Raw genomic sequence first — 114061 nt, forward strand, 5'->3', positions numbered from 1 at the left:
GCTATGGCGACCGGTGAACACATCTTCGTATCGCTCCGGCCGGGCGCCTCCTGCCCGATCCTTCCGTCCTGAGCCAACCAACAACAGTGGAGTACCCATGAACAACCATCTGCAATTCTTCATCGACGGTTCCTGGGTCGATCCCGTGACCCCAAGGACGATCGACGTCATCGACCCGTCGACCGAGGAAGCCTATACGGCAATTTCCGCAGGCGCCGCTGCAGATGTGGACAAGGCGGTCCGCGCCGCAAAGAGCGCTTTCGCAAGCTTTTCGCTGACTTCCAAGGAAGAACGTCTCGCGCTCCTGAAGCGGATCCTTGAATGCTACAACGACCGTTTCGAGGATATTGCGCAGGCGGTTAGCCAGGAAATGGGCGCACCCTTGCCCTTCGCCCGGGATTCCCAGGCATGGGCAGGACGAGGGCATATGGAAGCAACCATCGCCGCTCTCGAAGGGTACACATTTAGCGAAGAACGCGGCTCGACGACGGTCATCAAGGAACCGATCGGTGTCTGCGCTCTCATCACGCCATGGAACTGGCCGCTGAACCAGATCGTGTGCAAGGTCGCTCCGGCGATAGCGGCGGGTTGCACGGTGGTGTTGAAGCCATCGGAAATCGCGCCGATCAGCGGCATCATATTCGCCGAAGTCATGGCGGCGGCTGGAACGCCGAAGGGTGTGTTCAACCTGGTAAATGGTACCGGTCCCGATGTCGGCCAGGTCATGGCGGGGCATCCCGACGTCGATATGGTCTCGTTCACAGGATCGACGCGCGCCGGCATCATGGTCGCGAAGACCGCGGCCGACACCGTCAAGCGCGTTGCGCAAGAACTTGGCGGCAAGTCCGCGAACATCATCCTGCCCGATGCCGATTTCGAGACAGCAGTGACAAAGGGCGTCCAGGGCTGCTTCAGCAATACCGGCCAATCCTGCGATGCGCCGACGCGTATGCTGGTGCCAGCCGACCGCCATGAAGAGGTTCTGGCGATTGCCAGGAAGGCTGCGGAAGCCTTCAGGACAGGCTCTCCGAAGGCCGATGGCATCGATCTCGGACCAGTTGTCAGCCAAATCCAGTATGACAAGATTCAGCGGCTGATCGAAAGCGGCATCAGCGAAGGTGCAACGCTGGTAACGGGCGGCCCGGGCCGGCCCGAGGGATTGAACCGCGGCTACTACATCCGCCCGACAGTCTTCGGCAATGTGACGCCGGACATGACAATTTCACGCGAGGAAATCTTCGGCCCTGTGCTGTCCATCATCTCCTACAAGGACGAGGAGGATGCCGTTCGCATTGCAAACGACACCGTCTACGGCCTTGCCGCCTATGTTCAATCGACGAACATCGAACGCGCCCGTGCAGTTGCCAAGCGCATGCGCGCCGGCTCCGTCTATCTCAACTATCCGGCCTGGGATACGTTCGCACCGTTCGGCGGCTACAAGCAGTCGGGAAACGGGCGCGAATATGCGGATTGGGCAATCCATGATTTCCTGGAAATCAAGGGTATCGTCGGCTGGGCGTAACCAATTGCCGTCATTTTCCCCCTGGTGGGCGGCTCTCTCACGGTTTGCGAGCGCCATCCACCACATCGGGTTGATGCCAACCGCAAGCTTCGGTTCAGTGATAGGCCCCGCCAAAGAGATGCCGGAAACAGCGGCTGACGGGTTGAGATGGCACCGGGCAAAGGCTATCAGGTGCCAATCGCAAGCGGGTTCTCCGCAAACATAAGGCAATCCCGGCATGACCCCAGATTTTCTCGTCACCCATTCCGGTGGCTTCCATGCCGATGAGCTGCTGTCCAGCGTCGTTCTCACCCGCCTCTTCCCGCAGGCCCGCCTCATTCGCAGCCGGTCACCGGAATGGATCACGCCGGCCGCCGATCGCATCATTTACGATGTGGGCGGCCTTTATGATCCTGCAGCCCAGGTCTTCGATCACCACCAGCGCGGGGCACCTCTTCGCGACGACGGCCAGCCATACAGTTCGTTCGGGCTGGTCTGGAAACATTATGGCCGCCGCTATCTTTCCGCCCTGGGTGTTTTGGAGGCAGATATCGAGGCGATACATACGTCGTTCGATACGAGCTTCGTGCTGCCGATCGATCTGGTCGATAACGGCGCGCTTAGCCCCTCGACCGCTGGATCGCTCGCGACGCTGACGTTGCCCGTTCTGCTGGAAACCTTGAAGCCGGTGTTCGACGAGACCGACCCGGGGGTGGACGATCGTGCATTCCACAGGGCGCTTGCTGTCGCGGGCGTTTTTGTCGAGGCAAAGATAGGGCAAAGCGCGGCGAAGTTCCGCGCTGAAGGGTTGGTGTATCAGGCCATAAGGCAAGCAGGGGAGAGCCGCGTTCTTGAGCTTCCCATGGGAATGCCGTTCCGTTCGGCCGTCGTGAAGTCGGGCGCCGATCACCTGCTGTTCGTCGTTCATCCGCGCGAAAAGGACTGGTGTGTGACCGGCATTCGTCGCGCGGAGGAGGGATTTGACCTGCGCGCGGATCTGCCCGCGGCTTGGGCCGGCTTAACGGGGCGGGACCTTGAGACGGCTTGTGGCGTCGATGGCGCGAGCTTCTGCCACAATGGTCGCTTCATCGCTGCCGCGAGAACCCGCGAGGCTGCGCTGGCAATGGCAGAGTTGGCGGTAGCGGAAGCGTCTCAGTCTCGCTAATCCAAAGTGGTGCTGCACTATTCCAAAACCTTGCTTCAAGTGACCAAATTTGCTTTTCTTTAAATGCCCGATTTCATGCAGAGACCGCGGTTAAATGCGGTCGAATTTGCAAATCTGACGGGATGCATGGCGACAACGACTATGAGTCGTGGATCGGGCCTGCGGCAAAAATGCCCTTGAAAATCTTGAAAGTCTTTTACAAAGACACAGCAAATGGCGCTCTAGCGCCGCCTGCTTGGAAGACGCACAATCCAGATCCTGTGAACGGGAGCAATGCGGTGACGCATCGCCGCCCGTCCAGCGCGACCGCCACGTCGTTTGATGTTGCGGTTGGATAGTCCCGAGGCGGGAGGAGCGCGCTATCGGATCTTATCGTCGTTCGGCGGCGTCGGGGACGTCCGCCATGGGAGGGAATATGTTTGAACGGCTTTTCAAGCTGAGTGAGCACGGAACGTCTGTCCGCACCGAAGTGATTGCGGGCGTCACGACGTTTCTCACGATGTCCTATATCATCTTCGTCAACCCTGACATCCTGTCGACAACGGGCATGGATCGGGATGCGATCTTCGTTGCAACCTGTCTGGCTGCGGCACTCGGCACGCTGATCATGGCGCTCGTCGCCAACTGGCCGATCGGCATGGCCCCGGGCATGGGCCTCAACGCCTTCTTCGCCTTCACCGTCGTCGCGGCGCTGGGCTTTACCTGGCAGCAGGCGCTGGGCGCGGTGTTCATTTCCGGCGTCATCTTCCTGATCCTGACGGTGACCGGCGTGCGAAGCTGGCTGATCGCCGGCATCCCCCATTCATTGAGAAGCGCCATCGCCGCCGGTATCGGGCTTTTCCTCGGCATCATCGCCTTGAAGAATGCCGGCATCGTCGTCGACAATCCGGCAACGCTCGTCGGCTTGGGCGATCTGAAGCAGACCGGGCCGCTGCTGGCGATCTTCGGTTTCTTCGTCATCGCAGTGCTCGATGCGCTCAGGGTCAAGGGCGCAATCCTGATCGGCATTCTCGCCGTTACCGTACTGTCCTGGGTCACCGGCGTCAGCGAATTCCGCGGCGTCGTTTCCATGCCCCCGTCGATCCTGCCGACTTTCATGCAGCTCGACATCATGGGCGCGCTGCATGGCGGCCTCGTCCACGTCATCCTCGTCTTCGTCCTCGTCGAAGTGTTCGATGCGACCGGCACGCTGATCGGTGTCGCCAAGCGGGCGAACCTGATCGAAGATGGCAAGCCGAGCCGCCTCGGCCGCGCACTGCTCGCAGACAGCACCGCCATCGTTGCGGGTTCCCTGATGGGCACCAGCAGCACGACGGCCTACGTCGAAAGCGCGTCGGGCGTACAGGCCGGCGGCCGCACGGGCCTGACTGCTCTGATCATCGCGATCTTCTTCCTGGCCGCCCTGTTCATCTCGCCGCTTGCCACTTCGGTTCCGACCTATGCGACGGCGCCGGCGCTGCTCTACGTGGCTGGCCTGATGATGCGCGAACTGACGGAAATCGACTGGGACGACCTGACGGAGGCGGCACCGGCGGCGCTGACCGCGCTTGCCATGCCGTTCACCTACTCGATCGCCAACGGTCTTGCCTTCGGCTTCGTCAGCTATGTCGTCCTGAAGGTGTTCACCGGCCGCTGGAGCATCCTGCATCCGGCCACCCAGATCGTAGCGGCGCTGTTCGTCATCCGCTTCGCCTTCTTCGCGGGATAAGAAAACCGCTCAAGCAAAAGGGCCGCGTCATCGACACGGCCCTTTTGCTTTGGGTTGATTTCGAGAGCATCGGCCCCGGCCCGGACATTCCGGGCCGGGGCCTTTTCCGTTCAGCGGACGAGGAAGGGCTGGTCGTAAAAATGCTCTTCCAGGTTCACGCCCTCACCGCCGCGATCGACGACGGCGAAATCGGAGATGCCATCGAGCGGCGTCAGGATGCCGTGCCAGACGTTGCGGCCAATATTGACGCCCTGGCCGGGGGCGGTGCGAAAGGCGATCGGCTCTGCTGGACCATCCGGCGTTTCCTCGGCGACGACGACGAGGAACGGGTAGTCGGTGAGCGGAATGAAAGCCTGGCTGCCGAGCGGATGACGCTCGACCATGCCGAGCTTCAGCGGCAGCGGATAGGGCTCGCCGCGCAGCAGGCTGATCATCGGTCGCGCTTTCTCGCCCGCAGTCTCGATCTTGGCGAGATCGTGGTAACGCGTACATTTGCCGGCATTGATCGGGAAATTGGGCGCGCCATCGGTCTCGATGACGTCGCCGAAGGGCGCGAATGCCTCGCGGGTCAGCGGTTGGATTTCGATCGTTTTCATCATGCCTCCTCAAGAATGAACGGGGTGAAATCTGCAGTCCCCGCCTGGGCGACGGCTGCTTTGGAAACTGCGACCGGGAGAATGGCCGCGTGGGTCACCCTCCCGGTCCTGTCGGTGTCTCAGGCCGGCAACATGTCGCAGAGGCGCAGAAGCGCGATCCGCTCGACCTGGCGGCAGGCCGTGTTGAACTCGGTCTGCCGGTCGTTGGCGACGCGGGTTTCGAACGCGGCAAGGATCTCGTCCTTGCTGCGCCCCTTGACCGCCATGATGAACGGGAAGCCGTATTTTTCGACATAGCTGCTGTTGAGCGTGGTGAAACGGGTCCGTTCCGCATCCGTCAGTGCATCAAGGCCGGCCGAGGCCTGTTCGCTGGTCGAGCTTTCGGTCAGGCGCTTGGCCAAGGCGAGCTTGCCGGCAAGGTCCGGGTGGGCGTTAAGGACACCCAGTCGTTCCTTTTCCGTCGCGGTGCGAAAGACGGCGGTGAGCGCCGCATGCAGGCCGCCTGCCGTATCATTGGCCGGGCCAAGTTCTCCGGCATGGGCGCGGCGCGCGATCCAGTCAGAATGTTCGAACACGCCGCCGAACTGCGCGATGAATGCGTCTTGCGGCATGCCTGACGGCCGGCTTTCATAGGTCCGGGGCGGATGGGTTTTCGCCCAGTGCTCGGCAATGTCGATGCGGCGGGCGAGCCAGACCTGGTCGTGGCTTTTCACGTAGTCGAGGAACCGGGCAAGCGCCATTGCGCGGCCCGGGCGCCCGACGAGACGGCAGTGCAGGCCGATATTCATCATCTTCGGCTGGCCGGAAGCACCCTCGGAATAGAGCACGTCGAAGGTATCCTTCAGGTAGTCGAAGAACTGCTGGCCGCTGTTGAAGCCCTGCGCCGTTGCAAAGCGCATGTCGTTGGTATCAAGCGTATAGGGGATGACAAGTTGCTGGCCGCCGGCATGGGCGTGCCAGTAGGGCAGGTCGTCGGCATAGCTGTCCGAGACATAGGCGAAGCCGCCTTCCTCGGCGATCAGATCGACGGTGTTTTCAGAGCAGCGGCCGGTATACCAGCCGCGCGGCCGTTCGCCGGTGACGGCGGTATGCAGGCGGATCGCCCCAGCGATCGCAGCACGTTCCGTGTCGCGGTCCATGTCCTTGTGCTCGATCCATTTGAGGCCGTGCGAGGCGATCTCCCAGCCGGCATCCTGCATCGCCGCGACCTGGGCCGGGGAGCGCTGCAGCGCTGTCGCAACACCATAGACGGTGACGGGGATATCGCGCTCGCTCAGCAGCCGGTGCAGACGCCAGAAGCCGGCGCGGGCGCCGTATTCGTAGATCGATTCCATGTTCCAGTGGCGCTGGCCGACCCAGGGCTGGGCGCCGACGATCTCGGACAGGAAACCTTCCGAGGCCGCGTCGCCATGCAGCACACAGTTTTCGCCACCCTCCTCATAATTGACGACGATCTGCACGGCGATCCGCGCGCCGTTTGGCCAGGTGGCGTCGGGCGGGGTCGCGCCGTAGCCGTGCAAATCCCTGATATATCTCATGAATGTTCCTCCAAATTGCTGATGTCGACTGAATGCTAACGCAGAAGCCGATGGCCCCATTCCTCCGAAAATTTTGAAAGTCTCGAAGAACAGGCTCGCTATTCAGGGGAAATGGCTTCGTCGATAGTCGGACAGCAATCGTTCGGGAGGTTTGTCCTATGAAGTCTCACTCTGGAAATGACGGTCGCCTGACGACCCATGTGCTGGACACGGCCTTGGGCCGCCCCGCCGCCGGCCTGCGCATCGATCTCTACCGGATTGAAGGCGCCGACAGCCAGCATGTTCGGACCACCGAGACCAATGACGACGGCCGCTGCGACCAGCCGCTCTTGAGCGGCGCCGACATGAAGGCCGGCGTCTACGAGCTGCGCTTCCACGCCGGCGCCTATCTGGCGAACGCCGGTTCCGGCCCGGCCTTTCTCGACCTCATCCCGATCCGTTTCGGCATTGCCGACGAGACGGCGCATTACCACGTGCCGCTGCTGGTTTCGCCCTACAGCTACTCGACCTACCGGGGGAGCTGAGCATGGCCACGCGCAACACAATCCGCTTTCTTCTGAACCACAAGCCGGTCGAACTTTCCGACGTCTCGCCGGTTCGCACCCTGCTCGATTTCCTGCGGCTGGAGCGCAATCTGCGCGGCACCAAGGAAGGCTGTGCGGAAGGCGACTGCGGTGCCTGCACGGTGCTGGTCGGGCGGCTTCTGAACGGCGTCCTGAAATATGAGAGCGTCAATGCCTGCATCCGATTCGTCGGTTCGCTGGATGGCTGTCATGTTGTGACGGTGGATGCTCTGGCCCTGCCGACCGGCCCGCTGCATCCCGTGCAACAGGCCATGGTCGACACGCACGCTTCGCAATGCGGCTTCTGCACGCCGGGCTTCGTCATGTCGCTCTACGGCCTCTGGATGGAAGATCCGAAACCTTCCATCACCGCGATCGAGAAGGCGCTGCAGGGCAATCTGTGTCGCTGCACCGGCTACGCGGCAATCATCCGCGCGGCCGAAGCGGTGTCCACGATCGGCGATGCCAACCGCGATCCGCTCATTGCGGAGCGCGCGGCGATCACCGAAAAGCTTGAAGCGCTTCGCGACGGCAGCCGCGTCGTCGTGGGCGAGGGCAAGGACCGGATCATCCTGCCTGCCTCCGTCAATGACCTCTCGGAAGTCTTTGCAGCAGAACCCTCGGCGCGGATCGTCGCCGGCTCGACCGATGTCGGCCTGTGGGTGACGAAGTTCATGCGCGATATCGCGCCGGTCGTGCATATCGGCCACCTCGACGAATTGAGGGCGATCACGACCGATGCCGATAGCATCACGCTCGGCGCCGGCGTCAGCTACACCGAGTCCTATACCGTCATCGTCAGGCACTTCCCGCAGCTTGCCGAACTCTGGGACCGTATCGGTGGCCAGCAGGTGCGCAACATGGGCACGGTCGGCGGCAACATCGCCAACGGCTCGCCGATCGGCGACACGCCGCCAGCCTTAATTGCGCTTGGCGCCAGCGTTTCGCTGCGCAAGGGTAGAGAGCGCCGCCGTGTGCCGCTTGAAAGCTTCTTCATCGACTATGGCAAGCAGGATCGCCAGCCCGGCGAGTTCGTCGAAGCGGTGCATATCCCGTTCCTGAACAAGGGCGAACAATTCGCGGTCTACAAGATCACCAAGCGCCTCGACGAGGACATCTCCGCCGTCTGCGGCGCATTCCGTGTGGCATTCGATGAGACCGGCAATGTCGCCAAGGCCGTCATCGCCTTCGGCGGCATGGCCGGAACGCCGAAGCGGGCGGCCAACGCCGAAGCTGCCCTTGTCGGCAAAGGCTGGAACGAAGCGTCCGTCGCGGCCGCGATGGAGGCCCTTGGCGCCGACTATACGCCGCTCACCGATTGGCGCGCCTCGGCCGATTATCGCCTGCTGGTCGCGAAAAATCTGCTGAAGCGCTTTCATCTGGAAATGCAGGGCACCGAGCCCGTGCGGCTTGACCGCAAGATCGCCGTGTGAGGAGAACGCCATGAATGTGATGCAGCCCATCGACCGCATCCGCGGCGCCGTCCACGACAAGGAACGGCATGAATCCGGACACAAGCACGTCACCGGAACCGCGGAATATATCGACGACATGCCGGAACCGGCAGGCACCCTGCATGCCTATCTCGGCCTGTCGCAACGGGCCCATGCCGAAATCCTGTCGATCGATTTCGACGCGGTTGCCGCAAGCACCGGTGTCGTCGGCATCCTGACGGCTGTCGATATTCCCGGTGAAAACGATGTGAGCCAGGCGCACAAGCATGACGATCCGGTGTTTGCGACCGGCCTTGTCGAGTTTCATGGCCAGCCGATCTTCGCCGTCATCGCCGAGAGCCGCGAGGACGCGCGGCGCGCCGCCGCCAGGGTGAAGATTGACTACCGCGACCTGCCGCATGTGACCGATGTCATCGAGGCGACCGAAGCCAACTATCCCCTCGTCATCGATCCCTTGAAGCTCGAACGCGGCGATATCGCCGATGGTTTCGCCAGGGCAAGGCACATCCTAGAAGGCGAGATGCGAATCGGCGGGCAGGACCATTTCTATCTCGAAGGCCAGATTTCGCTCGCCATTCCCGGCGAAGATGAAGAGGTGACGGTCTATGCCTCCACCCAGCATCCCAGCGAAACACAGCACATGGTCGGTCAGGTGCTCGGCGTGCCCTCCCATGCCGTGACCGTCAATGTGCGGCGCATGGGCGGGGCCTTTGGCGGTAAGGAGACGCAGGCGAACATTTTCGCGGCCGTCGCTGCCCTTGCAGCGAAAAAATACGGCCGCGCGGTGAAAATCCGCCCGGACCGCGACGACGATATGACTGCCACCGGCAAGCGCCATGATTTTCATGTCGACTACAAGCTCGGCTTCGACGATGAGGGGCATATCGATGCTGTCGACGCAGTGTTTGCCGCGCGCTGCGGCTTTTCCGCCGACCTGTCCGGCCCGGTCACCGACCGCGCATTGTTCCATGCCGATAACTGCTATTTCTACCCGAATGTTCGCCTGCGCTCGCGGCCGGTGAAGACCAACACCGTCTCCAACACCGCCTTCCGCGGTTTCGGCGGGCCGCAGGGCATGGTCGGCGGTGAGCGCTTCATCGAGGACATCGCCTATACGCTCGGCAAGGACCCCCTGGAGATCCGCAAGCTGAATTTCTATGGCGGTGAGGGCCGGAACCTGACGCCCTATCATCAGACGGTCGAGGACAACATCATCGGCCGCATCATCGAGGAGCTGGAGCAGTCGGCGGACTATGCGGCGCGGCGTGCCGACATCGTCGCCTTCAACCGCAAGAGCAGCGTCATCCGCAAGGGCATCGCGCTGACGCCGGTGAAGTTCGGCATCTCCTTCACCAAGACGGAATACAATCAGGCCGGCGCGTTGGTGCATGTCTATGCCGATGGCTCGATCCAGCTGAACCACGGCGGAACCGAGATGGGGCAGGGGCTCTATACCAAGGTCGCGCAGGTGGTGGCAGACGAGTTCCAGGTCGATCTCGATCGCATCAGGGTCACGGCGACCTCGACCGGCAAGGTGCCGAACACATCTGCGACCGCGGCCTCCTCGGGTTCCGACCTCAACGGCATGGCGGCGGCCGATGCGGCGCAGCAGATCAAGGCGCGGCTGGTCAAGTTCGCGGCCGAACGGTTCGGTGTTGCCGAAAGCGATGTTGCTTTCGAACCCAATGTCGTGCGCGCCGGGATCGAGCGCATTCCCTTCCCGGATTTCATCAAGGCTGCCTATGGCGCCCGCATCCAGCTTTCGGCGGCGGGTTTCTACAAGACTCCGAAGATCCACTGGAACCGTGCCGAAGGCCGTGGCCGACCATTCTTCTACTATGCCTATGGTGCATCGTGCTCCGAGGTCAGCGTCGATACCCTGACCGGCGAATATCAGGTCGATCGCACCGATATCCTTCACGATGTCGGCCGCTCGCTCAATCCGGCTCTTGATATCGGCCAGGTCGAGGGCGCCTTCGTGCAGGGCATGGGTTGGTTGACAATGGAGGAGCTGTGGTGGGATGCGAAGGGGCGGCTGCGCACCCATGCGCCGTCGACATACAAAATCCCGCTTGCGTCGGACCGTCCGCGCATCTTCAATGTCCGCCTTGCCGACTGGTCGGTGAACCGCGAGGAGACGATCCGGCGGTCGAAGGCGGTCGGCGAGCCGCCCTTCATGCTCGGCATCTCCGTGCTTGAGGCGATCTCCATGGCGGCGGCGAGCGTTGCCGATTACCTGATACCGCCGCGCATCGATGCGCCGGCGACGCCGGAACGGGTTCTGATGGCGGTCGAGCGCCTGCGCTGCCAAGGTATAGAGGATAACGATGCTGGCCTTCCGCGAAGACATTCGTGACTTCCTGCGCGCCGAGCCTGACTGCATCCTCGTTACGTTGACGGGGGCGGCAGGCTCCACGCCGCGCGATACCGACGCTTGGATGCTGGTGTCGCGCGCGCGGCTGTTCGGCACGATCGGCGGCGGCCAGCTGGAATATATGGCCATCGACCAGGCCCGCCGCGCGCTTCGAACCGATAGTCTTGCGGCGGGGCTGGCCGTGCCGCTCGGGCCTGCCATCGGCCAATGCTGCGGCGGTCATGTCGGCATCGCCTTTACCCGTATGGACAAGGATGTGGCCCTGCAGCTTGTGGCGCGCAGCGACGCCGAGATCGCCAGCCGGCCGCATGTCTATGTGTTTGGCGCAGGCCATGTCGGCCGCGTGCTGGCGGCAGCCCTTTCGCTTGCGCCGCTGCGGGTTATTCTGGTGGATACGCGCGAGGAAGAACTATCGGCCTGCCCGGTCGCGGGCATCGAGACCTGCCTCACGCCGATGCCGGAAGCGATCGTGCGCGATGCGCCGCCGGCAAGTGCCTTCGTGGTGCTGACCCATGATCATGCGCTCGATTTCCTGATCACCGCCGAAGTCCTGCAGCGCGAGGATGCCGCCTATGTCGGCATGATCGGTTCGAAGACCAAGCGCGCGACATTCCGCAACTGGCTGTCGCGGGAAGTCGCCCGGCCCGATCTCTTCGATCGCCTCATCTGCCCGATCGGCGGGACGACGGTGAAGGACAAACGCCCGGCTGTCATCGCAACGCTTGCCGCCGCGGAAATCCTGACGGCGGCGCTCCTGCATAATTCCTTAAATCGAAATCGATTTAAGGATAAAATTATGCAGAAAATTTAAAGGGTTACAGCAGCCTTGGCGCGTCATATCTGACGCACGGCGCTGTAAGGCGGCCGCTCGCTAGGAAAGCTGAAAAACCGCGTGTCGAAGTGAAAGCCTGAACGGCTGGACCGCGCCCCTCAGCCGGTGGCGACCGCGTCCTCGCGGGGCGGATCCGCAAGCAACCTGCCGATCAGTCGCTGACAGCGCTCGGCCATGAAATCGATCATCAGCCGGACCTTGGGATCCTGGAACCGCTTGTGCGGATAGATCGCCGCAAGCTGCACGCTTGTCGGCGGCGAGTCCTTGAGGATCTCCACCAGCGCGCCGCAATCCAGATGCGCCTTCACCTCGAACAGCGGCTTGTTGATGATGCCGCGTCCTTCCAGCGCCCATTGGGTCAGCACATCGCCGTCGTCGGAATCATAAGGGCCGCCGATCTCGAATTTGCGCGGTCCTTCCGGCGTCTGCAGCGTCCAGTAATATTCCTTCGAGCCCGGATAGCGCAGCAGAAGACAGTCATGCTTGTCATCGATCAGCGCATCGGGGGTCGCGGGCGTACCGCGCTTTTCGAGATAGGCGGGGGCCGCGCAGATTACGCGCTCGCAATTGAGGATGCCGCGCATGCGCAGGTTGGAATCCTCCAGCACGCCGAGCTTGAATGCGACATCGACGCCTTCGCTCAGGATATCGATATTGTGGTCTGACAGGCGAAGCCTGACCTCGATGTCAGGGTATTTGTCGTGGAAGGCGGGGATGCCCGAGGCGATCAGGCGCCGCCCGATGCCCAGCGGGGCAGTGATGCGCAGCGCGCCCTTGGGGTTCTGCGAAAGATCAGCGATCGCGCCCTCGGCCTCGTTGACGGCCTCGATGATCTTGACGGCGCCCTCGTAGAACACCCGGCCATGCTCGGTCGGCGTCAGCTTGCGGGTGGTGCGGTTGAATAGCCGGACGCCGAGATGGCGCTCCAGCTCCTTGATGCGATTGCTGGCGACGGCGGGCGTGACGCGTTGGTCGCGCCCGGCTGCTGACAGGGTTCCGAGTTCGACGACCCGGACAAAGACACGCACGTTATCGAGATAGGACATGGCTCTTCATACCACACCAGATTGCCGATAGCAGCCGAGCCGATCTTATAGATTTTTTTGATAGTGTTCGGGGAATAGGCGGGATTTTCGTGGTAATCGCCAGATGGCACAAGCCTCCCAAAGACAGGGGAGAGCTGTATGTATGAATATGCCATTGCCTGGGACTGGTTGACCTTCGTCGTCCGCTGGCTTCACGTCATCACCGCGATTGCCTGGATCGGCTCGTCCTTCTATTTCGTCGCGCTCGATCTCGGCCTGAAGAAGCACCCGAACCTGCCGGCCGGCGCCTATGGCGAGGAATGGCAGGTCCATGGCGGCGGTTTCTATCACATCCAGAAATATCTCGTGGCGCCGTCCAACATGCCGGAGCACCTGATCTGGTTCAAATGGGAAAGCTACGTCACGTGGCTTTCCGGCTTCGGCATGCTGTGTCTCGTCTATTATGCCGGCGCCGATCTCTATCTGATCGACCCCAATGTGCTTGACGTTTCCAAGCCCGTCGCCATCGCCATATCGCTCGCCTCTATTGCCTTTGGGTGGATCGCCTACGACCTGATCTGCCGCTCGCCCCTAGGCAACGACAACACGCGGCTGATGGTGCTGCTTTATTTCATCCTGGTCGCCATGGCCTGCGGCTATACACAGCTGTTCACCGGCCGTGCCGCCTTCCTGCATCTCGGCGCCTTTACCGCGACGATCATGTCAGCCAACGTGTTCTTCATCATCATCCCCAACCAGAAGATTGTCGTCGCCGACCTTATCGCCGGCCGCACGCCGGATGCGAAATACGGCAGGATTGCCAAGCAGCGCTCCACCCACAACAACTACGTGACGCTGCCCGTCCTCTTCCTGATGCTATCGAACCACTACCCGCTGGCGTTCGGCACGCAGTTCAACTGGATCATCGCCTCGCTCGTCTTCCTGATGGGCGTCACCATCCGCCACTATTTCAACACCCGCCATGCCAATGCCGGCAACCCGACCTGGACGTGGCTCGCGACCGTGCTGCTTTTCATCGTCATCATGTGGCTTTCCACCGTGCCGAAGGTGCTGACGGGCGGGGCGGCAGAGACGAAGATCTCCGCCGCGCAACAGCCTTTCGTGACGGCGGAAGCTTTCCCGAAGGTGCGCGACACCGTGCTCGGCCGCTGCTCCATGTGCCATGCCAAAGAGCCGGGATGGGAAGGTATGGTCGTTCCGCCCAAGGGGGTCATCTTCGAAACGGATGGCGATATCGCAGCTCATGCCCGCGAAATCTACCTGCAGGCGGGGCGTTCGCACGCCATGCCGCCGGCCAATGTGACCGCCATTTCCGACGACGAGCGGCGCCTGCTCGTCGCCTGGTATGAGGCCGCCGTCAAGGGAGGAGAAACCCGATGAACGAACTTTTGATCCGCGGCCGCGTGCTGACCTTTGTCGATGAGCCGAACGGCCTCGAGGATACCGCATCTTATCGTTATTTCGAAGATGGCGCCGTGCTCGTCCGCGCGGGCCGTGTCGTGACGAGCGGACCCTATGACAGGGTGAAGGGCCTCGCCACCGCAGACGCCGAAATCGCCGATCACCGCCCGAACCTCGTGCTTCCCGGCCTGATCGATACCCATCTGCATTTTCCGCAGACCCAGGCGATCGCCTCCTATGGCGCGCAGCTGCTGGAGTGGCTGAACACCTATATCTTCGTGGAAGAGCAGAAGTTCGCGCAGCCCGAGCATGCCGCCTTCATCGCCGGCCGCTTCATGGACGAGCTCATCTCCAACGGTACGACGACGGCGGTCGCCTATTGTTCCGTCCATCCTGAAAGTGTCGATGCCTATTTCACCGCAGCCGAACAGCGCGGCATGCGCATGATCGGCGGCAAGGTTATGATGGACCGAAATGCGCCGGATGCACTCTGCGATAGCCCGGAGCGTGGCTATGACGAGACCCGCCAGTTGATCGAGAAATGGCACAATCGCGGCCGCGCGCACTACGCGATCAGCCCGCGCTTTGCCATCACCTCGACGCCGGAACAGATGGAGGTGAGCCGTACCCTCGTGGCCGAGTTCCCTGACTGCTACGTCCAGACCCATCTTTCCGAAAACCGCGACGAGATCGCCTATGCAACGTCACTCTATCCGGACGCGAAGGACTATACGGACATCTACGCCCGTTACGGCCTTCTCGGCGACAAGACGCTGCTCGGACATTGCATCTATCTCGACGACCGCGAGGTTTCTGTTCTGGCAGAGACCGGCGCCGTCGGCGTGTTCTGCCCGACATCGAACCTCTTCCTCGGCTCGGGGCTTTTCGATCGCGACCGTTTCGATCGTCTCGGCGCACGCTGGTCGGTGGCGACGGATGTCGGGGCGGGAACGAGCTTCTCCATGCTGGAAACGATGGACGAGGCCTACAAGGTGCTGCACCTTCAGGGGCAGCGGCTTTCGCCGCTCAACTCCTTCTACCGCATGACGCTCGGCAATGCCCGCGCGCTCGGGCTCGACGACCGGATCGGCTCGCTCCATGCCGGCGCCGACGCCGATATCGTCGTTCTCGATTCCAGCGCCAAGCCGGCGATGGAACTACGGATGCGCACGGCAAAGTCGCTGGTCGAGGAACTGTTCATCCTGCAGACGATGGGCGACGATCGCTGCGTGGCCGAAGTCTATGTCGCCGGCAAGGCGATGAAGGCGAAGGCCATCACACGGCAGGGAGCATTAGCACGACTTCTGGAAACCGCTTGATCATGAGGCTCTCACAGGATGCGGAAAAAGGCGCTTGCTGCGAGCGGACTGCCGTGATTGCATGCCCGAGTGATTGGCCGGCAGGAGCAGGACATGCGGGGCAGTGATATCCAGACGGCGGGTCTGTTTTCTTATGTGAGCTGCGAAGCACGCGTTCCGACAAGCCATCCGCTGCGGGCAATCCGCGCGATTGTCGACGAGGCACTGGAAGTTCTGTCGCCTGATTTCGAGGCGATGTATTCAGCGATCGGCCGCCCGTCGATCCCGCCGGAGAAGCTTCTGCGCGCCCTGTTGTTGCAGGCTTTCTACACGATCCGCTCGGAGCGCCAGCTCATGGAGCAGATGGACTACAATCTGTTGTTCCGATAGTTCGTCGGCTTGTCGATGGACGCGCCGATCTGGGACGTCACCGTGTTCACCAAGAACCGTGAGCGGCTCCTGGCTGGCGACATCGCCGCCAAGTTCCTGGCCGCATTGCTGAGCCAGCCGCGAGTTAAGGCTCTCTTGTCAGACGAGCACTTCTCGGTGGACGGCACCTTGATCGAAGCCTGGGCCAGCATGAAGAGCTTCAAGCCCAAGGACGAGACTGATGGTGACGGTGATGACAACAACGGCTCCGGCGCTGACGCGAACAAGCCCGCAAAGGCTACGGCACGCAACCCTGAGCGGGATTTCCACGGCGAGAAGCGCAGCAACGCAACTCACGCGTCGACCACCGACCCGGATGCCAGGCTTTACAAGAAGGCCCGTGGGCAGGCGGCCAAGCTTTGCCACATGGGCCACGTCACCCTGGAAAACCGCAACGGGCTGGTTGTCGACGCCACGCTGACCCATGCGACAGGAACCGCAGAGCGCGAGGCTGCACTGGATATGGTGGGCCGCATGGATGGTCGTCATCGCATCACATTGGCTGCAGACAAAGCCTACGATACGGCAGACTTCGTTGCCGCCTTGCGGGATATCAAGGTGACGCCACACGTTGCTCAGAACACGGCGAACCGACGCTCAGCCATCGATGGTCGTACCACCCATCACCCCGGCTACGCTGTCAGTCAGCGCATCCGAAAACGCATCGAAGAGGTATTCGGCTGGGCCAAGACCAGCGGCGGAATGCGCAAGACCCGCCATCGCGGAAAGGATCGCGTCGGTTGGATGTTCACCCTGACAGCGACGGCTTATAATCTGGTGAGGCTGCCAAAGCTGCTGACGACGGCATAATCGCGCCCGCAATCCGCCGAGACAGGGCGGATGACGACAAAAGGACCGAAAAGGCCGCTGAAAAAGCCTCATCCCCGCTCGTCTTCGAACCGTCTAGCGAGGATCGGTAGAAAAATTAGCGCTATTTCCGCAACCTGCTAAGAGTTGGTCGCGCGGCGGGGCTTATCCTGCCGCGCCGACATTTTGTATCCGCCCGCCCATGGCCTTGGTCAAGTCCTCTGCCGCCGCTCTCACCAAGGGACCCACCTCATCGATCTTGCCGTCGGGCATGCGAACCGCCGGGCCGGAAACGGAAATGCCGGCAACCGCCTCGCCATATTCATCGAAGATGGGCGCCGCCACGCAGCGCATGCCGAGCGTGTGTTCCTCGTCGTCTATCGACCAGCCACGGGTGCGGATGCTTGCGATATCCGCCAGCAGCTTCGGCAGGCTGTCGCAGGTCTTGTCGGTAAAATGCTGCAGCGTGCGGCCGGCAAGCAGTCGTTCGATCTCGCCGTCGTCCCAGGTTGCGAGGATCGCCTTGCCGATGCCGGAGGCGTGGATCGGGCCGCGCCGGCCGGGCCGGAAGAAGGCGCGCATCGGCGCATGGCTCTCGACCTGCGAGATGAACACGACGTCGCCCTGTTCCTCGATGCCGATATTGGCGGTCTCGCCGCAGCTTTCCATGAGGTTCTTCAGGAACGGCCGGCTGATCGTGCCGAGCTTGCGGAAGCGCAGGAAGGCATTGCCGATTTCGAAGGCCTTGAGGCCGATCGTCCAGGCGCCGGTCTCCGTGTCGTGATCGACCATGCCGTGATTGGCAAGCGAGGTCAGCAGCCGGTGCACCGTCGAGGAGGCAAGGCCCGTCCGGTCGGACAGGGATGAGAGGGTGGCGCCATCCGCCTCCGCGACGGCTGCAAGCAGCGTGAGGCTCCTGTCCAGCACCTGCACCGATGAAGGAGCGGCGTTCTCGCCGGCTTTTCGTCCCGGCCTGCCGCGTCCTTTTTGTTCCATCTGGTGCTCCTGTTCCTGCTTCGGTGCCGCGATCATCCTCGAATACACCGTCGTCGATTTCCACGAAATTCTTGAAAGTCTCTATTTCCACATCGTGGGAAATAATTCCATATTTTTATTGATGCGATCCGCGGATGGATTATCGTCTCCTGGAAATCGGAGGAACATCCCATGGCAAAAATGCGAGCTGTCGATGCAGCGGTTCTGGTGCTGGAGAAGGAAGGCGTCGATTGCGCCTTCGGGGTGCCGGGCGCCGCCATCAATCCCTTTTACTCGGCCCTGAAGACACGCGGTTCCGTGCGCCACATTCTGGCACGCCATGTCGAGGGTGCGTCCCACATGGCCGAAGGGTATACCAGAGCCGAGGCCGGCAATATCGGCGTCTGCATCGGCACCTCAGGCCCGGCCGGTACCGACATGATCACCGGCCTCTATTCGGCCTCGGCCGATTCGATCCCGATCCTCTGCATCACCGGCCAGGCGCCGCGTGCCCGGCTGGACAAGGAGGATTTCCAGGCCGTCGATATTTCGAAGATCGCGGCTCCCGTCACCAAATGGGCGGTCACCGTCATGGAACCGGCGCTCGTGCCTTTTGTCTTCCAGAAGGCGTTCCACCTGATGCGTTCAGGCCGTCCGGGCCCGGTGCTGGTCGACCTGCCGATCGACGTCCAGCTCGCCGAGATCGAATTCGATATCGAGACCTACGCGCCGCTCGCCCCTTACAAGCCTGAAGCGACCCGCGCACAGGCCGAAAAGGCGATCGCCATGCTGAACGCGGCGGAACGCCCGCTGATCGTTGCCGGCGGCGGCATCATCAATGCCGATGCGTCCGATCTCCTGGTCGAGTTCGCGGAGATCACCGGCATCCCCGTCATCCCCACCCTGATGGGCTGGGGCACGATCCCGGACGATCATCCACTGATGGCCGGCATGTGCGGCCTGCAGACCTCGCATCGTTACGGCAACGCGACGCTGCTTGCTTCCGATTTCGTGCTCGGTGTCGGCAACCGCTGGGCAAACCGCCATACCGGCAATATCCCGACCTATACGGAAGGCCGCACCTTCGTTCACGTCGATATCGAACCGACCCAGATCGGCCGCGTGTTCGCACCCGATTTCGGCATCGTATCCGATGCCGGTGCCGCGCTGAAACTGTTCCTTGATGTGGCGACCGAATGGAAATCGGCGGGCAAGCTGCGCGACTGGTCGGCCTGGGCGCAGGAGTGCCAGGATCGCAAGCGCACCATGCTACGCAAGACCCATTTCGACCAGACGCCACTGAAGCCGCAGCGGGTCTATGAGGAGATGAACCGGGCCTTCGGCCGCGACACCTGCTATGTCTCGACCATCGGTCTCAGCCAGATCGCCGGCGCGCAGTTCCTGCACGTCTACAAGCCGCGCAACTGGATCAACTGCGGCCAGGCCGGCCCGCTCGGCTGGACGCTGCCGGCAGCACTCGGCGTGCGTGCCGCCGATCCAGATCGGCCGATCGTCGCGCTTTCCGGCGATTACGACTTCCAGTTCATGATCGAGGAACTGGCGGTCGGGGCACAGCACAAGCTGCCATACCTGCATGTGGTCGTGAACAACTCCTATCTCGGTCTCATCCGTCAGGCGCAGCGCGGCTTCAACATGGATTTCGAGGTGAGCCTCGCCTTCGACAACATCAATGCGTCTGATGATGCGGAACAGGGTTACGGCGTCGATCATGTCGCGGTTGCCGAAGGTCTCGGCTGCAAGGCGATCCGGGTGCGCAGTCCCAACGAATTCCAGGAGGCTTTCGAGAAGGCGCGCGCGCTGATGGCGGAACATCAGGTTCCCGTCGTCATCGAGTTCATCCTGGAGCGCGTGACCAACATCGCCATGGGCGCCGATATCAACGCCGTGGTCGAGTTCGAGGACCTTGCCGCGCGCGGCGAGGATGCCCCGACGGCAACGCTTGCGCTGCTCGACTAGAGTTTGTCAGGCAAAAGCGGGAACCGGTTTTCCCGAAAAGACAAACGAAAACAAAAGAATCCACAGAATGTCTGGTTCAATCCGAACCAAACATCCCCTGATCGCCACCAAGGAGGATTTCCCATGCCGAAATTTGCGGCGAACCTGACAATGCTTTTCAACGAGGTGCCGTTCCTCGATCGCTTCGCAGCTGCTGCCGAAGCCGGTTTCGAAGGGGTGGAATATCTCTTCCCCTACGATTTCGACGCCGAGGCACTGCGCGCGGCCCTCGACATCAACGGCCTGACGCAGGTGCTGCACAACCTGCCGGCCGGCAACTGGGCGAGCGGCGAGCGCGGCATCGCCATCCTGCCGGATCGCATCGATGAGTTTCGCCGCGGCGTCGCCTCGGCCGTCGATTATGCGACGGCGCTCGGTTGCACACAGGTCAACTGCCTGTCCGGCATCGCGCCGGTCGGTGTCGCCGATGCGGTGCTGCGCAACACCTTCGTTGCCAACCTGAAGCTGGCCGCCGATGAACTCGGCAAGCACGGCATCCGCCTGCTGATAGAGCCGATCAACCGTTTCGACATTCCCGGTTTCTACCTCAACACGGTGGAGCAGGCGGCATCGATCATCAGGGATGTCGGCAGCGACAACCTGTTCATCCAGTACGACCTCTACCACCAGCAACGCACCGAGGGCGAACTGATCGGCACGTTCAAGACGCACCAGGCCAGGATCGCCCATGTGCAGCTGGCCGACAATCCCGGTCGCAACGAGCCGGGCACCGGCGAAATCGCCTATCCCTTGGTCTTCGGAGCGCTGGGTGCGCTGGGCTATGACGGCTGGATCGGCTGCGAATACAAGCCGCGCACGACGACGGCGGAAGGCCTCGGCTGGTTTGCCGAAGCAAGCCGCGCGCCGAAGAGCGCAGACATCATCAAGATCAGGAGCTGAGACTATGGGAACAATCGGTTTTATAGGACTGGGTATCATGGGCACGCCGATGGCGCGCCACCTGCAGGAGGCCGGCCATATTGTCGTCACCTCGAAATTCGCCATCCCGCCGCGCCAGGAACTGGTCGATGGCGGCCTCAAGATCGTCGAGACCCCCAAGGCGCTTGCCGAGGTTGTCGACACGATCATCCTGATGCTGCCGGATACGCCCGAGGTGAAGGACGTCCTGTTCGGCGAAAACGGCGTCGCCCATGGCCTTGGCAAGGGCAAGCTGGTCATCGACATGAGCTCGATCTCGCCGATCGAGACCAAGGAATTCGCAAAGAAGGTGCGCGAAACCGGCGCGGAATATGTCGACGCCCCGGTTTCCGGCGGCGAAGTCGGCGCCCGTAACGCCTCCCTGTCGATCATGTGCGGCGGTTCCCAGGAAAGCTTCGATCGTGCCCTGCCTCTGCTCCAGCTGATGGGCAAGAACATCACGCTGGTCGGCGATTGCGGCGACGGACAGGTCACGAAGGTCGCAAACCAGATCATCGTCGCGTTGACGATCGAGGCGGTATCGGAAGCCCTGGTGTTCGCCTCCAAGGCAGGCGCCGATCCGGCCCGTGTCCGCGAGGCGCTGATGGGTGGCTTCGCCTCGTCGCGCATCCTTGAGGTCCACGGTGATCGCATGATCAAGCGCACCTTCGATCCGGGCTTCCGGATTTCGCTGCACCAGAAGGACCTGAACCTTGCACTGCAGGGAGCAAAGGCGCTGGGCGTCTCGCTGCCCAACACGGCCGCGACCCAGGAACTGTTCAACAGCTGCACTGCCCACGGCGATGCCGGGCTCGACCATTCGGGCCTCGTCACAGCCCTGGAGCGCATGGCCAATCACGCCGTCGCATAAAGGGAGGGCCGGGTGGTCGGAGGAGGAGCCGACCACCCGGCACAGGTTCAGGAGGAGAAGGCAATGCCGCAGATCGTCAACCCCAAGGCTTTTCTTGAAACCCTGTTTTATGCGGCGGTCGCGGCGGCCGATCCGGCAAAGGTGCTTGCCGCCAACCTGCCGGCCCCTCCGAAGGGGCGCACGGTGGTCATCGGCGCCGGCAAGGGTGCCGCCCAGATGGCGCAGGCCTTCGAAAAGCTTTGGGATGGCCCGCTCGAAGGCGTCGTCGTGACCCGCTACGGCTACGGCGCGCCCTGCGAGCGCATCGAGGTGCTGGAGGCCTCGCACCCGCTTCCCGACGAAAACGGACTGAACGCCTCGCGCCGCCTGCTGGATGCCGTCAGTGGTCTTGGCCCGGATGATCTTGTCGTCGCTTTGATCTGCGGTGGCGGCTCGGCGCTTCTGCCTCTGCCGGCGGAGGGCCTGACGCTTGAGGACGAAATCGCGGTTAATCGCGCGCTTCTTGCTTCGGGTGCGCCGATCAGTGCGATGAATGCCATCCGCAAGCAGATTTCGCAGATCAAGGGCGGCCGCCTTGCCGCAGCCGCCCATCCGGCCAAGGTGGTGTCCCTCGTCGTCTCGGATATTCCCGGTGACGATCCCGCTCTGGTGGCCTCCGGGCCGACCATCGCGGATGCAAGCAGCCGCGCCGATGCATTGAAGATTGTCGAGCGCTACCGGCTGGACCTGCCAACCCGTGTGTGTACGCTTCTGTCGGAAGCAACCTCATTGCCACCCACTCCCGAAGACATTCGCTTCGCACGAAACGAAGTCCGCCTCGTTGCGTCTGCCGCGGTATCCCTCGATGCTGCGGCGGAATTGGCGCAGCGGGCGGGTATCGGCGCGGTCGTGCTGTCGGACGCGATCGAAGGGGAGGCGGCGGAGGTTGGCCGTGTTCATGCGGCGATTGCCCGCGAAGTCGTGGCGCGTAACCGGCCTTTCAGGAAACCTGTGGTCATCCTCTCCGGCGGCGAAACCACCGTGACCTTGCGCGGCAAGGGCAGGGGCGGCCGCAACAGCGAATTCCTGCTGTCACTCTCCATGGCTATCGATGGTGCGGGAAACATCACAGCACTTGCCGCCGATACTGATGGCATCGACGGCTCTGAAGACAATGCCGGCGCCTTCGCCGATGGCCGCACCATCGCACGGCTCTCGGCGCTGGGGCACGACGCCGCCTCGCTGCTTAACGCCAATGACAGCTGGTCGGCCTTTTCCGTGCTTGGCGACCTCTTCCGTCCCGGCCCAACGGGCACGAATGTCAACGATTTCCGGGCCATCCTGATCGCCTGATCGGCCGGTTGCGCAACCGGCTCTCCGTCTCGACGAACCGGTTTCCCGGCATCCAGCACGGGAGATGTGTGCCATGGCAATGGCTTATCGGAAGGAAGGTGCTTCAAGCGTAGCGGGCAATAGCCAGATCCGTTGCATCGATGTCCGGTTTGCGGCCGCTCACGAGGTCGTTGATGACCCGTGCCGAGCCCGTGCTCATCGTCCATCCGAGCGTGCCGTGCCCGGTGTTGAGGAACAGGCCACCAATCTTCGTCGGGCCGATGACAGGCGTGCCATCCGGCGTCATCGGTCGCAGGCCCGACCAGAAGGTTGCCTTGGCGATATCGCCACCCGGGAAAAGGTCCGTGACGGAATGTTCGAGCGTGCGCCGACGTGCCTGGCCGAGATCATTGGTGTAGCCGGAAATCTCGGCCATGCCGCCGACGCGGATACGGTCGCCGAGACGCGTGATGGCGATTTTGAAAGTCTCGTCCATGACCGTCGATTCCGGTGCGCGTGATACGTCGGTGATGGGAAGAGTGAGTGAATAACCTTTTACAGGGTAGACCGGCAGCCGGATGCCGAGCGGCTTCAGCAGCAGGGGCGAATAGCTGCCCAGCGCCACCACGATCGCATCCGCCTCGATACGCTCACGATCGGTCACGACAGCTCGGACGCGCCCTCCCATGACATCAAGGCCCTTGATGGATGTACCGTAGACGAATTTGACGCCGAGGGCCGACGCTTTCTCCGCCAGGGCATTGGTGAACTTGAAGCAGTCGCCGGTCTCGTCCTTCGGAGTAAGCAGCCCGCCGACGATCTTCTCGCGCGCATGGGCCAGAGCCGGCTCAACCTTGATGCAGCCATCACGGTCGAGCACCTCGTAAGGGATGCCGTCGGCTGCAAGCGCCTTCACATCCTTGCCCGAGGCATCCAGTTGCTGTTGCGTACGGAAAAGCTGCAGGGTTCCCTGCATGCGCTCGTCATAGGCAATTCTCGTCTCGGATCGCAGTTCAGCCAGAGAAGCGCGGCTATAGTCGGCAAGCTGCAACATTCGGCTCTTGTTGATCGCATAGCGCCTGGAGGTGCAGTTGGAGAGCATCCTCACCATCCAGGACAGCATCGCCGCATCTATCTTCGGACGCAGGATCAGAGGAGCGTGTTCCATGAACAGCCATTTCAATGCCTTCATCGGAATACCGGGTGCAGCCCAGGGTGAGCAGTAGCCGAAGGACACTTCTCCCGCATTGGCGAAGCTGGTTTCCAGCGCCGGCCCCTGCTGCCGGTCCAGCACGATGACCTCGTGGCCGGTCCTGGCAAGCTGATAAGCCGATGTTACGCCGATAATGCCGGCCCCGAGAACGATGACTCTCATAATATCCTCTGGATTCTTTTGTTTTCGTTTGTTTTTCGGGAAAACCGGTTCCCGTTTTCCCCTGGCAAACTCTAGCGATAGCGCCGCGTGTAGCGCTGGCCGAGACTGGTCAGAATTTCATAGGAGATGGTTCCGGCATCTCGGGCCACGTCTTCGAGCGTCTGGTTTCGGCCGATGACCTCGACATGGCTGCCAAGTGCCAGCGTACCCTTCGGCAGGGCCGACATATCGACCGTCATGCTGTCCATGGAGACCCGACCGACGATGGGCAACCGAACGCCCCTGTAGTAGACCGCGCCCCGATTGCTGAGACTGCGGGGAAGGCCATCGGCATATCCGGCGGCCAGGGTGGCAAGGCGCATCTCCTTCTCGGCAATATGCGTGCCGGAGTAGCCGATCCTTGCGCCGGCATGGACTGTGCGTGTTTGAATGACCGCGACGTCGAGGCTGATGACCGGCTCCATCGGTTCCTTCATCTCCGCGGCCGGCTGACCGCCGTAAAGCGCAATCCCCGGGCGCACCAGTACACCATGATAGTCCGCACCGAGGAAGAGGCCTCCGGAGTTTGCAAAGCAGAGATCGATTCCCGGGAATTCGTTGGCGGCACGCGTCATTTCAGCAAGCTGGCTGATGTTCTGGTCGCTGCCGGGATCGTCAGCCGCCGCGAGGTGGCTCATGAGGAACATGATATTGACGTAGCTGGAATTCTTCAGCGCCGCAGCGACCGCAGCTCTTTCTTCCGGCGGCACGCCAAGTCGCGACATGCCGGTGTCGAACTGGAGAGCCGCAGGCAATGTGTGCTTCATCGCGCGGGCGGTGTTCGACCAGCAACGCAACTGATCGATCGAATTCAGAACCGGGATGATGTTGTTGGTCGCGCAGGCGATCTCGGTGCCGGGTAGCAGGCCGCTCAGAACGAAAATCTGTGCGTCGGCTGGCAAGTCCGGACGCAGCAGGAGCGCCTCGGAAAAATGGGCGATGAAGAACTGTCGGCAGCCTTCGGCATAGAGGGCTCTTGATACCGTGGTTGCGCCTAGCCCGTAACCATCGGCCTTGACGACTGCGGAAGCCTTTGCCGGTGATGCCGCCTTAGACAGGCGGCGATAATTGCGTTGCAGGGCGCCCAGATCGATCGTCAGAATTCCGCTGGCGCCTTGCGTGAAATCTGCCTCCCGCGGCATGGCCAGAACGACGTTATTCATGACGGTGCTCCCCAATCGTGTTGCAGGCGACGATATTGAAACAATCGCAGAATTTCCCGTTACAGAGTGATTGATTGTTGCTAATAACCTTCATAATTGGAGTAATCGACGAGAAATTGGAACAATCGATCATGAGCGCACTCGACGCGATAGACCGCAATATCCTGAGGCTTCTCCGGGTCGATGCGCGCATGAGCAATGCGGCAATCGCTGTCGAAGTCGGCCTCTCACCGTCGGCGTGTCTGCGCCGGATAAAACTGATGGAAAATTCAGGCGTCATCCGCGGCTATACCGCGCTTATCGATGCGTCCGGTGCGGATGCTACCATCGCCGTGATCATCAATATCACGCTGGAGCGGCAGACGGAGGAGAACCTGGATCGTTTCGAGGCGGCGGTGCGCAAGCATCCGGAAATCCGGGAATGTTTCCTGATGACGGGAGGATCCGATTACCTGCTGCGCGTGGAAGTCGCCACTGCCGGCGACTTCGAACGTATCCACAAGGAGATACTTTCGACCCTGCCAGGGGTCCTGCGAATTCATTCGAGTTTTTCGATCCGCAATGTCCTTGCGACCCGCGCGAAGGGACGGCGATAAGGAGTAGGCCCGAAGATCATCCGGGCCTACTGCCAAGAGGTCAGGCGGCGCGCTTCAGGGCGTCACCGAGGATCGAGACAATCGTGTCGATCTGCTCACGCTCGATGATGAGCGGCGGCGAAAGGGCGATGATGTCGCCGGTTACCCGGATCAGCAGGCCGTTCTGGAAGCAGTCGACGAACACGTCGTAGGCACGGGTGCCCGGTGCGCCGTCGCGAGGTGCGAGTTCGATTGCGCCGACAAGGCCGAGGTTGCGGATATCGACTACATTCGGCTGGCCCTTCAGCGAATGAAGCGCATCCTGCCAATAGTCGGCGAGCTCGGCAGCACGGGTAAGCAGACCCTCTTCCTGGTAGATTTCCAAGGTTGCGAGACCGGCAGCGCAAGCGACCGGGTGTCCGGAATAGGTATAGCCGTGGAACAGTTCGATGACGTTTTCCGAGCCGACCATCAGGCCGTCATGGACCTTGCGGCTGGCAAAGACGGCGCCCATCGGGATCGCGCCGTTGGTGATGCCCTTGGCAGTGGTGACGAGGTCAGGCACCACGCCGAAATAGTCTACGGCAAAGGGCGTTCCCAGTCGCCCGAAGCCGGTGATGACTTCATCGAAGATCAGCAGGATGCCATGCTTGTCAGCCGTGGCGCGCAGCTTTTCGAGATAGCCCTTGGGCGGAAGAATGACACCGGCGGAACCGGACATCGGCTCGACGATGACGGCGGCAATGGTTTCTGCGCCATGCAGCTGCACCAGACGCTCCAGATCATCCGCGAGTTCCACCCCATGGGCAGGCAGACCCTTGGAGAAGGCGTTCCGCTCGATATCGAGGGTATGGCGCATGTGGTCGGCAGGGATTTGCGGGAAGACGCGGCGATTGTTGACGAGACCGCCGACCGAGATGCCGCCGAAGCCGACCCCATGGTAGCCCTTTTCCCGTCCGATGATCCGTGTGCGCGTACCCTGTCCGATTGCACGCTGATAGGCGATGGCAATTTTCAGCGCCGTGTCGACCGATTCCGATCCCGATCCGGTGAAGAACACCCGGTCCAGCTTGGCCGAAGCACCACCCGGTGCGTTCGCGGCCAGCTTTGCGGCAAAATCGAAGGCGAGCGGATGTCCCATCTGGAAGGTGGGCGCAAAGTCCAAGGTGGCAAGCTGTCGCTCCACGGCCTGGGTGATCCGCTTGCGGCCGTGGCCGGCGTTGCAGCACCAGAGACCCGCGGTACCGTCGAGAACCTTCTTGCCATCAACGTCCGTGTAGAACATCCCCTCGGCGCTGGCCAGCAGACGCGGTGCGCCCTTGAACTGTCGGTTCGCCGTAAACGGCATCCAGAAATTGTCCAGTACCGGAGCGTTTGTCGTCATCTGATCCATATTGCCCTCCTTTGGGTCGAAAGGAGATGGCCGATTTCACTCTGTCAAACAACTCCTTTTCTTTGCACACATAAATGATTGAAATTTAACGTCGTAAGTTGATATGTTTTAGCTATTCTGGACAACATGAACAGGCTTCATCATGTCAGTCGATATCGGCAATCGCCTCCGCTATCTGCGGATTGCGCATAACCTGTCCCAAAGGGAGCTTGCCAAGCGAACCGGCGTGCCCAATTCGACCATATCGCTTATCGAATCGAACGCTTCGAACCCTTCGGTCGGGGCGCTCAAGAGAATTCTGGACGGGATCCCCATCGGGCTGGCCGAGTTCTTCGCCTTCGAGCCTGATCGTCCGCGAAAGGCTTTCTATGCCTCCGAGGAACTGGTGGAAATCGGCAAGGGCGCGATTTCCTACAGGCAGGTGGGGGACAATCTGTTCGGGCGCAGCCTGCAAATTCTCAAGGAGTGTTATCAGCCGGGCGCCGATACGGGAAAGATCCCCCTTGTGCATGACGGAGAAGAAGGCGGGATCGTGCTTTCCGGTCGGCTAGAGGTAACGGTCGAAGACGAACGGCGCATCCTGGGGCCGGGTGATGCCTACTATTTCGAAAGCCGCCGTCCCCATCGTTTCCGTTGTGTCGGCCCGGTGCCGTGCGAAGTGATCAGCGCCTGCACGCCACCGACCTTTTAGGAAGGGGCTTCCCCCCTAGGTTGCCTGCCGATGTCGATCGCAATCATCAGGTGCCCGGTTTGCTCAGACCGGGCATCCTTTTTGTCGCAGCAGGCCATTGAAGCGCTCCCAGTCGGGCTGGCCGGTCCTGTTCTTCTCGTTGATCACGCGCTCGCGCTCGGCATGGGCGCGGCATTTGACCAGCAGCGTCTCTGCATCGGCCGCAGGCACGGAAACCACGCCATCGACATCGCAGAGGATCAGGTCGCCCGGCATCACTGACAGACCGGCGCAGGCGATCGGCACGTTCAGTTCACCCGGACCGTCCTTGCTCGGACCGCGATGGATGTTGCCACGGGCAAAAGCGCCGACGCCGCCTTCCTTCCATTCCGCAACGTCGCGCAGGGCGCCGTCGAGAACGAAGGCGCGGATGCCACGGGCAAGCGCGCTGGTGCGCATCAGGCCGCCGATGACGGCTGTGGACAGATCGCCGCCGCCGTCGATGACGATGATGTCGCCCGGCTCGGCCGTCATGATTGCCAGATGGATCATGAGGTTGTCGCCGGGGCGGATGCGCACGGTCACCGCCGGCCCGCAGATCGTCTCGCTCTGGTCACCGTGATAGGCGATGAGGCCCCGTGCGCCGGTGTGGCGGCCCATGCTGTCGCTGGCGTGTGGAACGGGGACGTTGCGGAAGCCGTCGATCAGGTCCCTGGACAGGGTGGAGACACGCGGGTTGACCGTGAAGCCGGTCGGCCATGCGGCCTTGATGTCATGTGCTGAAACTGGAGTGTTCATCGTCTTACTTTGCTCCGATGGTGCGCCGTTCGAGAACGGCAGGATTGACGAGCAGCCGGCGGTCCACCTTGCCGTCGATCAGCGCATCCAGCACGTTTTGCGCGGCGCTGATGGCGACGTTGTCGAGGGCGGCATCCGTGCTGCCGCCCATATGCGGCGTCATCACGATCGTCGGGATCGACAGGAAGGGGTGGTCCGCGGACAAGGGTTCGTCGGCGAAGGTATCGAGGCCGGCGCCGGCCAGGTGCCCAGCGGAAACCGATTGCGCCAGCGCCATCTCGTCGATCAGCCCGCCCCGGGCGGTGTTGATGAGAATGGCGCTCTTCTTCATCGCCGCGAGCTGGGGTGCGGCAACCATGTTGCGCGTCTCCGGCGTCAGCGGGCAATGCAGCGAGACCAGATCGCTCCGCTCGAGAAGCTCATTCAACGTGTCTACCCAGGTGACGTCGTGAGCGCTGCGGTCGCGGACATGCGGGTCGAAGGCAAGGATGGTCATGCCCATGGCCTTGAGCATCGCCGCAACGCGCTGGCCGATGGCGCCGTAGGCGACGATGCCGACGGTGCGCCCGGAAAGCTGGATGCCAGAGCGGGAGCGATCCCAGTCATTGGCCCGGATCCGGGCATCGAGATGGGAAATCTTGCGAGCGACGGCGAGCGCCAGACCGACGGTGAGTTCGGCCACGGACTGGCCGTTGGCGCCATTGGCGATCAGCACGGGAATGCCGCGCTCGGTAGCACTGTCGAGATCTACATTGTTGTAGCCCACGCCATGGCGGGAAATGACGCGCAGCGCCGGGGCATGCTCGATAAGATCGCGCGACAGGGCAAGCGTGCGGGAAATGACAGCGTCATAGGGTGTGCCGCGCAACGCGTCCGCAAGCTCCGCATCCGTACCCTTGGGCAGGAAGGAGACGGAGCAGCCCGCTCTCTCGAGCAGGGCAACGCCCGGCGCAGCCAGCGTGTTTGCCGTCATCAATACCTTCAGGCCCATCACATCCTCCCATTCACGACTGTGCTTCTATTGACACCGGCCATTACCGCTGGTCAAATTCATAAAATTCCTGAATTGATAGCTGCGAGGAATATATGGAACTGCGGGACCTGCAATATTTCGAGGTCATCGCCACGACGGGCCATATCGGGCGTGCGGCGGAAAAGCTGGGGCGGACGCAGCCGGCCTTGAGCAAATCCGTGCGCCGTATCGAAACCGAGATCGGCACCCGTCTGCTGATGAAGTCGGGCAGGGGCGTGCAGCTGACGACGGCGGGGCGCGTGATGCTGGAGCGGGCGCGCAGCCTGCGTATGTCGGTCGAGCAGAACCTTCGCGAGATGGCGGATATCGCCAAGGGCGCCATCGGCAATATTCGCGTGGGATCCGGCGCAACGACCGCGGAATACCTGCTGCCGCAGGTCTGCAGCCGGTTGCTGACGGAATCGCCCGGTATCCGTTTCGACATCTCCATCGGCATGAATGACGTGCTGCGTGCGATGTTGAACGATGGCAAGGTCGATGTGATCGTCGGGCCACTCGCCAAGGGCGACGAAGAGACCTATACGGTTAATAGCGTAGGCGACGATTTTGTCGTGGTGGCCGCGGCGCGGGGCCATGCCTTGACCCGTGGACCGGTGACCATTGCCGACCTGCAGGATTATGGATGGGTGCTGCCGGCGCGGTCGGTGGTGACGCGGCAATGGATCGATGCGGCCTTTGCGTCACGGGACCTGAGCGAGCCACGTGTCGATATCCAGACCAACAATATCTCGCTGTCGCCGCGCCTGATCGCGCCGACCGATCTTTTGACCTTCATCTCGCGCCGTAATCTCGGCCGCGGCCGCGTCGGTGAACCTCTGGTCGAAATCCGTCTGGCGGAAACGACCATGCAGCGCGAGGTCGCCGTGGTGCATCTGAAGTCGAGCTATGTTTCTCCCGTCGTGGAGCGCTTCATCGCTGTTCTCAAGGACGAGGCCGGCCCTGCGTTTGCGGACGTGCCGGCCAGCGAGTGACTATTCGATCTCGGAGGTTGCTTGGAAGATCCGGTCGACAAGCACCTGGCTTGCCGTCGGGATATAACCGCCCTTGCGGGTGAAGATCCCGAAATGCCGTTCCCACGTGATCTCCGGAAAAGGCAATTCAACGAGGTTCTCTCCGCCATTGGTGCGCGTCAAGTTCTGGCGTGATGTGAAGCTCAGGAGTTCGGTGCGCGCAATCAGCTTCGGCATCAGCGGCAGCGAGCTGATCTCCACCTGTACCTGCGGCGGCGGCAGCGCCAGCCGCTCGAAGGCGCGCTCCAGCCAGACGCGCAGGCCGACGCTCGATTGCGGCAATATCCACTTGAACTGCTTCAACTCATCGAGCGCGACCGCTCGCCCGGCGAGCGGATGGTCGCGGCTCGCGACTATGACCACCTGGTCCTTCATGATCGGCAGGCAATCGAACTCGTCGCTCTCGTAAACGGGACTGATGACGACATCGAGTTCGTCGCGCCGCAGATTGTCCAGCAGGAAATCGGTCATGCCGATCGTCAGCTTCAGCGTCACATCGGGGCGGGTGCGCGTCAGGTTCTGCAGGATATCCGGCATCAGGAACTCGGTGATGGTCGCGACGACGCCTAGCCGCGCATGGCCGCGCGAACCGTTGACGTAGTCATGAATTTCGCGCTGCGTTTCGTCGATCGACTGGATGATGTGCTTGGCGCGGCGGATCAGCACATTGCCGACTGACGTCGGAACGATGAGCCGGCCCTTTCGCTGGAAAAGCTTGGTGCTGGCCTCTTCCTCCATGCGCATGATGCATTTCGTCAACGCCGGCTGAGTGATGTTCATGCGGGCCGAAGCAAGCCTAAGATTGCCGCATTCGCTGATGGCGACAAGGTATCGAAGATCCCGCTCGTTCATTCAATACATTCCCTTTGGTTATCGAATTTGGAATATTATCCATTGGACTTCATCGATAGCTCCGCGATACTCCGACTACAGTGAGATTTCAAGCGAAGAGCCAAGATCGCCGGGGCAGGATGTCCTTGAGGTCGCCTGACGAGGAGTTCGGGCAGGTCTAGCAAGACACTCGCACCTGTTCAGGCAAAGGGTTGGAGGACCACATGAACGCTTTCAAGAAATTTCTCGTTTCCACGGCCGTGGCCGTCTCGGTTTCGGTCGGCCTTGGCGGGTTGGCGCAGGCCGCCGAACTTCGCATCGCCGGCGGTGTCGGCATCCTGTTTGCGCCGATCCATGTGATGAAGCAGGCCCAGCTTCTCGAAAAGCACGCCAAGGAAATGGGGCAGGATCTCACGCTTGAGATGCTGAGCTTCCCGAGCGGCAGCGCCGTCACCGATGCGCTGCTCTCCGGCAATGTCGATGTCGTGGCGGCCGGCCTTTCCAATGCCCTGCTTTTGTGGTCGCGCACCAATGGCGACGTCAAGGCTGTGGCTGCCGTCAGCGGCACCAAGAGCGTGCTCGTCAGCAAGGACCCTGACGTCAAGACGCTGAAGGATTTCAAGGAAACCAGTCGTATTTCAGTGAGCTCACTCAAGGTTTCCAACCAGGCGATCTACCTGCAGATGGCACTCGACAAGGAATTCGGCGACGCGACGAAGTTCGATCCGATGATGGTGCAGCTGGGCTTTGCCGATGGCGTGCAGTCGATGATGAACCCGCAGGGGCCGACCGATGCCATATTTGCCGGCCCGCCCTATTACCAGAAGCTTCTGAAGGAGCCGAACATGCATGCGGTCCTGACGACGCTGGATGTGGCGGGACCCACGACCAACCTGCTCGCCTTTACCACGACCGCCTATCACGACGGCAATCCGGAGGCGATCAAGGTCTTCCTTGCGGCCCTCAAGGAAGCGCAGGAGTTGATCAACCGGGAGCCGAAGAAGGCAGCCGAACTCTATCTCGCTTCGACCAAGGAAAAGTTCACCGTCGACGAACTCGCGGCCATGTTTGCGGAAGAGGGCAATGTCTTCCAGTCCATGCCGCTCGGCGTACACCAGACGGCCGCGTTCATGGCGAAGATCGGTTTGATCAAGGATAGCCCGGCGAGCTGGCGCGACTTCTTCTTCGCGGATCTGCAGTCGACCGAAGGCGCTGCCGCCGCGAACTGAGCGCTGCCCAAGAATGAGGAGGTTACCATGAAGTCATGTTGTCATCGCCAAGGGTTCTGGTGGACGATGTCGCGAAAGCCGAGCCTATTCTCGACATTTCCGATGTCACCCTGCAGTACACCGCCGGCCACCTGTCGATCCTTGCGACCTACAAGGTGAGCGCCCAGGTGTTCGAGGCCGATCGCTTCGTCCTTCTTGGCCCCTCCGGTTGCGGCAAGTCGACACTGCTGAAGGCCATCGGCGGTTTTCACAAACCGAGCGAAGGCGAGATCAGGCTCCGGGGTCGAAAGGTCTCAAACCCCGGACCGGATCGTATGATGGTGTTCCAGGAGTTCGACCAGCTCCTGCCCTGGAAGACCGTCGTCCAGAACGTGATGTTCCCGCTGATCGAATCCGGCAAGGTAAAGAACCGCAAGGAAGCCGAGCAGCGCGCCCGGCACTATCTCGACAAGGTCAATCTCACCAAGTTTGCGGACAACTATCCGCACATGCTGTCGGGTGGCATGAAGCAGCGGGTGGCGATTGCCCGCGGCATGGCTATGGAGCCGGACATTCTCTTGATGGACGAGCCCTTCGCCGCCCTCGACGCGCTCACCCGCGTCAAGATGCAGGACGAATTGCTGGAACTTTGGGATGACACGCATTTCACCGTGCTCTTCGTCACCCATTCCATCGCCGAGGCCGTCAAGATCGGCAACCGCATCCTGCTTCTGTCGCCCCATCCGGGCCAGGTGAAGGCCGAACTCAACGGTCTCTGCCGCGAGGAGGCCGTGGGGCCGAAAGGCCGGGCATTGGAACAGGAAATCCACGACATGCTGTTTGCCGAGAAAGCCGGCGCGGAGGTTCAACATCATGGCTGATATCACCGCATCCCCGCTTCACAACTACCGTCCTGAAATTCGCCGCGAGCCGGCAAGCGCCGATGCTTTCGGTGTCGTAGAACGTCGCCTGACGATCTGGGAGCAGATTTACGCGTCGGGACCAGCGCGCAAGGCCTTGATCCTCGCGCTTCTGGCACTTGTCTGGGAAATCTACGGTCGCAGCGTCGGCAATTCGCTGTTGTTCCCGACCTTTTCGGAGACGGTATCGGCGCTGGTGACAGGGCTTGCCTCGGGCGAACTTTTTCAACGCATCTGGGCATCGCTGCAGGTGCTGCTCACCGGCTATGCGCTTGGCATCCTCGCCGCCGCGGTCTTGACGATGGTCGCCATCAGCACGCGCATCGGCGAAGATCTGATGGTGACGCTGACGGCCATGTTCAGCCCGCTTCCGGCGATTGCGCTGCTGCCGCTGGCCCTCATCTGGTTCGGTCTCGGCTCGGGAAGCCTCGTCTTCGTGCTTGTGCACTCGGTGCTGTGGGCCGTGGCGCTCAACACCTTCTCGGGCTTCCAGTCAACCTCTCGCACCCTTCGCATGGTCGGCCGCAATTATGGGCTTAAAGGCTGGCGCTTCGTCAGCCGTATCCTGATCCCGGCAGCCCTGCCCAGTATCGTCACCGGCCTCAAGATCGGCTGGGCCTTTGCCTGGCGCACGCTGATTGCCGCCGAAATGGTCTTCGGCGTCTCGTCCGGCCAGGGCGGTCTCGGCTGGTTCATCTTTCAAAGCAAGAACATGCTCGACATCCCCGCGGTTTTCGCCGGTCTCTTGAGCGTCATCCTGATCGGTCTCTTCGTCGAAGGTGTCCTCTTCAAGCTGCTTGAAGACCGCACCGTCCGCCGTTGGGCCATGCAGAACTAATGCCTGCCTGTGCAAGCACCCACTATCTGGAGAAAATGAACATGAATACCAATGTCGCACCCAAGGACATCGCCCTCGACAATGGCGACCTCGTCGAGACCATCGCCGCCTATTTCCGTTCCGAGCACTGGAACAAGGTCATCGAGGTGCTGAGCATCACCGAAGAGCCGGTCTACCACGCCCATGCCTATATCGAGACGCAGATCCACCCGATGAGCCTTGAGGAAATCGTTAAGGGCTATTTCGAAAAGACCGGCCGCCCGGTGCATCGCAAGATCGAAATCTTCACCTCCGGCCAGGTGGCCGATTCCGGCTCCATCCACGGCATCGAACCCCACGGCATGCCGCATTTCGACATGCTCTGGAAATATTCGCCGACTGCCATCCTGGCGCCCGCCAAGCGCGAGCACAATGTCGAGTACTGGGGCAAAAGCTACATGGACGACTTCTACAAGAAGTATCCGTTCAAGACCGAGCTTAATGCCGAAGAGCAGGCGGAACTGGAACGGTACTTCGAGACCGCGGCCTTCCGGAAATATTGCGAGCTGAACGAGCATCCCGACGTCGTGCATATCCACGCCAATGTTGAAACCTCGGCGCATCCCGATCTCATCCGCGCTGCGGCGCTGAAAGCCATGGCAAAGCGCGGCTGGGATGTCGTGGAAGCCGTTCCGGTGGCCTTCCAGATGCGCGGGCAGATGCATGGCAAAGTCGTGTTCATCGGCAACACGCCGGAGAAGATCTTCGACATTGCCTGGGCCTTCAACCCGGCCGTCACGCTCATCCCGAGCACCCGCTACTGGCTGACGACGGAAAACCCGACCTATGACGCACGCACCATGCACGAGCTGCCGCTGCTCTTGAAGCGCGACCCCTATCGCCTGCTCTCCCTCAAGGAGATCGAGGCCGTCGTCGCCGCCATCTGACATCTCGTTTCCCAAGGACATGACAATGACCTCGAACTATTTCTCTTCCGCTGCCGGTCAAGGCGGCCGGGTCCTTGCGGCCCGCATCCACCCGGATCGTGACGTTCTCCAGTCGATCGAGGAAGTCTGCCTCGCCCACGGCATCACCTGCGGCCAGATCACCACGACGATCGGCAGCCTGAAGCGGGTGGCGCTGCACTATGTCAGCCGCGTCGAGCCCGATCCGAAGCTCGGCTACACGACACAGCTCCTCATGGAAGGCCCGTTCAGCCTGCTGACGGGGCAGGGGTTAGTCTCGCCCGGTGAAGAGCCCGGGCGCCTCAACATCCACTATCATGCCGTGATCAGCGGTGAGAAGGACGTGATCTATGGCGGCCATATCGAGCCGGGCACGATCACGCTGACGACGCTCGATCTCTTCATCAGCGAAGTTCATGGTGTCGATATCGTGAGGGGTCGCGACCCCGAGACTGGTGTTATCGTCACCACCATTCAGGCCGCAGCTGCGTAAGGACAAGTCCATGAAAGTCTTCATCACCCAGCCTCTGGAGCAGGAGGCCATCACCATGCTCGAGAACGCCGGCATCGAAGTCGTCTGCAGTGGCGTCAGCCGTCCGCTGACCCGCAAGGAATTCCTCGACGGTATTCACGATGCCGATGGCGTGATCTTCGTCTGGCACACCGAAGAGCTTGACAGGGAAGCTTTCGATCACGCCCCGAAGTTGAAGATCGCCGCACGCCGCGGCGTCGGCTACGACAATATCGACATTGAGGAAGCAGAGCGCCGCTGCGTGGAGGTGACGGTAACGCCGGTGCATACCCACACCATCGCCGACCTGACCTTCGGTCTGATGATCAATGCGGCCCGCAAGCTCCACCACGCCGACGCCTTCGTGCGCGGCGGAAACTGGACGGAGGCCGGCACCTGGGTCGCGCAGCGCTTCATGGGCTTCGACGTCTCCTACAAGACCATCGGCATCATCGGCTTCGGCAAGATCGGCAAGCATATGGCCAAGCGCGCCCGCGGCTTCGACATGGAGGTGCTCTACAGCGACGTCATTCGCCAGCCGGAGGCCGAAAAGGAGCTGGGCGCCACCTTCGTATCCCTCGATGAACTCTATGCGCGCGCCGACTTCATCTCGGTCAATTGCGCGCTTACGGAAAAGACCCGGCGAATAATCGACGCACGGGCTATCGCCAAGATGAAGGAGACCGCTGTCATCGTGCTCTCGGCCCGTGGCGGCATTGTCGATGAACAGGCGCTCTACGAGGCGCTATCGACCGGCAAGCTCGGCGCCGCGGGCCTCGATGTCTTCGAGGAAGAGCCCGTCTCGCCGGACAACCCGCTGCTGAAACTGAAAAACACCGCTTTCTCACCCCATCTCGGGACAAGCGTCATGGAGACCCGCATCCGCATGGCGACGACGGCGGCAGAGGACGTGATCCGTGTGCTGAACGCGCAGGCTCCCCTCTACTCGCTCCTGCGCAAGACCGGATAGGATTGAATGACTTTCCAAGGTCGTTCAAGAAGTGTCGCAAGATCGCGACACGTTTTAAATCGTCACCTGTTCGCCGATCTCGACCACGCGATTGGCGGGCAGTTTGAAATAGGTGGAGGGGTCGATACCGAGGCCGGAGAGGGCGATATAGAGGTCGTCCTGCCAGCGGGGCAGGCCGACATTGGGGTCGCCGATCAGCGTGCGTCGGCCGAGATAGAACGACGTCTGCATGATCTCGAACTTGAAACCCGCCTTCTTGCACAGGCCGAGCGCCTTGGAGACATTCGGTTCGTCCATGAAGCCGAAGCAGAGTTCGAGCTTGGAAAACCGGTCCGAAAGCTTTGTCAGCGTGACGCGACCATTCTCGGGCACATAGGGTTTCTCCGAGGTTTGAACGGTCAGAATGACATTCTTCTCATGCAGCACGTGATTGTGCTTGATATTGTGCAGGAGAACCGCGGGAACTTTGTCGCCCACGCTGGTCAGGAACACCGCCGTTCCCGGAACGGTAACTGGCGGATGTTTGGATTTCTCGATCGACCGGATGAAGGTTTCGAGCGGGATGTCGTGGCGGGCGGTCTTTTCTTTCAGGAGGTGTGATCCGCGCGTCCAGGTCCACATGATCAGCATGATCGCCAGCGCCAGCATGACGGGAACCCAGCCGCCATCATGGATCTTCAGCAGATTAGCGCCAAGGAACACAGCCTCGAGGACGAGGAGCGGCAGAAGAACCGCTCCGGCAGCCAGCGCCGACCAGCCCCAGATCGAGCGCAGGAACTGGAAGGACATCAGCGTCGTCACCACCATCGCGCCGGTCACGGAAATGCCGTAGGCGGTAGCGAGGGATTCCGAATCGCCGAAGGAAAAGATCAGCACGATCACGCCGACGAAGAGAAGGACGTTCACGGCCGGAACATAGATCTGCCCGGTGTTGGTTTCCGACGTGAAGGTGATCTGCAGGCGCGGCAGGAAGCCAAGATGCACAGCCTGACGCGCCAGCGAAAACGCGCCGGTGATGACCGCCTGACTGGCGATGATCGTCGCAAGCGTGGCGAGGATGACGACCGGAAGCAGTGCCCAATCGGGATACATCAGATAGAACGGATTATCCGCGCCCTCCGGGTGCGTGAGCACGAAGGCGCCCTGGCCGAGATAGTTGAGCGCCAGCGCCGGAAAAACCAAAACGAACCATGCGGTCTGGATCGGCTTGCGGCCGAAGTGGCCGAGATCGGCATAGAGTGCTTCCGCACCCGTCACCGTCAGGAAAACCGCACCAAGCACGATCAGGCCGACGAAACCCGCATGCGTGATGAACCACAGGGCGTTGATCGGGTTGAGTGCCTGGAGGATGGTGAGGTTATCGCCGATATGGATCAGGCCGCCCCAGGCCATGACAAGGAACCAGACGACGGTAATCGGTCCGAAGAAGTTGGAAACCGCGGCCGTACCCTTCGACTGGACCATGAACAGCGCGATCATCACCGCAGTCGCCATCGGCAGGACATAATCGGAAAGTGCCGGCGTCACGAGCTTCAGGCCTTCCAACGCCGACATGACGGAAAGCGCAGGCGTGATCATCGCGTCGCCGATGAACAGCGCCGCACCAATGATCCCTGCAAAAAACAGAACCGGCATATAGCTGCCGGTCTTCTTCATCAGCAGTGCCAGCAGGGACAGCGTTCCGCCTTCACCGTCATTGTCAGCCCGCAGCAGAAACAGCACATATTTGAACGTGACGATGAGCGTCAGCGTCCAGACCATCAGCGAGACGAGGCCGACAACTTCTTCCTGGCTGACGCCATCATGGGAGAAAGGGCGCAGCGCCTCGCGAAAGGCATAGAGCGGACTGGTGCCGATGTCGCCATAGACGACGCCGATCGAGCCGAGAAGAAGAACGAGAAATTTGCGCGTGCCGTCGGTGCCGGCATGCGCGGGGTGTTCTGCTGTGCTCATCTGGCCTCCGGCCCGCTGGTGCCCTTGCAGGCGGAATAGTCGGATATATGGGTGCAGCGCAATAATTTGGCAATCGCTGTTTTATATCGACGAAGGCCTGGGCGGCTAACAGGTGCCGAATACGAAAGTTCCTGCGGGATTGATTTTGTCGGTTGGCGCATCAGTTCACTTGGGAGAAACATTCCCGTGGAGACCAACATGACCAAACCAACCCTTGCAGCGGCCTGCCTCGTTCTTCTCGTCCTCTCCTCCTGCGCCAATACGGCCTACGGGCTGAAGCGCGACGGACAGGATGCCAGTGCCGCGATGGACGATGCGAGCAATCGCGTTCTGACGGCCGGTGGAAAGAAGTAATCTTTCCGGGGCTATCGCGCCGTATTTCTTGAGCCGCATCCATCACGCCGTGACGTGAATGTCGAATTGTGGCTTGCCTTGCAGTGTATTGCTGACGGTGCAGATAGCCTCGGCTTGCTCGACAATATGCTGACGCAATGCGTCATCCAGATCACCTTGAAGAGTAAAGGTCACGTTGAAGCCTGCGACGCGCGAAGACCCTTCGCTTGCCTTTTCTCCCGAGACCCGAACTTCGATGCGCTCCACTCGATCCTGAAGCCCCATTTGATGCGCGGCAATGCGGGCGCTCATGGCAAGGCAGGCGGAAAGCGACGCATAGAGAAGATCGAGCGGATTGAAACCCGGCTGCGACACGCCGGTGACGGTATTGATCTCGCCTCCAGTCGCTGAGGTAATCCCTGGGAAGCCAGTCCGTCCCAGGCTCGCGGTGGCACCCGTGGGCCTCGTTTTCGTTCGGGGATTGTCCGACATTCTCACGTCCTACCTTACGCACCATTGTTGGATTGTTGCTGTCGAATGACCGGCGGCGACGGGTATCGTGCGAATTTCGGCTCCCGAAGCAAGAGCCGATTTATGAACGAAAGGTTGACGAAGGGGGAGTTTTGAATTACGACTGACGAAATTCGAAAAACGTCACTCGTAAGGTGTCACTCGATGAGCGATATGATGACCGCCGAAATCGATGCCGGCCGGCAGGAGAATATCAACCGGATTCTTGAAGCTGCAGAGCGCCTCTTCCTGCACTATGGCTATGCCAAGACGACGGTCGCCGATATCGCCAAGGATCTCGGCATGTCGACGGCCAATATCTACCGTTTCTTCACCTCCAAGGTCGAAATCCACCAGGCACTGTGCAATCGCATGCTGGCCGTGAGCTATGAGATGGCACGCCGCAATGCTGCCTTGCCGTTGAGCGCCAGCGAACGTCTGCGTCGTTACACCCTCGATCAGTACAAGATGACGACTGAGACGATGATGGATCACGAGAAGGTCCACGAGATGGTGATCGTGGCCATCGAGCGCGACTGGCATGTCATCGAAAAGCATATCGATCGTATGAACGACGTTCTGGCTGACATCATCGCCGACGGTATTCGGGCCGGGGAATTCCCCGAGCAGGATGCGAAGATTGCTTCCATGTGTTTCGGTGCCGCCACCGTCACCCTCTGCCATCCCCAGATGGTCGCCCAATGTGCGGCCAAGCCCAACCGGGCGCAGCCGGAAGACCTGATCGAATTTGCGATCAACGCATTGAAGACGAGCAGCGCCATTTGAGGCGCGACAATTTCATCAAAGATTATTTATCGGGAGCGCGAAAATGATTTCGCCCGCAAGACAGAGTGTGAAGACATCCATTTTTTCCGCAACACTTCTTGTTGCGGCGTTCGGCCTTGCGAGCTGCTCGGAGGAGAAAACCGAGGTGAAGACCGAGACCGTACGCCCGGTGAAGGTGATCGAGATTGCTGCAAGCCAGACCCATCGTGCGCTCGATTATTCCGGCTCGATCCGTGCGCGCAGTGAAATCGCCATGGGCTTTCGGGTCAGCGGCAAGATCACGGAGCGGCTGGTCGATATTGGTGATCGCGTAACATCAGGCGAAATGCTGGCGCGGATTGATGCGACGGATTATGCGCTGTCGGTCAAATCCGCCGAGGCAACCCTTGCGGCTTCCGAGCGGCAGGTTGAAACGGCCGAACTCGCGCTGAAGCGCGCCGAGCAGCTTTTCACAAGCAACGTCACCCCGAAATCCCAGGTAGAGCAGGCGCAACTCAGCTACAATCAGGCCGTCTCCAGCCGCGATGCTGCCCGCTCTACGCTCGATCAGGCCCGAAATCAGGTCACCTATAGCGAACTTCGCGCCGACAGGAATGGCATCGTCACGGCCGTCAATACGGAGGCAGGGCAGGTGGTTTCCACCGGAAGCCCGGTTGTGACAGTGGCTGTCGATGGCGAGAAGGAAGTGCAGGTCGCGGTGCCTGAAACCGAAATCTTCGCCTTCAAACCGGGAAAGACTGTCGATGTTTCGATTTGGTCGAATGAAGATGTGAAGCTTTCCGGCACCGTGCGCGAAATTGCCGGCAGTGCCGACCCTCGGTCACGCACTTTTGCCGTTCGCGTCAGCCTGCCCAATGACGACCGTGTGCTGCTTGGCATGACCGCTTCGGTGGCAGCTTCGGCAGACAATGGTCCGGCGATGGTTTCGGTGCCGCTCAGCGCCCTTTCCAGGCAAGACGGCGCCGATCTGGTCTGGACGGTCGATCGTACCAAGGAAACCGTACATGCCCGCCCGGTCAAGGTCGCGGATTTCAGCAAGGACGACGTGCGCATCGCGGACGGGCTGGAGGCCGGAGATCTCGTCGTCACCGCGGGGACGCAATTCATGCGCGAAGACCTGAAGGTCAAGCTGCCGCAGGACGCGTTGACGCGGGAAGCGCACGCCGAAGACGGCGGTGCCGATATCCTGACACGCTGATCCCACTCGAAAGCGGAACGACGCCATGACCACGTCCAACACAGACAAGCGTTCCTTCAATCTTTCGCGGTGGGCCATCGGCCATCCGAGCATTGCGCGGTTTCTCTTTGGCCTGATCATTGTTGCCGGTGTCTTCGGCCTGATGCGCATGGGCCAGAAGGAAGATCCCGATTTCACCTTCCGCGTCATGGTCATCCAGACGGCACGGCCGGGCGCCTCCATCGAGGAGATGCAGGATCAGGTCGTCAACAAGATCGAGCGCAAGCTGCAGGAAACGCCGAATCTCGATTTCGTGCGCTCTTACACCCGCGCCGGCAGCGCCATCATCACGCTGCAGATCGAGGGTGACACGGACGCCGCCGAGGTGGCTGACGCCTTCTATCAAGTGCGCAAGAAGATCGGCGATATCTCCTCGGATCTGCCGTCCGGGCTTTATGGCCCCTATTTCAACGACGAATTCGGCGATACCTTTATCACACTGCATTCGCTGTCCGGCGATGGCTACAGCTACCCGGAGCTGAAGAAGTTCGCCATCCAGGCGCGCGACATGCTCTTGACGACGCCGGGCGTCGAAAAGGCCGTCATCATCGGTGACCAACCGGAAAAGATCTTCATTGACGTTTCGTCTAAGGCGTTGGCCGAGCGGGGGCTGACGCTCAACGATCTCAGGGACACGCTCGCAGGCCAGAACAATATCGATCCCGCCGGCTCCGTCGATACCGGCGAGCGCTCGGTGCGCATCTCCGTTGAAGGTAACGTCAACAAGGTTGAGGACATCCGCGAGCTGCGCCTGCGCTCCGGCGATCAGGTGACGCGCCTTGGCGATATTGCCACCGTGAGCCAGGGTCTCGAAGATCCCTTTGCCCGCAAGTATCGCTTCAACGGCCACGACAGCGTCCAGCTTGGCGTCGTCATGGCCAAGGGCTTCAACGTCGTCGATGTCGGCAAGGCGGTGGAGGCGACCTATGAGCGTTTCGAATCCTCTTTGCCCTATGGCGTCCAGATCGACCAAATTTCCAACCAACCGGAAGTCGTGACCGAAGCCGTCGGCGAATTCATGAAGGCGCTGGGCGAAGCCCTCGTCATCGTGCTCGTCGTCTCCTTCCTCTCGATCGGCTGGCGCTCTGGTCTCGTTATTGCCATCGCCATTCCGCTCGTTCTCGCGGCAACCTTTGCCATCATGTACGAGCTTGGCATCGACCTGCAGCGCATTTCGCTCGGTGCACTGATCATCGCGCTCGGCCTTCTCGTCGATGACGCCATGATCGTCGTCGAACTGATGGAACGGAAGCTGGAAGAGGGGATGGTCAAAATCGAGGCGGCGAGCTTTGCCTATACCTCGACGGCCTTCCCGATGCTGACGGGCACACTGATCACCACCGCTGGCTTCATCCCCGTTGGCTTTGCCGAATCCACCGCCGGTGAATATGTCCGCTCGCTGTTCTTCGTTGTCGGCATCGCGCTCGTGGTCTCGTGGTTCGTGGCGGTCTATTTCACGCCGTGGCTCGGCTACATGATCCTGAAGCAACGCCACCATGCCGGCGATCATCATGACGTCTTCGACACGCGCTTCTATCGCCAGCTGCGGGCGACGGTCGGCTGGGCCGTGCGCCATCGCATCATCGTCATTGCGTTGACGCTGGTCGCCTTTGCCGCAAGCCTCTGGTCGTTCCAGTTCATCCCGAAGAACTTCTTCCCACAATCCTCGCGCCCGGAAATCCTTGTCGATCTCTGGCTGCCGGAAGGCACCAGCATCAAGGAAGTCGAAGTCCAGGCAAAGGCGCTGGAGCAGCACATGATGGGTGATAAGGACCAGCGTTTCATCGCCACCTATATCGGCGAAGGCGCACCGCGCTTCTTCCTGCCGCTCGACCAGCAGCTGCGCAACCCAAACTTCGCCCAGCTTCTGGTGATGGCGAAGGATGAGGCGGCTCGTGAGCGGTTGATCGTCAAGCTACGCACTGTTCTTGCTGAGGATTTTCCATCCATTCGTGGCAAAGTCGATCGGCTGTTCCTCGGGCCTCCGACAGGCTGGCCGGTGCAGATGCGTGTCATGGGACCGGATCGTGCGGAAGTCCGTCGCATCGCCGATGCGGTGAAGCAGAAATTCAACGAGAACCCGATGCTGGGTGCCGTGCATGACGATTGGCTGGAGCCGGTGCCGGCGATGAAGCTGATCATCGATCAGGATCGTGCCCGCGCGCTTGGCGTCACCTCGCAGCGTATTCGTCAGATGTTGCAGGCAACGATGAGCGGCGCACCGCTCGGCGATTTCCGTGACGGCGAGGAAACGGTCTCGATCGTTGCCCGCGAGCCGGACGAAAATCGCAAGCTGCTCTCGGCGGTGAACTCGGTCTACATCCCGACCGATCTCGGCGGCTTCATTCCGCTGTCGCAGATCGCCAAGGTCGTGCCCGTGATGGAGCAGGGTATCGAGTGGCGACGGGACCGCCTGCCGACGATCACAGTTCGCGGCACATTGCCGGACAACGTCCAGCCGAATGACGTGGCCATGAAGATGTATGGCGAGATGCAGAGCCTGCGCGACGGCCTTGCTCCCGGCTACAAGGTGGAGATCCAGGGCGGCGCCGAAGATAGCGCCGAAAGCCAGGCCTCGATTGCCGCAAAGGCGCCGATCATGCTCCTTGTCATCGTGCTTCTGCTGATGGTTCAGCTCCAGCATTTCGGCAAGGCGATGCTGGTGTTGGCGACCGGCCCGCTCGGCATCATCGGGGCTGCGGCAGCGCTGCTGATCAGCGGCGCCCCCTTCGGCTTCGTCGCCATTCTCGGCGTCATCGCGTTGCTCGGCATCATCATCCGCAACTCGATCATCCTGATCGACCAGATCGACCAGGATATTGCGGCGGGCATGCACAAGAAGGAAGCGATCGTCGGCGCCGCCGTCCGCCGTTTCCGACCGATCATGCTGACGGCGCTGACTGCCGTGCTGGCGCTGATCCCGATCTCGCGCGGCGTCTTCTGGGGACCGCTCGCCTATGCGATGATGGGCGGCATTCTTATTGCGACGGTTCTGACCATTCTTGTGTTGCCGGCGGCTTACGCTCTGTTCTTCGGTCGCGAGCCGAAGTCGCAGGATGAGCCTGCGGAGATGCAGATGACGCTCTTCGAAGAGGACGAGGAGTTCCGCCCGGCAATTGCTGCGGAATGATTCGGATTGGGGAGGCGGCTACCTCCTCTTCCATCTTTTGGAGGTGACGCAAATTTAATCAATCGGGCGCAAAATAAGGCAAGGTCAGCCGAAAACGGATCAAAATTGCCGTTTGCTTCGTTTAGGGGACAAGAAGCCAGTCGGGCCGGTTGTCGGCCTGCGACGTGAGGACATCATCATGGCTGCGTATATGATGAAGATGCTGCTGAATATCATGGCCGCCCTATCGCTGGGTACGGCCATGGTGATCTACATCGCCCTGGTCTGAGCTATCAGGGATAGAGGTAATGCCCGTTCCATTGATCGCGCGGGATCTGCTCGCCGATCTTGTATTTCAGCGAGAGCACTTCGATGTGATCCGGCCCGGTCACGCATTTGAACTTCAGCCGATACCATTCGCCCTTGCTGCGAAAGACTGCGCCCGGCGCCTTGATCTGGTTCTTCTCATAGAGTGGATCAGCGAAACTATAGGCGATCACCTTGTCCGGCCGGTATTCGGTCTCGTCGGCATTGATCCTGTCCATGGCTTCAGTATCGCAGCGCTGTTCCAGCCGGGTTTGTGGATCAAGCTTCTTGAACTGGCGAACGAGGGATTGGTCCATGGCAACGGCCGGGGTTATCAGCGTAGTGCTCAAGATCAGCCCGCAAGCAAGACTTTTCATTCCGTCTCCATCATCATGACAAGAGAGTGATTGCGGCAGAACGCCGAATCTTTCCCCCTTGAAGGCGGCTTTTGTGTTCATTCAAAGGCAAATTGCGCCACATTGTGGCTACGAGCCGCAGACGTCAGCCCATTCTGCACCCGTCAACGTTGCCATCCGTTCCGGCGAAATCCGCACGGCTGCATGCACCGCACCGGCTGCAGGCACGACCTCGTCAAAGGACTTGAGCGACACGTCGCAATAGATGCGATGCGGCTTGTTGAGGCCGAAGGGGCAGACCCCGCCGACGGGATGGCCGGTCTCTGCCTCTACTTCATCCAAGGCGAGCATGCGTGGTTTTGCGGAAAACAGCGCCTTGAATTTCTTGTTGTCGAGACGCGCATCGCCACGAGCGACAATCAGGATCACCTCATCGTTGACGCGTACGGCAAGGGTCTTGGCGATCTGCTGGGGTGCTACGCCATGGCCCGCTGCGGCCTGTGCCACGGTTGCCGTGCTCTGTTCCAGTTCGATGACACTGATATCGGGCGCGTGTTCGGCGAAGAAAGCTCTGACGGAGGATAGGCTCATGGCGGGAACAATAAACCAAAGGGCTGGGCGGACATGCCGGGCGGCAGTGCGCGAGAGGACAGGCTGCCGCAGAAAGCAGCAGCCCGATCCTTTCAGTCGTCGTTCGAGGCGTCAAGGTTTTCCGGGCGTGTTCCCTGTTGATCGCTGGGAAGATAGCCGTGGTTCGTGAACCAGTTTTCGAGGATGGCGGAAACAGCCTCCTCGCGGGAGGTCATGCCGGGATGATCGGTTATGAAAGATTGCAAGGCATGCTCAATGCGGGGCTCAAAACTTGCGGTCATAATGTCTCCGAATGGAAGCGGCGCCGGGCGGCAACGGTCGCCGGCGCCGATGGTGTGGCGTGTTCAGGCGGATTTGACGATGCGGATCAATACGAGAAGGATGACGGCGCCGATCGTGGAATGGATGATCGCGGCGATGATGCCACCGCCGATACTGAAGCCGAGATAGGGAAACAGGACGCCGGCGAGGAAGGCGCCGATGATGCCGACGACGATATTGCCGATCAGCCCAAAGCCGTAACCGGAAACGATGAGCCCGGCAAGCCAGCCTGCAATTGCACCGACGATCAGGAAAACGAGAATGCTTTCGATACCCATGGATGGTTCCTTTCCGTTGTATCTGGAAGACAAGATAGAGCGGGAAAGCAAAAGCGTCAGGGGGAAAATGCGTGTTGCGAAAGAAAACATCGTCATGAAATAACGAAGACCCGCTAGGGATGCTGGGCTTGTCAAGCCGTCATGCGAAAATCCTAACTCCGTCATGGGCCGGGCTCGACCCGACCATCCATCAGCCTCTCCATTCGACGAGAGGCTGATGGATGGTCGGCACGAGGCCGAGGATAACGCGGAGTGTGGGGTGGGATCGCCGAAAACCAAAAAGCCCCGCGATCACTCGCAGGGCCTGCTGTTGTTCTCGTTTGTTCAACCGGCTCAGACGATACCGCCGCCGCCGCTCTTGGATTCCGGGCGCTCGGCCGCGACCTTGGCGCGGTAGCCGCTCTTGCGGTAGGTCGCAACCGGTGCGATCGCGCCGGCATTTTCCAGCCGCGCCATGGCAAGGATCGGTTCGACATCGGTGCGGAAGGCGGCCTTCAGCGTTTCCGTCGCCATCAGCGCATCGTTGCCATCCTGATAGCCTTCGAGCGCCTTGCGATCGACCAGAAGCGCCTGCGCATAGGCGCGGCTGACTTCGGTCGCGCTGTTCATCAGGCTTTCGATCGGGTCGGTGACATTGTGGCTCTGGTCGAGCATGTGCATCGGTGCAAAGCCTTCGGCCTTGCGGGTTTCCGCATCGACCAGCTCGTTGAAGACGAGGAACAGCCGGTAGGGATCGATCGAGCCGGTATCGAGGTCGTCGTCACCATACTTCGAGTCGTTGAAGTGGAAGCCCCCGAGCTTCTTGAACTGGATGAGGCGGGCGACGATCATCTCGATATTGACGTTCGGCGCATGGTGGCCGAGGTCGACGAGGCAATGGGCCTTCGGCCCAAGTTCCTGGGCGATCAGGTAGTTGGTGCCCCAGTCCTGCACCACGGTCGAATAGAAAGCCGGCTCGAACATCTTGTGCTCGGTGAAGACCTTCCAGTCACCCGGAAGCGCCGCATAGACCTTCTTCATGGCGTCGAGGTAGCGCTCGAAGCTCTTGGTGAAGCTGGTCTGGCCGGGGAAGTTTGATCCATCACCGATCCAGACTGTCAGCGCCTTCGAGCCCAGCGCCCTGCCGATCTCGATGCATTCGATATTGTGATCGACAGCCTGCTGGCGCGTTGCCGCATCCGCGTGGGAGAGCGAGCCGTACTTGTAGGAGAGAGCCTGATCCGGTGCGTCGGAGAAGGTGTTGGAGTTCATCGCGTCAAAGCCGAGGCCGAGAGCATTGCCCTTTTCCTTCAGCTCCTTGATGTCGCTGACCTTATCCCATGGAATATGAAGCGAGACAGTCGGTGTCGCGCGGGTCAGCTGCTGGATGACCGAGCAATCCTCGATCTTGTCGAAGATGTTGCGCGGCTCGCCCTTGCCGGGGAAGCGGGCAAAGCGGGTGCCGCCGGTGCCGACGCCCCAGGAGGGAACGGCCACACCGTAAGCGGCGACTTTCGCCTTTACCGTATCGATATCGATGCCGCGGCGGGCGAGGCGCTCGCCGAGGCCCTTGTAATCTTCTTTCAGAGCCGCCGTCCGTGCGGCGTTTTCGGCGTCAATAACGTCCTTGGCAATCATCAATGTCATGGTCGTCTCCCGATCAGCGCGTGAACGACTGGGCATTGCCCGCATCGACGTTGATGATGTTGCCGGTCGACTTGGCCGACATGTCGGAGGCAAGGAAATAGATCGCTTCGGCGATGTCTTCCGGGAAGACGGAGAGCTTCAGCATCGAGCGCTCGCGGTAGAGCTTTTCGAGGCCTTCCGTATCGGTGTTGTAGATCGCCGCACGCTGCTCCTTCCACTCGCCGCTCCAGATCTTCGAGCCGCGCAGAACGGCATCCGGGTTGACGACGTTGACGCGGATCTGTGCCGATGCACCTTCCAGCGCAAGGCAACGGGCGAGATGGATTTCGGCGGCTTTGGCGGTGCAATAGGCCGATGCACCCGGCGAGGCGGCAAGGCCGTTCTTGGAGGCCACGAAGACGACGTTGCCGCCGGCCTTCTGGTTACGGAAGATGCGGAACGCGGCGCGGGACACCAGGAAGTAACCTGTCGCCAGAATGTTCATGTTCTTGTTCCAGAGATCAAGCGTCGTCTCTTCGATCACGGCAGAGGAGGCGAGACCGGCATTGGAAACAAGGATGTCGAGGCCGCCGAACTCCAGCAGGCCATCGGCAAAGCTCTTGTCGACGGCAGCTTCATCCGTGACGTTCATGGTGACGGTGCGCACGAAATCCTTGCCGTAGCGACCGCCGAGTTCGGCGTAAGCGTCGGCCAGCGCCGGCTCGTCGATATCAGCGAGAATGACGCAGGCGCCTTCCGCCATCAGGCGATTGGCGGTTGCCTTGCCAATGCCGCCCGCACCGCCGGTGACGAGAGCGATCTTGCCGGCCAGCATCTTCGGCTTCGGCATGCGCTGAAGCTTTGCTTCTTCCAAGAGCCAGTATTCGATGTCGAAGGCTTCCTGTTCGGGAAGGCCCACATAGGTCGAAACGCCGGAAGCGCCGCGCATGACGTTGATGGCGTTGACGTAGAACTCGCCGGAAATGCGGGCCGTCGCCTTGTCCTTGGCAAAGGTGATCATGCCGACGCCGGGAACGAGATAAACCACGGCATTCGGGTCGCGCATCGCCGGGCTGTTGTCACGCTTGCAGCGCTCGTGATAGGCGGCGTAACCGGCGCGGTATTTCGCGATTGCCGCTTCAAGGCCGGCAAGGGTCTTTTCGATATCGGGATTGGCCGGATCGAAATCGACCACCAGAGGGCAAATCTTGGTGCGCAGGAAATGGTCGGGGCAGGAGGTGCCGAGTGCGGCCAGCGGCTCGAGGTTCTTCGACGTCACGAAATCCAGCACAGCCTGGCTGTCATCGAAATGGCCGAGCTTGCGTTCGTCGGCGCTGATCATGCCGCGAATGACCGGCATCAGCTTCTGCGCGATGGCGCGGCGCTCGGTAGCGGGCAGCACCGGCTTGATGGCACCGCCAAAGGCCGGGGCCGTATTTTCGCTTTCAAACCAGGCGGTCGCCTTGTTGATGATTTCGATGGTGGTCTCGTAGGCTTCCTTGGCGGTATCGCCCCAGGTGAAGAGGCCATGGCTTTCAAGGATCAGGCCGCGTGCATTCGGATTCTCTTCGCAGAACTTGCCGAGCCACAGGCCCAGTTCGTAGCCTGGACGCTTCCAGGGCAACCAGCCGATGTCGTCGCCAAAGATCTGCTGCGTCAGTTCACGGCTGTTGATCGAAGCGGCAATCGCGATGATCGCGTCGGGGTGCATGTGGTCGACATGCTTCTTCGGGACATAGGCATGCAGCGGCGTGTCGATGGAAGCCGCGCGCGGATTGAGGTTGAAGGTGCAATGGGGCAGATAGCCGACCATCTCGTCTTCGAACTCGACGCCGCGATAGAGGTTTTTCAGCGCGTTAAGCTTGTCCATATAAAGAGTGGAGAAGCCGTCCATCTTGATAGTGCCGACGTCGCCGCCCGAGCCCTTGACCCAGAGAACCTCGACTTCGCCGCCGCCGAGCGGGTCCTTTTCCATCACCTTGGCCGAAGTGTTGCCGCCGCCATAGTTGGTGATGCGCTTGTCGGAGCCCAGAAGATTGGAGCGATAGAGCAGTCGTTCGGACTCGCTCATGCCGGCCGCTTTCGCGTCGTCCCACAGATTGGCCAGGCGCGAGCCTTGTTGCTTGTCGAGCATTTGGTATTTCCTCCCGATCAAATTGGGCCCGGAGCATCGCCCGAGCGCATTCGTTGTGATCAGATCACATAAAGAAAGCGTCGATGTCAATCATAAACGATCAAAAATGATCATATTGCGCTGCACAATGAAAATTTATGATCGTACATGATTGACAATGCGCGGACGTGATGGAAGATAGGCAGCATTGGAGGAGTGAATGCACGAAAAAGAGCGCCATAGGATCATTCTGTCCGCCGTTCAGGAAAAACCGGTCGTGACCGTGCCTGAGATGGTCGAGTTGACGGATAGTTCCGAAGCCACGATCCGGCGGGATATTGCTGCTCTGCACGTGCAGAAGAAGCTGCGCCGCGTGCGCGGCGGTGCCGAAGCGCTCAATCCGCCGCAGTTCGTGGGTCTTGCCGGTCGTCCCTTCAGCGTCAATGAAGGTCTGCATGCCCGCGAAAAGCAGGCAATCGCCCGCGAAGCCGTTGCGCTCTGTCAGGATGGCGAGCCGATCATCATCAATGGCGGAACGACCACCTTCCAGATGGTGCACTTTCTGGCGAACCGCCGCATGCAGGTGTTCACCAATTCCTTTCCGATCGCCGAGCATCTGCTGAAGCACTCGAAGAATACGGTGATGCTGTCCGGCGGCACGATCTACCGCGAGCAGAACATCATCCTAAGCCCCTTCGAAAATGACGTGACGCGCAATTTCTATGCGCGCCGCATGTTCATGGGCGCGCAGGGCCTCGGCCCTCTCGGGTTGATGGAGGGAGATCCGCTCCTGATCCAGGCGGAGCAGAAGCTGATCGATCAGGCCGACGAGCTGATCGTGCTCGCCGATTCTTCGAAATTTCACAGGCGGTCGAGCCTCATCCTGTGTGGGCTGAAGCGGATTGCCACTGTGATCACGGATTCGAACATCGAGGACAGACATGCCGCGATGCTCGAAAGTGCCGGCGTCAATTTGGTCGTCGCCAATATGAAGTCGGACGCAAAGGAAAACGCTTCCTCGACGGCATGAGGCCGAAGGGGAAGGGGGGAGTTCAACGGTTGCATTCGACGGCGTTCTCGCCGGAGAGGCAGCCAATGAAATTGAGAAGTTAAGCCGGACAAGGCGGGCCATAGGGGTTGCGCGCGGCTTTATCGGGAGGAGAACGTCAATGAAATTTCTGAAAACTTTGGCCCTGACCACTGCTCTGGCAGCAACCATGCTGGCAGCACCGGCAATGGCGCAGGAAAAGATCGCGCTTGTGGTGAAGTCGCTCGGTAACGGCTTCTTCGACGCCGCCGCCAAGGGCGCTGAAAATGCAGCCAAGGAAATCGGCGGCATCGAAGTGATCTACACCGGCCCGACCTCGGCAACCGCTGAAGGCCAGATTGAGATCATCAACTCGCTGATCGCCCAGAACGTCAACGCAATCGCCATTTCGTCGAACGACCCGGACGCGCTCGTTCCGGTTCTGAAGAAGGCCATGGATCGCGGCATCAAGGTCATCTCCTGGGATTCCGGCGTTGCCGCTGAAGGTCGCCAGCTACACCTGAACCCGTCCGATACCAACCTGATCGGCGAAACCATCATCAAGCTCGCTGCTGACTACCTGCCGGAAGGCGGCGACGTTGCCATCCTGTCGGCTTCCTCCACGGCAACCAACCAGAACGCCTGGATCGACGCTGCCAAGAAGATCCTTCCGGAGAAGTTCCCGAAGATCAATCTGGTTTCGGTCGTCTATGGTGACGATGACTCGGTCAAGAGCACCAATGAAGCCAAGGGCCTGATCTCGTCCTTCCCGAACCTCAAGGCAATCATCGCTCCGACCACCGTCGGCGTTGTTGCTGCTGCCCAGGTCGTGACCGATAGCAACCTGATCGGCAAGGTCAACGTCACCGGTCTTGCTCTGCCGTCCGAGTTCAAGCAGTTCATCGACAACGGCTCCTCGCAGGCTGTTGCTCTCTGGAACCCGATCGACCTCGGCTACTCCGCTGTCTACCTCAGCCACCAGCTGATCGGTGGCACCGAAGCCAAGCCGGGCGCGAAGTTCTCGATCGGCAAGGTCGGTGAAATCACCCTCGACGACACGAACTCGGCCGCCATGGCTGCCCCGTTCACGTTCGACAAGTCGAACATTGAGGAATTCTCGAAGATCTACTAATCCGCTCATAAATCTGGCCGGCGGCTGATGTCGCCGGCCAGATCCGCGGAAGCGGTCTACGGACTGTTTTGGCGCCCCGGCTTTTCGGGCGATTGCCGTAACCGATTGAAACGAAGCTGATCCAATGACATTGCCTCAACGCAAGCCCGAGAGCATGCCTGTTTCTTCGACGCCGAAGATCACGCTGTCCGGCATCACCAAGACCTTCCCCGGTGTACGCGCCCTGCACAAGGTCGCGCTCGAGCTTTATCCCGGCCAGGTAACAGCCGTGATTGGTGAGAACGGCGCCGGTAAGTCCACGCTGGTCAAGACCATGACCGGTATCTACCAGCCCGACGAAGGCGAGATCCGCATCAACGGCGAGCTGGTGACGCTTTCCTCTCCGCATGCCGCCTTCAAGCTTGGCATCACCGCGATCCATCAGGAAACGGTGCTTTTCGACGAGCTGAGCGTCGCGGAAAATATCTATCTCGGCCATGCGCTGAAGACCCGGTTCAAGACGCTCGACTGGGCCGCCATGCGCGAGAAGTCGAGTAAACTCCTGAAGGAGATCGGCGCCGGCCATATCGCGCCGGATACCCGCCTAAAGGACCTGAGCATCGCCAACAAGCATCTCGTCGCAGTCGCCCGAGCGCTGTCGATCGATGCCGATGTGGTGATCATGGACGAGCCGACGGCGGCCCTCTCCTACAAGGAGATTCAGGACCTGTTCGAGCTGATGGAGCTCCTGAAGAAGAGCGGCAAGGCGATCCTGTTCATCTCCCACAAGTTCGACGAAATCTACCGTATCGCTGACCGCTACACCGTGTTCCGCGATGGTGAGATGGTTGGCAGCGGTCTGATCGCTGATACCAATCAGGATACGATCGTCCGCATGATGGTCGGCCGCTCGGTCGATCAGGTTTTCCCGAAACAGGAAACCACGCTCGGTGAAAATGTGCTGACCGTTTCCGGCTATTGCCACCCGACCGAATTCGCAGACATCAACTTTTCGCTGCGCAAGGGCGAGATCCTCGGCTTCTACGGCCTCGTCGGTGCCGGCCGCAGCGAGTTGATGCAAGCTCTTATCGGCATCACCAAGCCTTCCAAGGGCGCGGTAAAAATCGGCGAGGATATCGCCGTCATCCGCAGCCCGGCGGCAGCGATCGAGAACGGTATCGTCTACGTGCCCGAAGAGCGTGGCAAGCAGGGCGTCGTCGTCGATATGCCGATTGTCCAGAACATCTCGCTTCCTTCGCTGCGCCGCACGTCCAAGAACGGCTTCCTGCGCCTGGCCGAGGAATTTGCGCTGGCGCGTGAATATGCGACCCGCCTCGATCTGCGCGCCGCCTCGCTCAGCCAGAATGCCGGCACGCTTTCCGGCGGCAACCAGCAGAAGGTGGTCATTGCCAAGTGGCTCGCCACCAAACCGCGCGTCATCATTCTCGACGAACCGACCAAGGGTATCGACATCGGCTCCAAGGCGGCCGTTCACGCCTTCATGAGCGAGCTTGCCGCCCAGGGCCTCGCCGTCATCATGGTTTCGTCCGAACTGCCCGAAGTGATGGGAATGAGCGATCGTATCGTCGTCATGCGCGAAGGCCGCATCGCTACTACCATTGAAAAGAACGACGGCTTTGATGCGGAAGCACTCGTCCGCGCCGCTGCCGGCATTGGGGAGAAAGCGGCATGAAAACCGTCATCCTGTCCCGCGAATTCTGGCTGGCCGCCATTGTCGCGGTCATGGTCATCGCAACCAATCTTCGCGCTCCGGGCTTTGCAGCACCGGACAAGCTCGCCGGCATCTTCAACGACACGGCGATGCTGATGATCCTGGCGCTCGGCCAGATGTCGGTCATCCTGACGCGCTCGATCGACCTTTCCATGGCCTCCAACCTGGCCTTGACCGGCATGATCGTGGCGCTGATCAATGCCGCCTTCCCGGGCATTCCGATCCCGGCGCTGATGCTCTTTGCCTGTCTGTGCGGCCTCGTTCTTGGCGCTTTCAACGGTATCCTGATCTGGCTCCTGAACATCCCGGCTATCGTCGTGACGCTGGGTACGCTCACCATCTATCGCGGCATCATCTTCCTGATTGCCGGTGGGCAGTGGGTGAACGCCGACAAGCTGAGCCCGGCCTTCGTGCAATACACTCGCATCGAATTCCTCGGCCTACCGGCCTTGTCCTGGTATGCGATCGTCGTGGCCGTGGCTTTCTTCATCCTGATGACCCGCACCTCGCTCGGCCGCGCCATCTATGCTGTCGGCGTCAACCCGACGGCGTCCGTCTACGCCGGCATCGACGTCGGCCGTACCAAGTTCGCGACCTTCCTGATCTCCGGCCTGCTCTCAGGCTTCTGCGGCTACCTCTGGGTATCCCGCTACGTCATCGGTTCTGTCGAAGTCGCCAAGGGTTATGAGCTTACCATCATCGCGGCCTGCGTGATCGGCGGCATCTCCATCGCGGGCGGCGTCGGCACGGTGGCCGGCGCGCTGCTCGGCGCCCTGTTCCTCGGCGTCATCAACTCGGCGCTGCCGGTCATCAACGTCTCGCCCTTCTGGCAGATGGCGATTTCCGGAGCCGCCATCATCCTGGCCGTCGTCCTCAACGCCCGTGGCGAAAAGCGCGGCAGCCGGCTTATTCTTCGCGAAGCAGAGGCCACGTCATGACCGACATAACGCATGAAGCGCGCCATATTCCCGATCGCCTCGAAAGCCCGTTGCGCGGAGCCGTCTTCTCCTGGCCGACGCTGCTCTTGATCGTCGGGGTCGTGCTGTTCATCGTCAACTCGCTGGCCTCGCCCTACTTCCTGTCGCCGTGGTCGCTGTCGGATGCGACCTTCAACTTCACGGAAAAGGCGATCATCGCGCTCGCCATGGCGCTGCTGATCATCGCCGGTGAAATCGATCTGTCGGTCGCCTCGATCATCGCGCTCGCCTCGACGGCGATGGGCGTTGCCCTGCAGTTCGGCGTCGGCGTGCCGGGTCTTGTGACGATCGGCATCCTGACCGGCCTCATCTGTGGCGTCTTCAACGGCTTTCTCGTGACCGGTCTCGGACTGCCGTCGATCGTCGTGACCATCGGTACGATGAGCTTCTTCCGCGGCATCTCCTATATCGTGCTGGGTGATCAGGCCTTCAAAGGCTATCCTGCAGGCTTCGACTATTTCGGCCAGGGCTATGTCTGGTGGGTCGTTTCCTTCGAATTCACGCTCTTCCTGGTCTTTGCACTTCTTTATTATGTGCTGCTGCACCACACGAACTTCGGTCGCCAGGTTTTCACCATAGGTAACAATCCTGTCGCGGCGCGCTTTTCCGGCGTCAGGGTCGAGCGGGTCAAGTTCATCCTGTTCTGCCTCACCGGCCTGATGTCCGGCATCGCGGCGGTTCTGCTGACCTCACGCCTTGCCTCCACCCGCCCGTCGATTGCGGTCGGCTGGGAGCTGGAAGTGGTGACCATGGTGGTTCTTGGCGGCGTCTCGATCCTTGGCGGTTCCGGCACAATCCAGGGCGTCGTCATCGCCGCCTTCATCATGGGCCTCGTGACCTTCGGTCTTGGTCTTCTGAACGTGCCCGGCATCGTCATGTCGATCTTCATCGGAGCGCTTCTGATCTGCGTCATCGCGCTGCCCATCCTGTGGGCACGCATGCGCCGTCGCGCGGCGCGCTAGGAGAAGAGTTCATGGAAAAATACGCTTTCCGCATGCGCCTCAATCCCGGCATGGCCGAGGAATACAAGGCGCGTCATGACGCGATCTGGCCCGAACTTTCGGCGCTTCTGACGGACGCTGGCGTTTCGGACTACTCCATCCATCTGGACGAGGAAACGAACCTGCTTTTCGGCGTGCTCTGGCGTCGTGATGATCACACGATGGCCGACCTGCCTGATCATCCTGTCATGCAGAAGTGGTGGGTCTATATGGCCGATATCATGGAGACGAAGGCTGATAACGAGCCCGTCGCCATGCCGCTGACCACAGTCTTCCATATGAGCTGATCCCATGAAAACCGTCGCCGTCATCGATATCGGCAAGACCAATGCCAAGGTTGCTCTGGTCGATCTTGATCGTTTCGAAGAAATCGCCGTTCGCAAGACGGCCAATACTGTGTCGACCGACGGTCTCTATCCGCATTTCGATGTCGAGCATCTGTGGAGCTTTATTACCCGCAGTCTCGGAGAGCTTAATCGCGAGCGTGCAATCGACAGCATCTCCGTCACCACTCACGGTGCGACGGCCGTCCTGCTCGATACCAAGGGTGATCTTGCTCTGCCGCTGCTCGATTATGAGCACACAGGCCCTGACGATCTGGCTGCAGATTACGATCGCGTTCGCCCGCCCTTCGCTGAAACCGGTGCCGCCCGCCTGCCGATGGGCCTCAACATCGGTGCCCAGATCTACTGGCAGCAGCAGACTTTCCCGGATGCCTTCGCCAGGGTGGCTTCCATCGTCACCTATGCGCAATACTGGTCCTACCGGTTGAGCGGCGTGCTTTCCTGCGAGTTGACCTCACTCGGTTGCCACACGGATCTCTGGAACCCTTACGCCGCGGATTTCTCGACCATGGTCGATGCCAAGGGCTGGCGCGACCTGTTTGCGCCTGTGCGGCGGGCAGGGGATGTGCTTGGTGGCCTGACGGAACAGGCGGCAAGCGCTTGCGGATTGCCGGCCGGTCTTCCAATCTACTGCGGCATTCACGATTCCAACGCCTCCCTTTTGCCCCATCTCCTAACGCGACCCGCACCGTTTTCGGTCATCTCGACCGGAACCTGGGTGGTACTCCTGGCGCCGGGAGCGCAAAAGGTCGAACTCGACGAAGCGCGCGACACGCTGATCAACGTCAATGCACTTGGCGATCCCGTGCCATCAGCCCGTTTCATGGGTGGTCGCGCCTTCTCCCTTTTGATGCCGGAAGGTAACGTGCCGCTGTCCATGGAAACCGAACGCGCCGTTGCTGAGGCACAGTGGATGCTCCTGCCGTCAACGCCGGAAGGTTCCGGACCTTATCCACGGCAGAAGGCTGTGTGGACTCGTGACGCAGCCGATCTTGAGGTTGCCGAGCGGCTGGCTGTCGTGTCTTTCCATCTCGCTCTGATGACGGCAACCTGCCTCGATCTCATCGGCGCCGCTGGCGACATCGTGGTCGAAGGCCCGTTTGCCGCGAATGCCGCTTATCTGAGGATGCTGGGGGCGGCGACCGGTCGGCCGGTCGTCATCGGCAGCCAGAGTGCCACCGGCACTAGCCTTGGGGCAGCCTGCCTGGTTGAAGGCGCACGTGCCCAGGTTCACACGGTCTCATTTGCTGGCGACGTGTCGGAGAGCTACGCGGCCTATGCGGCGGCGTGGAAGGTGCTTGCGGATAAAAGCTTGAGTGAAGAGGTCTGATCGTGCAGCGCTGACAGCGCCTGGATCGCCAAGCTTGCAGGGTGATCGCGAACGTATGCGAACAATGTCAGGCAGAGCGCACAGGCCTGCAATGATGCGCGCGGTATTGGTGGATCGGGCGAAGATCAGCTGCGTCTTGGCTGCAGTGCGAAGTGTCGAACGCTCAGAAAATACGTGTGGTTACGCTGTTGCGGTCTTCTTCGATGTTCAGAAGAATAGACACTGCTGCCAGTGTCAGGGTGGCGATAAGCGTAGCACTTAGTCCAAGAACAATCATTGCTCATTCCCTTATGCGTCATCCTCATGATGCCGCTGCAGTTTGGCCGACTATGCTTGTCTGAGGCTTGCGCCGGCCAGAATAGCGTGTGTTTAACGGGCGCGATGTTCAAGCTCAATTCCCAAGTCTTGTATGTGAAAACTTGTGGTTTATCGGCCTCTGCGCTTTTTCGGCAACGCCGGCCCGGTTTCATCTGGTCCATTTCGATCGAATTTTAGCGATTGCAGATACCGGGTATCAACCGTTAACCTTCAGGCAAGGAATTAACCATAAACATGGTCCTACACGGCGGAGTGGGAGAGTCCACTTTCCGACATGGCATGATGCCGTACCGCCGCACCGGTTCCGATCCGGTATGTCCCACCGGATATTCTAAAAGGCATGATGCGGCCCCAGGCCGTGACTGTGTCGCGCTTTTGTCGCGCCTTGGGCGATGGGCAGACGTGCCGCTTCCTTCAGATGATCAGGTGTTATCCGCAGCCCAGCATATCCGGTCAGCTGGATACGATGCGCTGTGTCGAATGGAATTCACGTGGTTTTGCCTGGAAAGCGGTCCGGCTTCTGGCAACCATGCATCGGACCGGGGATAGTGGTGAGGCAGGAAGCAACGGTAGATCAGGCTCGCAGGGCTCCAGCAGGTAGTTTGCTTGACCGGCTGAGATTTGCCGGGCTGGAGGATGACCAGACCGATATCCTGCGCCGTCATCGCCAATCCCTGTCGGCTGAGGCCGAACTTGCCTTGCGGGATTTTTTCCAGCGTCTGCAGAGTTATCCGGACGCCTCCCGCCACTTTACCAGCGACCGCCAGATCGACCGCCTGCACGACCTCCAATCGTCCCATTGGAGCGTTCTGACGGACGCGCGGTTCGACAGTCTCTATGCCGAGCGCGTCAAGGTGCTCTCCGATGCCAGCGCCAAGATGGGGCTCGATCCCCGCTGGCAGATCGCGGGGCATGCAATCGTGCTTGAACGCATGATCCTCGCCATGATCGAGGAGTTCTGGCCGAAGTCTGTTCTGTCGGGTGGTAAAGCCCGCAAGCAGGAACTGTCCGATCTCGTATCTGCTCTGGTCCGCACGATCTTCGTCGATACCGAAATTGCCGTGTCGCTTCGTTTCAACGAACAACGCCACAACCATCAACGTCAGCTTGCCGAGCAGCGCCGCGCCGGCGAGGCCGAGGCGCTTGCACTGTTTTCGCCGATCGCCCGTTCACTCGCGACCGGCGATCTCGGCGCGCGTTCGCCAGCCGACACACCACCTGCTTATCAGCCGGTTGTCGCCGAGTTCGATCTCGCGCTTGAGAAATTGCAACAGGATATGGCGAGCGCTGCGACCGCGATCAGCAAGGTCGAGGCGACCGTGCAGGCGCTCTCTGGAGAATCCGGCCGTATGTCCGAAGGCGGAGATAGTCGTGCCGCTGCCATCAGCGCCGCCAAGCAGTCTCTCGATGGCATCGTCCGGCGCATGCGCCAAAGCGCTCTTGAGAGCAAAGCTGCCGAGAAGGCCGTCGCCGATACGCGCCAGTCCGTTGAAAAGAGTGGTGAGATTGCTGGACAGGCGATTTCCGCCATGGCCGACATAGAGGCGTCGGCCGAAAAGATCGGCCAGATCATCGGCGTTATCGATGAGATCGCCTTCCAGACCAACCTGCTCGCGCTCAACGCGGGCATTGAGGCTGCCCGTGCGGGTGACAGCGGTCGTGGCTTTGCCGTGGTGGCTCAGGAAGTTCGCGCGCTCGCGCAACGTTCCGGCGATGCCGCCCGCGAAATCAAGCAGCTGGTGAGCAACACCAAATCGCAGGTCGAATCCGGTGTTGAACGGGTTGGGCGGACGCAGGATGCGATCAGCAGCATCGTCAATCAGGTTCGCGGCATCAACGATTCCATCTCAGGTATCGCAAGTGATGCCGCAGGTCAGGTGGAAAGCATTGAAACCACCACCGCCGATATCAATCGTATCGGTCGCGACATGAGCGAGGGTTCTTCTGTTGCCGCATCTGCCAAGGAGCGTTGCGATGACCTGCACACGGTCATCGTCGAACTCGGGCAGACCATCCGCCAGTTCCAGATCCAGCGCCAGGGCGATGCCGTGTCGTCGCGGGCGCTCTCGCCCGTGGCCCTGGCTGCGCAAAGCCCGCCGGTCCAGCAGGCAACGGCGTTCGAACAAGGCAACGACGACATGATCGGGGGCGACGACGTCCTCGGTTTGCAAAACCGTCTTGCCGGGTGGGGGCGCTGATGTCGGCCTGTCGCAAGCACGCTTTGTCGCCCGCATCGATTTTTCCGCAGCAGCGCGTGCGCGCTTCTGATCGGCGCACGAGATTGAACCTGCAGTGCATTCTCCTCTCAGGAAGACAAGGAAAATAGAGATGGCAGCAAAGAAGGCCGCTCCCAAAAATTTAAGTCTGGCACCGGTTCTCGATCTCAACGAGGCGCAGGCGCTGCACAGCAAATTGATGGGCCTGCGTGGCAATAATCTTACGATCGACGCATCGGCGGTAGAGCGGGTTGGAGCGCTCTGCGTACAGGTGCTGATGGCCGGCGCAAAAAGCTGGGAGGCAGACAAGCACGCCTTCACCTTCGCCAAGGTGTCGGACGCATTCACGAAAACCACACAGCTCATCGGGGTCAATATCGATCACCTGATGGCAAAGGAGATTTGAGCCATGAAAAAGAAAGTTCTGACAGTCGATGACAGCCGCACGATCCGGAACATGCTTCTGGTGACGCTCAACAACGCCGGTTTCGAAACCATCCAGGCCGAAGACGGCATTGAAGGTCTCGAAGTTCTTGAAGAAGCCAATCCTGATGTCATCGTTACAGACATCAACATGCCGCGTCTTGATGGTTTCGGTTTTATCGAGGGCGTGCGCCGCAACGAAAAGTACCGGGCAATCCCGATCCTCGTCCTGACCACGGAAAGCGATGCGGAAAAGAAGAACCGCGCCCGTCAAGCCGGCGCCACCGGCTGGATCGTCAAGCCGTTTGACCCGACCAAACTGATCGATGCCATCGAGCGCGTAACCGCTTAACCCATCAGGGATTTCCAGCCATGGATATGAACGAAATCAAAGAGATCTTCTTCCAGGAGTGCGAAGAACAGCTCGCCGAACTGGAATCGGGTCTTCTAAGGCTGAACGACGGTGACCGTGATCCCGAAACGGTCAACGCCGTCTTCCGCGCGGTCCACTCCATCAAGGGTGGGGCCGGCGCTTTCGGCCTGGACGATCTGGTCTCTTTCGCACACGTGTTCGAGACGACACTGGATTGCGTTCGTTCCAACCGGCTGGAACCGTCACCTGAAGTCCTGAAGGTCATGCTGAAGTCGGCCGACGTTCTGGCCGACCTCACGAACGTCGCCCGTGACGGCGGCAGCGTCGATCAGGCGCGTAGCAAGCAACTGATCCGCGAGCTTGAAGCATTGGCCAATGGTGAGGCGCCGCCAGCCTCCGTAGAAGCACCGGTCGCAAAACCCGTCGCTGCTGCGCCGGCGCCGGCGGCAGCTCCCAACGACCAGGGTTTCGTTCCCGTCGCTTTTTCCTTCGACGATTTCGGTGGCGAAGAAGAAACTCTGATCGTCCATCCGACTTACGACATCGTCTTCAAGCCGAAGGCTGATCTTTATTCCAAGGGCAACGAAGCCACCCTGCTTCTGCGCGACCTCTCGCGCCTCGGCGAGATGAGCATCCATTGCAACATGGATAGCCTGCCGGCACTTGAGCAGATGGATCCGGAGTCTGCCTATTTCAGCTGGAAGATCTCGATCAAGACTGACAAGGGCGAAGATGCGATCCGTTCCGTCTTCGAATTTGCGGAATGGGATTGCGACCTTGAAATCTCGGTTGCCGACAAAGGCGACGTTGTCGAGGTGACGGACGCAAACCAGCCGATGCAGGCGGTACCGTTCGACCTTTCGATCCTTGACGATGAGCCGGATGCGCCGCTCGGCGTTGTCGAAGAAGAAGAGCAGATCGCCGCTGCCCAGGAGCGCAATGCCGCCGTGGCTGCTGCCGAAGTTGCAAGCAACGTCGTGCAGATCGCGAGCACCGCATCGCGCGCCGTTGCAGAACCGAAGGCTGCCGCGCCTGCTGCCGCCGCGCAGAATACAGCGCAGGCCGCTTCCGCCGCCGCTCCGACCATCCGCGTTGATCTCGATCGCGTCGACCGTCTGATCAATCTGGTCGGCGAGCTTGTCATCAATCAGGCGATGCTTTCCCAGAGCGTCATTGAAAACGATGCCAACGGCACATCGTCGATCAACATGGGCCTGGAAGAACTGCAGCAGCTGACCCGCGAAATCCAGGACTCGGTCATGGCCATCCGTGCGCAGCCGGTGAAGCCGGTGTTCCAGCGCATGGCCCGTACCGTCCGCGAAATCGCCGATATCACCGGCAAGTCGGTCCGCCTCGTCACGGAAGGTGAAAACACAGAAGTCGACAAGACGGTCATCGACAAGCTGGCCGAACCGCTGACCCACATGATCCGCAACGCCGTCGACCACGGCCTTGAAATGCCGGAAAAGCGCGTTGCCCTGGGCAAAAACCCGGAAGGCACGGTTCGCCTGACCGCGAAACATCGCTCCGGCCGCATCGTCATCGAACTGGCTGACGACGGTCAGGGCATCAACCGCGAGAAGGTTCGCCAGAAGGCGATCGACAACGACCTGATCGCAGCCGACGCTAATCTCTCGGATGAGGAAATCGACAACCTGATCTTCCATGCGGGCTTCTCGACCGCCGACAAGGTCTCCGACCTGTCCGGCCGCGGTGTCGGCATGGACGTGGTCAAGCGCTCGATCCAGGCACTCGGCGGTCGTATCAACATCTCGTCCAAGCCGGGCCACGGTTCGGTCTTCACCATGAGCCTGCCGCTGACGCTCGCCGTTCTCGACGGCATGGTGGTGACCGTTGCCGGCCAGACCCTCGTCGTACCGCTGACAGCTATCGTCGAAACGCTGCAGCCGGAAGCGTCTGCCATTCACTCCTTCGGCGCCAGCCAGCGCCTCATCTCGATCCGCAACTCCTTCTGCCCGTTGGTCGATGTCGGTCGTATCCTGAACTTCCGCTCTATCCAGGCAAACCCGGTCGAAGGCGTCGCCCTTCTCGTGGAATCCGAAGGCGGCGGCCAGCGCGCCCTCATGGTCGATGCGATCCAGGGCCAGCGCCAGGTGGTCATCAAGAGCCTGGAAGCAAACTACACCCACGTTCCCGGCATCGCTGCCGCAACCATCCTTGGCGATGGCCGTGTGGCCCTCATCCTGGACGTCGATGCTGTCGTGTCAGCATCGCGCGGCCAGTCCCTGAAACTCGAAGCATCGCTCGCTGCTGCAGGGTAAGAGCATGACGTATCTCGCAAAAAATCTGACGAATGGCGGTCGCGAACTCATCGCGTTCCGAATCGGCGATCAGGAATTCTGCGTCAATATCATGTCTGTGCGAGAGATCCGCGGCTGGACGCCAGCTACGGCAATGCCGCACACGCCTTCCTATGTACTTGGTGTCATCAATCTGCGCGGTGCGGTCCTGCCGATCATCGATCTTGCCGCGCGATTGGGCATGAAGCCGGCTGAGCCCACGGTTCGCCATGTGATTATCGTCGCGCAGGTCCGCGACAAGGTCGTTGGTCTCCTCGTCGAAGCGGTTTCCGACATTCTGACGGTAACGGACGACAATATCCAGCCGACGCCGGATGTGTCCTCCGATTTCGAGCGGGCTTTTGCCCGCGGCGTGCTTGCGATCGAGGGTCGGATGATCTGTCTCATCGAGCTGGAAGCCATCTTCTCTCATCTTGAAAGTGAAGCTGCATGAGCATGCCCGCCGCCTTTGATAGCAGACTGTCTCCCGACGAGTGCCTGGCAAGCGGCGAATACCCGCTGACCCGGCGCGACCTCGCCGAGATTGCCGCTATGATCTATGCCGATGCCGGCATCTACCTTAATGAATCGAAGGCTTCGCTCGTCTATTCGCGACTGTCCAAGCATATCCGCAATCTCGGCTTGAAGGGTTTCAGGGACTATTGCCAGCTGGTCGCGTCTCCGGCCGGTGCCGCCGAGCGCCGTGACATGCTCTCGCATCTCACGACCAACTTCACCCGCTTCTTTCGTGAAAATCACCATTTCGAGCACCTGAAGTCCGACGTACTGCCCAATCTTCTGGCACAGGCCCGCAATGGCGGTCGCGTGCGCATCTGGTCGGCCGCCTGTTCGGACGGGCAGGAGCCCTATTCGATCGCGCTGACGATCCTCTCCATGATGCCGAATGCGGCCGACTACGACATCAAGATCCTGGCGACCGATATCGATCCCAAGATTCTCGCCATCGCCAAGGCCGGCGCCTATGACGCGACCGCCCTGGAATCGGTAAACCCGGCCATGCGCAAGCAATGGTTCTCGGAGGTCAATGCCGGCGGTCGCCAGAAGTGGCAGATCGATGACCGCGTCAAGCGTCTCATTACCTTCAACGAACTGAACCTGATGGCGCAGTGGCCGTTCAAGGGTCTGTTCGATGTCATCTTCTGCCGCAATGTCGTCATCTATTTCGACGAGCCGACCCAGATGAAGATCTGGTCACGTTTTGCCGGCATGTTGCAGGCGCAAGGGCATCTTTATATCGGCCACTCCGAGCGCGTTTCTGGCGATGCGAAGGGCGTCTTCGACAATATAGGGATCACCACCTATCGCTACACCGGCAGAAGCAATGGAGGGCGCGCATGACAGCACAGGCACGAGTTCTCGTCGTTGACGATTCCGCCACGATGCGTGGGCTGATCACGGCTATTCTGAATTCCGATCCGGCCGTTACCGTCGTCGGTCAGGCGGCGGATGCGATGCAGGCGCGTCAGGCGATCAAGGATCTCGATCCCGACGTCGTGACGCTGGATATCGAGATGCCGAACATGAACGGCCTCGAGTTCCTGGAAAAGATCATGCGCCTGCGGCCGATGCCGGTGATCATGGTTTCGACGCTGACGCACAGGGGCGCAGAGGCTTCGATCGCAGCACTGGAAATCGGTGCCTTCGATTGCGTCGGCAAGCCGCTTCCGGGAGATCCGCATCCGTTCAGCGATCTTGCCGAAAAGGTGAAGGCCGCGGCGCGTTCGCAGCGCAAGTTTATCATTTCCGGCAACAAGGCGGCTACGCCGAGCCCTGCCAACAGCAATGCGTCGGAGTATCGTGCCGGCCGCAAGATCGTCGCAATCGGCGCATCGACCGGTGGCGTCGAAGCCCTGATCGCGGTGCTGCAGAAGTTTCCCGCGAACTGCCCGCCGACGGTTATCACGCAGCACATGCCGCATACCTTCACCAAGAGCTTTGCCGAGCGGCTGAACCGTCTCTGCGCGCCGACGGTGGCGGAGGCGACGGATGGTGCGCGCCTCGAAATCGGCAAGGTTTACCTTGCCCCCGGTGGCGACCGTCACCTGCAGGTGGCAAATCCTTCGGCACCTTGCTGCCGCCTCGTCGAACGCGACCCCGTCAACGGTCACCGGCCGTCCGTGGACGTATTGTTCGATAGTGTCGCAGAACTCGCCGGTCGCAATGCGGTCGGTGTGATCCTCACCGGTATGGGCCGTGATGGCGCATCCGGTCTTCTGAAGATGCGCCATGCAGGTGCGCGCACCTTCGGTCAGAATGAAAAAACCTGCATCGTCTACGGAATGCCGAGAGTGGCCTATGAACTGGGCGCTGTCGAAACCCAATTGCCCCTCAGCTCGATCGGGGAAGAAGTCCTGAAAAGCACCACCGCCCGAAGAGAAGGAAGTGAATAAATGTCTATCGCCGAAAAAATCAAAGTTTTGATCGTTGACGATCAGGTCACCAGTCGGTTGCTCCTGGGCGATGCCCTGCAGCAGCTGGGCTTCAAGCAGATCACGGTTGCCGGCGACGGCGAGCAGGGTCTGAAGATCATGACCCAGCAGCCGCACCATCTGGTCATCTCGGACTTCAACATGCCGAAGATGGACGGCCTTGGCCTTCTGCAGGGGATCAGAACCAACCCTGCAACCAAGAAGGCAGCGTTCATCATGCTGACGGCCCAGGGCGACCGTGCCCTGGTGACGAAGGCGGCGGCTCTTGGCGCCAACAACGTTCTCGCCAAGCCGTTTACGATCGAAAAGATGAAAGCGGCTATCGAAGCCGTGTTCGGGGCATTGAAATGATATCGGATACCGCGACCCGGCGCGTGCATGTCATCCAGGGGGAATTCAAGGTGGTTAGCGATCCGGACGTGGTCTTGTCGACCATCCTGGGTTCCTGTGTGGCAGCCTGCATGCGTGACCCGGTCGCGGGGGTCGGCGGCATGAACCATTTCCTGCTGCCGGGCTCTGCGGATGCCATCTCGTCAGGTGGCGATGCTACCCGCTACGGGGTCCATCTGATGGAATTGCTGATCAACGGCCTGCTCAAGAAGGGGGCGCGTCGTGATCGTCTGGAGGCCAAGATCTTCGGCGGGGCCAAGACGATCGCACGCTTTTCCAATGTCGGCGAGCAGAATGCCCTGTTCGCGCGCCAGTTCCTGATGGACGAAGGTATCCAGGTTGTCGGTGAAAGTACGGGCGGCGATCACGGGCGCAAGCTGGAATACTGGCCGCTCAGCGGTCGTGCGCGCCAATATGCACTGACGGGTGTCGAAACGCAGAAGACCGTGGCGCTGGAACAGCGTCCTGTCGTCGCGCCGAAGCCCGTCGATAATTCGATCGAGTTCTTCTGAGCCTCGGCCGGAACGCCGATCGAACACTGAAATGCCTGTACCCGTGCGGTGTGGTGTCCGCGGCGGGTAGGGGACACGGAATATAGACCTGTTTATCCCTTGGCCCGCTAGCCAACGTGAGGAATGCAATGCAGACGAAAATGGATACCCAGGTTCCTCAAGTTGATGAAGCCCTGTCGGATGTCATGATGCGGATCGTTTCCGAGCTCTACGACGTCGCTTATCTCATCGAGCGTATCGAGCCGATGCTGAACGAGGTGCAGGGCGAGGCGAAGTCCGCAGACAGCGTCAAGGTGCTGCAAGGCATTGACCTCGCCGTACAGAAGACGCGCGGGCTTGCGGAGTTTATCGATACAGTCACCGGCAGCATTCCGCAGGCTTGGCTGGTCGATATCACCACGGCCGTCAATCTGGTGAAGCTTGCCGACATGCAGCGCTCGCTCGGCAAGGGCCTGCCGCGTCACGGCCATTCCCAACCGTTGACGGAAGACGCCGGCGATTTCGAGTTCTTCTGAGCCGCCTGCGGTCTCCGTGCTCCATTTCCGACGCGCCATCAAGCCGGTTGTCGACTGCTTCCGATCAGCCTAAACGGCCATCAAGACAAGTTCGCGCAAGTTTCGTCACCTAGTGTGCCAAACGGGACCGGTGGAATGTGCGCTGTCCGACCGGCATCTGCGCACATCAAAACCGGCTAACCCGAATGTTTTGAACTTCGTATGGTTGCAAGGGCGATGTTGCCTCAGGCGATCATGCGTTACGGGGTGCGGACACAGAATGAATCTGTTGGATCAACTTTCGTCGGTGACGAAGAACCTGGCTTCGCTGGGGCGTGGCAAGCTGGTGGCGCTTGCTTCCGCGGGCATGATCGCGGTGGGGATCGTCCTGGCCGCGGGGCTCTACGTCAACAAACCGGCCTACGAGACCCTTTACGTCGGGCTTGAGACCAGCGACCTTAATCAGGTCAGCGTTGCGCTCGCCGAGGCAAACATCGATTTCGAAGTCGGAAGCGACGGCTCCAGCCTGCAGGTTCCTGTTGGTATGACCGGCAAGGCGCGGCTTTATCTGGCCGAGCGCGGCCTCCCCAACAGTGCAAACGCCGGTTACGAACTCTTCGACAAGGTCGGCTCGCTCGGCCTGACGTCGTTCATGCAGGAAGTGACCCGCGTTCGGGCACTCGAAGGCGAAATCGCCCGGACCATTCAGCAGATTTCCGGTATCTCTGCTGCTCGCGTTCACATCGTCATGGCCGACCGTGGCAGCTTTCGCAAAGCGGAGCAGAAACCGACCGCCTCGGTGATGATCCGTGGCAGTGCCAATATCGGCCGCAATGCAGCGGCCTCGATCCGTCACCTGGTCGCCTCCTCCGTCCCTGGGCTCGACATTGATGGCGTGACGATCCTTGATTCCACCGGTCAGCTGCTTGCCTCTGGCGATGATCCATCCAACAGCGCCATGAACCAGTCCCTTACCATCGTCCAGTCGGTTCAGGGCGAGATCGAAAGCAACATCGACAAGGCGCTTGCACCATTCCTCGGCATGGACAATTTCCGCGCCAGCGTAACGGCGCAGCTCAACACCGACAGCCAGCAGATTCAGGAAACCGTCTACGATCCGGAATCACGCGTCGAACGCTCCACGCGGGTTACCAAGGAAGAAGCGAAGTCGAGCCAGCAGCAGCCGGACAACGCAGCCACGGTGCAGCAGAATGTTCCGCAGCAGGCGCCGCAAGGCGGCACCGGTCAGCAGTCGAACGACCAGACCCAGAAGAAGGAAGAGCAGACCAACTACGAGATCAACTCCAAGACGGTCGCCACGGTCAAGAATAGCTACCGCGTCGAAAAGCTTTCGGTTGCCGTCGTCGTCAATCGCGGCCGCATTGCCGCCATGGTCGGCGAGCCCGCAGACCAGGCTAAGATGGACGCCTATATCCAGGAAATGCAGAAGATTGTCTCGTCCGCCGTCGGCATCGATTCCGCGCGCGGTGACGTCATCACGCTGACCGCCATGGACTTCGTCGATACTCAGCTGCTCGATACCGCGGTTTCCGGCCCGGGCATCATGGAAACCCTGACGCGCAATCTTGGTGGCATCATCAATGCACTTGCCTTCATCGTGGTCGCCGCTCTGGTGGTCTGGATGGGCATGCGTCCCCTGGCGCGCTCGCTCGGCATCGGCGGCACTGGTGTCGCCGGCGACAACGAGGCCGTCGGCCTCGAGCTGCCCGACTTCTCGCCGGCGACGACCGGCGCTGCTGGAGGTGCTCTCATGGAAGGCTTCGGTTCGGATTTCGGCTTCGACAGCACCGATGACCTCCTCAGCCTTGGTGACGATGGAGACTTCAATCGCCGCGTCAAGGAAGGGCCCGAGCGCAGGCTCTCGCGCATGGTGGAAATCAGCGAAGAGCGTGCCGCCAAGATCCTTCGCAAATGGGCCGCCGAAAAGGCCGCCTGAAGAACCCCGGCCACTGCCGATCGACACCGGAAATGAAATGCAATCCCGTCCTGGTGGCGGGATTTCTTTTTTCGCTTCATTTTCGAAGATGAACAACCAAAGCGGGTGTTCTTCGATTTGAAGATTCCTCGCAGCTGCCGATTGGCGGCGCGCGCATGCGAGACAGGGCGCGCGTGGCCCTCTTTTAGTAGCAGTGCACCGGACACGCTGTATTACCCATCATGCCCACGCGTCTGGAAAGAATCTGCTCCGATTGTGAATCCTCATCCAGAGTCGCCGGAATCATTAGCGTAAACAATTCGTTAATTTTTTTGTGTGGAGAATGATTTTCGACTCGCTGAGCAAAGCCCTGTGCTGCGCTCATTATGGTGGTTCTGAGGTATAGACTCAGTGATTGACGAACAAGATTTGGAGGTTGTTCAAGAATAACTCGGATTTGTTGTGAATCTTTACGAAGATTGTGTCCGCATCAACTGATGCAAATCCGCAACATCGGGAATTGCAAAGAAAGAAATTGAAAAATAAATGCCTTTCCAAGGAAGTGCGAAATTACGCCCGTGGCGCCCTTTTTAGAGGTATTTTAGGGGAATGTCATGTTCACGGCGAACGTCGCGCAAACGGACTTTCCCGTAGGTTTTAAAAAAATTGATGTTCTATCAACGATTTAATAAAATCTTAAAATATCTGGTTCTGGCGGCTTTCAAAATGTTCGCCCATTGTTTCGAATCGCTTCACCGGAAATTTCAAAAGTAAATCCCGAGAAGGTGGCGGTAGTTTTTTCGGCCCGGCGATGTACATTTTATGTAGTGATTCGCGGACTGGTTTGCATGGTTTCAGGTGCGGCGGACAAAGCCTGAAACAATCGTCGGCGGCGGCGATTCAAAGATGCAAAGTGGGTTGAAGACGGATCCGGCATGGGGATATTGTCATGGAAGCTCTGCAAATGGAGATTGCGATCCGGTCTGCACCGGTATCGGCAATGCGTTGCGCTGTACGGCCGCTTTCGAAAGGCCAGCTTATCCAGAGGCTCGGTGATTTCGCCGAGCGCGGCAATCTGGAAAAAGGGCTGGCGGCGCTGACCGAATACGTTGGTGCATCGCATTATCTTCTGGCGCGCTACGATCTCTCTCAGGACCACAATCTCGATTTCGTCGTCTGTTCCGACTGGCCCTTCGACATGGTCAAGCGGCTGGCAAAATGCCTGTCGGATCTGCACTCCCGCTCGAACGAGATGGAAAAGTGCCTCTCGGTCATGCAGCCGGTATTCATGAGCTTGCCGGCAGATATCGAGCCTGCTCGCGGCCTGGCGCGAGACTATTGCGCAATTACCTTCAATGTTGGGCGCACGCGCCTTTCGCTGATGCTTCTCTTCCCGCAGGATGTGATCCTTTCCCAGGAAAGCCTTAGGGATGTTGGCCTGTTGACGGCTTACTTCGCGAGCTTCTCCCAGGATCGCGAGATGCGCAGCGACCGTGAATTCGAACTGACCGAGCGCGAGCTCGAATGCCTCTTCTGGATTGCCGAGGGCAAGACGAGCGATGAGATCGCCGTCATCCTGGGCATCTCCCGCAACACCATCAACAACTATATCACCAGCGTCATGCGCAAGACGGCGACGAAAACCCGTTCGGAAGCCATCGCCTATGCCGTCCGCAACAATCTCGTATAGGAGCTGAGGCAATGACATTCTTTGTGCCCAATACCCGTTCGAGTGACGATAGCCGGGGCAATAGAGGTCACGGCCGTGCTTTGCGCGCAGCAACGCTTGTTACCCGCCTTCAGGCGATGCAGAGGGAAATCAGCTCCAAACACTTCGCGGTGTTCCGACTGAACGGAAATGGCCTTCCTGCCAACCGCAAGCTGACCTGCGTGCTCGATAACTGGGGCCCTGTGTCCGAAATGATGGCGCACGATTTGCTCAAGGTCATGGGCGACGAGTTGCTGGCTCATCTCGAAAGTTCTCTTCTTCCCATTCTCTGGAATGGCAATGGCGATCATCAGGTTGCGGAAGCGATCGACTTTGCGCGCTTCACCCATCATTGCGGCAAGCGCATGCTTCCCTATTCAGGCATCGCGTTCCCGGTTCGCCTCGGTGCCCAGGGCAACGGCTATGTGGTTTTCACCGGCAGCTTCATCGACGTCGGCAGCGAAGTCGTAATCGATCTTCACGGCCGCAGCTGCAGTGTCATGACGGACCTGCTTGCCTCTGACGAGCGCCGCATCCTGCCGGCGGAAACGCTGAGCGACCGCGAAATCGGTTGCCTGCAGATGGCCGGCGACGGCTGCATCAGTGAAGAAATTGCCGAGAAGCTCGGCCTGTCCGTGCATACGGTGAATGCCTATCTCGGGACGGCGACGACGAAGCTCGATTCCGTCAACCGCATTCAGGCGATCGCCAAGGCGATCCGCCTTGGCTACATCAGCTGAATTTCCCTCGAGTGTGCCAGGGAAAATTGGAACCCGGTTTTCCCGAAAAGACAAACGAAAACAAAAAACGCTAGAGGATGTCTGGCTCAATCTGAACCAGACATCCTCTAGCCTGCCATCGCATAGGGATAGGACTTGACGAATTTCGCCGCTTCCAGGCTGCTTGCCAGGAATGCGGTGTTTTCGCCTGGATCTTCCGACGGATGCTGGAAGGCGATGTGGTTGATCTCCAGGCCGGCCGTGTCCTTGCCCAAGGCCAACTGGGCGTAGACCGTCACGCCATCGGGCTTCAGCTCGAGATCAAGGGTGATCTCGGGTTCGGTGCCCCAATCCAGCGAATAGTTGCCGCCAATGCCGAAGTTGACGGTGCCAGGCAGGAAATAAAGTTCCGCGGCCGACGATACGAGATCGGCCAGACTTGCATGGGACTCGAAACGGAGCAGTGCAATGAAGTCGGCGGCATCGATCAAGCGCAGCTCGGTGGCTACGGGGCGGATCGCATCAGCGACAATCTTTTCGCGTTCTTCAGCGTACTGGCATTTTTTCATCGTTTACGTCATCCGTCTCGGGTGCGTTGCATAGATCCGGTGGATGAGTTCAGCGACTGCTTTGTAAAACACCGGTGGAATCACACTATCCACCGAGACTTGCGCAAACATTGAGCGTGCGAGGGGAGGATCCTCGAAAACAGGTATGCCATTCTCCTCTGCAAGCGCGCGGATCTTCAATGCGACCAGGTCCTGGCCTTTCGCGACCACCACAGGCGCATCGCCTTCCTCGCGCACGTAGCGCAGCGCAATGGCATAGTGGGTAGGGTTCGCAATAACGAGCGTGGCGCGCGGAACCGAGGAAATCATGCGTTTGCGAGCCCGGTCGCGCGCAATCGAACGCAGGCGCGCCTTGACGATCGGGTCGCCCTGGGACTGCTTGAGTTCTTCCTTGACCTCCTGCTTGGTCATGCGCAGTTCCGAATACCAATGATGGCGCGTCCAGAAGAAATCGGCGACGGCAACGATTGCCGTGGAAATAAGCAGCACGATCATGATCTGGTTCATGTCGGTCGACATGCGCGCCAGGATCGTTTCCGGATCGGAAAACATCGCATCAAGTGATTCGAAATAGTCGTTCCAGAGCACCAGCACGATGATCAGCGATACGATCACGATCTTGAACAGCGATTTTGCGAATTCGACGAGGCCCTGTACCCCGTAAATGCGCGTAAAGCCGCTCACCGGCGAGATCCGGTTGAATTTCGGCTGGATTCGATCAAGCACCATCGATGGCAGGTTTTGCAGGACGGCCGAGGCGACGCCGAACGTCATTAGCAGCACGAAGAAGGGGATGAGCAGCGAGCCGGCATTGGCAAAGATATGCAGGATCAGAGCGACGACGTCCGTCGAGGTGTCTATTCGCCACGCTTCCGGCTGCTCAAAGACGTCCTTCAATGATTCGGTGAGGGTCGCAAAACCGCTCGGCAGGAAGAAAACGATGTAGATGTAGATGGCCAGCGTGGATGCGAAGATCGTCACCTCGCGCGAGAACGGCACATTGCCCTTCTCGATCGCATCACTCATCTTTTTCTCGGAAGGCAGCTCTGTTTTGCTGTCTTTATCTTCATCGTCCGCCATGCGGATGTCGATCCCTTGCTCTGGCTTGCCCGTTTTGTTGTGAGCCCGAGCGGGTAGCCTTGCAAGAGAAAAGGCCGCCCGGAGGCGGCCGCTTCACAGAAACAGAGGGGGGGCGAGAGCGTGCGCCTGGATCAGGCTGCGGCTGCTGCGTCCTTTTCCTTGAGCTCGATCTGGCCGCTTGCGGCAAGCCGGATGGCTTCCTGGGTGATCGAGCGGCGGGCGATGGCGATATCGCGCGGATTGATGCCGACATCGCCGGCCGCGAGATCCGATTCGATCATGCGGCGCTGGCGTGCACCGATCGAGGCGAGGACACATTCGCGCAGTTCCATGTTGGAGCCGCGCAGCGCCATGGTGATGATGTCGCCGGAAACGTCGTTGAGCAGCTGCACGCGGCTGCGCTGCGGCATGTTGAGGATGTCGTCGAAGAGGAAGATCTTCGGGCGAACCTTCTTGACTGATTCGGTGTTGATGCTTTCAAGCGAGGCCAGCAGCGTATCGACCTGGCTCTTCTCCATCTCGTTCATGACTTCGGCGATCTTGACGGAACCGACCGAGTTGCGCTCGGAATCCAGTTCGCGCATCAGATCAACCACGCGCGTCTCGATGATCGCCGCAGCCTTGGGCGCGACGTTCTTCATGTTGACGGTACGATTGATGATGTCGGCACGGCCGGCTTCAGGGAGCTGCAGCAGAACCTTGGCGCCGAAGGTTGATGGCATCATCGACAGCACGTAGGCGATGGTCTGCGGATGCTCCTTGCCGAGATGCCTTGCAACATAGAGCGGATCGGAATCCTGCAGCCGGTCCCAGATATTGGCTTCATAGGCCTGGAAGGCAGTACGGCGGCCAAGCAGACCGTCGACTTCGTCAGGCGTGAGGCCTTCTTCGAGAATGGCTTCGATGGCCTTGGCGTTGTCCATGAGGCCGGCACCTTCGGTAAACAGGTCCTCGAATTCGTTGACGAGAAGTTCCAGCTCGTCCGGCGGGATGGAGCGCAGCGACTGGGCCGAGGCGATGATCGCCTGCAGCTCGCTCTGGGTGAAGAATTTCAGCAATTTTCCGGCGACCGGTTTGCCCATGGCAAGAAGAACTGCGGCAGCCTTGTCCATCTGGCTGAGAGGTCTGGTGGGAGCCTGAGCGGCGAAATCGTCGAAATCCATCATGGATCTTTCCTTGTAACCCTGAACCGGGTTTAACTTTTACTGGTACCCTTGATCTCGATGAGCTTGACGCCGAAGCGGGTGTCATCTTCTTCGAGAACCGTTATTTCTCCCCGACCGATCATCCGGCCGTTGACCACGATGTCGACCGGCTCGCCGATCCTGCGGTCCAGCGCGATGGTCGCGCCTTCGCTGAGGCCCATCAGGCTCGAAACCTGCATGCGGCTCGAGCCCAGGACGATCTGGACATCGATCGGGATATCCATAATGAGGTCGAGATTGGAGGCCATGCCGCTGCCGGGCTCGCTGCTCGACGGGCTGTCGAAGCTGGAAGCGCCGAAATCGTTGCCAAATCCGCCGGAGGAGGGCGTGTCGTCGAGACCGCCGAAGGACGTGCTGCCGAAATCCCCACCGAAGCTGCCGAGATCGCTCGTCGATGCATCGAAGGTGCTGGCAAAGTCCGTCGTACCCGCACTTGTATCGGCAAAGTCCATGCCGAAATCGCCTGCAGGGGCGCCACCATCGGTATCGCTCTTCAGAACGCCGCGCAGATCGTCGATTGCGCGATCGAGCTCGGCATCGCCGCCGGCGACGTTTGTCAGGTCTTCAATCGGTGCTTTCTTCGTAGCCATGTGCAAATTATTCCATTTGAAGCTTGCCCCAACCATGTTGCGGGCGCGAGGTCGGGCAAGGCGCTGTCTTTTTAGCTCATGAGATGGTTCAGAATGTCATTGTCTGAACCGAGATTGTCCTTGATCCGCACCGTGTAACGGGCGCCGGACCGTCCAAATTCGCAAAGATAGAGATCCCGGCCATTGGCATCGACCTCGACGCGCACGTCCTTGGCGTCGTGGAAGGGGATGACATCGCCGGGCTGCAGACGGCTGATCGTATTCAGCGTCAGGCTCTGAAGCTTGATTCTGGCCTCGAGTTTGACGGTCGAGCGACGAACCTGCTGTTCAAGCTGTTCGCCCCATTCGCCCTTTGCCTTGCGGTTCTGGCCGACACCTTTCGGAAAGACGACTGTCGTCTTCAGGAGTGGCTGTTGCGGAACGATGATCGAGACGGTCGAAAGCACTGGCCCGAGCCCGATCGAGATGTTGATGCAGGCCGCAAACACATCCTCTTCTTCCGGGACTGCCGGGGGCTTGCCGCTGGCGTTGTAGGGCCGGTTCAGGAGCGGCTCGAAACCGCCGGCTGCATTGACGGCGGATTTCAGCACGTCCGCGACCTTTTCGAAGATCATGGTCGCGACATCGAGTTCGATATCGGAAAGCCGGCGCGGCTTGGGCTCCTCGACATCCGATGCCGGTGCTCCAAGCAACATTTCCATCAGCGTGATGATCACGGGGCTGTCACAGCTCAGCACGAAATCCTGGCACCAGTTACGAAGGCCGACGTCGCAGAGCGCTACGCCGTCGCCAAGTCCGGTAATCAGCTTGCTCTTCAGCCCGGTCTCGAAGCCCGCATAGGCGATCGTGATGTCCTGCTGGGTTTCGCTGTTGAGGATATCCGGCAGAAATTCGGAAAAGACCTGCCCCAACTCCTCGGCAAGCTTGCCGACGGTCACTTCGTCGCCAAGCGCGCCGGTCATGCGTGCCAGAAGCCGGCGGTCGAAGGAGTGGACGTTGCTTTTGACGCTTGTTGTCATCGGTTAGGCCGCCTTGCTTTCGCTGCCGCCACCGGGATTCATCATTTCCTGCTCGACGGCGTCGATCGAAGGACGCTCGTAAGCCGAGATGGTCTTGCGGCCATATTCAAGAGCAACCTGCGGAACCGAACCGTTCATGTAGGCAAGAAGCGTCTGCTTGACGATGATGTAGAGACGGTTCTGCTTTTCGCGCACCGATTTGACGTTGGAGATGACTGGAGCTACCACGCAGTAAGACAGAAAGATGCCGAGCATGGTGCCGACGAGCGCGGCTGCGATCTTGCCGCCGAGAACTTCCGGCGATTCGGAGATGGCGCCCATGGCCTTGATAACGCCGAGAACGGCCGCGACGATGCCGATGGCCGGGAAGGCGTCGCTCATGGTGGTGAGCGCGTTATAAACTTTCATCTTGTCATGGGTGATCGTGTTGATTTCCTCATCCATCAGCGCCTCGATTTCGTGGCTGCGGGCGTTGCCGATGATGATCAGGCGAACGTAGTCGCAGATGAACGAGGTCAGTTCCTTGTTCTTCAGAACTGTCGGGGCCGATTGGAAGATCGAAGACTCTTCCGGATTGTCGATATGGGCTTCGATCTCGTTGCGCGACTTGGTGCGCAGGTCGCGCATCAGGCTGTAGAGCACGCCCAGCGTATCGAGATAGTTGCGTTCCTTTGGAACCTTGTGCGCGAAGGCCTCACCCAGCGCCTTGCCGGTGTCCTTCAGCACTTTCATCGAGTTCGCCATGACGTAGCCGCCGAGGCCGGCGCCGCCGATGATGACGAGCTCGAACGGCTGGTTCAGAACCTCCATATGGCCGCCCATGGCGATGAAGCCGCCAAGAATACAGCCGATGGTCAAGACGAGACCGATGATGATGTTCATTTCGATACCTGCCGGAATGATGGATTTTCGAGGTTATCGATAGGTCTTCAGCCTTGCGTGAGGCTGGCCCGGGAGGGCGAAAACGCCCGCTTCACCCGAACAGGTTCGCGCAAGCAAGTTCCTTCAGTTTCCGCCACAAGCGCCAAACCATGCGCGGCCTTGTGTGCCAACTGACTTGTGTGCCAACCGAAGAGCGGGATAACTGTCGTGACGACCACCTACACCAGTTACAAGCTGATAACGACCAACATGTCCACGTCGCTGGACAGGGTGTCCAAGCAGCCGGACGTTGCCCGCGAGACCGAATATTACCTCGCCCATATCGGCAACATCAAATCCATCGACGAGTTCTTTGCCGACACGCGTCTTTATGATTATGCGATCAAGGCGCACGGTCTTGAAGACATGGGTTACGCCAAGGCGTTTATGCGCAAGGTGTTGACCGAAGGCGTCGATAGCGACGATGCCTTTGCCAAGCAGTTGACCGACAGTCGTTATACAGATCTCGTCGGATCCCTGAACTTTGCCCGCAACGGCGCTTCTGCGACATCCTTCGACAATGCCCAGAAGGGCGTTGCCGACAAGTATATGCGCCAGACGCTGGAGAAGGATGCCGGCGAGGAAAATGCCGGCGTCCGGCTTGCGCTTTATTTCGAGCGCATGGCGCCGACGATTACCAGCGGCTACAGCATCCTGGCCGATGACGCGCTGGCCCAGGTTGCGCGCACGCTGATGCAGGTGCCGGTCGAATTTGCCGCCTCCGATATCGATAAACAGGCCACCGCGGTCGAGAAAGCGATTGATCTTGAAGACCTGAAGGATCCGACGAAACTCACCAAGCTGATGGAGCGCTTCACCGCCCTGTGGGAACTGGACAATTCCACCGACAACTACGATCCGCTCGCCGTCTTCGGCTCTTCCAGCGGCTACGGTGTCTCCGCAGACCTCCTTCTTTCCATCAACACCCTGAAACTCGGAGGTCGCTGACATGCAGACCGGACTTTACGTAGCCGTTTCCTCTCAGATGGCGCTTGAAAAGCGCATGAACACGCTGGCCGACAACGTCGCCAATGCCAACACCGTCGGCTTTCGTGCAACCGAAGTGAAGTTCAACCAGCTCATCGGTGATAACAAGCCGGCCAAGGTGGCGTTTGTCTCCAAGGGCGAGGAATTCATCAACACCAACAATGGTGGTTTGAATCAGACCGGCAATACCCTCGATTTCGCCATCAAGGGCGAGGCCTGGTTCTCCATCGAAACCCCCGCTGGTCCGGCGCTGACACGCGACGGCCGGTTCACGCTCACCGAAGCGGGCGATCTCGTTACCCTCAGGGGCTATCCGGTCCTTGATGCCGGTGGTGCTGCAATTCAGATCGCCGATGGCAGTACACCCATCAAGGTCGGCGCCGATGGCTCCATCCATCAGAACGGCACCCAGGTTGCAGCACTTGGTCTTTATGAAGCGGATTTCTCGAACGGCTTTACGCGCACAGACAACAGCGCCGTCATTCCGAACACGCAGCCGGAGCCCGTCGTCGATCGCTTCGATGTCGGCGTCATGCAGGGGTATGTCGAGGAATCGAACGTCAACCCCGTTCAGGAAATGTCGCAGCTTATCATGGTTTCCCGCGCCTTCGAAAACATCACCGCGCTGATGCGTGACAGTGAAGGCTCGCTCGACGAAGCCATCAAGACGCTCGGCGGCGCGAAGTAATTCACGCCAAAGAAGGCCAGATATTCCAAACCGCGACGACGAGGCTGCATGCAAAGCGAAAAAATCAGGATCACGACGTCTTCGACTTCGCTTGCCGCGCTGTCAGGCCTTGCCGAACGCTACGCCAATCCCGAATTTTCAATCGCGCCCGGCGGCCATGTCCAGACGATTTCTGCCGGCCACTATACGGTCAGCGGCCTTTCGCGGCACGTCCGTCTTGGAGAATTCGTTGCCCACAAGAGCACGACCGGCATCCACCTGGGCGAAGTGGTCAAGGTTGAGCCCGATCTTGTCTATGTGTGCCCCATCGAGCCGGGTGACCCGATCGGCATCCATGACACGGTGATCCGCAAAGGCGCCTTTCGTATTGCGCCGACCGAATCCTGGTGCGGCCGCACCATCAATTCGCTGTGCGAGCCGATCGATGGCGGCGGACCGTTGCTGCAGGGTGACAAGCGCCGCTCGATCTCCAACACGGCCCCGCCCTCGATGACCCGCAAGCGTGTCGAGCATGGTTTCAAGACCGGCGTGCGCGCCATCGATATCTTCTCGCCGCTCTGCCTTGGCCAGCGTCTCGGCGTCTTCGCCGGCTCTGGCGTCGGCAAGTCGACGCTGCTGTCGATGCTTGCCCGTGCCGATGCCTTCGACAAGGTGGTGATCGCGCTGGTCGGCGAACGTGGCCGTGAAGTGCGCGAATTCATCGAAGACACGCTCGGCGAAAACCTGAAGAAATCCGTCGCCGTTGTCGCAACCAGCGACGAAAGCCCGATGTTGCGCAAGATGGCGCCTCTGACCGCCGTCACCATTGCCGAGCACTACCGCGACAAGGGCGACAATGTGCTGCTCATCGTCGATAGCGTGACACGCTTTGCCCACGCGATCCGTGAAGTCGCTACCGCCTCCGGAGAGCCACCGATCGCCCGTGGCTATCCGGCCTCCGTCTTCACCGAGCTGCCGCGCCTTCTCGAGCGGGCCGGACCAGGGCCTGAAGGCACCGGCACGATTACGGCGATCATCTCCATCCTCGTCGATGGCGACAACCACAACGACCCCATCGCCGACTCGACCCGCGGTATTCTCGACGGTCATATCGTCATGGACCGAAGCCTGGCGGAGGAGGGGCGCTATCCTCCGATCAACCCGCTGGCCTCCGTGTCGCGTCTTGCGCGCAAGGCATGGACGCCGGATCAGGAAAAACTGGTCGGGCGGCTGAAATCGCTTATCCATCGCTTTGAGGAGACCCGCGACCTGCGCCTTATCGGCGGCTATCGCGCTGGCAGTGACCCCGATCTCGATATGGCGATCAAGCAGGTGCCGGTCATCTACGACATTCTGAAGCAGACGCCGGGAGAGCGCCCGGCTTTCGACGCGTTCACCGATCTTGCCAGTGCGCTGAAGGCCGCTGCCGGTATGGGTGGAGCGGGTGGTGCCGCGAGGGCAAGGGGATGAAGCAGCAAATGACCGACTACGATGCCGACGAAATCGTGCCGCAGCGCAAGCGCAAGGATCGTGTTCCCCTGATCGACAAGGCTCTGGGCGCTACCGGTATCGTGCTTGCAGGCCTTGCCACCTTCTTCCCGTGGTACGCTTTTCTCAATCAGGAAAAATTTTCTCTGCCGACGCTTTGGCAGGGTAGTTCCAAGGAAATTCCGGGACATACCGGACAGCCCGGTCTTGCCGCGTCGCCGCTTGCGATGACCGACCCGCAGACACGCGCCGCAGTCGACCAGCTGGTGACCGCGACGGTCCCGGCCACAGGTGAAGATCTGCAGCCGGCGACCTCTCAGGATGGTCCCGGCCAGCCGTTCCCGGCCGCTTCCGGCTTCCGCTTGATGCATGTTGCCAATGGCCGTGCGCTCGTCGAGGACAAGAACGGCCTCTATATCGTCAATGTCGGCGGTGTGCTGCCCGACAACAGCCGCCTCTCCACCCTGGAGCAGCGCGACGGTCGCTGGGTGATGATCACCTCCAAGGGTGACCTTATCCAGGCCGATTGAGCGCGGTTCATCGCGCCAGCAATTCTCCTGAATTCCGACATGGAGCCGGCACGCGCAAACGCAGTGGCCGGACCACCGCGTTGCGCGGTTGCATCGCTTTCCACCCGGATTTCAGGGCTTGCGGCGGGAATGCACCGTTCGCAACAGTCTGACGCAAGATTGCCGTCATAGGTTCCAGGCAACAAGCATGGAGTCGCATGATGCAACCTATACAGCTCTTCGATCTCGCGTCGCGGCAGGCGCAATGGCTGGCAGTTCGCCAGAACGTCGTCGCGGGCAATATTGCAAACGTCAACACCCCTCACTACGCGTCAAAGGATATCAAATCCTTTGAAAGTACGCTGCAGACGACCGGCATCCAGATGGCGGCGACCCAGCGCGGGCACTTCACCGAAAGCCCTGAAGCGGCCCAGGTGACCGAGACCAGCATGCTCGAAGACACACAGGTCGAGCAGTCCGGCAACAGTGTCGAGCTGGAAAAGGAAATGATGAAAACCGGTGAAATCAAGCGCGACTACGAGCTCAACACCGGGCTCGTAAAGGCGTTTCATCGAATGATGCTCATGACGGTACGGAAATAGAGACCATGGATCCTCTCGTCGCCTCCCTCAAGGTTTCGGCCTCCGGCCTCGAAGCAGAATCGACCCGCCTGCGGATCGTTTCGGAGAATATTGCCAACGCGCGTTCCACCGGCGATGCGCCCGGTACAGACCCCTATCGCCGCAAGACCGTCAGCTTCACGGCCGAAGTCGATCGGATGAGTGGTGCCTCCAGTGTTGCCATCGATCGGCTTGGCACGGACGATTCCGATTTCTCGGTCGAATTCGATCCGGGCAATCCGGCCGCCGACGGAAAGGGCATGGTGAAATTGCCGAACGTCAACGTCCTCGTCGAAATGGCCGACATGCGCGAAGCCAATCGTTCGTACGAGGCCAATCTGCAGACCACGCGCCAGGCGCGCGACCTGATTTCCGCGACAATCGACCTTCTGAGGGCTTCGCAATAATGATCGACGCAATCAAGACCATCAGCTCGGCAATATCAGCCGTCAAGGACCTCACCTCGACCTCTGAAACGTCGGCATCGCAAAGCGTTCTTGGGACCCAGGGCACCGGCACCAGCCAGAGCTTCGCCTCCGTCATGTCCAGCATGGCATCCGATATGGTGACCAACCTCAAGTCGTCGGAAGTCGCCTCCATCCAGGGCATTCGCGGCCAGGCAAACACTCGCGAAGTCATCGATGCCGTGATGAACGCAGAACAGTCGCTGCAGACCGCCATTGCCATCCGGGACAAGGTGGTCACCGCCTATCTCGAAATCGCACGCATGCCGATCTAAAGGATAAAATCCATGAAGGCTCTTGCCATTGCCGCAACCGGCATGAACGCTCAGCAGCTCAATCTCGAAGTCATCGCGAACAATATCGCGAACATCAATACGACAGGCTACAAGCGTGCCCGTGCCGAGTTTTCGGATCTGCTCTACCAGACCGAACGCGCCCAGGGTGTACCCAACCGGGCCAACCAGGCCATCATACCGGAAGGTGCCATGGTCGGTCTTGGCGTCCAGACCTCGGCCGTGCGCAACCTGCATATCCAGGGCAGCCTTGTCAGCACCGGCAACGACCTCGATCTTGCGCTCGTCGGGCGCGGCTGGTTCCAGATCGAAATGCCGGATGGCGAGACTGCCTATACGCGCGCCGGTGCCTTCAACACCAATGCCGATGGCCAGCTCGTGACCATCGACGGCTACACCGTCGTTCCGGGCGTCACCGTGCCGCAGAATACGAGCGAGATCACGGTCAGCGCCTCCGGCCAGGTTCTTGCCCGCATCGGTAACGACACTATTCCGCAGCAAATCGGCCAGCTGACGATCGCAAACTTCGTCAACGAAGCCGGTCTTGAGCCTCAGGGCGACAATCTCTTCAGGGAGACCCCGGCTTCGGGCGATCCCGTGATTGGCACACCCGGCGATCCTGGCTTTGCCCAGATCAAGCAGAAGTACCTCGAAGCGTCCAACGTCGATCCGGTCAAGGAAATCACCGACCTGATCTCGGCCCAGCGCGCCTACGAAATGAACTCGAAGATCATCCAGGCAGCCGACGAAATGGCCGCCACGGTCAGCAAGAATCTCCGGTAAGAGAAGGAAAGGCAGACATGACGTTTCGCCGGCTAGATCAAGAGTCGAATGTGCCGGTCGCCGTGGCTCACAGGGCTTCGCGCCTCCGCCGGCTGTCTGTTGCCGTCGCGTTCTGCGGCGCGTTTCTGCCCTGCGGCTTGGCCCTGGCGGAAAATCCAATGGCGGTCATTCCGAAAGAAACGATTTATCCCGGCCAAGTCATCAATGCGAGCAGCCTGGAGACGGTGGAAGTCACCAACCCGAACCTCACGGGTGATTATGCCCATTCCGTCCAGGACGTGGTCGGCAAGATCACCAATCGCACGCTTCTCGCCGGTCGGGTCATTATCGTGTCTGCTCTGCGCGACCCCTATGTGGTCGAACGCGGCAAGGCCGTCCGTATCGTCTATTCCAACGGCCCGCTGACGATTACGGCGGGCGGCGCCCCGTTGGAGAACGCCGCCATCGGTGACCTGATCCGGGTCCGCAACACCGACAGCGGCATCATCGTCCAGGGGACCGTCATGCAGGATGGCACAATCCAGGTGGTGGCAAAATGAGAACTTTTCTTGGCAAATGGCTGGTCGCACTGGCCGCCGTCTGCTCAATCGCGGTTACGCCGGTTGAAGCCGCCTCGCGCATCAAGGACGTCGCCTCACTGCAATCCGGCCGCGAAAACCAGCTGATCGGCTATGGTCTGGTCGTCGGCCTCCAGGGAACCGGCGACAGCCTTCGGTCTTCGCCTTTCACCGAGCAATCGCTGCGCGCCATGCTGCAGAACCTGGGCATCTCGACCCAGGGCGGTGATTCTCGTTCGAAGAATATCGCGGCCGTACTCGTGACGGCCAACTTGCCGGCTTTCGCAAGCCCCGGCAGCCGCATGGATGTGACCGTCGGGTCGCTTGGCGATGCGACCTCTCTGCGCGGCGGTACGCTGGTCATGACTTCGCTTTCGGGCGCTGATGGCCAGATCTACGCTGTAGCGCAGGGCTCCGTCGTCGTAACCGGCTTCAATGCCCAAGGCAGTGCTGCCACCCTGAACCAGGGCATCACGACGGCCGGTCGCGTTCCAAACGGCGCCATTATCGAGCGTGAACTGCCTTCCAAGTTCAAGGATGGCTTCAACCTCGTGATGCAGCTTCGCAACCCCGACTTTTCGACGGCGGTGGGCATGGCTGAGGCGATCAACCGCTATTCGAAGGAACAGTTCGGTGGCCGTATCGCCGAAGCGCGCGACAGCCAGACCGTGGTGATCGACAAGCCGAAGATGGCTGATCTTTCGCGTCTCATGGCCGACATCGAAAATCTTGTCATCGAGACAGACGTTCCGGCCCGTGTCGTCGTCAACGAACGAACCGGTACGATCGTCATCGGTCAGGATGTGCGCATTTCCCAGGTTGCAGTCAGCTACGGCACCTTGACCGTGCAGGTTACGGAAACGCCGACCGTCGTGCAGCCGGAACCGTTCTCACGCGGCCAAACAGCCGTTGAGCCGAATACCACCATCCAGGCATCCCAGGACGGTGGCACTGTCGCGATCCTGAACGGTTCCAACCTTCGCACGCTCGTTGCCGGTCTCAACAGCATCGGGGTGAAACCGGACGGTATCATTTCCATTCTTCAAGGCATCAAGACTGCGGGTGCCCTACAGGCGGAGCTCGTGTTGCAATGATTGCACATCTTTTCTCGACATCTGCAGGCCGTGGCCGTCGTTTCTCCATCCTTGCCGCCGGTTGCTTGATGCTCGCCATTCCAGGCGCATTCGCTCAGGAAGTCGCCGCACCCGCCGCAGGCGTGCCGGCCAATGGTGATGAGATCCAGCAGTTCTGCACCAACATCGCCGATGCCGCCCGCGACCAGCGTTACGTGCTTCAAAAGCAGAACCTGGAAGAGCTGCAGGCCAAGGTCGACGAACGTATCGCCACGCTCGAAAAGCGCCGCACGGAATATCAGGACTGGCTGAAACGCCGGGATGATTTCCTCAAGGAAGCGGAACTTGGTCTCACCGACATCTATAAGAACATGAAGCCGGATGCCGCCGCCGGCCAGCTCGAGCTGATCAATCCTGCGGTTGCCGCTGCGATCGTCATGCGGCTGCCGCCCCGCCTGTCCAGTCTGATCCTCAGCGAGATGACCAGCGAAAAGGCCGCGGTGCTTGCCAATATCATTTCCAGCGCAAGCAACCCGAACACTTCCAAGGAGCCGTCATGAATATCCGCTTTCCGGCCTTGATTGCCGCCGCCGGTCTCCTTGCTGGTTGCCAGAATCAGGCGATCAACGAAATAGGCCGTGCGCCGGCCATGAGCCCCATCGGCAGCGGTCTGCAATATGCGCAGACCCCTCAGATGGCGATGTACCCGAAGGAGCCGCGCGCGGTCTCCAGCGGCTATTCGCTTTGGAGCGACAACCAGGCAGCCCTGTTCAAGGACGCACGTGCGCTCAATGTCGGTGATATTCTGACGGTGGATATCCGCATCGACGACAAGGCCACCTTCGACAACAAGACCGAGCGCAGCCGCAAAAACGACAGCGGCTTCAATATCGGGGCGAATGGCAAGTCGCAAACCAGCGACGGCTTTGGCTGGAGCGGTGGCCTCAACTACGATTCCAATACCTCCACCAAGGGTGACGGCTCCACTGAGCGCTCTGAAAAGCTGGTGCTGCAGGTCGCGGCGGTTGTCACAGGTGTGCTTGAGAATGGCAATCTCCTGATCAGCGGCTCTCAGGAAGTCCGCGTCAATCACGAGATGCGCATCCTGAATGTCGCCGGTATCGTTCGGCCCAAGGATGTCGATTCCGACAACAAGATTTCCTACGAAAAGATCGCCGAAGCGCGCATCTCCTACGGCGGCCGTGGTCGTCTGACGGAAGTGCAGCAGCCGCCTTACGGCCAGCAGATCATGGACCTTATTTCGCCGATCTGATCGACAGGCCGGGAATAGTCCCGGCCTGATCTGCCCCCTTTCCGGATGACAAGCATGGATGAGCTCGAAACCGCGACACTCGCACAGAAGAAGCCCTCGATGATCATGACCGTTGCTGCAATCGGCGTTGTTACGCTGCTTGCGGCAGGCGGCGGCTGGTTGGTTGGCGGCATCGCCGCTCCCAAGCCCGTCACTGTCGAGGAAGCGAAGGCCCTGGAAGAGGTGCGCAAGGCTGCCGAAGAGAAAAAGACGGCTACCCAACAGGCCGAAGCAGGCGGTGGTCACGAATCCGGCAAGAAGGAAGAAGGTCTGCCGCGCGCTGCAACCGAGGCCAATGGCATTTTGCAGCTTGAGCCGATCACCACCAATCTTGCCTATCCGACCGAAAACTGGATCCGGCTGGAATTGGCGTTACTTTTCAACGGCCCACCCGACGCACCGATGGCCGAGCAGATCCATCAGGATATCGCGGCGTATCTGCGGACCGTGTCCCTCCAGCAGATCCAGGGACCACGCGGATTTCAATATCTCAAGGATGACATTCAGGAACGGGTTGACCTTCGCTCCGAAGGGCGCGTAACCAATATTATCTTCAGGACCTTTGTAATCCAATGATTCGCCCATGATCCGGACCATCGCATTCATAGCCGCCATGGTGGCGATGTCGGGTATTGCAGGAGCTCAAGGGTTCCCCAGCGATCTCCTGAACACGCCTATCGACGGCTCGGTCGCGTCCTGGATTATCAGAACCTTCGGGCTTCTCACGATCCTTTCGATCGCGCCCGGGATCCTGATCATGGTGACGAGCTTTCCGCGCTTCGTCATCGCGTTCGCCATCCTGCGCACGGGCATGGGACTTGCAACCACGCCCTCGAACATGATCATGGTCAGCCTTGCGCTGTTCATGACGTTCTACGTGATGGCGCCGACCTTTGACCGGGCCTGGAAGAATGGCGTCGATCCGCTCCTGCAGAACCAGATCACGGAGCAGGAGGCGCTGACGCGCATCTCCGATCCTTTCCGCGACTTCATGGTGGCGAACACCCGGGACAAGGATTTGCAGCTCTTCATCGACATGGCGCGGGAGAAGGGGCAAAATCTCGTCGTCAATGGGCAGGTCGATCTGCGTGCCGTCATTCCGGCCTTCATGATCTCGGAAATCCGGCGCGGCTTCGAAATCGGATTCCTGATTATGTTGCCGTTCCTCGTCATCGACCTTGTCGTGGCGACCATCACGATGGCGATGGGCATGATGATGCTGCCGCCGACATCGATATCGCTCCCCTTCAAAATCCTCTTCTTCGTCTTGATCGACGGATGGAACCTGCTTGTGGGCAGTTTGGTGCGATCCTTCAATTGATCGGCATCGTGGTTAACGGCGCATCAACAAAATGCCGGTCGCAAATTCGTACGGTTTGCTTAGCTATTTGAAATAGCTTTCTCATTTAAATATTCGAATGGTCGAAAATTCGATCTCAAAACATTAGCTATTTCTAACGTTATGGCCGGACTTAAACAAATCGCAATGTTTGGCTGCGATATTGCCAACACATGACGGGTTTGGCCTGCCTACAGATCAGGGAGCCGAGTGGCATGATGCCGAACCGCCATCACCGGTAAATAATGAAGTCCGGTATGTCCCCCTAACATTTGTATTTCGTACCCAGAGGGACAATTCCTATGACAAGCATCCTGACAAACTCTTCTGCGATGGCAGCTCTCGCAACGCTGCGCTCCATCAACTCCGACATGGAAACCACTCAGGGCCGTATTTCTTCGGGCCTGCGCGTCGGAAGCGCTTCTGATAACGCTGCTTACTGGTCGATCGCAACGACCATGAAGTCGGACAACAAGGCGCTCTCCACGGTTCAGGACGCACTCGGCCTCGGCGCTGCCAAGACCGATACGGCCTACACCGGCCTGGATAATTCGATCAGCATCGTTTCCGAAATCAAGGCGAAGCTCGTTGCTGCTCGCGAGCCGGGCGTTGACAAGCTGAAGATCAACAAGGAACTGACCGAACTGAAGAACCAGCTGGTTTCGACGGCTCAGTCGGCTTCCTTCTCGGGCGAAAACTGGCTCTACAACGATTCTACGGTCGCTCTCGGCACCAAGGAAATGGTTGGCTCGTTTACCCGCTCTGCCGGTGGCATCGTCACGGTTGGTACCCTTGAATTCGACGCTTCTACGTCGGTTCTGATCGATACGGAAGAGGCGGATAACGGCGCCCTGACGAAGGGTGTCGAGACTTTCGAGGCTGACGGCACGACGTCAAGAGGCGTCTACTATCTGCTCGACGTTGCCTCGACCACTGCCGCGACTGCAACCGGTGCAGCCGAAGTTGCACTCACTGCAACGACGACAGACACCGAAGTAGAAGGCATGATCAGCTCGGTTGACGCGATGCTGACCCAGCTGACCGACTCTGCTGCAACGCTTGGTGCGACCAACTCGCGCATCACGATGCAGGACGACTTCATGGCCGACCTGATGGACGTTATCGACAAGGGCGTTGGCCGCCTCGTCGATGCCGACATGAACGAAGAGTCGACCCGCCTCAAGGCGCTCCAGACCCAGCAGCAGCTCGGTATCCAGGCGCTCTCGATCGCTAACTCCGACAGCCAGAACATCCTGTCGCTGTTCCGTTAATCGAAAACGGCGCGGGCGGGCCATCCCCCCAAACGGCTCGCTTGCGACCTACAAAAAACCGCATCTCGAAAGGGATGCGGTTTTTTCTTTGTCCTCAGAAATTACTTTTTATCCTTACTCTTCCTTAACCATGTTGGTGTTTTCTATGCCCATCGAAACAGCGGGTTAACCAAGAAATTTAACGCGTTAGCAAGCATGATGCTGGTCGCTGTTTCCCGGTAACGACCGGAGTGCCCTCCAATTTTATCTGTTCAAAAGGGGCAGTTTACGATGACGAGCATTCTCACCAATTCCGCTGCAATGGCGGCACTTTCCACCTTGCGTTCGATCAATGACGGCATGGAAACCACCCAGGGCCGTGTATCTTCCGGTCTGCGCGTTGAAACCGCTGCTGACAACGCTGCTTACTGGTCGATCGCAACGACCATGAAGTCGGACAACAAGGCGCTCTCCACGGTTCAGGACGCACTCGGCCTCGGCGCTGCCAAGACCGACACGGCCTACACCGGCCTTGAAAACTCGATCAACATCGTTTCCGAAATCAAGGCGAAGCTCGTTGCTTCCCGCGAGCCGGGCGTTGACAAGCTGAAGATCAACAAGGAACTGACCGAACTGAAGAACCAGCTGGTTTCGACGGCTCAGTCGGCTTCCTTCTCCGGCGAAAACTGGCTTTACAGGGACGCTTCCACCATCGCTCTCGGTACGCGCGAAATGGTTGGCTCGTTTACCCGCTCTGCCGATGGCATCGTTTCGGTTGGTACCCTTGAATTCGACGCTTCTACGTCGGTTCTGATCGATACGGAAGAGGCGGATAACGGCGCCCTGACGAAGGGTGTCGAGACTTTCGAGGCTGACGGCACGACGTCAAGAGGCGTCTACTATCTGCTCGATGTTGCCGCTTCTACTGCTGCGACTGCAACCGGTGCAGCAGAAGTTGCACTCACTGCAACAACGACAGATGCTGAAGTAGAAGGCATGATCAGCTCGGTTGACGCGATGCTGACCCAGCTGACCGACTCTGCTGCAACGCTTGGTGCGACCAACACCCGCATCTCGATGCAGGACGACTTCATGGCCGACCTGATGGACGTTATCGACAAGGGCGTTGGCCGCCTCGTCGATGCCGACATGAACGAAGAGTCGACCCGCCTCAAGGCGCTCCAGACCCAGCAGCAGCTCGGTATCCAGGCGCTCTCGATCGCTAACTCCAACTCGGAAAACATCCTGTCGCTCTTCCGTTAAGCGGATAAACGCCAGACAGCATGACATGATCATGCTGACCAGAATCAGGCCGTACCTCTCGCAGGTACGGCCTTTTTCGTTTGTGGCCGGGGCTAAGTAGAAACCTCTCCGAACAACGCGGAGGGAGCCTTCCGTGCAGGTTTTGCTCCTGGAGACCGGGCGTTCTCGATAATCTCCGTCGCCCTTGTCAGGAGGGTTGGGGAGGGGCCGTTGTCAAAGCCTGCGCCTTAAGGTTTCGGCAAGAGATATTTATTTTTGTTCACGAAGATTACCCACTTGCTAACGACCTTAACCGTTTGTTAACCATAGCATCGTTAAGTGTTCCTTAAGAGCGATAGGCTGTCCCTTGGGCGAATTGGGGCAGTTTGCATGACGCTGGTCCCGTCGCTGCCGGTCAATTCCGGAATGTTCCGAAAAACGAACCCAGGGCAAACCACCAATGACCAGCATCATGACCAACACGGCCGCAATGGCCGCTCTCCACACTTTGCGTTCCATCAACAACAACATGGAAGACGTTCAGGCTCGTATTTCCTCGGGCTATCGCGTCGAGACGGCTGCTGACAATGCCGCCTACTGGTCGATCGCGACCACCATGCGCTCGGATAATGCCGCGCTTTCGACCGTGCAGGACGCTCTCGGACTTGGCGCCGCCAAGGTCGATACCTCCTATTCGGCCATGAGCGCGTCGATCGATGTCATTTCCGAGATCAAGGCAAAGCTCGTTGCAGCGCGCGAGCCGGGCGTCGACAAGACAAAAATCAACAAGGAACTGACCGAACTGAAGAACCAGCTCGCGTCGGCGTCTGAATCGGCCTCCTTCTCGGGCGAGAATTGGCTGTACAACGAAAGCACTGATGCGGTCGGTGTTAAATCCATCGTCGCATCGTTCAACCGCTCGACCAGCGGTTCGGTTTCGGTTTCGACCCTCGACTACGACACTTCGACCTCCATTTTGATCGACGTCCAGGATACCTCGCGCGGCCAGCTCACGAAGGGCGTCGAAGTCGTACAGCCGGACACGATCACCGATCCGACTGCGCCGACCACCGCAGACGCGACCTACCACCTGCTCTATGTCTCCGGCAGCACGGCACCGACTGGTTCCAAGCTCGTCGAATTGGCAACCGACACCACCGACGACGATATCGACGGCATGATCAGCGCCGTTGATGCCATGCTGAGCACCTTGACCGATTCGGCCGCGACCCTTGGCGCCATCACCAGCCGCATCGACATGCAGGAAAACTTTGTCGCCAATCTGATGGACGTGATCGACAAGGGAGTCGGCCGTCTGGTCGATGCCGACATGAACGAAGAGTCGACCCGCCTCAAGGCGCTCCAGACCCAGCAGCAGCTCGGCGTACAGGCGCTTTCGATCGCCAACACCAACTCCGAAAACATCCTTCGCCTCTTCCAGCAGTAAGGCGCGAAGTGGCAGACGTCCGGCAGCGATGCCGGACGCAGGCCTCGGGCAGGCCTGGCCATCGCGCAGCCTGCTACGCATTCCACCTTCGCCGCCGGTCATCGGTTGGGGTGGACCGGTTGGACCGCATCGATTGCCCAGGTGCGGTCCAACACCCTACATTTTCGCGCAAGTTTGACCGGTTAGTCTCCACCCGCAGCCATTCCATTCCGGCTGTCAGCGCAAGATGACGCTTTCGCTGCCGCAAGTGCCTTATCCAAGGGCACGGATTGAAAATGTGCGGATCCCGCGCGCCGATCCCGGTGCCACGATCCTCAAGGAGACATCGCCGCAGTGTCACGGTCGTATCTTACCTGGCTTGAGGGCCATTTGCCGTCCCGGACGATCGATGTCGCACATCCACTCGCCGGCATATCGATATGCCGCTTTGTCGGGGGTGCACGATGACGGCCTCACTTTCCCGATATCTGAAAGATTTCAGCGCTCCGAAGATGGAGCTCGCCATGGTCCCACCCAAATATTTTCCCGACCTGGACGATATGCCGTCCTCCGTCGGCATTGTCGCCATCAGTCCCTCCCCGCAGCCGAAGATCGACCTCGAGGCCGAACGGCGCGAGGCCTTCGAGGAGGGACGCATTCATGCCGAGAAGGAACTCGGGGCTTTGCATACCGCAGCGCTCGTCGAAATCGAGGAGCGCCATGCAGCCGAGATGGAAGCGCTGAAGAGCCGTTGCGAAAACGAGGTCGCGGCGATGATCTTCGACCGGTTTTCCGACATGGGTTCGCAACTCGCGGATCTCTTCGGCGATCAGGTCGCGCGCGCGCTCGTCCCGGTTATCGAGGCGTCTCTGGTTGAGAAGGCGGTTGCTGATCTGGGGCGACTGGTGGGCCAGACGATTGCTCACGGCGAGGCCTGCAAGATCACCGTCAAGGGTCCGGTAGCACTGTTCGAGGCGCTCAAGACGCATCTCACCGACGAGACCCTCATATTCAGACACATTGAAACAGCCGACATCGATCTCTCGGTGGAATTCGGCGATTCCATTCTGGTTACGAGAATGGCGGCTTGGGCGGACACCGTCCGAAAGGTACTTGCATGAGCGAGAATGAGAGCCATCACCACGGCAAGAACGAAATCATCATCATCAAGCGTCACGCAGGTCATCACGATGGCCACCACGGTGGTGCATGGAAGATCGCCTACGCCGACTTCATGACCGCGATGATGGCGTTCTTTCTCGTCATGTGGCTGATCAACGCTGCAAATCCTCAGACAAAAGCCGCGCTGGCGTCCTACTTCAATCCCGTACAGCTCACCGATGCCAAACCATCGGAGAAAGGCGTAAAGCAACCCGCCAAGGACGCTAAAGGCGAAGAAGATCAGGCAAAGTCCAAGGTCGATGGCGATCAGGACAAGACAGGTGGTTCGGCCAAGCAGGGCGAGGACCAGGCGGCGACTTCAGGCGAGGAAACCAAGTATTCCGATGCTGACTTCTTCGAGAACCCGTATTCCGTCCTCTCCGAAATCGCGCAGGATACCGGCATCCAGGCCAATATCAGCACGAAGGGTGATGGCGGAGCAGCCGATTCCGGCCCAGCGACGGGCGCCGAAGGCGGTGAAGCCTACCGCGATCCGTTCGACCCTGATTTCTGGACAAAGCAGGTTGAATTGCAGAATGCTGACAAGGGCGGCTTGAGCGCCGAGGACATGCCGGGCGACGGTCAGGATACGGGCGTCAAGAATGCCGCTGACGCCAAGGCTGCGGCGGATGGCAAGACCGAGATGGCGATGAACGGCAAGGCGCCCGATGCCGGTCAAGCGGCGGACAAGGCGATTGAACTCAAGTCCGATGCAAAGTCGGCGGCGGAACTGAAAGCTGAAATCCAGAAGGAAATCGGCGGCGCGGCGGGTAAACTCGCCGAGGGCCTTGTCGTAACCCCGACCGAAGGCGGCTTGCTGGTAACGATCAGCGAGCAGGCCGATACCCCGATGTTCGGGTTGAGCTCTGCCGTTCCGGAAAAGACAATGGTCGTTGCTATGGAGAAGATCGGCAAGCTTCTGTCCACGCGCACCGGTGCGGTTGCCATCCGTGGCCATACGGATGGTCGTCCCTTCAAGAACGGCGCTTACGACAACTGGCGTCTTTCCTCGGCGCGCGCGCAAAGCGCCTATTACATGCTGGTTCGCGGTGGGCTTGCGGAAAATCGTGTGAGCCAGATCAGCGGTTTTGCCGACAAGCGTCTTCAGGTCCCAGGCGATCCGCTTGCACCGCAGAACCGTCGTATCGAGATCCTTCTGCAGACGAACCAGGGCTGATCCGATGCTGAAAGCTCTCCGCACCTTTCTTCTATGTGCCTGCGTGGGCGGCATCCTGCCGGTTGGGCTTGCCCATGGTGAGGATGCCGAGAACCTTCCGCCCTACAAGATGTTGCGCTCGCTGCAACGCATTCAGGATTCGATCGTGCTTGGCGATCATTCCGCTGTCGAAATGCAGCGCTTCATGTTGAGCGCCATCGACAAGCGGTTGCATGAAGCCGATGTCAAGGTGTTCGATGATCCGCGCAATGTCGATGCAGCCCTGATCTACGTGATGAGCGGCGGCAATCCCGAAACGCTGTCCTATCTCGTCAGCCGGGATATCAGCGGCAACTTCGATACCCGCATAACGGACGCGCTCGGCCATTATCTTGGCGGGAAGGGCGGCCTGGTAGTCGAGCAACTCAGCAAGGCCATCCCGGAATACAAGAACGCCAAGATTGGTCCCTATCTCAATCTGGTGCTTGGCAATGCCATGGCCCAGCAGGATCCCAAGGCTTCGCTGAAATACTACGACTGGGCGCGTCTGGTCGCGCCCGGCACCAATATCGAAGAGGCGGCCCTGCGTCGTTCGCTGGCGTTGACGGCCCGGTTGAAAGATGTCGACAAGGGCTTTTCCTACTCGCTGTCCTATGCCCGTCGGTTCCTCACATCGCCCTACGCAAGCCAGTTCGCCGACATCTTCGTTGATCTCGCGGTCACCAATTACAGCGACAAGACGGAAAGCAAGCTCCAGGAAATCCTGTCCTTCATGGATGCGCCACGTCAACGCGAAGTCTACCTGCGCATCGCGCGTCGCTCGGCAATCGCCGGTATGGCGACGCTAACAAGGCTTGCCACGGAACGCGCAGAGGCGTTGTCCGCAGAAAGCGATGCACAACCGGAGGCTCTTGCCAGCCTCTATTCCGGGCTTGTCGGTGTTCCTTCCGATGGCATCCTGAAGGCGGTCAAGGACATCAACGCCATTCCCGACGATAAGCTTTCGCCGCGCGATCGTGAACTTCGCAAGGCGGCGCAGGCCGTTGCCGCGGAAGTGCTGCGCATGCCAACGGCAGAAAGCCTGACACAAGCAACCGCTCCTAATATCGAACCAGATATCGCAGTGAAAGAGAACGACGGGTCGATCGGAAGCGGAGACAGCCCTTTCGCCGACCCGAAAGCAGCAAAGATCGAAAAGCCTCCTGAGGCAAAGGCCGAGAAGCAGGTTGCGTCGTCAGAACCCGCCGACCCTGCCTTCGATGCCTTCCTGAATGCAGGGCGTTCGAAGCTTGACGAAATCGATTCTCTCCTGAAGGGGGAAGCACAATGACATTCGTGGACGACAGTCTGGCTGGAGCCGCACCGGCAAGAGGCGGCAAATCGGGCGCGAAGGGCGCCAAGCAGGCTGAACTCACGGCCCAGAAAGACGCGTTCAACCGTGCTTTTTCCGAAGCGGGTAAAAAGCAGCAGCCTCAGATTTCGATCCGCGACAAATCAGTCGCCGAGACGCAGAACCGTATCGATATCCAGAACTCGAACAACACGGATCCAGACGTCAGTCAGCTTCCGCTTGCCGCGGCGGGAGCGGATGAAAGTTCGTTGCTCGAAGCTCTGCAGGGGCAACAGGACGCCCCGGTGGAAATCGGCAACGATCCTGCCGAAGAGCGGGCTTCGACCACGAAGACCGCAAGACCGCGCCAGGATATGAAGCAGGCGCGCGAGGATGCGCTGTTCGCCCGGATCGGTGCACAAATCGCTCAAACCGACGCGGACGCTGTGCCAACGGAAGATGCGAAATTCGCGCAACCCGACATGACCCGGAAGCTTGCCGATATTTTCAAGGATCGCCAGACGCAGATTGTGAAGACCCAGCAGACTGACAAACCGGCGTCAAGCCAGGATTCGCCGGATGATCAGGTCGTACAGGCAGGTGCCGAGACGCTCAGCGGAGATGTCGATCAGTTACTGGCACTTCTGGGAACTGCACAGGCGGCGTCCGTTGCGACGGAGACATCGGCAACGAACAGATCTGAGCTGAGCGAGTTGCAGGCGCTTGCCGAGCGCGCCGGCAAGCCGAAGTTGCCGACAAAGGAAGATCAGCACGCCATCAAGGCGGGTGAGGCTTCACATGTGAGGGCCCAGACCGCCGACGGCGCCATGGAATCCTCGATGGACAAGAGCGAGACGGATCAGATCTTCCGTTTCGCCCGCGCCGACGGCAAGGGGCAGGATGTGTCCATGGCGATCGGCAAGGATGGCGCCACCGCCACCGTCGATACCAGCGGCACGCCAACAGCCAAGGCCGAGACCGTTACCGTTGTTGAAGCAAGGCGTTATCTGGGGCTCGCGCCCAGCAGCAACGCCCAGACAGTGACATCGACCATCGCCGGCAGCGCCGAGTGGGCGCAGTCTGTCCAGACATTGACCAACGAGACGACCCTACAGCAGCAGGCGACCGGCAAGGTCGTCAACACGCTGAAGATCCAGATGCATCCCATCGATCTCGGCATGGTTACGGCCACGCTGAGGCTGAAGGATGACGAATTGCATGTCGATCTGAAGGTCGAGACCGGCGACGCGTTCCGCCAGCTCAGCGACGACCAGAACGCCATGGTCAAGGCTCTGCGTGCGCAGGGGTTTGCAGTTGATCAGGTGAACATCGTCTTTAACGCACCCGACAGCAACAGCGGCGCCCAGCAGCAACAGCAGCCTCAGGCGGGCGGACAGTTCGGCCGGGAAGAATCGGCCGGCGGAGATACCGCCCAGGGCAGGGAACAGCGCAATGACGGTGGAAATCAGGGCGACCTGTGGACGGCGAACGAAACGACGGGCGACGTATCTCCTTCTGACGCTGGCCGCTCTGGTGACGTCTATATGTGAGGCGAACGCAAGCGTCGGGGTCTGCGAGAGCGAGATCATTGCGGCCGCTGCCAAATATAATGTGCCCGCCGGCATTCTCTATTCCGTGGGACTGACGGAGACGGGGCGCAAGGGCTCGCTGCAGCCCTATGCGATGAACATCGAAGGCAAGGCATTTTTCGCTGCGAGCGCTGAGGAAGTTCTGGGTCGTTTTGCGGATGCGCGCGCCCATGGCGCCAAGCTCATCGATCTCGGCTGCATGCAGATAAATTATCATTTTCACGGCGAGAATTTTGCGTCTCCGGGCGAGATGCTGGATCCGAAAAAGAACGTGGAATATGCGGCGCGCTTTCTGGCGAACCTCCATTCCAGGCATGAAACCTGGACCATGGCGGTTGCTCGCTATCATGCAGGTCCCAACAATGACCCTGCGCAGAAGAAATATGTATGCCGTGTCATCGCCAATCTGGTGGCGACCGGATACGGCAAATGGACATCAAACGCGTCTGCCTTCTGTCAATAAGCAATTTAAAATTGTATTTTCGGGCAACGTCTTTTCCGTATAAGATTGTGACACAAGTTTGGCGCAAGCCCCAATGCAAGCCCAATTATGGGGTCTTGTTAACGTTTCCACATAAAATTTAGCGTGTCATTTTGGTGCACCCACTAGATATAGATCAAATCGGCACAAAATCCTTAAGCTAGTATTAATTTCCGCCAGTAAGTTTCCATAGTTGTTCAAGAATCCCCGGATTCGTACCTCTTGTGCATCGAGGCACCATACTGATTCGGAGGCGGACGAATGATCGTAGTGGTTGATGAGCGAGAGCTCGTGAAAGACGGATACACTTCTCTTTTTGGACGGGAGGGCGTGCCCTCCACGGGGTTCGATCCCAAGGAATTCGGCGACTGGGTCAGCACGGCTGCTGACACGGACATCGATGCGGTCGAAGCCTTCCTGATCGGACAGGGCGAGCGCGCAATGGCGCTGCCGCGTGCGATCCGCGATCGCTCCACTGCTCCAGTGATCGCGATCAGCGATACACCCTCTCTGGAAACGACGCTGGCCTTCTTCGACTGTGGTGTCGATGATGTCGTGCGCAAGCCGGTTCACCCCCGCGAAATCCTCGCCCGGGCAGCGGCCATCCGCCGTCGTCTGAAGGCGCTGGCGAACTATACCGATATCGGCTCGATCCGCGTTTTCTCAGACGGTCGTGATCCGGAAATCCAGGGCGAAGTCTTCGCGCTTCCCCGCCGCGAGCGGCGTATTCTGGAGTATTTGGTCTCCAATCGCGGTCGTCGCGTTTCCAAGACCCAGATTTTCAACGCCATCTACGGCATCTTTGACGAAGACGTCGAAGAAAACGTCGTCGAAAGCCATATCAGCAAGCTGCGCAAGAAGCTGCGCAAGAAGCTCGGCGTCGATCCGATCGATTCCAAGCGTTTCCTTGGCTACTGCATCGACTGGGAATAGGCGGCGACACATAAGGTCGTCGCTGGATGTGGCGGCATCCAGTCCGGCCTTCAAGACAGGTTCACGCAAGGCCCATCTTCTAGTCTTGCAACAACAGTAAAACGAGGATCGGACATGAGTCTTTACGGAATGATGAGAACCGGTGGCTCCGGGATGAACGCTCAGGCAAACCGCCTGGGTGCCGTTGCCGAAAACATCGCAAACGCGAACACTACCGGTTACAAGCGTGCCTCAACCGAATTTTCGTCGATGATCCTGCCGGCCAGCAACGGCTCCTACAACTCTGGCGGCGTCGAGACCAAGGTGCGGTACTCCATCTCGGCCGAAGGTGCGAAAGTCTACACCACGTCCGCATCCGACCTTGCGCTTGACGGCGGCGGCTTCTTCATCGTTTCCGGTACAAACAATCAGGAATATCTGACCCGCGCGGGTGCCTTCACCCAGGACGGTGACGGAAATCTGGTCAACTCCGCCGGCTACACGCTGTTGGGGTATGAGTACAACGAAGGCGTCGATCCAACCGTCGTCGTCAACGGCTTCGATGGCCTGAGCAAGGTCAATCTTTCGTCCGACGGCCTCGTCGCCAACGGTTCGACTACGGGCACGATGGGTGCCAACCTTCCTTCCGGCGCTGCAGATGGTGACATCTCGACCACCTCGTTGATTGTCTTTGACAGCCAGGGCAACACCCGCATTCTCGACTTTAACTACGAAAAGACCTCCGACAACAACTGGTCGCTGGAGATCGTCGATCGGGAATCCGGCACGTCGCTCGCCACTCAGGCGCTTACTTTCGATTCTTCGGGTGTGCTGACGACCTCGCCGACGACGGTCACCACCGCGGCGATGACGGGTATCGCCGGCAGCGGCGCGGACCTCGGGGCTATCGATATCGACCTCGGCAAGACGACGCAGCTTGGCTACAAGTTCAATCCGGACGGCGGCACGATCGACGGCAATTCGCCGAGCAAGGTCGCAGGATTCCAGATCGACGACGATGGCATCGTCTACGTCAAGTACGAAAACGGCAAGCTCGATCCGCGCTACCGTATCGCTCTTGCCAACGTCCAGAGCCCCGACAATCTCGTTCCGCAGTCCGGCAACGTTTACTCGCAGGGTGTCAACTCGGGCGTCATCGTCACCGGCTTTGCTGGCTCGGGCGATTTCGGCTCGGTCATTTCCGGCGCGCTTGAAAGCTCCAATGTCGATATCGCCGAAGAGCTGACCGCGATGATCGAATCCCAGCGCAGCTATACCGCCAACTCCAAGGTCTTCCAGACCGGCGCCGACCTGCTCGACGTACTGGTGAACCTGAAGCGGTAATTGAAAGTACAGGCTGATCAATGTCTCTGTCCTCTGCACTCATCTCGGCTCAGTCGGTCTTCACCACGACAGGTCAACAGACCGCGGTCGTGTCGAAGAACATCGCGAATGCGAGCAATCCCGACTACGGCCGCCGGCTGGCGATGCTGGGGACAAGCCTCAATGGAACGCAGGTTCTGTCGATCCAGCGTTCCCAGAACGAAGCGCTTCTGAAACAGAACATCATCAGCATTTCGCAGTCCTCCGCACAGGGAACCCTGTTCTCGGGACTGGAGACGTTGAAAAGCGCACTCGGCGGCAACGACTACGAAATGGCGCCATCCACCTATCTGGCGTCATTTCGCGATGCTCTGCAGACCTATGCCGCGACCCCCGGTAACAGCACGATCGCGGCAACCGTGGTTTCCGCTGCCGGCGATCTGGTCACCTCGCTCAACAAGACCTCGGCTTCGGTGCAGGATATGCGCTTGGATGCCGACAAGGAGATCGCGACTTCGGTCTCGACCCTGAATGGCTTGCTTTCCGACTTCGAAACGGTGAACACCGCCGTCCAGAGCGCGATCGGAACGGGCACGGACGCAAGCGACGCGCTCGACCAGCGCGACAAGATCCTGAAGCAGATTTCGGAAATTGTCGGCATCTCGACCGTTACGCGTGGCAGCGGCGATACCGTCATCTACACATCGGACGGAACGGTGCTGTTCGAGAACAAGGCCCGTCAGGTGACCTTCACCTCGACCTCCGGCTATGATGCATCGACCACCGGCAACGGCGTCTATGTCGATGGCGTTCCGATGGCGGCCGGCACGGGCGGCAATACATCTGCGGAAGGCAAGCTTGGTGCGCTGCTGCAGCTGCGTGATGACGTCGCTCCGAAATTCCAGTCGCAGCTGGATGAAATCGCGCGCGGCCTGGTCACGCTTTTTCAGGAGGGCGATCCCTCAGGTACGCCCGCTGTTCCCTATGCGCCGGGTCTCTTCACCTACGCCACGTCAACGCCGCCAGCGACGGTTCCTGTGGCCGGCACGGTATCGCCCGGGCTTGCCGCAACCCTGATCGTCAACCCGCTGGCCAAGAGCAATCCGGAAATGATCCGGGACGGCGGCTTCAATGGCGTGATTGCGAATACCAATAACGCATCGGGCTTTTCCGACCTCCTGGATGGTTTCATTGATGCTTTTGACGGAAATCTCGATTTCGACACGTCGACGGGCATGGATCCTTCGACCAGCATCTCGAACTTTGCGACATCTTCGGTCGGTTGGCTCGAGCAGCTGCGCAGCACCGCGTCCTCCGCCAATGACAACAAGACCGCTCTCCTGTCGCGAACACAGGAAGCACTCAACAACATAACCGGTGTCAGTATGGACGAGGAATTGTCCCTGCTTCTGGACCTTGAACAGTCCTACAAGGCTTCGGCCAAACTGGTTAGTACCGTGGACGCCATGATGGCGGCCCTTCTTGAAGCTGTGAGGTAATCATGAAGACGTCCTTCGTTTCCAATCTGGCTGTCCAGAATGCGATGCGGCTCACCATCCAGCAGAGCCAGACGGAAGTCGTGAAGCTGGAGAAGGAAGTTACCACCGGTCGTCATGCCGATGTCGGCATCGCGCTGGGTGGATCTGCTTCCAAGTCGCTGGACCTGCAGCGCGAACTCGCACGCATGACGACACTGACGGAAACCAATGCCGTCGTCACGCAGCGCCTTTCTGCGTCCCAGGAAGCGCTCAGCTCGATTTCCGACGCTGCCCAGTCGACGATGGAAGCCTTGATCGCGCTGAGCGGCAGCGATTCCGCCGACCAGCTCGCGATCGCCAAGACCGAAGTCACCAACTCGATGTCGATCTTCAATTCGGCGATCAACACCTCGTTCAACGGCGAATTCCTGTTCTCCGGCATCAATACCGATGTGAAGCCAGTAGCGGACTATAACGATCCGGCAGGCTCCACCGCCAAGGCGGCATTCAACACGGCGCTCTCCGATTTCATGGCTGCCCAGTCGCCGCCCCTGACCTCTATGAGCGAATTCTCGACGACGCAGATGACGGACTTCATCAAGAACACGCTTGAGCCGATGTATCTTGATACCGACCCTGCGAGCGGCGACCAGTCGCAATGGACCACAGACTGGTCCGGCGCCTCCGACCAGACCATGACGAGCCGGATTTCCACGACGGAAGTGGTGCCGAGCTCGACGACGGCCAACTCGGAAGGCGTGCGTAAGTTCGCACTTGCCAATGTTCTCGCTTACGAGCTGCTCGGTTCGAACGTATCGTCCGATGTCCGCAGCCTGATCAGCAGCACGGCGGTGGGCTATATCGGCGAAGCCATTTCGGGCATCGACGCGCAGCGTAGCGCGCTTGGTATCTCCGAAGCGCGTGTGGAGAAGGCGAACACGTCGCTGGAAGCGCAGATCAAGCTCGTCAAAACCCACGTCAATGATCTTGAGGGTGTCGACACCTATGAGGCGTCGACCCGCATGAATACGCTTTTGACCCAGATCGAGACCTCTTACACGCTGACCTCACGGCTTCAGCAGCTGAGCTTGATCAACTTCCTCTGAGGGGAGGTGGGCATGGGACAAACATGAAGGATGTCTTGAATGTATCAATTTTCATATGCCGAGATCATGGAAGACGGCGTTGCCGATTCCAAGGATCGCGAAAGGCAGGTGCTCGATCGGTCGATCGCGCTGCTCCGCGCTGCAAAGCAGCAGAGCGGTTATTCGCGAGAAGCGATTGAGGCGATCTACTACACGCGGCGCGTCTGGATCCGGTTTATCGAGGACCTGCGCGCCTCGGACAACCAGTTGAACGACGAACTGCGCGCCAATCTCATATCCATTGCCATCTGGATTCTGGGGGAGACGGAGAAAATCCGTAAACGTGAATCCTCCAATTTCCAGGGCATCATCGACATCACAACCATCATCAGGGATGGCCTCAAATGAAGAGCACACTGCGTATCTCGCTGAAATCGGGCGAACGGATTTTTGTCAACGGAGCGGTGTTGCGCGTCGATCGTAAGGTCGCCGTGGAGTTCCTGAACGACGTCACCTTCCTGCTTGAGAACCACGTTCTCCAGCCGGAAGATGCAAACACGCCGCTCAAGCAGCTCTACTTCATCGCCCAGATGATCCTGATCAATCCTGAAGGCGCCGAACAGTCGACCAACATGTTCCGCAAGTCGGTGGTCATGCTGGTCAATTGCTTCAAGAACGAAGAAGTCATCGCCGAACTCAAGCGGATCGACGGAATGGTCACCCAGGGTCGTGCTTTCGACGCCCTGAAGGCGATCCGTGGCCTCTACCCGATCGAGGATCGTATCCTCCACAACCAGGAAATGGCCCCGGCCACGATCGAACAGATCCGTAAGGAGATTGCACCATGGCGGTAAGTGGCGTTACAGGCACAACATCCTCCAGCTATATCCCGACCGCTTCGGGGACGGAATCGAGTTCGGATGCATCTGCCGCGAGCCTCAACTATGACAGCTTCCTAAAGCTGCTGGTCGCGCAGATGAAGAACCAGGATCCGACCGATCCCATGAGCTCTTCCGAGCAGATCGCCCAGCTCGCGACCTTCTCGCAGGTCGAACAGACGATCAAGACGAATACCAATCTCGAAAGCCTGCTGCAGCGCACCTCGCTCAGCGAAGCGAATTCGGCGATCGGCAAGACTGTGACCAGCGCCGACGGCTTGACGACTGGCGTCGTCAAGGAAGTAACGCTATATTCCGATGGAATCGTAGCGACGCTTGATACCGGAAAGACGCTCGTCATCGGACCGGGCGTTAAAATAAAGTGATCTGATAATGAATGAGGCAGATGCCCTCGATATAGTGCAGGCGGCGATCTGGACGGTCGTCGTCGCATCAGGCCCTGCCGTTCTTGCCGCCATGGTGGTCGGCCTCGTCGTCGCCTTGATCCAGGCGCTGACCCAGGTTCAGGAAATGACCCTGACCTTCGTGCCGAAGATTCTCGCCGTCCTCGTGACGGTCGCTCTCTCGGCCTCGTTCATCGGCGCGCAGATTTCGATCTTCACCGATACGATCTTTTCCCGGATACAAAGCGGATTTTGATTGCCCTCTTCTTCCCGCGGGGGAGAGAGGGAGTTCGCCGACACCCTCGCGCAAGCTTGGAAGGCTAGGTCTGAGGCCTAAACTGGGGCAGCAGGTATGAATGCTGCCCGCCTCTCATGAAGAGACGGAATTTCCGATGGCACAACCTCCTGCTCTGATCATCCCGAAAGTGGCGCCTCGTGGCCGTGATATCGGCTTCGCGCTCGGTATCGTGGCGATCCTGTCGATCCTCTTCCTGCCGATCCCGCCCTTTCTGATCGACCTCGGGCTTGCCTTCTCCATCTCTTTCTCCGTTCTCATCCTGATGGTGTCGCTGTGGATCCAGCGCCCGCTGGATTTCTCGTCCTTTCCGATCATTCTGCTGATCTCGACGATGACCCGTCTGTCGCTGAACATTGCGACGACGCGCGTCATTCTCTCACATGGGCATCTGGGTCACGATGCGGCGGGCGGCGTGATCGCCGGCTTCGCAAGCCTCGTGATGTCCGGTGACTTCGTCATCGGTCTGATCGTCTTCCTCATTCTGATCACGGTGAACTTCATCGTCATCACCAAGGGCGCGACGCGTATCGCCGAAGTCGGCGCCCGCTTCACCCTCGATGCCATTCCCGGCAAGCAGATGTCGATCGACGCCGACCTTTCGGCCGGCCTCATCGACGAAAAGGAAGCCCAGCGCCGTCGTCGCGAACTGGAAGAGGAAAGCTCCTTCTTCGGTTCGATGGACGGTGCCTCGAAATTCGTGCGCGGCGACGCGATCGCGGGTCTTCTGATCACCGGCATCAACATCTTCGGCGGCATCATCATCGGTTATGTCCGTCACGGCATGTCGATCGGCGAGGCGGCGGACGTTTTCGTCAAGCTTTCGGTCGGTGACGGTCTGGTCTCGCAGATCCCCGCCCTGATCGTTTCGCTCGCAGCCGGCCTGCTTGTGTCGCGCGGCGGCACGGCCGGTTCCACCGACCAGGCCGTCGTCGGACAGCTCATCAACTATCCGCGCGCGCTGATGCTTGCCTCCGGTCTGATAATCATGCTGGCGCTGATGCCAGGCCTTCCGTTCTTCCCGTTCGCCGTTCTCGGCGGCGGCATGGCCTTCCTGTCCTGGATCATCCCGCGCCAGCTCGAAGCGGCCAGCAAGGCCAAGCGAGAGGCGGAGCAGCAGGTTGCCTCGCAGGTCAAGGACACGGAGAAGGACTCGGTCAAGTCGGTCCTGAAGACCGCGGAAGTCGAACTCCTGCTCGGCAAGCAGGTTTCCACGCGGCTTCTCGGCTTGCACCAGGAACTGGCCTTCCGCGTGGGCAAGATGCGCCGCAAGTTTGCCGGCCAGTACGGTCTCATCGTCCCGGAAATCAAGGTGTCGGACGACATCAGCATTCCGGACAAGGCCTATCACATCCGCATCCACGGGACGACGATCGCCTCGAACACGGTGCGTGTCGGGGAAGTCATCGTCGTCACCGGCGGTGGCCGTCGCCCGAGCGTTCCGGGGGACGATATCCGCGAACCCGCATTCGGCATGCCGGCGGTCTCGATCCTGGAAACCTTCACGGAAGATCTGAAGCGCGAAGGCTTCCACCCGATCGACAACGTCTCCGTCGTGCTGACGCACCTGTCGGAAGTCATCCGCAACAACCTGCCGCAGCTTCTCTCCTACAAGGACGTGAAAATCCTCATCGAACGTCTCGATCCGGAATACCGCAAGCTGGCGGATGAAATCTGCACCTCGCACATGTCGTATTCGGGCCTGCAGGCCGTGCTGAAGCTGTTGCTGGCCGAGCGTGTCTCGATCCGCAACCTGCATCTGATCCTCGAAGCGGTCGCCGAACTTGCGCCGCATGTCAGGAAGACCGAGCAGATCGTCGAGCATGTTCGCGTGCGAATGTCGCAGCAGCTTTGCGGGGATCTGGCCGACAACGGCACGCTGCGCGTCCTGCGCCTCGGCAGCAAATGGGACATGGTGTTCCATCAGGCACTGAAGCGCGATGCCAAGGGCGAAATCGTCGAATTCGATATCGATCCACGTCACCTGGAGGAGTTTTCCGAGCAGGCCACGTTGGTCATCCGTGAACATCTCGACCGCGGCATGCCGTTCGTACTGGTAAGTTCGCCCGAATCTCGCTCTTATGTGCGCATGATCATCGAACGTCTTTTCGCAACACTGCCGGTACTCAGCCATGTCGAGCTCGCCAAGGGCCTCGAGATCAAGATCATCGGCTCGATTTCATGATCACCGACCCGGAAGGCACGGTGCTGGCGCTGTTTGCGGCGTTCTGCCGGATCGGCGGCTGCATCATGGTCATGCCGGGTTTCTCGACCGCGCGCGTCTCCGTCAATATCCGCCTTCTGCTCGCCGCGGCGATATCGATGGCGATCCTGCCGATCATGTGGGACCAGATCTATCCCCAGGTCACCGGCAAGGGCCACACCTACATCTACCTTATTGCCACGGAGACTGTCATCGGCTCGGTCATCGGCCTGATCTCCCGCTATTATGTCCTTGGGCTTCAGTTCGCCGGTACGGTCCTGACGATGATGATAGGCTTCAATGCTCCGCCATCGGCCGACGTTCTGGAAGACACGCCGGAAAACCAGCTGACCAACATGATCAGCTTCGCCGGGCTCATGATGCTGTTCATGCTGGATTTCCACCACGTCATGATCGAGAGCCTGGTCGATTCTTACAAGGTCATGCCGATCGGTGTCGGTTTTGACCCGCAGGGTGTGCTGATCACGCTGACAAACGCGCTGGAAACCACCTTCATGATCATGCTGAGGCTGGCGAGCCCGTTTCTGATCTATGGCCTCCTGTTCAACCTCGCCATCGGCCTCGTCAACAAGCTGGCGCCGGCGATCCCGATCTACTTCATATCGCTTCCCTATCTCATCATGGGCGGCATGTTCCTGCTCTATCTCGGTATCGCTGCGATGCTGAAGCTGTTTGCCGACGGGTTCGGACCCGTCATGCTGGGGGGGTGACGTCCGTGGAGCTCCGTTCCAAGAAATTAAAGCGCCTGGTCGCGGTTCAGCGTCATCTCGAGCAGATGGCTGAGTCAGAGCTTGCCGAAACATCACGTCAACGGCGCGAACTCTCCGAAACGATCGACGTCGTCGTGGATGCCATGGGTTCGGCGAAGCCGCTGCACGCCATGTTCTCCGGGCACTATGCCTCCCAGCTCGGTCGCCTTGCCCAGAAGGACCAGATGCTTCTCGGCATCCAGCAGGTTCACGAAGCACGCGTTCTGAAGGAACGGGCAAAGGGTGACCGTCTGGAAGAGAATATGAAGGATGCGAGGACGGCAGAAGATCGCGAAGAGGCGGATAATGCCATCTACGATCTCATCGACCAGCACACCATGGGCGTGCCTCCAGCTTCCGGTAAGGTTGGCCACTCATAGTGCCACCTCAAGGCCGGCGTCTCGCGCGTCGGCATCACTGACCGAAAAGACCGACATTCAGGAGCCGACGGGGGATCGAATTCCCACGTCTGCCCGTGGACGAAAAGGACTGTCCGATGGCCATATCTCCGCCCAGCGATCTCGTTTTGGATGTCGTGCGCGCCGCAGACCCGACCGAGGTCCAGGAAGCGCAGGCGCGACTGAAAGCCAATCAGGCGGCATTCCGCGCCACCAGTCTGGCGGAAAACGGCAATGGCTTTGCCAATACCGTTGCGGTGCTCAACCAGAACGAAGGAAGCTCCGGTCTCGGCAACATCAACAATCGCGCCGAGCCGGTCAAGATTCCGGAAACCTACCGGAAGTTCGAGGCGATGGTGCTGCAGAACTTCGTGAAGTCCATGCTGCCGACCGACAGCGAAGAAGTCTACGGCAAAGGCACCGCCGGCAATATGTGGAAGAGCATGATGGCCGAGCAGGTCGCCAATGTCATGGCGGAAGGCGACGGCGTTGGCATTGCCAAAAGCATGATCACCGACCGCATCGTCGGGGAGGACGGTCCGGACCGCGTCAATGCATCGCTCGACGGCAACGACAACAATGTCGCGCTGAGCATGGTGCAGGAATATCAGCGCAAGGCCGTCGATCAGTTCATGGGAACTGAAGAGAAGAAAGATCAGCCGTAGCGCGTACCTTTGGAACGCCCGGCATTTCGAGACTGGCGTCCATCAACATAACAGTTTCCCGGTTGCGAAATCGGGAAACCCGCAAACGAATTCTGCGCATCGTCGCGTGCTGGCCGATCAGCATACATGCGCTTGAGGGAGCTAAAAGATGGAAGCTGCTGCATCCAGTGACGTGCGTATCCGCAATGTGCTTGGCCGTCTCGAGATGATCCTCGACAACGAGAACGAGCGCATCGGGGTGGATCCCAGCTTCGATCTGAAGATGTCCAATGCACGCAAGAGCCGCTGCCTCTATGAGCTGACTATGCTTCATCGCAATGCGCCGCTCGATGAGATCTCGCCATCCTTCATCGATCAGACCAAGCACATTCGCGTCAAGCTGATGGCGAACTCCCAAAAGGTCAACGCCCAGATGGAAGCCTGCCGCTCGGTCGTCGATATCCTGAAGACCGTCGCCAAGAATGCCGAGGCAGACGGCATCTACTCGCAGGAACAGTTCTGCTACGGTAACTTCTGATGCTCAAACTCGTTTTTGTCGGCGTCTGGGTCTGTGCCGTTACGCTCGGCTCTGTCTACTATTCGATGCAGCAGGCCTCCGCGCCGGTGGTATCGGATGCCGACGCCGAGCGTAAGGCCTTGCAGGAATATGTGCCCGGCGAGTTGATCACGGTCCCCGTCATCACCGACGGCGCGGTCCAGGGATACTTCCTGACCAAGCTTTCCTTCGCCGTCGACAAAAACAAGATCAAGACCCTGCATGTGCCACTCAAGGAAAGCGTCACGAGCGCGCTCTACGATATCCTTGTCGGTCAGCGGCTGATCAATGTCGCCGACACCAGCAATTTCGATCTCGCGAATTTCAAGACAAAGGTGAAGGAAGGGCTGAACAAGGATTTCGAGGACGAGATCATCTTCGAGGTGCTGGTCGAGCAGCTCGAATACCTCTCCAAAGCGGATGTTGCACGCCTTGCCAATGCCCCCAACGAGCCGAAGCAGCGCCCTGTCGCTATCATCGACAAGAACGGCAATACTGCCCAGGACGAACTGCCGGGCAAGGAAGCCGCCGCGCACTGATGTTTCTTAGACAGATGCGTAGGTGAAGACAGAGCGGGATGCGGCCGGTGTGGCCCTCCCGCTCAATTTTTTTCCGGGTTTCGATATTGCTCGTTGATCAGACCGAACTCCGCCATCAGCCTGCCAATCGCCACGTGGAAGTGAAACAGCACCGTCGGGGCAACACCCGTGCGCCGCCACAGCGTGAGGCCGCGGAACGGCGAGGCGGCGAGCAGCAGCAACGAATGTCCGATGGTGCGGATGCGACCTGCCAGGCCGGGTCTTGCCCTGTGGGCGAGTTGAGCGGAGAGGGCGCCCGTCCGGAGGCTGCGCGCCCTGATCCAGGACCCTTCCGTGCGTCGGGCGGGGATCGTTTCCGTAACCCAGGCATCGTTTGCCCAGGCAAAACAAAATCCTTCCGCACGACATCGCCGGTAGAAGTCGCTGTCGCCACCGCCGGTGAAATTGAAGGCGGGGTCGAGAAAGGGTGTCGGCATCCGACGCAGCACGGTGCTGCTGATCAACACGTTTCCCGAAGAGTATAGGATCGGCACCGGTCCGCTTGTGTCATAATGGGGCGTGAAGACGGGATGCTGCTTCAACGCGCTACGCGCCTTGTCCTCGAAATCAGGCAGCTGCGGACCGCCGACGAGGTCCGCTCCTGTCTGCTGATGTACCGAGATGAGATTTTCCAGCCACGACGGTGCAGCCACCTCGTCATCGTCAATGACCGCCAGTGCCTTCATCTGCGGGTAGCTCGAAAGGGCCGCTGTCCAGCCGGCGTTGTAGGCGTGGCAATTGCCGCGGTCGTGCGCGACAACGATCAGCGCGTTGACCCGATGCTGAAGAAAGAAGTCCCTTGCAGCGTGCGCACCCGCCAATCCCTCGGCATCGTTCTCCATCACGACAATTGCGAAGGGGCAGCCGGGCTGCTGAGAAAGCACAGTCTTTAGCGTTTTTACGAGATGTTCGGGCCTGCGGAAGGTCGGCAGCGTGACGACGATTTCGACGCTATCGGCCGGATCGGGCGCCTGCTGGTGGAACATCGAGACGTGCGGCGCTGTCGGGGTCATTTCTTGGCCTGTCTAAGAGCTGATGCGAGCCTACTAAAGCAAATCTTCCTAAACAGATGCTGAATTCCGGAATTCGCTTTTGAATGAATAGTTTAAGCGTGATTTCACGTCGTGTTGCTACAGTCTGGGAAGTTGAACTCAAGTCTCGTGTGGCGACATGCATCTGCTATTCGTTTCCTCGTTGGTCCCCGTGCAGAAACCGTCTTCCGGTTTCGATATCGCCAATCGTGCCGTGATCGATGGGCTGGTGGCCCTTGGCCACCGGGTCAGTGTTGTCGGCTTTATCGAGCCGGGCCAGGAGCCTGCCCGCCCGCAGGACACACACATTCTTGGCGAAGCCCAACTCTCCAACGCGAGGGTGGGCGCAGCAACCAAGCTTGGCTGGCTGCTCACCGCCTTGGTGCGGGGTACCAGCCTGTCTTCAGCGAAAATGCTCAGGGTCTCAATCGAGCGGATCGAGGCTCTGCTTGCCGAGTTGCTACCGTTCGATGGGATCATACTGAATTCGGTGCAGCTCCCTGCAGCCTTCGTCGCCGTTTTTCAGCGGTACCCGAATATCTATGTCGGCCATAATATCGAAGCGGATTCCGCGCTGGCAAATGCGGAACGGGCGCGCAGCCGCTTCGAGCGCATGATGTTCTCGCGAGAGGCGCGTTATCTCGAACAGTACGAACGGCAGCTGGCGCAAGGCGCGACGCGGATCTGGACCTTTGCGGAACCCGATCGCTTTGGCTTTGGCTACCTTCTATCGGACAAGGCGAGCGTTTTGCCGCTTGTGACCCAGTGGGACGCGCCCGATACGCTTGCACCCGTTCCGGTGGAGTACGATCTCGGCCTGATCGGCACATGGAGTTGGAAGCCGAACCGCATCGGCCTCGACTGGTTCCTGAACAGGATCGTGCCGCTTCTGCCGTCGGAAATGACGATCGCGATTGCCGGACAGATTGCTGGTGCTCCCGCTGTTTCCCATCCAGGCGTCAAATTTCTCGGTCGGGTGCCGGATGCACGCGCCTTCATTGCCGCAAGCGGGGTGGTGCCGCTTGTCAGCAAGAGCGGGACGGGCGTCCAGCTGAAGTCGATCGAGGCCTTTGAGCTCGGTCTGCCGACCGTTGCGACGCGTCAGTCGCTGCGCGGGATCGATGTGATCCCGTCAAACTGTGCCATCGCCGACAATGAGGCAGAATTCGCCCGGCTGCTGACCGAGCGCGTTGCCGGCGTCGGCGCCGGGACCACTTCCCGGGTCTCCGGAACCCTGTTCCACCATGCCCAGAGATCGCGGCTTCTCGAAACGCTCCAGGACGGGCTTTCCAAGCTTGGCGGTGCTGCAACTCAGCAGGATCCGATTGCAAGCCATCCCCCGGCAAGTGGCAAGGGGCGGTTTCCCCTCGCGGTCCATGAAGGAGGTAAAGCAAGATGAACCTTGTTCCCGGTATTCAGATTGTTCCGTCTCAACGGATGATCTTCGATATTCCCGTGTGCGATCTGAGCTGGGCGGAAGCCTTCAGCTTTGCCGATGAACTGGCGTCGATGCCCATCGGCCAGACGGTGATTTCGTTCCTGAATGCCAACAACGCCAATCTTGCATTGCAGGATAAGGAGTATCACGACATCCTTTCGCGCCATATCGTGCTGCCGGATGGCCATGGCGTCGATATCGCTTCGCGCGTCCTGCACGGAAAGGTTTTCCCGGCCAATCTCAACGGTACGGATTTCGTGCCGGCCCTGATGACCTACATGACGACGCCCCGTCGCGTCGCCATGATCGGCGCCACGCAGGATGTTTTGAAGCGCGCAGCCGCCAACTTCAAGAAACACGCGCCGTGGCACACCTTCATCCCGGTCAGCGACGGCTATTTCGATCCCTCGCAATCCGATGCGGTCATGGCACGGGTCCGGGAAGCAAGGCCGGATATCCTGCTGGTTGCCATGGGAAGTCCGAGACAGGAAAAATGGATTGATCGCCACGTCGGTCCCGGCCATGCCCGCCTGATCATCGGCGTCGGTGCGCTGTTTGACTTCGTCGCCGACGAGGTGCCGCGTGCGTCCGAGACCGTGCGCCAGTTGCGGCTGGAGTGGCTACACCGCCTGCTGCACGAGCCCCGTCGCCTCTGGCGCCGCTATATCATTGGAAACCCACTTTTCCTGTGCCGTGTTTTGCGTCATAAGTTGACCATGAGTTCGCGGACGCCGCCGAAAGGTGCCCGACGGATCGGACAAAGGTTGCTCTGACGGATCGGTTTCATGCGCACAGCTGTTGTAACGGCATCCTATGCCGGGGATTTCGAGCGCTGCCGGCTGCTTTGCGAAAGCATGGACCTGCGTCTCAAGGGCAGCTGGACCCACTATATCCTCGTCGCGCCGTTTGACGTTTCCCTGTTTCGAACGCTGGAGGGACCACGCCGCCGCATCGTGTCGGAGCGCGACCTTCTGCCATCTTGGCTGCGCGCCATTCCCGATCCGACCTCGCGTGGTCGCAGCAAGATCTGGATCAGTCCCTTCGGTCTGCCGCTACGTGGCTGGCACGTCCAGCAGTTGCGCCGCTTCGCGCTCAGCCGTCATATCAATGAGGAGGCGATGTTCTCGATCGACTCCGATGTCGTACTGCTCAGGGATTTCGATCCCGCCAGCCTTTGGCACAACGGGCGCCTCGCGCTCTATAGCAAGGTGGATGGAATCCAGCCCGAGATGCCGTCAAATCATCTTGAATGGCTTGCCCATTCCGATCGGCTCCTCGGTATCGGCCCCTACCGGCTGCCGGCCACGGACTATATCAACACGCTGATCGGCTGGCGTAGCGATACCTGCCGCGCGCTTCTCGATTATATCGAAAATTTGCATGGTCACGGCTGGGTGCGCGCCATCATCCGCTCCCGGCAGTTTTCCGAATGCCTGATCTATGGGCGCTTCGTTGATGAGGTGCTGAACGGCGAGGGGCATTATGCCGCCGAAGCGCTGTGCCATGTGCTCTGGACTGAGGACGACTATGAGCGGGACCTGCCGGGCCTGCAGCGTTTTCTTGCCCGGATGGGGCCAAACCAGATCGGAATTGGCGTCCAGTCTTTCGTCGGGCATGACCTCGACGATATTCGTGCTCTTGTGCTCGGCAACGCAGCCTGATTTTCCTGAGGTCAGATGACGCGGGCGCGCCTTGTCGTAAGGGCGTTGTAGGTGAGGGCAAAGGAAGCGAGATAGACGGCCAGATATACGCCATTCAGCATTGGGGACCAGAAGGCGACATCGAGGCTCGTTTTCAGCAAAGCCGCCAGCAACCCCATTTTCAAAACGCCTGCTACGACGAGATTGGTCATTCGTCGAACCGTCGCGCCCGTCGCATAAAGCAGTTCGGAATGGTACTCGACAAGATTGCGAAAGGATGGGACCAGAAGCACGGCCATCAGATAAGGGGCAGCCTCCGAGACGTTGTTGCCCAGCCCGTGCGGGAGAATCCAGAGATAGATCGCCATCGTGGCGATCGCGGCGAACGATACGGCGGCCACAAGCCCTTCGATTATCAACCGGGTGCGCCACGAGGAAATCGTTTCCGGCGTGCGCATGATCTTTTGTACAAGCAGCGTGTTGAAGGTTCGTACCGGCAGAGCGGTCAAGTCAGCCAGCCGCATGATGATCGCGTAGAGACCGGAGACAGCTGGGCCACCGACACTAAGCACCGCAATCTTGTCGAACTCCGACTGGATATAAAAAAGCACTTCCGCACCCGCGACCGATAGCGAGTCCGACCAACGCCGGAGGTAAAGCCGGGGACGCCAGCGCAACCGTACCTTCGGGAAGAAAAATACGGCTGCAATAATAAAGCTGGAAGCATTTGCCGTAAGATAGAACAGCGACCAGCTCTGGAGCGTCGTAAGGTGCGATAGCGCGAAGATCACGGCCGCAACGGTGCGGATTGCCGTGCCGATGACGACAAGCAAGCTGGCTCGGCCGAAGCGGCCAAGGCCGTTCAGGACGACGACGGAAACTTCGAGCCCCCGCCAGCAGATGATCTCGGCTGCCATGAAAGCGGCAAATACCGGACCCGCCATGTCGGCAGCAAACACCGCGTAAAAGACGCCGGTGCAGATGAGTGCGATCAGCGGCAGGGAAGCAAGGGCCGCGACGATAAAACCGAGACTATAGGTGCCGATCAGCAGCGGCTTGACGGTCGAGATTCGATATAACGGCGACATGAAGCCGAAGGCGAGCACACGCGAAACCATGATGCCGGCCGCGGACGCGGTCGCGAACAGTCCGAATTCAGCAATCGAAAGACCATTTGCAACACAGATGAAATAGACGAGCGAAAGCACGAGCCGGCCCACCGATCCGCCCGTCATGGACAGATAGGCCTGAACCACATAACGGTGGCGCGCATAAAGCATCTTGGCAAGCTTAATCACGGGTCTGGGTCCACGAGTCCATGATACAGCGGCGGCCATTTCGGCCACTGGATCTTATTTAGGTTGTAGTATGAAAAGC

General features: G+C 59.9%; 112 protein-coding genes and 1 pseudogene (1 of these 113 cut by a window edge). 87 read left to right on the forward strand and 26 right to left on the reverse strand.

Annotated features, from left to right (window positions below):
• The 4 genes from QO002_RS05965 to QO002_RS05980 all read left to right on the forward strand — a co-directional run.
• Positions 1 to 72, forward strand: partial view of an ABC transporter ATP-binding protein gene (locus tag QO002_RS05965; RefSeq protein WP_307227632.1) — the final stretch only. It extends 1014 nt beyond the left edge of the window; only the last 72 of its 1086 coding nucleotides appear in the window; the start codon falls outside the window, past its left edge; its stop codon occupies positions 70 to 72.
• 25 nt (positions 73 to 97) lie between these two features.
• Positions 98 to 1522 carry an aldehyde dehydrogenase family protein gene (locus QO002_RS05970; protein ID WP_307227634.1) on the forward strand — a complete coding sequence of 475 codons (1425 nt, stop codon included), beginning with the start codon at positions 98 to 100 and terminating at the stop codon, positions 1520 to 1522.
• Positions 1523 to 1739: 217 nt separating this feature from the next.
• Positions 1740 to 2666, forward strand: coding sequence for an MYG1 family protein (locus tag QO002_RS05975; protein WP_307227636.1), 927 nt, complete (start codon positions 1740 to 1742; stop codon positions 2664 to 2666).
• Positions 2667 to 3081: 415 nt separating this feature from the next.
• On the forward strand, positions 3082 to 4374 hold the full coding sequence (locus QO002_RS05980) for an NCS2 family permease (protein ID WP_307227638.1): 1293 nt from the start codon (positions 3082 to 3084) through the stop codon (positions 4372 to 4374).
• A 110-nt stretch (positions 4375 to 4484) separates the two neighbouring features.
• Here QO002_RS05980 and QO002_RS05985 read toward each other — a convergent pair whose 3' ends face one another.
• Positions 4485 to 4970, reverse strand: a complete 486-nt coding sequence (locus QO002_RS05985) for an ureidoglycolate lyase (protein ID WP_307227640.1) — start codon at positions 4968 to 4970, stop codon at positions 4485 to 4487.
• A 119-nt stretch (positions 4971 to 5089) separates the two neighbouring features.
• Positions 5090 to 6508, reverse strand: a complete 1419-nt coding sequence (puuE, locus tag QO002_RS05990; RefSeq protein ID WP_307227642.1) for an allantoinase PuuE — start codon at positions 6506 to 6508, stop codon at positions 5090 to 5092.
• A 158-nt stretch (positions 6509 to 6666) separates the two neighbouring features.
• Here puuE and uraH point away from each other — a divergent pair, with 158 nt between their 5' ends.
• The 4 genes from uraH to xdhC are packed head-to-tail and all read left to right on the forward strand — an operon-like array spanning position 6667 to position 11710.
• Entirely contained in the window at positions 6667 to 7032 is a 366-nt protein-coding gene (gene uraH / locus QO002_RS05995; protein WP_307227644.1) for a hydroxyisourate hydrolase, read from the forward strand.
• 2 nt (positions 7033 to 7034) lie between these two features.
• Positions 7035 to 8504: a xanthine dehydrogenase small subunit gene (gene xdhA, locus QO002_RS06000; RefSeq protein ID WP_370878458.1), complete on the forward strand. Its 1470-nt coding sequence runs from the start codon at positions 7035 to 7037 to the stop codon at positions 8502 to 8504.
• A 10-nt stretch (positions 8505 to 8514) separates the two neighbouring features.
• Positions 8515 to 10881 (forward strand): xanthine dehydrogenase molybdopterin binding subunit, encoded by a 2367-nt coding sequence (gene xdhB, locus QO002_RS06005; protein ID WP_307227646.1) that lies wholly within the window; start codon positions 8515 to 8517, stop codon positions 10879 to 10881.
• Positions 10856 to 11710 carry a xanthine dehydrogenase accessory protein XdhC gene (gene xdhC / locus QO002_RS06010; RefSeq protein WP_307233194.1) on the forward strand — a complete coding sequence of 285 codons (855 nt, stop codon included), beginning with the start codon at positions 10856 to 10858 and terminating at the stop codon, positions 11708 to 11710. The genes xdhB and xdhC overlap by 26 nt, the downstream gene beginning before the upstream one ends.
• 119 nt (positions 11711 to 11829) lie before the next feature.
• On the opposite strand, the gene QO002_RS06015 is transcribed toward xdhC, so the two are convergent.
• Positions 11830 to 12777: a LysR family transcriptional regulator gene (locus tag QO002_RS06015; RefSeq protein ID WP_307227648.1), complete on the reverse strand. Its 948-nt coding sequence runs from the start codon at positions 12775 to 12777 to the stop codon at positions 11830 to 11832.
• 138 nt (positions 12778 to 12915) lie between these two features.
• On the opposite strand from QO002_RS06015, the gene QO002_RS06020 reads away from it, so the two are divergent.
• The 3 genes and pseudogenes from QO002_RS06020 (at position 12916) to QO002_RS06030 (ending at position 16715) form a co-directional block, all read left to right on the forward strand.
• Positions 12916 to 14157, forward strand: coding sequence for a urate hydroxylase PuuD (locus QO002_RS06020; protein ID WP_307227650.1), 1242 nt, complete (start codon positions 12916 to 12918; stop codon positions 14155 to 14157).
• The gene (guaD, locus tag QO002_RS06025; protein WP_307227652.1) at positions 14154 to 15497 is read left to right on the forward strand and encodes a guanine deaminase; all 1344 of its coding nucleotides are present in this window, start codon (positions 14154 to 14156) and stop codon (positions 15495 to 15497) included. The genes QO002_RS06020 and guaD overlap by 4 nt, the downstream gene beginning before the upstream one ends.
• A gap of 93 nt (positions 15498 to 15590) precedes the next feature.
• Positions 15591 to 16715 (forward strand): annotated as a pseudogene (locus tag QO002_RS06030) (IS5 family transposase).
• Positions 16716 to 16877: 162 nt separating this feature from the next.
• On the opposite strand, the gene bhcR reads toward QO002_RS06030, so the two are convergent.
• A complete protein-coding gene (bhcR, locus tag QO002_RS06035; RefSeq protein WP_307227654.1) occupies positions 16878 to 17708 on the reverse strand; it encodes an HTH-type transcriptional regulator BhcR in 831 nt (276 codons plus the stop codon).
• A 171-nt stretch (positions 17709 to 17879) separates the two neighbouring features.
• Between bhcR and gcl the strand changes: the two genes are divergently transcribed.
• The 4 genes from gcl to QO002_RS06055 all read left to right on the forward strand — a co-directional run bounded on the left by gcl (position 17880) and on the right by QO002_RS06055 (position 22824).
• Entirely contained in the window at positions 17880 to 19664 is a 1785-nt protein-coding gene (gcl, locus tag QO002_RS06040) for a glyoxylate carboligase (RefSeq protein ID WP_307227656.1), read from the forward strand.
• 123 nt (positions 19665 to 19787) lie between these two features.
• Positions 19788 to 20603: a hydroxypyruvate isomerase gene (gene hyi, locus QO002_RS06045; protein ID WP_307227657.1), complete on the forward strand. Its 816-nt coding sequence runs from the start codon at positions 19788 to 19790 to the stop codon at positions 20601 to 20603.
• Between the two features lie 4 nt (positions 20604 to 20607).
• Positions 20608 to 21492, forward strand: coding sequence for a 2-hydroxy-3-oxopropionate reductase (locus tag QO002_RS06050; RefSeq protein WP_307227660.1), 885 nt, complete (start codon positions 20608 to 20610; stop codon positions 21490 to 21492).
• Positions 21493 to 21555: 63 nt separating this feature from the next.
• Entirely contained in the window at positions 21556 to 22824 is a 1269-nt protein-coding gene (locus QO002_RS06055; protein WP_307227661.1) for a glycerate kinase type-2 family protein, read from the forward strand.
• Between the two features lie 103 nt (positions 22825 to 22927).
• Here QO002_RS06055 and QO002_RS06060 read toward each other — a convergent pair whose 3' ends face one another.
• Positions 22928 to 24178, reverse strand: coding sequence for a D-amino acid dehydrogenase (locus QO002_RS06060; protein WP_307227664.1), 1251 nt, complete (start codon positions 24176 to 24178; stop codon positions 22928 to 22930).
• A 71-nt stretch (positions 24179 to 24249) separates the two neighbouring features.
• A complete protein-coding gene (alr, locus tag QO002_RS06065) occupies positions 24250 to 25380 on the reverse strand; it encodes an alanine racemase (RefSeq protein ID WP_307227666.1) in 1131 nt (376 codons plus the stop codon).
• Between the two features lie 131 nt (positions 25381 to 25511).
• Between alr and QO002_RS06070 the strand changes: the two genes are divergently transcribed.
• Entirely contained in the window at positions 25512 to 25976 is a 465-nt protein-coding gene (locus tag QO002_RS06070; protein WP_307227668.1) for an Lrp/AsnC family transcriptional regulator, read from the forward strand.
• 40 nt (positions 25977 to 26016) lie between these two features.
• Here QO002_RS06070 and aptA read toward each other — a convergent pair whose 3' ends face one another.
• Positions 26017 to 27348, reverse strand: a complete 1332-nt coding sequence (gene aptA, locus QO002_RS06075; RefSeq protein ID WP_307227670.1) for an omega-aminotransferase AptA — start codon at positions 27346 to 27348, stop codon at positions 26017 to 26019.
• 142 nt (positions 27349 to 27490) lie between these two features.
• On the opposite strand from aptA, the gene QO002_RS06080 reads away from it, so the two are divergent.
• The gene (locus QO002_RS06080) at positions 27491 to 28039 is read left to right on the forward strand and encodes a cupin domain-containing protein (RefSeq protein ID WP_307227672.1); all 549 of its coding nucleotides are present in this window, start codon (positions 27491 to 27493) and stop codon (positions 28037 to 28039) included.
• 63 nt (positions 28040 to 28102) lie between these two features.
• On the opposite strand, the gene QO002_RS06085 is transcribed toward QO002_RS06080, so the two are convergent.
• Positions 28103 to 28816 (reverse strand): RraA family protein, encoded by a 714-nt coding sequence (locus QO002_RS06085; RefSeq protein WP_307227674.1) that lies wholly within the window; start codon positions 28814 to 28816, stop codon positions 28103 to 28105.
• A gap of 4 nt (positions 28817 to 28820) precedes the next feature.
• Positions 28821 to 29807, reverse strand: coding sequence for a hydroxyacid dehydrogenase (locus tag QO002_RS06090; RefSeq protein WP_307227677.1), 987 nt, complete (start codon positions 29805 to 29807; stop codon positions 28821 to 28823).
• Between the two features lie 95 nt (positions 29808 to 29902).
• On the opposite strand from QO002_RS06090, the gene QO002_RS06095 reads away from it, so the two are divergent.
• A complete protein-coding gene (locus tag QO002_RS06095) occupies positions 29903 to 30820 on the forward strand; it encodes a LysR family transcriptional regulator (RefSeq protein ID WP_307227680.1) in 918 nt (305 codons plus the stop codon).
• On the opposite strand, the gene QO002_RS06100 is transcribed toward QO002_RS06095, so the two are convergent.
• Complete coding sequence (locus QO002_RS06100) at positions 30821 to 31711, reverse strand: LysR family transcriptional regulator (protein WP_307227682.1); 891 nt, start codon at positions 31709 to 31711, stop codon at positions 30821 to 30823.
• 203 nt (positions 31712 to 31914) lie between these two features.
• Here QO002_RS06100 and QO002_RS06105 point away from each other — a divergent pair, with 203 nt between their 5' ends.
• Genes QO002_RS06105 through QO002_RS06130 form a run of 6 tightly spaced genes read left to right on the forward strand, consistent with a single transcriptional unit; the run spans position 31915 to position 37081 of the window.
• On the forward strand, positions 31915 to 32919 hold the full coding sequence (locus QO002_RS06105; protein WP_307227684.1) for an ABC transporter substrate-binding protein: 1005 nt from the start codon (positions 31915 to 31917) through the stop codon (positions 32917 to 32919).
• Positions 32920 to 32954: 35 nt separating this feature from the next.
• Positions 32955 to 33779 (forward strand): ABC transporter ATP-binding protein, encoded by an 825-nt coding sequence (locus QO002_RS06110; RefSeq protein WP_307227686.1) that lies wholly within the window; start codon positions 32955 to 32957, stop codon positions 33777 to 33779.
• Positions 33772 to 34656, forward strand: coding sequence for an ABC transporter permease (locus QO002_RS06115; RefSeq protein ID WP_307227688.1), 885 nt, complete (start codon positions 33772 to 33774; stop codon positions 34654 to 34656). Before QO002_RS06110 ends, QO002_RS06115 begins: the two co-directional genes overlap by 8 nt.
• A 41-nt stretch (positions 34657 to 34697) precedes the next feature.
• A complete protein-coding gene (locus QO002_RS06120; RefSeq protein ID WP_307227690.1) occupies positions 34698 to 35582 on the forward strand; it encodes a hypothetical protein in 885 nt (294 codons plus the stop codon).
• Between the two features lie 25 nt (positions 35583 to 35607).
• Entirely contained in the window at positions 35608 to 36093 is a 486-nt protein-coding gene (locus QO002_RS06125; RefSeq protein WP_307227692.1) for a PPC domain-containing DNA-binding protein, read from the forward strand.
• 10 nt (positions 36094 to 36103) lie between these two features.
• A complete protein-coding gene (locus tag QO002_RS06130; RefSeq protein WP_307227694.1) occupies positions 36104 to 37081 on the forward strand; it encodes a 2-hydroxyacid dehydrogenase in 978 nt (325 codons plus the stop codon).
• A gap of 54 nt (positions 37082 to 37135) precedes the next feature.
• Here the strand turns inward: QO002_RS06130 and QO002_RS06135 are convergent, their stop codons facing one another.
• Positions 37136 to 39034 (reverse strand): potassium transporter Kup, encoded by a 1899-nt coding sequence (locus QO002_RS06135; protein WP_307227696.1) that lies wholly within the window; start codon positions 39032 to 39034, stop codon positions 37136 to 37138.
• A 198-nt stretch (positions 39035 to 39232) separates the two neighbouring features.
• Here QO002_RS06135 and QO002_RS06140 point away from each other — a divergent pair, with 198 nt between their 5' ends.
• Entirely contained in the window at positions 39233 to 39388 is a 156-nt protein-coding gene (locus QO002_RS06140) for an entericidin (protein WP_307227699.1), read from the forward strand.
• A gap of 42 nt (positions 39389 to 39430) precedes the next feature.
• Here QO002_RS06140 and QO002_RS06145 read toward each other — a convergent pair whose 3' ends face one another.
• Positions 39431 to 39859, reverse strand: coding sequence for an OsmC family protein (locus QO002_RS06145; protein ID WP_307227701.1), 429 nt, complete (start codon positions 39857 to 39859; stop codon positions 39431 to 39433).
• 183 nt (positions 39860 to 40042) lie between these two features.
• On the opposite strand from QO002_RS06145, the gene QO002_RS06150 reads away from it, so the two are divergent.
• Genes QO002_RS06150 through QO002_RS06160 form a run of 3 tightly spaced genes read left to right on the forward strand, consistent with a single transcriptional unit; the run spans position 40043 to position 45030 of the window.
• The gene (locus QO002_RS06150) at positions 40043 to 40663 is read left to right on the forward strand and encodes a TetR/AcrR family transcriptional regulator (RefSeq protein WP_307227703.1); all 621 of its coding nucleotides are present in this window, start codon (positions 40043 to 40045) and stop codon (positions 40661 to 40663) included.
• 43 nt (positions 40664 to 40706) lie between these two features.
• A complete protein-coding gene (locus tag QO002_RS06155; protein WP_307227705.1) occupies positions 40707 to 41861 on the forward strand; it encodes an efflux RND transporter periplasmic adaptor subunit in 1155 nt (384 codons plus the stop codon).
• Positions 41862 to 41886: 25 nt separating this feature from the next.
• Positions 41887 to 45030, forward strand: coding sequence for an efflux RND transporter permease subunit (locus QO002_RS06160; protein ID WP_307227708.1), 3144 nt, complete (start codon positions 41887 to 41889; stop codon positions 45028 to 45030).
• A gap of 272 nt (positions 45031 to 45302) precedes the next feature.
• On the opposite strand, the gene QO002_RS06165 is transcribed toward QO002_RS06160, so the two are convergent.
• The 6 genes from QO002_RS06165 to QO002_RS06190 all read right to left on the reverse strand — a co-directional run bounded on the left by QO002_RS06165 (position 45303) and on the right by QO002_RS06190 (position 50600).
• Entirely contained in the window at positions 45303 to 45692 is a 390-nt protein-coding gene (locus QO002_RS06165) for a DUF930 domain-containing protein (protein WP_307227710.1), read from the reverse strand.
• 108 nt (positions 45693 to 45800) lie between these two features.
• Entirely contained in the window at positions 45801 to 46262 is a 462-nt protein-coding gene (locus tag QO002_RS06170; RefSeq protein ID WP_307227712.1) for a YbaK/EbsC family protein, read from the reverse strand.
• A gap of 92 nt (positions 46263 to 46354) precedes the next feature.
• Positions 46355 to 46543, reverse strand: a complete 189-nt coding sequence (locus QO002_RS06175; protein ID WP_307227714.1) for a hypothetical protein — start codon at positions 46541 to 46543, stop codon at positions 46355 to 46357.
• 63 nt (positions 46544 to 46606) lie between these two features.
• Positions 46607 to 46861 carry a GlsB/YeaQ/YmgE family stress response membrane protein gene (locus tag QO002_RS06180; RefSeq protein ID WP_307227716.1) on the reverse strand — a complete coding sequence of 85 codons (255 nt, stop codon included), beginning with the start codon at positions 46859 to 46861 and terminating at the stop codon, positions 46607 to 46609.
• Positions 46862 to 47194: 333 nt separating this feature from the next.
• On the reverse strand, positions 47195 to 48487 hold the full coding sequence (gene rhaI, locus QO002_RS06185) for an L-rhamnose catabolism isomerase (protein WP_307227719.1): 1293 nt from the start codon (positions 48485 to 48487) through the stop codon (positions 47195 to 47197).
• 13 nt (positions 48488 to 48500) lie between these two features.
• Positions 48501 to 50600 carry a bifunctional rhamnulose-1-phosphate aldolase/short-chain dehydrogenase gene (locus tag QO002_RS06190; protein WP_307227721.1) on the reverse strand — a complete coding sequence of 700 codons (2100 nt, stop codon included), beginning with the start codon at positions 50598 to 50600 and terminating at the stop codon, positions 48501 to 48503.
• Positions 50601 to 50799: 199 nt separating this feature from the next.
• On the opposite strand from QO002_RS06190, the gene QO002_RS06195 reads away from it, so the two are divergent.
• The 20 genes from QO002_RS06195 (at position 50800) to visR (ending at position 71961) form a co-directional block, all read left to right on the forward strand.
• The gene (locus QO002_RS06195; RefSeq protein WP_307227723.1) at positions 50800 to 51609 is read left to right on the forward strand and encodes a DeoR/GlpR family DNA-binding transcription regulator; all 810 of its coding nucleotides are present in this window, start codon (positions 50800 to 50802) and stop codon (positions 51607 to 51609) included.
• 139 nt (positions 51610 to 51748) lie between these two features.
• Positions 51749 to 52738, forward strand: coding sequence for a rhamnose ABC transporter substrate-binding protein (gene rhaS / locus QO002_RS06200; protein WP_307227725.1), 990 nt, complete (start codon positions 51749 to 51751; stop codon positions 52736 to 52738).
• A gap of 124 nt (positions 52739 to 52862) precedes the next feature.
• Positions 52863 to 54410 (forward strand): sugar ABC transporter ATP-binding protein, encoded by a 1548-nt coding sequence (locus QO002_RS06205; RefSeq protein WP_307227727.1) that lies wholly within the window; start codon positions 52863 to 52865, stop codon positions 54408 to 54410.
• The gene (locus tag QO002_RS06210; protein ID WP_307227729.1) at positions 54407 to 55387 is read left to right on the forward strand and encodes an ABC transporter permease; all 981 of its coding nucleotides are present in this window, start codon (positions 54407 to 54409) and stop codon (positions 55385 to 55387) included. The genes QO002_RS06205 and QO002_RS06210 overlap by 4 nt, the downstream gene beginning before the upstream one ends.
• Positions 55384 to 56388 carry an ABC transporter permease gene (locus tag QO002_RS06215; RefSeq protein WP_307227731.1) on the forward strand — a complete coding sequence of 335 codons (1005 nt, stop codon included), beginning with the start codon at positions 55384 to 55386 and terminating at the stop codon, positions 56386 to 56388. The genes QO002_RS06210 and QO002_RS06215 overlap by 4 nt, the downstream gene beginning before the upstream one ends.
• 11 nt (positions 56389 to 56399) lie before the next feature.
• Positions 56400 to 56714 carry an L-rhamnose mutarotase gene (gene rhaM / locus QO002_RS06220; protein ID WP_307227733.1) on the forward strand — a complete coding sequence of 105 codons (315 nt, stop codon included), beginning with the start codon at positions 56400 to 56402 and terminating at the stop codon, positions 56712 to 56714.
• Positions 56715 to 56718: 4 nt separating this feature from the next.
• On the forward strand, positions 56719 to 58101 hold the full coding sequence (locus tag QO002_RS06225) for an FGGY-family carbohydrate kinase (RefSeq protein ID WP_307227735.1): 1383 nt from the start codon (positions 56719 to 56721) through the stop codon (positions 58099 to 58101).
• An 869-nt stretch (positions 58102 to 58970) separates the two neighbouring features.
• On the forward strand, positions 58971 to 60617 hold the full coding sequence (locus tag QO002_RS06230; protein ID WP_307227737.1) for a globin-coupled sensor protein: 1647 nt from the start codon (positions 58971 to 58973) through the stop codon (positions 60615 to 60617).
• Between the two features lie 130 nt (positions 60618 to 60747).
• Positions 60748 to 61041, forward strand: a complete 294-nt coding sequence (locus QO002_RS06235; RefSeq protein ID WP_307227739.1) for an STAS domain-containing protein — start codon at positions 60748 to 60750, stop codon at positions 61039 to 61041.
• Between the two features lie 3 nt (positions 61042 to 61044).
• Positions 61045 to 61410, forward strand: coding sequence for a chemotaxis response regulator CheY1 (gene cheY1, locus QO002_RS06240; protein WP_148655619.1), 366 nt, complete (start codon positions 61045 to 61047; stop codon positions 61408 to 61410).
• A gap of 20 nt (positions 61411 to 61430) precedes the next feature.
• On the forward strand, positions 61431 to 63713 hold the full coding sequence (locus tag QO002_RS06245) for a chemotaxis protein CheA (RefSeq protein ID WP_307227742.1): 2283 nt from the start codon (positions 61431 to 61433) through the stop codon (positions 63711 to 63713).
• A 4-nt stretch (positions 63714 to 63717) separates the two neighbouring features.
• Positions 63718 to 64185, forward strand: a complete 468-nt coding sequence (locus QO002_RS06250; RefSeq protein WP_307227744.1) for a chemotaxis protein CheW — start codon at positions 63718 to 63720, stop codon at positions 64183 to 64185.
• Complete coding sequence (gene cheR, locus QO002_RS06255; RefSeq protein WP_307227746.1) at positions 64182 to 65090, forward strand: protein-glutamate O-methyltransferase CheR; 909 nt, start codon at positions 64182 to 64184, stop codon at positions 65088 to 65090. The genes QO002_RS06250 and cheR overlap by 4 nt, the downstream gene beginning before the upstream one ends.
• Positions 65087 to 66142: a protein-glutamate O-methylesterase CheB gene (gene cheB, locus QO002_RS06260; RefSeq protein WP_307227748.1), complete on the forward strand. Its 1056-nt coding sequence runs from the start codon at positions 65087 to 65089 to the stop codon at positions 66140 to 66142. The genes cheR and cheB overlap by 4 nt, the downstream gene beginning before the upstream one ends.
• Positions 66143 to 66532 carry a response regulator gene (locus QO002_RS06265; RefSeq protein WP_307227750.1) on the forward strand — a complete coding sequence of 130 codons (390 nt, stop codon included), beginning with the start codon at positions 66143 to 66145 and terminating at the stop codon, positions 66530 to 66532.
• On the forward strand, positions 66529 to 67083 hold the full coding sequence (gene cheD / locus QO002_RS06270) for a chemoreceptor glutamine deamidase CheD (protein WP_307227752.1): 555 nt from the start codon (positions 66529 to 66531) through the stop codon (positions 67081 to 67083). Before QO002_RS06265 ends, cheD begins: the two co-directional genes overlap by 4 nt.
• A 128-nt stretch (positions 67084 to 67211) precedes the next feature.
• Entirely contained in the window at positions 67212 to 67598 is a 387-nt protein-coding gene (gene cheT / locus QO002_RS06275) for a chemotaxis protein CheT (protein WP_307227753.1), read from the forward strand.
• Positions 67599 to 67857: 259 nt separating this feature from the next.
• On the forward strand, positions 67858 to 69534 hold the full coding sequence (fliF, locus tag QO002_RS06280; RefSeq protein WP_307227756.1) for a flagellar basal-body MS-ring/collar protein FliF: 1677 nt from the start codon (positions 67858 to 67860) through the stop codon (positions 69532 to 69534).
• Between the two features lie 943 nt (positions 69535 to 70477).
• On the forward strand, positions 70478 to 71203 hold the full coding sequence (gene visN / locus QO002_RS06285) for a transcriptional regulator VisN (protein WP_370878541.1): 726 nt from the start codon (positions 70478 to 70480) through the stop codon (positions 71201 to 71203).
• An 11-nt stretch (positions 71204 to 71214) separates the two neighbouring features.
• The gene (gene visR, locus QO002_RS06290; RefSeq protein ID WP_307227760.1) at positions 71215 to 71961 is read left to right on the forward strand and encodes a transcriptional regulator VisR; all 747 of its coding nucleotides are present in this window, start codon (positions 71215 to 71217) and stop codon (positions 71959 to 71961) included.
• 107 nt (positions 71962 to 72068) lie between these two features.
• Here visR and QO002_RS06295 read toward each other — a convergent pair whose 3' ends face one another.
• The 6 genes from QO002_RS06295 to motA all read right to left on the reverse strand — a co-directional run bounded on the left by QO002_RS06295 (position 72069) and on the right by motA (position 77285).
• Positions 72069 to 72509: a BspJ family T4SS effector nucleomodulin gene (locus tag QO002_RS06295; protein ID WP_307227762.1), complete on the reverse strand. Its 441-nt coding sequence runs from the start codon at positions 72507 to 72509 to the stop codon at positions 72069 to 72071.
• A 3-nt stretch (positions 72510 to 72512) separates the two neighbouring features.
• Complete coding sequence (flhB, locus tag QO002_RS06300; RefSeq protein ID WP_307227764.1) at positions 72513 to 73589, reverse strand: flagellar biosynthesis protein FlhB; 1077 nt, start codon at positions 73587 to 73589, stop codon at positions 72513 to 72515.
• Between the two features lie 131 nt (positions 73590 to 73720).
• A complete protein-coding gene (gene fliG / locus QO002_RS06305; RefSeq protein ID WP_307227766.1) occupies positions 73721 to 74755 on the reverse strand; it encodes a flagellar motor switch protein FliG in 1035 nt (344 codons plus the stop codon).
• Positions 74756 to 74784: 29 nt separating this feature from the next.
• Positions 74785 to 75420, reverse strand: coding sequence for a flagellar motor switch protein FliN (fliN, locus tag QO002_RS06310; RefSeq protein ID WP_307227768.1), 636 nt, complete (start codon positions 75418 to 75420; stop codon positions 74785 to 74787).
• Between the two features lie 35 nt (positions 75421 to 75455).
• Positions 75456 to 76403, reverse strand: coding sequence for a FliM/FliN family flagellar motor switch protein (locus QO002_RS06315; protein WP_307227770.1), 948 nt, complete (start codon positions 76401 to 76403; stop codon positions 75456 to 75458).
• A 3-nt stretch (positions 76404 to 76406) separates the two neighbouring features.
• Positions 76407 to 77285: a flagellar motor stator protein MotA gene (gene motA, locus QO002_RS06320; RefSeq protein WP_307227772.1), complete on the reverse strand. Its 879-nt coding sequence runs from the start codon at positions 77283 to 77285 to the stop codon at positions 76407 to 76409.
• Between the two features lie 207 nt (positions 77286 to 77492).
• Between motA and QO002_RS06325 the strand changes: the two genes are divergently transcribed.
• The 36 genes from QO002_RS06325 (at position 77493) to QO002_RS06500 (ending at position 108536) form a co-directional block, all read left to right on the forward strand.
• Positions 77493 to 78272, forward strand: coding sequence for a DUF1217 domain-containing protein (locus tag QO002_RS06325; RefSeq protein ID WP_307227774.1), 780 nt, complete (start codon positions 77493 to 77495; stop codon positions 78270 to 78272).
• 1 nt (position 78273) lies between these two features.
• A complete protein-coding gene (gene flgF / locus QO002_RS06330; RefSeq protein ID WP_307227776.1) occupies positions 78274 to 78999 on the forward strand; it encodes a flagellar basal-body rod protein FlgF in 726 nt (241 codons plus the stop codon).
• A gap of 48 nt (positions 79000 to 79047) precedes the next feature.
• Positions 79048 to 80448: a flagellar protein export ATPase FliI gene (gene fliI / locus QO002_RS06335; protein WP_307227778.1), complete on the forward strand. Its 1401-nt coding sequence runs from the start codon at positions 79048 to 79050 to the stop codon at positions 80446 to 80448.
• On the forward strand, positions 80445 to 80996 hold the full coding sequence (locus tag QO002_RS06340) for a flagellar protein (protein ID WP_307227780.1): 552 nt from the start codon (positions 80445 to 80447) through the stop codon (positions 80994 to 80996). Before fliI ends, QO002_RS06340 begins: the two co-directional genes overlap by 4 nt.
• Positions 80997 to 81196: 200 nt before the next feature.
• Positions 81197 to 81577: a flagellar basal body rod protein FlgB gene (gene flgB / locus QO002_RS06345; RefSeq protein WP_307233196.1), complete on the forward strand. Its 381-nt coding sequence runs from the start codon at positions 81197 to 81199 to the stop codon at positions 81575 to 81577.
• Positions 81578 to 81582: 5 nt separating this feature from the next.
• On the forward strand, positions 81583 to 82002 hold the full coding sequence (gene flgC / locus QO002_RS06350; protein ID WP_307227782.1) for a flagellar basal body rod protein FlgC: 420 nt from the start codon (positions 81583 to 81585) through the stop codon (positions 82000 to 82002).
• Entirely contained in the window at positions 82002 to 82334 is a 333-nt protein-coding gene (gene fliE, locus QO002_RS06355) for a flagellar hook-basal body complex protein FliE (RefSeq protein WP_307227785.1), read from the forward strand. Before flgC ends, fliE begins: the two co-directional genes overlap by 1 nt.
• A 12-nt stretch (positions 82335 to 82346) precedes the next feature.
• Positions 82347 to 83135 (forward strand): flagellar basal-body rod protein FlgG, encoded by a 789-nt coding sequence (gene flgG / locus QO002_RS06360; RefSeq protein WP_307227787.1) that lies wholly within the window; start codon positions 82347 to 82349, stop codon positions 83133 to 83135.
• 17 nt (positions 83136 to 83152) lie between these two features.
• Positions 83153 to 83674 (forward strand): flagellar basal body P-ring formation chaperone FlgA, encoded by a 522-nt coding sequence (gene flgA / locus QO002_RS06365; protein ID WP_307227789.1) that lies wholly within the window; start codon positions 83153 to 83155, stop codon positions 83672 to 83674.
• Positions 83671 to 84786: a flagellar basal body P-ring protein FlgI gene (locus tag QO002_RS06370; RefSeq protein WP_307227792.1), complete on the forward strand. Its 1116-nt coding sequence runs from the start codon at positions 83671 to 83673 to the stop codon at positions 84784 to 84786. Before flgA ends, QO002_RS06370 begins: the two co-directional genes overlap by 4 nt.
• Positions 84783 to 85325 carry a MotE family protein gene (locus QO002_RS06375; protein ID WP_307227794.1) on the forward strand — a complete coding sequence of 181 codons (543 nt, stop codon included), beginning with the start codon at positions 84783 to 84785 and terminating at the stop codon, positions 85323 to 85325. Before QO002_RS06370 ends, QO002_RS06375 begins: the two co-directional genes overlap by 4 nt.
• On the forward strand, positions 85322 to 86038 hold the full coding sequence (flgH, locus tag QO002_RS06380; RefSeq protein ID WP_307227796.1) for a flagellar basal body L-ring protein FlgH: 717 nt from the start codon (positions 85322 to 85324) through the stop codon (positions 86036 to 86038). Before QO002_RS06375 ends, flgH begins: the two co-directional genes overlap by 4 nt.
• A gap of 54 nt (positions 86039 to 86092) precedes the next feature.
• Positions 86093 to 86653 carry a flagellar basal body-associated FliL family protein gene (locus tag QO002_RS06385; protein ID WP_307227798.1) on the forward strand — a complete coding sequence of 187 codons (561 nt, stop codon included), beginning with the start codon at positions 86093 to 86095 and terminating at the stop codon, positions 86651 to 86653.
• Between the two features lie 7 nt (positions 86654 to 86660).
• Positions 86661 to 87398 carry a flagellar type III secretion system pore protein FliP gene (gene fliP, locus QO002_RS06390; RefSeq protein ID WP_307227800.1) on the forward strand — a complete coding sequence of 246 codons (738 nt, stop codon included), beginning with the start codon at positions 86661 to 86663 and terminating at the stop codon, positions 87396 to 87398.
• Between the two features lie 320 nt (positions 87399 to 87718).
• Entirely contained in the window at positions 87719 to 88687 is a 969-nt protein-coding gene (locus tag QO002_RS06395) for a flagellin N-terminal helical domain-containing protein (RefSeq protein WP_307227802.1), read from the forward strand.
• Positions 88688 to 88957: 270 nt separating this feature from the next.
• Complete coding sequence (locus QO002_RS06400) at positions 88958 to 89929, forward strand: flagellin N-terminal helical domain-containing protein (RefSeq protein ID WP_307227805.1); 972 nt, start codon at positions 88958 to 88960, stop codon at positions 89927 to 89929.
• A gap of 439 nt (positions 89930 to 90368) precedes the next feature.
• Positions 90369 to 91355, forward strand: a complete 987-nt coding sequence (locus QO002_RS06405) for a flagellin N-terminal helical domain-containing protein (RefSeq protein WP_307227807.1) — start codon at positions 90369 to 90371, stop codon at positions 91353 to 91355.
• 503 nt (positions 91356 to 91858) lie between these two features.
• Positions 91859 to 92455 (forward strand): hypothetical protein, encoded by a 597-nt coding sequence (locus tag QO002_RS06410; RefSeq protein ID WP_307227809.1) that lies wholly within the window; start codon positions 91859 to 91861, stop codon positions 92453 to 92455.
• Positions 92452 to 93672, forward strand: coding sequence for a MotB family protein (locus tag QO002_RS06415; protein ID WP_307227811.1), 1221 nt, complete (start codon positions 92452 to 92454; stop codon positions 93670 to 93672). Before QO002_RS06410 ends, QO002_RS06415 begins: the two co-directional genes overlap by 4 nt.
• Before the next feature lie 4 nt (positions 93673 to 93676).
• Positions 93677 to 94981, forward strand: a complete 1305-nt coding sequence (motC, locus tag QO002_RS06420) for a chemotaxis protein MotC (RefSeq protein ID WP_307227813.1) — start codon at positions 93677 to 93679, stop codon at positions 94979 to 94981.
• Positions 94978 to 96531 carry a flagellar hook-length control protein FliK gene (gene fliK / locus QO002_RS06425; protein ID WP_307227815.1) on the forward strand — a complete coding sequence of 518 codons (1554 nt, stop codon included), beginning with the start codon at positions 94978 to 94980 and terminating at the stop codon, positions 96529 to 96531. Before motC ends, fliK begins: the two co-directional genes overlap by 4 nt.
• Positions 96434 to 97033: a transglycosylase SLT domain-containing protein gene (locus QO002_RS06430; protein ID WP_307227817.1), complete on the forward strand. Its 600-nt coding sequence runs from the start codon at positions 96434 to 96436 to the stop codon at positions 97031 to 97033. Before fliK ends, QO002_RS06430 begins: the two co-directional genes overlap by 98 nt.
• Positions 97034 to 97312: 279 nt before the next feature.
• Positions 97313 to 97984 carry a transcriptional activator Rem gene (gene rem / locus QO002_RS06435; protein WP_307227819.1) on the forward strand — a complete coding sequence of 224 codons (672 nt, stop codon included), beginning with the start codon at positions 97313 to 97315 and terminating at the stop codon, positions 97982 to 97984.
• 114 nt (positions 97985 to 98098) lie between these two features.
• The gene (locus QO002_RS06440; protein ID WP_307227821.1) at positions 98099 to 99307 is read left to right on the forward strand and encodes a flagellar hook protein FlgE; all 1209 of its coding nucleotides are present in this window, start codon (positions 98099 to 98101) and stop codon (positions 99305 to 99307) included.
• A gap of 20 nt (positions 99308 to 99327) precedes the next feature.
• On the forward strand, positions 99328 to 100785 hold the full coding sequence (gene flgK / locus QO002_RS06445; protein WP_307227823.1) for a flagellar hook-associated protein FlgK: 1458 nt from the start codon (positions 99328 to 99330) through the stop codon (positions 100783 to 100785).
• Positions 100786 to 100787: 2 nt separating this feature from the next.
• Complete coding sequence (locus QO002_RS06450) at positions 100788 to 101870, forward strand: flagellar hook-associated family protein (RefSeq protein WP_307227825.1); 1083 nt, start codon at positions 100788 to 100790, stop codon at positions 101868 to 101870.
• A gap of 39 nt (positions 101871 to 101909) precedes the next feature.
• On the forward strand, positions 101910 to 102257 hold the full coding sequence (gene flaF / locus QO002_RS06455; RefSeq protein WP_075292503.1) for a flagellar biosynthesis regulator FlaF: 348 nt from the start codon (positions 101910 to 101912) through the stop codon (positions 102255 to 102257).
• Positions 102254 to 102703, forward strand: a complete 450-nt coding sequence (flbT, locus tag QO002_RS06460) for a flagellar biosynthesis repressor FlbT (protein WP_307227828.1) — start codon at positions 102254 to 102256, stop codon at positions 102701 to 102703. Before flaF ends, flbT begins: the two co-directional genes overlap by 4 nt.
• Positions 102694 to 103113 carry a flagellar hook assembly protein FlgD gene (flgD, locus tag QO002_RS06465; RefSeq protein ID WP_307227830.1) on the forward strand — a complete coding sequence of 140 codons (420 nt, stop codon included), beginning with the start codon at positions 102694 to 102696 and terminating at the stop codon, positions 103111 to 103113. The genes flbT and flgD overlap by 10 nt, the downstream gene beginning before the upstream one ends.
• A 7-nt stretch (positions 103114 to 103120) precedes the next feature.
• On the forward strand, positions 103121 to 103387 hold the full coding sequence (gene fliQ, locus QO002_RS06470; protein ID WP_307227832.1) for a flagellar biosynthesis protein FliQ: 267 nt from the start codon (positions 103121 to 103123) through the stop codon (positions 103385 to 103387).
• A gap of 136 nt (positions 103388 to 103523) precedes the next feature.
• Entirely contained in the window at positions 103524 to 105611 is a 2088-nt protein-coding gene (gene flhA, locus QO002_RS06475; protein WP_307227837.1) for a flagellar biosynthesis protein FlhA, read from the forward strand.
• Positions 105608 to 106360: a flagellar biosynthetic protein FliR gene (fliR, locus tag QO002_RS06480; protein WP_307227839.1), complete on the forward strand. Its 753-nt coding sequence runs from the start codon at positions 105608 to 105610 to the stop codon at positions 106358 to 106360. Before flhA ends, fliR begins: the two co-directional genes overlap by 4 nt.
• 5 nt (positions 106361 to 106365) lie before the next feature.
• The gene (locus QO002_RS06485) at positions 106366 to 106779 is read left to right on the forward strand and encodes a hypothetical protein (protein ID WP_307227841.1); all 414 of its coding nucleotides are present in this window, start codon (positions 106366 to 106368) and stop codon (positions 106777 to 106779) included.
• A gap of 116 nt (positions 106780 to 106895) precedes the next feature.
• On the forward strand, positions 106896 to 107462 hold the full coding sequence (locus QO002_RS06490; protein WP_307227843.1) for a rod-binding protein: 567 nt from the start codon (positions 106896 to 106898) through the stop codon (positions 107460 to 107462).
• A 148-nt stretch (positions 107463 to 107610) separates the two neighbouring features.
• A complete protein-coding gene (locus QO002_RS06495; protein WP_307227845.1) occupies positions 107611 to 107979 on the forward strand; it encodes a hypothetical protein in 369 nt (122 codons plus the stop codon).
• Positions 107979 to 108536, forward strand: a complete 558-nt coding sequence (locus tag QO002_RS06500; RefSeq protein ID WP_307227847.1) for a hypothetical protein — start codon at positions 107979 to 107981, stop codon at positions 108534 to 108536. The genes QO002_RS06495 and QO002_RS06500 overlap by 1 nt, the downstream gene beginning before the upstream one ends.
• A gap of 62 nt (positions 108537 to 108598) precedes the next feature.
• On the opposite strand, the gene QO002_RS06505 is transcribed toward QO002_RS06500, so the two are convergent.
• On the reverse strand, positions 108599 to 109588 hold the full coding sequence (locus QO002_RS06505) for a glycosyltransferase family 2 protein (RefSeq protein ID WP_307227849.1): 990 nt from the start codon (positions 109586 to 109588) through the stop codon (positions 108599 to 108601).
• A gap of 157 nt (positions 109589 to 109745) precedes the next feature.
• Here QO002_RS06505 and QO002_RS06510 point away from each other — a divergent pair, with 157 nt between their 5' ends.
• The 3 genes from QO002_RS06510 to QO002_RS06520 are packed head-to-tail and all read left to right on the forward strand — an operon-like array spanning position 109746 to position 112705.
• Positions 109746 to 111005 carry a glycosyltransferase gene (locus QO002_RS06510; protein WP_307227851.1) on the forward strand — a complete coding sequence of 420 codons (1260 nt, stop codon included), beginning with the start codon at positions 109746 to 109748 and terminating at the stop codon, positions 111003 to 111005.
• On the forward strand, positions 111002 to 111817 hold the full coding sequence (locus QO002_RS06515; RefSeq protein WP_307227854.1) for a WecB/TagA/CpsF family glycosyltransferase: 816 nt from the start codon (positions 111002 to 111004) through the stop codon (positions 111815 to 111817). Before QO002_RS06510 ends, QO002_RS06515 begins: the two co-directional genes overlap by 4 nt.
• Positions 111818 to 111829: 12 nt before the next feature.
• Positions 111830 to 112705 carry a DUF6492 family protein gene (locus QO002_RS06520; protein WP_307227856.1) on the forward strand — a complete coding sequence of 292 codons (876 nt, stop codon included), beginning with the start codon at positions 111830 to 111832 and terminating at the stop codon, positions 112703 to 112705.
• A gap of 11 nt (positions 112706 to 112716) precedes the next feature.
• Here the strand turns inward: QO002_RS06520 and QO002_RS06525 are convergent, their stop codons facing one another.
• Positions 112717 to 113982, reverse strand: coding sequence for a lipopolysaccharide biosynthesis protein (locus tag QO002_RS06525; protein ID WP_307227859.1), 1266 nt, complete (start codon positions 113980 to 113982; stop codon positions 112717 to 112719).
• Positions 113983 to 114061: the final 79 nt, after the last annotated feature.

This window comes from Pararhizobium capsulatum DSM 1112, assembly GCF_030814475.1.
Taxonomy (GTDB): domain Bacteria; phylum Pseudomonadota; class Alphaproteobacteria; order Rhizobiales; family Rhizobiaceae; genus Pararhizobium; species Pararhizobium capsulatum.

Excerpts from the sequence above, each read along its gene's own strand:
- QO002_RS05970 (WP_307227634.1), top strand. The coding sequence starts at position 98 with ATGAACAACCATCTGCAATTCTTCATCGACGGTTCCTGGGTCGATCCC.
- QO002_RS05975 (WP_307227636.1), top strand. The coding sequence starts at position 1,740 with ATGACCCCAGATTTTCTCGTCACCCATTCCGGTGGCTTCCATGCCGAT.
- QO002_RS05980 (WP_307227638.1), top strand. The coding sequence starts at position 3,082 with ATGTTTGAACGGCTTTTCAAGCTGAGTGAGCACGGAACGTCTGTCCGC.
- QO002_RS05985 (WP_307227640.1), bottom strand. The coding sequence starts at position 4,970 with ATGAAAACGATCGAAATCCAACCGCTGACCCGCGAGGCATTCGCGCCC.
- puuE (WP_307227642.1), bottom strand. The coding sequence starts at position 6,508 with ATGAGATATATCAGGGATTTGCACGGCTACGGCGCGACCCCGCCCGAC.
- uraH (WP_307227644.1), top strand. The coding sequence starts at position 6,667 with ATGAAGTCTCACTCTGGAAATGACGGTCGCCTGACGACCCATGTGCTG.
- xdhA (WP_370878458.1), top strand. The coding sequence starts at position 7,035 with ATGGCCACGCGCAACACAATCCGCTTTCTTCTGAACCACAAGCCGGTC.
- xdhB (WP_307227646.1), top strand. The coding sequence starts at position 8,515 with ATGAATGTGATGCAGCCCATCGACCGCATCCGCGGCGCCGTCCACGAC.
- QO002_RS06015 (WP_307227648.1), bottom strand. The coding sequence starts at position 12,777 with ATGTCCTATCTCGATAACGTGCGTGTCTTTGTCCGGGTCGTCGAACTC.
- QO002_RS06020 (WP_307227650.1), top strand. The coding sequence starts at position 12,916 with ATGTATGAATATGCCATTGCCTGGGACTGGTTGACCTTCGTCGTCCGC.
- guaD (WP_307227652.1), top strand. The coding sequence starts at position 14,154 with ATGAACGAACTTTTGATCCGCGGCCGCGTGCTGACCTTTGTCGATGAG.
- bhcR (WP_307227654.1), bottom strand. The coding sequence starts at position 17,708 with ATGGAACAAAAAGGACGCGGCAGGCCGGGACGAAAAGCCGGCGAGAAC.
- gcl (WP_307227656.1), top strand. The coding sequence starts at position 17,880 with ATGGCAAAAATGCGAGCTGTCGATGCAGCGGTTCTGGTGCTGGAGAAG.
- hyi (WP_307227657.1), top strand. The coding sequence starts at position 19,788 with ATGCCGAAATTTGCGGCGAACCTGACAATGCTTTTCAACGAGGTGCCG.
- QO002_RS06050 (WP_307227660.1), top strand. The coding sequence starts at position 20,608 with ATGGGAACAATCGGTTTTATAGGACTGGGTATCATGGGCACGCCGATG.
- QO002_RS06055 (WP_307227661.1), top strand. The coding sequence starts at position 21,556 with ATGCCGCAGATCGTCAACCCCAAGGCTTTTCTTGAAACCCTGTTTTAT.
- QO002_RS06060 (WP_307227664.1), bottom strand. The coding sequence starts at position 24,178 with ATGAGAGTCATCGTTCTCGGGGCCGGCATTATCGGCGTAACATCGGCT.
- alr (WP_307227666.1), bottom strand. The coding sequence starts at position 25,380 with ATGAATAACGTCGTTCTGGCCATGCCGCGGGAGGCAGATTTCACGCAA.
- QO002_RS06070 (WP_307227668.1), top strand. The coding sequence starts at position 25,512 with ATGAGCGCACTCGACGCGATAGACCGCAATATCCTGAGGCTTCTCCGG.
- aptA (WP_307227670.1), bottom strand. The coding sequence starts at position 27,348 with ATGGATCAGATGACGACAAACGCTCCGGTACTGGACAATTTCTGGATG.
- QO002_RS06080 (WP_307227672.1), top strand. The coding sequence starts at position 27,491 with ATGTCAGTCGATATCGGCAATCGCCTCCGCTATCTGCGGATTGCGCAT.
- QO002_RS06085 (WP_307227674.1), bottom strand. The coding sequence starts at position 28,816 with ATGAACACTCCAGTTTCAGCACATGACATCAAGGCCGCATGGCCGACC.
- QO002_RS06090 (WP_307227677.1), bottom strand. The coding sequence starts at position 29,807 with ATGGGCCTGAAGGTATTGATGACGGCAAACACGCTGGCTGCGCCGGGC.
- QO002_RS06095 (WP_307227680.1), top strand. The coding sequence starts at position 29,903 with ATGGAACTGCGGGACCTGCAATATTTCGAGGTCATCGCCACGACGGGC.
- QO002_RS06100 (WP_307227682.1), bottom strand. The coding sequence starts at position 31,711 with ATGAACGAGCGGGATCTTCGATACCTTGTCGCCATCAGCGAATGCGGC.
- QO002_RS06105 (WP_307227684.1), top strand. The coding sequence starts at position 31,915 with ATGAACGCTTTCAAGAAATTTCTCGTTTCCACGGCCGTGGCCGTCTCG.
- QO002_RS06110 (WP_307227686.1), top strand. The coding sequence starts at position 32,955 with ATGTTGTCATCGCCAAGGGTTCTGGTGGACGATGTCGCGAAAGCCGAG.
- QO002_RS06115 (WP_307227688.1), top strand. The coding sequence starts at position 33,772 with ATGGCTGATATCACCGCATCCCCGCTTCACAACTACCGTCCTGAAATT.
- QO002_RS06120 (WP_307227690.1), top strand. The coding sequence starts at position 34,698 with ATGAATACCAATGTCGCACCCAAGGACATCGCCCTCGACAATGGCGAC.
- QO002_RS06125 (WP_307227692.1), top strand. The coding sequence starts at position 35,608 with ATGACCTCGAACTATTTCTCTTCCGCTGCCGGTCAAGGCGGCCGGGTC.
- QO002_RS06130 (WP_307227694.1), top strand. The coding sequence starts at position 36,104 with ATGAAAGTCTTCATCACCCAGCCTCTGGAGCAGGAGGCCATCACCATG.
- QO002_RS06135 (WP_307227696.1), bottom strand. The coding sequence starts at position 39,034 with ATGAGCACAGCAGAACACCCCGCGCATGCCGGCACCGACGGCACGCGC.
- QO002_RS06140 (WP_307227699.1), top strand. The coding sequence starts at position 39,233 with ATGACCAAACCAACCCTTGCAGCGGCCTGCCTCGTTCTTCTCGTCCTC.
- QO002_RS06145 (WP_307227701.1), bottom strand. The coding sequence starts at position 39,859 with ATGTCGGACAATCCCCGAACGAAAACGAGGCCCACGGGTGCCACCGCG.
- QO002_RS06150 (WP_307227703.1), top strand. The coding sequence starts at position 40,043 with ATGAGCGATATGATGACCGCCGAAATCGATGCCGGCCGGCAGGAGAAT.
- QO002_RS06155 (WP_307227705.1), top strand. The coding sequence starts at position 40,707 with ATGATTTCGCCCGCAAGACAGAGTGTGAAGACATCCATTTTTTCCGCA.
- QO002_RS06160 (WP_307227708.1), top strand. The coding sequence starts at position 41,887 with ATGACCACGTCCAACACAGACAAGCGTTCCTTCAATCTTTCGCGGTGG.
- QO002_RS06165 (WP_307227710.1), bottom strand. The coding sequence starts at position 45,692 with ATGAAAAGTCTTGCTTGCGGGCTGATCTTGAGCACTACGCTGATAACC.
- QO002_RS06170 (WP_307227712.1), bottom strand. The coding sequence starts at position 46,262 with ATGAGCCTATCCTCCGTCAGAGCTTTCTTCGCCGAACACGCGCCCGAT.
- QO002_RS06175 (WP_307227714.1), bottom strand. The coding sequence starts at position 46,543 with ATGACCGCAAGTTTTGAGCCCCGCATTGAGCATGCCTTGCAATCTTTC.
- QO002_RS06180 (WP_307227716.1), bottom strand. The coding sequence starts at position 46,861 with ATGGGTATCGAAAGCATTCTCGTTTTCCTGATCGTCGGTGCAATTGCA.
- rhaI (WP_307227719.1), bottom strand. The coding sequence starts at position 48,487 with ATGACATTGATGATTGCCAAGGACGTTATTGACGCCGAAAACGCCGCA.
- QO002_RS06190 (WP_307227721.1), bottom strand. The coding sequence starts at position 50,600 with ATGCTCGACAAGCAACAAGGCTCGCGCCTGGCCAATCTGTGGGACGAC.
- QO002_RS06195 (WP_307227723.1), top strand. The coding sequence starts at position 50,800 with ATGCACGAAAAAGAGCGCCATAGGATCATTCTGTCCGCCGTTCAGGAA.
- rhaS (WP_307227725.1), top strand. The coding sequence starts at position 51,749 with ATGAAATTTCTGAAAACTTTGGCCCTGACCACTGCTCTGGCAGCAACC.
- QO002_RS06205 (WP_307227727.1), top strand. The coding sequence starts at position 52,863 with ATGACATTGCCTCAACGCAAGCCCGAGAGCATGCCTGTTTCTTCGACG.
- QO002_RS06210 (WP_307227729.1), top strand. The coding sequence starts at position 54,407 with ATGAAAACCGTCATCCTGTCCCGCGAATTCTGGCTGGCCGCCATTGTC.
- QO002_RS06215 (WP_307227731.1), top strand. The coding sequence starts at position 55,384 with ATGACCGACATAACGCATGAAGCGCGCCATATTCCCGATCGCCTCGAA.
- rhaM (WP_307227733.1), top strand. The coding sequence starts at position 56,400 with ATGGAAAAATACGCTTTCCGCATGCGCCTCAATCCCGGCATGGCCGAG.
- QO002_RS06225 (WP_307227735.1), top strand. The coding sequence starts at position 56,719 with ATGAAAACCGTCGCCGTCATCGATATCGGCAAGACCAATGCCAAGGTT.
- QO002_RS06235 (WP_307227739.1), top strand. The coding sequence starts at position 60,748 with ATGGCAGCAAAGAAGGCCGCTCCCAAAAATTTAAGTCTGGCACCGGTT.
- cheY1 (WP_148655619.1), top strand. The coding sequence starts at position 61,045 with ATGAAAAAGAAAGTTCTGACAGTCGATGACAGCCGCACGATCCGGAAC.
- QO002_RS06245 (WP_307227742.1), top strand. The coding sequence starts at position 61,431 with ATGGATATGAACGAAATCAAAGAGATCTTCTTCCAGGAGTGCGAAGAA.
- QO002_RS06250 (WP_307227744.1), top strand. The coding sequence starts at position 63,718 with ATGACGTATCTCGCAAAAAATCTGACGAATGGCGGTCGCGAACTCATC.
- cheR (WP_307227746.1), top strand. The coding sequence starts at position 64,182 with ATGAGCATGCCCGCCGCCTTTGATAGCAGACTGTCTCCCGACGAGTGC.
- cheB (WP_307227748.1), top strand. The coding sequence starts at position 65,087 with ATGACAGCACAGGCACGAGTTCTCGTCGTTGACGATTCCGCCACGATG.
- QO002_RS06265 (WP_307227750.1), top strand. The coding sequence starts at position 66,143 with ATGTCTATCGCCGAAAAAATCAAAGTTTTGATCGTTGACGATCAGGTC.
- cheD (WP_307227752.1), top strand. The coding sequence starts at position 66,529 with ATGATATCGGATACCGCGACCCGGCGCGTGCATGTCATCCAGGGGGAA.
- cheT (WP_307227753.1), top strand. The coding sequence starts at position 67,212 with ATGCAGACGAAAATGGATACCCAGGTTCCTCAAGTTGATGAAGCCCTG.
- fliF (WP_307227756.1), top strand. The coding sequence starts at position 67,858 with ATGAATCTGTTGGATCAACTTTCGTCGGTGACGAAGAACCTGGCTTCG.
- visN (WP_370878541.1), top strand. The coding sequence starts at position 70,478 with ATGGAGATTGCGATCCGGTCTGCACCGGTATCGGCAATGCGTTGCGCT.
- visR (WP_307227760.1), top strand. The coding sequence starts at position 71,215 with ATGACATTCTTTGTGCCCAATACCCGTTCGAGTGACGATAGCCGGGGC.
- QO002_RS06295 (WP_307227762.1), bottom strand. The coding sequence starts at position 72,509 with ATGAAAAAATGCCAGTACGCTGAAGAACGCGAAAAGATTGTCGCTGAT.
- flhB (WP_307227764.1), bottom strand. The coding sequence starts at position 73,589 with ATGGCGGACGATGAAGATAAAGACAGCAAAACAGAGCTGCCTTCCGAG.
- fliG (WP_307227766.1), bottom strand. The coding sequence starts at position 74,755 with ATGATGGATTTCGACGATTTCGCCGCTCAGGCTCCCACCAGACCTCTC.
- fliN (WP_307227768.1), bottom strand. The coding sequence starts at position 75,420 with ATGGTTGGGGCAAGCTTCAAATGGAATAATTTGCACATGGCTACGAAG.
- QO002_RS06315 (WP_307227770.1), bottom strand. The coding sequence starts at position 76,403 with ATGACAACAAGCGTCAAAAGCAACGTCCACTCCTTCGACCGCCGGCTT.
- motA (WP_307227772.1), bottom strand. The coding sequence starts at position 77,285 with ATGAACATCATCATCGGTCTCGTCTTGACCATCGGCTGTATTCTTGGC.
- flgF (WP_307227776.1), top strand. The coding sequence starts at position 78,274 with ATGCAGACCGGACTTTACGTAGCCGTTTCCTCTCAGATGGCGCTTGAA.
- fliI (WP_307227778.1), top strand. The coding sequence starts at position 79,048 with ATGCAAAGCGAAAAAATCAGGATCACGACGTCTTCGACTTCGCTTGCC.
- QO002_RS06340 (WP_307227780.1), top strand. The coding sequence starts at position 80,445 with ATGAAGCAGCAAATGACCGACTACGATGCCGACGAAATCGTGCCGCAG.
- flgB (WP_307233196.1), top strand. The coding sequence starts at position 81,197 with ATGCAACCTATACAGCTCTTCGATCTCGCGTCGCGGCAGGCGCAATGG.
- flgC (WP_307227782.1), top strand. The coding sequence starts at position 81,583 with ATGGATCCTCTCGTCGCCTCCCTCAAGGTTTCGGCCTCCGGCCTCGAA.
- fliE (WP_307227785.1), top strand. The coding sequence starts at position 82,002 with ATGATCGACGCAATCAAGACCATCAGCTCGGCAATATCAGCCGTCAAG.
- flgG (WP_307227787.1), top strand. The coding sequence starts at position 82,347 with ATGAAGGCTCTTGCCATTGCCGCAACCGGCATGAACGCTCAGCAGCTC.
- flgA (WP_307227789.1), top strand. The coding sequence starts at position 83,153 with ATGACGTTTCGCCGGCTAGATCAAGAGTCGAATGTGCCGGTCGCCGTG.
- QO002_RS06370 (WP_307227792.1), top strand. The coding sequence starts at position 83,671 with ATGAGAACTTTTCTTGGCAAATGGCTGGTCGCACTGGCCGCCGTCTGC.
- QO002_RS06375 (WP_307227794.1), top strand. The coding sequence starts at position 84,783 with ATGATTGCACATCTTTTCTCGACATCTGCAGGCCGTGGCCGTCGTTTC.
- flgH (WP_307227796.1), top strand. The coding sequence starts at position 85,322 with ATGAATATCCGCTTTCCGGCCTTGATTGCCGCCGCCGGTCTCCTTGCT.
- QO002_RS06385 (WP_307227798.1), top strand. The coding sequence starts at position 86,093 with ATGGATGAGCTCGAAACCGCGACACTCGCACAGAAGAAGCCCTCGATG.
- fliP (WP_307227800.1), top strand. The coding sequence starts at position 86,661 with ATGATCCGGACCATCGCATTCATAGCCGCCATGGTGGCGATGTCGGGT.
- QO002_RS06395 (WP_307227802.1), top strand. The coding sequence starts at position 87,719 with ATGACAAGCATCCTGACAAACTCTTCTGCGATGGCAGCTCTCGCAACG.
- QO002_RS06400 (WP_307227805.1), top strand. The coding sequence starts at position 88,958 with ATGACGAGCATTCTCACCAATTCCGCTGCAATGGCGGCACTTTCCACC.
- QO002_RS06405 (WP_307227807.1), top strand. The coding sequence starts at position 90,369 with ATGACCAGCATCATGACCAACACGGCCGCAATGGCCGCTCTCCACACT.
- QO002_RS06410 (WP_307227809.1), top strand. The coding sequence starts at position 91,859 with ATGGTCCCACCCAAATATTTTCCCGACCTGGACGATATGCCGTCCTCC.
- QO002_RS06415 (WP_307227811.1), top strand. The coding sequence starts at position 92,452 with ATGAGCGAGAATGAGAGCCATCACCACGGCAAGAACGAAATCATCATC.
- motC (WP_307227813.1), top strand. The coding sequence starts at position 93,677 with ATGCTGAAAGCTCTCCGCACCTTTCTTCTATGTGCCTGCGTGGGCGGC.
- fliK (WP_307227815.1), top strand. The coding sequence starts at position 94,978 with ATGACATTCGTGGACGACAGTCTGGCTGGAGCCGCACCGGCAAGAGGC.
- QO002_RS06430 (WP_307227817.1), top strand. The coding sequence starts at position 96,434 with ATGACGGTGGAAATCAGGGCGACCTGTGGACGGCGAACGAAACGACGG.
- rem (WP_307227819.1), top strand. The coding sequence starts at position 97,313 with ATGATCGTAGTGGTTGATGAGCGAGAGCTCGTGAAAGACGGATACACT.
- QO002_RS06440 (WP_307227821.1), top strand. The coding sequence starts at position 98,099 with ATGAGTCTTTACGGAATGATGAGAACCGGTGGCTCCGGGATGAACGCT.
- flgK (WP_307227823.1), top strand. The coding sequence starts at position 99,328 with ATGTCTCTGTCCTCTGCACTCATCTCGGCTCAGTCGGTCTTCACCACG.
- QO002_RS06450 (WP_307227825.1), top strand. The coding sequence starts at position 100,788 with ATGAAGACGTCCTTCGTTTCCAATCTGGCTGTCCAGAATGCGATGCGG.
- flaF (WP_075292503.1), top strand. The coding sequence starts at position 101,910 with ATGTATCAATTTTCATATGCCGAGATCATGGAAGACGGCGTTGCCGAT.
- flbT (WP_307227828.1), top strand. The coding sequence starts at position 102,254 with ATGAAGAGCACACTGCGTATCTCGCTGAAATCGGGCGAACGGATTTTT.
- flgD (WP_307227830.1), top strand. The coding sequence starts at position 102,694 with ATGGCGGTAAGTGGCGTTACAGGCACAACATCCTCCAGCTATATCCCG.
- fliQ (WP_307227832.1), top strand. The coding sequence starts at position 103,121 with ATGAATGAGGCAGATGCCCTCGATATAGTGCAGGCGGCGATCTGGACG.
- flhA (WP_307227837.1), top strand. The coding sequence starts at position 103,524 with ATGGCACAACCTCCTGCTCTGATCATCCCGAAAGTGGCGCCTCGTGGC.
- fliR (WP_307227839.1), top strand. The coding sequence starts at position 105,608 with ATGATCACCGACCCGGAAGGCACGGTGCTGGCGCTGTTTGCGGCGTTC.
- QO002_RS06490 (WP_307227843.1), top strand. The coding sequence starts at position 106,896 with ATGGCCATATCTCCGCCCAGCGATCTCGTTTTGGATGTCGTGCGCGCC.
- QO002_RS06495 (WP_307227845.1), top strand. The coding sequence starts at position 107,611 with ATGGAAGCTGCTGCATCCAGTGACGTGCGTATCCGCAATGTGCTTGGC.
- QO002_RS06500 (WP_307227847.1), top strand. The coding sequence starts at position 107,979 with ATGCTCAAACTCGTTTTTGTCGGCGTCTGGGTCTGTGCCGTTACGCTC.
- QO002_RS06505 (WP_307227849.1), bottom strand. The coding sequence starts at position 109,588 with ATGACCCCGACAGCGCCGCACGTCTCGATGTTCCACCAGCAGGCGCCC.
- QO002_RS06510 (WP_307227851.1), top strand. The coding sequence starts at position 109,746 with ATGCATCTGCTATTCGTTTCCTCGTTGGTCCCCGTGCAGAAACCGTCT.
- QO002_RS06515 (WP_307227854.1), top strand. The coding sequence starts at position 111,002 with ATGAACCTTGTTCCCGGTATTCAGATTGTTCCGTCTCAACGGATGATC.
- QO002_RS06520 (WP_307227856.1), top strand. The coding sequence starts at position 111,830 with ATGCGCACAGCTGTTGTAACGGCATCCTATGCCGGGGATTTCGAGCGC.